This window comes from Streptomyces sp. NPDC058758 (assembly GCF_042746075.1).
Classification (GTDB): domain Bacteria; phylum Actinomycetota; class Actinomycetes; order Streptomycetales; family Streptomycetaceae; genus Streptomyces.
In genome coordinates this window covers 206,860-319,771 of the sequence record NZ_JBHYPS010000002.1, presented here as the reverse complement: position 1 = coordinate 319,771, position 112,912 = coordinate 206,860, and the positions used below count along the sequence as shown (strand labels likewise).

Below are 112,912 nucleotides of genomic sequence, written 5' to 3'. Positions count from 1 at the left end.
TCGGCCAGTACCCGCCCGCCGGCGAGGACATCGCCGCGAAGGACGCCGAGTTCACGCTGGAGATCTCCACGGGCAACCCGCAGAAGTAGCGGGGGCATCCGCGGGCGACCGCGAGGCGGCCGGGAAGCGGGCCGGAAGCGAACTGGTGAACACTCTCGCGAGCGGCTTCGCGAGCATCGGCCCGGATGCCGGATTCGCCCTGTTATGTGACGCTGAGTCGGACAGCTCGGCGGCACGGCAGGGGAGGGTTTCCCGGTGACTCCCACACGCGGCGGGACCGGCGGACGCGGTGACGACGGATGCGATGACGGGGTGCGGGTACGCCGACGGGTACGGGTACCCGGTCGGGTGCGGGTACCCGTACGGGTACGGGTACGCGGTCGGGTGCTGCCGCTAGTCCGCGTACGGGCGGGCGTACGGGCGCGGACGCGGGCAGGCGTACGGGCGCGGGCCCGGATGGCGGCAGGCGCGGTCGCAGGCACGGCCGCGGACACGGGCACGGGCGCGGTCGCAGGCGCGGCCGCAGGCGTGCGCGGGTGGGCGGCCGGACGGGCCCGCCGGTCCCGCACCGCCTTCCGCAGGGCCGCCCTCGCCCCCGCGCTGGTCTGCGCGTTCACCCTGTACGGCGTCTCCGCCGCCCCCCTCGCCGGAGCCGCCGCGCCCTCGGCCGGAGCCCCCGCCGGACCCTCGTCCGGAGCCTCCGGCGCCCCCGCCGGACGCGCCGCGAGCCCCCCGCGCGCCCCCGCCCACGGCCCCACCGCCGGGCCCACCGCGACCGGCGCCTCCGCCCCCGCCGTACCGTCCTCCTCCGCGTCCGCGCCGCCCACCGCGACCGGCGGCCCCTCCGCGACCGTCCGGCCGGGCACCGTCCCGGGCCCGGGCGCCTCCACCGGAACCGGCCGCCCGCCGGCCCCCGCCCCCACCGGGAGCGGCGTCGCCGGCACCACCGCGCCCGCCCCCGCCACGACCGCGGGGCCCGCCACCACCGCGCCCGCCGGGACCCGCGGCCCCCGCCCCGGCAGACCGGCCGAGCGCACCACCGACGCCCCTGCGCCCACCGGCTCCCCCACCCTCGCCGGCCGGCCCGCCGGCGAGGGCCACGCCCGGCCCGGCCGCCCCGAGACGGCCGCGCCCACGGAGAGCAGCGCCCCCGCCGTCCCCCCGCGTGACAAAACCGCAACAGAATCCCGCGACGCCGACCACCTCCCCGAGGAGGAGGCCGACGTCCCCGGGGAGGAGACCGCCGACCGCCCCGAAGCGGCCCGCGCCAGCCGGCCCGCCGCCGTCCCGCGGCTCGCCGTGCGGAACTCCGCCACCCCCTCCGACCAGCGGGTTCCCCTGCTCACCCTCGGCGTGGGGCTGACCCTGATGGGTCTCGGCCTCGGCTTCCTCGGGCTGCGTCTGCGCCGCCGCTGACCCCCGGCCCCGCCCCGCCGGCTCCCTCCTGAGACGGACTCCCGGGGTCCCCCTCACGACGGTTGCCGCCCTTTGCATACCCGGTATACATACTCGGTATGTCGATCCGCCACGGGCTTCTCGCCCTCCTCGAACACGGCCCCCGCTACGGCTCCCAGCTGCGCACCGAGTTCGAGTCCCGCACCGGCGCCACCTGGCCCCTCAACGTCGGCCAGGTGTACACGACCCTGGGCCGGCTCGAACGGGACGGGCTCGTCGGGCAGAGCGGCGAGGACGGCGCGGGCCACGCGCTCTACGCCATCACCGACGCGGGCCGCGCCGAACTCCGCACCTGGTTCGAGCGGCCCGTGGACCGCACCAGCCCCGCCCGCGACGAGCTCGCCATCAAGCTCGCCATGGCCGTCGGGGCGCCCGGCGTCGACATCCGCGCGGTCATCCAGTCCCAGCGCCGCCACACCGTGAAGGCGATGCAGGACTACACCCGGCTCAAGGCCCAGGCCCTCGCCGCCCTCGAAGGCACCGGCTCCCGCGAACGCGACGACGTGGCCTGGCTCCTCGTCCTGGAGCAGCTGATCTTCCAGACCGAGGCCGAGGCCCGCTGGCTCGACCACTGCGAGTCCCGGCTGATCCGCCTCTCCGCCACCGCTCCCGCTCCCGGCCCCACTTCCACCTCCGCCTCCACCTCCGCCCCTGCCCCGGCCCCCGCCGCCGTCACCTCCGCCGTCGGGGAGCCGGGTCCCGGGACGGGAGCCGCACCGGCGCCCGGCGCGAGGACGGGCGGCGCGGGGGACGACGGCGGGCCGGGAGGCCGACGGGGAGCCGGGGCCGGGGGCCGGGCCCGCTGACCCGGGGCCGGGCCCCGTACCGCACACCTCTTCTTCCACACCGCTCGCATCCGTGCGCGGCCGCCCGCCGACGCGCGCCCAAGGGGGACCCCTCCATGACCACACCGCTCGCCGCGCAGCCCGTGCTGCGCCTGCACAACCTGACCCGGGTCCACGGGTCCGGCGCCACCGAGGTGCACGCCCTGCGCGGCATCGACCTCGACGTCCACCCCGGCGAACTCGTCGCCGTCATGGGCCCGTCCGGGTCCGGCAAGTCCACGCTGCTCACCATCGCCGGCGGCCTCGACGCCCCGACCTCGGGACAGGTGATCGTCGAAGGCACCGACATCACCGCCGCCGGGATCAAGGAACTCGCCGCCCTGCGCCGCCGCAGCATCGGCTACGTCTTCCAGGACTACAACCTCATCCCCGCGCTGACCGCCGCCGAGAACGTCTCCCTGCCGCGCGAACTCGACGGCACGTCGGCCCGCAAGGCCCGGGTCGAGGCGCTCGCCGCCCTGGAGGAGATGGGCCTCGGCCACCTCGCCGACCGCTTCCCCGACGAGATGTCGGGCGGCCAGCAGCAGCGCGTCGCCATCGCCCGCGCCCTCGTCGGCGACCGCCGCCTCGTCCTCGCCGACGAGCCCACCGGCGCCCTCGACTCCGAGACCGGCGAGTCCGTCCTCGCCCTGCTCCGCTCCCGCTGCGACGCGGGCGCCGCCGGCGTCCTCGTCACCCACGAGCCGCGCTTCGCCGCCTGGGCCGACCGGGTCGTCTTCCTGCGCGACGGCGCCATCGTCGACCAGACCGTGCGCAGCGAGGCCGACTCCCTCCTGACGGGCCGGGTGGCGGACGCGTGAAGACCTGGTTCCACTCCTGGCGGGCGGCCGTACGCATCGCCCGCCGCGACGCCTGGCGCGCCAAGGGCCGCAGCTCGCTCGTCCTCGCGATGATCGCCCTCCCCATCCTCGGGGTCAGCGCCGCCGACCTCACCATCCGCAGCTCCGAACTCTCCGTCTCCGAGCGGCTGGAGCGGTCCATCGGCGCCGCCGACGCCGCCTTCCGCGACCCCGGATTCGGCGTGCCGGTCTTCCAGACCCCCAACGGCGACAACGTCTACCCGGCGAAGCAGGAGGACGGCGTCGCCTGGCCCAGCGGCTCCGCCGACCCCACCAAGGCCATACCCGCGGGGGCCCGCTGGATCACCGACACCCAGGGCGCCGCCAAACTGACCACCGTGCACGGCCTGCTCCAGACCGACGTGCGGGAGCTGAAGGCCGACGACCCGATCGCCCGGGGCATCACCACCCTCCTCGACGGCCACTACCCGCGGAAGGCCGACGAGGTGATCGCGACCTCCGCCTTCCTGGAGCAGAGCGGCCTCTCGATCGGATCGACCGTTTCCGCTCGCAATTTCGACCGGCCGTACCGGATCGTGGGCTCCTACGAGCTGCCCGACAGCCTGAAGTCCCCGCAGATCACCGCGCTCCCCGGGGCGTTCCTCGCCCCGTACGGGAAGGCCGCGGAGAAGGCCGGCTCGCTCGCCCCCGGCTCCTCCACCAGCTACCTCGTGCAGCACGCCGGTGGTTTCACGTGGAACACCGTGAAGGAGATCAACACCCAGGGCGTCACGGTCGTCTCCCGGGCCGTCCAGCTCGACCCGCCCGCCGACTCCGAGGTCCCGCTCTACCAGCAGCCCGGCTGGGGCGACTTCGAGTCCAGCGCCGGCGCCGACGCCATGCTCCTCGCCTCCCTCGCCACCGTCGTCGGCCTGGCGATGCTGGAGATCTGCCTGCTCGCCGGCCCCGCGTTCGCGGTCGGCGCCCGCCGCTCCCGCCGCCAGCTCGGCCTCGTCGGCGCCAACGGCGGCTCCCGCAGCCACATCCGCGCCATCGTGCTCAGCGGCGGCCTGGTCATCGGCGTCGCCGCGGCGGTCGTCGGCACGGTGCTCGCCGTGGTCCTCACCCTGGCCCTCCAGCCGTTCCTGGAGGACTTCATGGGGCAGCGGTTCGGCTCCTTCGACGTCCGGCCGCTCGAACTCCTCGGCATCGCGCTGCTCGCCGTCCTCACCGGCCTGCTCGCCGCCATCGTCCCGGCCGTCACCGCCTCCCGGCAGACCGTGCTCGCCTCGCTCACCGGCCGCCGCGGCGTCCGCTCCACCAGCAAGGTGCTGCCCGTCCTCGGCCTGGTGGCGCTCCTCGCCGGCGCGGCCATCGCGCTGTACGGCTCCGTCGTCTCCGACCAGTTCGTCATCGTCGCCGGCGGCTCGGCCCTCGCCGAGCTGGGCGTGGTCGCCATGACCCCCGCCCTCGTGGGCCTGTTCGGCCGGGCCGGCCGCTGGCTGCCGCTCTCGCCGCGCCTCGCGCTCCGCGACGCCGTCCGCAACCGGGGCCGTACGGCTCCCGCGGTCGCCGCCGTGCTCGCCGCGGTCGCCGGCACCGTCGCCGTCGCCACGTACACCTCCAGCAGCGACGCCCAGTACCGGGCCGAGTACACCGCCAGCCTCCCGCACGGCGCCGTCTCCTTCTTCCAGCTGGAGGACAGCGGCCGGGACGTGCCCGCCGTCGCCGACGCCGTCCAGCGCTACCTGCCGGTCGAGACCCGCGCCGACGTCTCGCGCGTCGCCGTCGGCAAGCCCGGCTGCCCCGCCTGGGGCGGCGGTGACGGCTGCGGCATGTACGAGGTGGTCGTGCCGCCCGCCAACGTGTGCCCGATGTGGGTCCCGACCACCGACGGCAGCGACCCGTCCGAGAAGTTCACCCCCCAGCAGCGCCGCACCCTGCTCCGCGAGGACTGGCGCTGCAAGCAGGACGAAGGGGGCGGCGGCCTCTACGTCGACGGCGGGCTCCTCGTCGGCGACGCCCGCCTCCTGAAGGTCCTCGGCATCACCGACCCCACCGCCGCCCGGGCGCTCGCGGACGGCAAGGCCGTCTCCTTCAGCAAGCCGCTGATGGCCGAGGACGGCACGGTCGGCATCAAGCAGATCACCGACATGGAAGCCGCCGACAAGGCCTCCTCGAACAACAAGCCGACCCCCGGCAAGGTCACCTCCGTCCCCGCCCACCTGGTGACCGGCGACCAGAAGACCTACGGCCTCCAGCTGCTGATGACCCCCGCGACCGCCAAGGCCGCCGGGCTCGCCACCGTCCCCGTCGGCGCCTACTTCAGCACCGACAGCCTGCCCGGCACCGAACAGCGCCAGAAGCTCGACGCCGAACTCGCCAGGCTCGGCGCCGGCATCGAGCTCACCGTCGAGGAGGGGTACGTCTCCGACGACAGCCTCTTCCTGCTCGCGCTGACCGTCTTCGCCGGCCTGGTCACCATCGGCGCCGCCGGCATCGCCACCGGCCTCGCCCAGGCCGACGCGGAGGCCGACCTGAAGACGCTGGCCGCCGTCGGCGCCCCGCCGCGCGTCCGCCGCACCCTCAGCGGCTTCCAGTGCGGCGTGGTCGCCGCCATGGGCGTCGTCCTCGGCTCCCTCGCCGGCCTGCTGCCCGCCATGGGCCTGCGGCTCTCCGAGGAGCGCCAGCAGCTCCGCTTCCACGAGCAGACCCTCGCCGAGGGCTGGGGCGCCGACCTCACCCCGCCGTACGTGCCGATCGTGGTGCCCTGGGAGACGCTGGCGGCCCTGCTCGTCGCCGTCCCGCTCGGCGCGGCGCTGCTCGCCGCCCTGGTGACCCGCTCGAAGGGGGCGGTGGCCCGCCGCGAGGCGACCTGACGCCTTTCCGCGCCCGTACCGTGCCCGGGGAGGAGGGTGGATCACCCTCCTCCCCGGGCACACCTGGTGGTAAAGCACGTGTGCGAGAGAATGGCGGCATGGAGATGCCGAGGAATGACAGGTCGCAGGAGAGCCCCCAGGTCCTCATCGTGGGACAGGACGGGATGGCACTCGGCGGCGCCCAGGGCGACGACGAACCCCGCGAGGTCCCGGTGACGGAAATGGTCGAGCAGCCTGCGAAGGTCATGCGGATCGGCAGCATGATCAAGCAGCTTCTGGAGGAAGTCAGGGCGGCACCTCTCGACGAGGCCAGCCGGGTCAGGCTCAAGGAGATCCACGCCAGCTCGGTGAAGGAGCTGGAGGACGGCCTCGCGCCGGAGCTGGTCGAGGAGCTGGAGCGGCTCTCGCTCCCGTTCACCGACGAGGCCATCCCCTCCGAGGCGGAACTGCGCATCGCGCAGGCCCAGTTGGTGGGCTGGCTGGAGGGCCTCTTCCACGGCATCCAGACGGCGCTGTTCGCCCAGCAGATGGCGGCCCGCGCCCAACTGGAGCAGATGCGGCGGGCCTTGCCCCCCGGCGCCGCGCACGACGACGACGACGAGGACGGCGGCCGCGGGCACGGCCGCGCGGTCGGCTCGGGACCGTACCTGTAAGGCGCTTCCCGTACGGGACGGGCCCGGCGGCACCACGCGTGCGCCGGGCCCGTCTCCGTGTGCCTCAGGGGGCCAGCAGCAGGACCTTGCCGACGTGGGCGCCGGACTCCAGGATCCGGTGCGCCTCCGCGGCCTCCGGCATCGGGAGCGTCCGGTCGACGACCGGGCGGACCGTTCCGCCCTCGACCAGCGGCCAGACGTGCTCGCGGACGGCCGCGACGATCGCCGCCTTCTCCTCCAGCGGGCGGGCGCGCAGGGTCGTCGCCATCACGGCGGCGCGCTTGGCGAGCAGCGCTCCCAGGTTCAGCTCGGCCTTGACGCCGCCCTGGAGGCCGATGACGACGAGGCGGCCGCTCACGGCGAGGGCCTGGACGTTCCGGTCCAGGTACTTGGCGCCCATGATGTCCAGGATCACGTCCGCCCCGGCCCCGCCGGTGGCCCGGTGGATTTCCTCGACGAAGTCCTGGGTGCGGTAGTCGATCAGCACGTCCGCGCCGAGTTCGGCGCAACGGGCGAGCTTCTCCGGGCCGCCCGCGGTGACGGCGACCTTCGCGCCGACCGCCTTGGCCAGCTGGATCGCCATCGTGCCGATGCCACTGGCCCCGCCGTGCACGAGCAGCGTCTCGCCGGGGCGCAGGTGGGCGATCATGAAGACGTTGGACCAGACCGTGCAGGCGACCTCGGGGAGCGCGGCGGCCGTGGCCAGGTCGACGCCCTTCGGGACCGGCAGGAGCTGGCCGGCCGGGACGGCGACCCGCTCGGCGTAGCCGCCGCCGACGAGCAGCCCGCAGACCTCGTCGCCGACGGACCAGCCGGAGACGCCGGGGCCGAGGGCGGTGATCCGCCCGGCGCACTCCAGGCCCGGGTAGGGCGAGCTGCCGGGCGGCGGGTTGTAGAAGCCCTGCCGCTGGAGGACGTCGGCACGGTTGACGGCGCTCGCCACCACCTCGACGAGGACCTCGCCCTCGCCGGGCACGGGATCGGGCACCTCGGCCCAGACGAGGGCGTCGGGGCCGCCGGGTTCCTGAATCGTGATCGCATGCATGGCGGCGAGGCTACTCCCGGTCCCGTCCTCCGCCCGCTCAGTCCTCCGGCGGCGTGGTGAGCGGGGTGACCGGAGCGGCCCGGACGATGGTGATGACCCGGTCCGTGAGCTGGAGCGGGCTGGCCGCCGGGTCGTCGTAGCCGAGCAGCCGGTGGCCGCGCAGCACGCTCACCACCAGGTCGTCGGTCTCCCGGACGCTCCGGCCCGCCTCGGCCTTGGTGACCGGGCGCTCGACCAGGTCGAGGCCCGAGCCCTGCTGGATCAGGTCCTCCATGACCGTGCCCGCGCTGGGGCTGAGCACGGAGAGGCCGAGGAGCCGGCCTGCGGCGGAGGCGCTGGTGATGACCGCGTCGGCGCCGGACTGGCGCAGCAGCGGCGCGTTCTCCTCCTCGCGGACGGCGGCGACGATCTTGGCGCCCCTGTTGAGCTGGCGGGCGGTAAGGGTGACCAGGACGGCGGTGTCGTCCCGCTGGGTGGCGATGACGATCTGGCGGGCGCGCTGCACCTCGGCCCTGAGCAGGACGTCGCTGCGGGTGCCGTCGCCGACGACGCCGACGAAGCCGTCGAGGTTGGCCGCCTCGATGACCTTCCCGGAGGGGTCGACGATGACGATCTGGTCCTTGCGGAGGCCGGTGGCACAGAGGGTCTGGATCGCGGACCGGCCCTTGGTCCCGAAGCCGACGATCACGGTGTGGTCGCGCAAGTGGGACCTCCACTTCTTGAGGCGGAACTCCTCCCGGGTCCGTTCCGTGAGGACCTCGAGAGTGGTACCGACCAGGATGATCAGGAACAGCACGCGCAGGGGCGTGATCACCAGGATGTTGACGAGCCGCGCGGAGTCGCTGTACGGGACGATGTCGCCGTATCCGGTGGTGGAGAGGGTGACGGTCGCGTAGTAGGCGCAGTCGAGGAAGTCGACGGTGCCGTTGGCGTTGTCGTGGTAGCCGTCGCGGTCCGCGTAGACGATGAGGACCGTCAGGAACAGGACCCCGAGGGCCATGAGGAGACGGCGGCCGACCTGGCGGAGCGGGTCCACGGTCCGGCGGGGGAGCGCGACCCGCGCACCGGTGACCTTCTCGTCGGCATGGCGGGCCATGACATCACGGCTGGGAAGTTTCACGTGAAACATGCTCCTCGGGCGGGCGCCGTGGGCGACGGGGGGGTCGGTGTCGCGGTCGTCGGCTCGGTCGGCCAGGGAAGGGCGAGCAGTTCGAGGCGCTGTCCGGGCTCGGCTCCCCCGGGCGGGACCACGGCCATCGCGCCGGCGGCGGCGATGCCTCGCAGCATGGCCGGCCCGTTGTAGTGCAGGGGCACGACGAGCCCGTCCCGGTGGACGACGGGGACGAGCCGGGTGTCGTGCGGGTGGCCCTGGACGCCGTCACGGACGGGGGCGGCGGGCGGCGCGGGGTCCGGGCCCGGCGGGGCGGGCGCGCTTGGCGGGGCGGCCAGCGCGGCCAGCAGGGGCGCGGCGAGGGTGAGGAGGCCGGAGACGGCGGCCAGGGGGTTGCCCGGCAGTCCGACGAGGTGGCGGCCCGCGTCCAGCCGGGCCAGCAGCATGGGGTGGCCGGGGCGGACCTTCACGCCGTCGACCAGGAGGGTGGCGCCCGCCTTGTCGAGGACCCGGTGGACGTGGTCCACGGGCCCGGCGGCGGTGCCTCCGGTGGTGACGACGAGGTCGGCGGCGGACGTGGTGACCGCCTCGTACAGCGCCTCCGCGTCGTCGCCGATCCGACGGGTCGCCAGGACCTCGGCGCCGAGCGCCGTCAGCCAGGGGCCGAGCATGGGGCCGAGCGCGTCCCGGATCAGCCCTTCGCGGGGGAGCCCGGCCGTCAGCAGCTCGTCGCCGAGGACCAGGACCTCCACCCGGGGGCGCGCCAGCACGGCGGGCTCGTCGTATCCGGCGGCCGCGGCGAGGCCGAGGACGGCCGGCCCGACGAGGGCCCCGGCGGGCAGCAGTTCGTCGCCGGTCCGGCACTCCTGGCCCCGGGGGCGGACGTCCTGCCCGGGCACGACCTCGCGGAGGGGGTGGAGCAGAACCGTTCCGGCCCCGGGCTCGGTGCGGGAGTGCTCGGTGCGGACGACGGCGGTGGCGCCGGCCGGGACGCGGGCGCCGGTGGCGATCCGCACCGCCTCCCCGGGTGCGAGGGCGGCGGCCCCGGCGTGCCCGGCGAGGACGGACTCCTCGCGCACCCTCCAGGGCCCCGGCCCCGCGACCGCCCAGCCGTCCATGGCGGAACTGTCGAAGGAGGGCAGGTCGGTGAGGGCCCGCAGCGGTTCGGCGAGGGTCCGGCCGAGCGCCTGCCCGAGCGGTACGCGGACGGGCGGGCGGTCCACCGCCGCCCGGGCCCCGGCGCCGGCACGGGCGGCGAGGGCGCGCGCCTCGGGCCAGGGGGTGGCCCGGTGGTGCCCGTGTCCCCGCTGGGACGCGGGGACGGGGGCGGGGGGAGTGACGGGTGGCCCGGGGGTCATCCGGCCTCGTCCCGTTCGGCTTGTCCGTCCTGTTCGGCGGCCCACCGCAGGGCGAGGGCGGCGGCCTTGCGGGCGGCCTCGGCGACCGCCTCGGACGGGGCCGTGCCGTCCTCGGCGGCCTTCGCCGCGGCGTAGCCGACGAGGAAGGTCGTCAGGGGCGCGGCGGGGCGGGCGACGCCGTGGGCGGCGTCCCGGGCCAGGTCGAGCAGGACGCCGGTGTCGACGTCCAGGTCGAGGCCCAGTTCGGTCTTGACTGCGGTGATCCATTCGTCCAGCACGGTTCCATGGTCCCTGATGCGCGCCCGGGCCGTGGCGATGTCCTCCCAGGTGTCGCAGTCGAAGGAGGCCGACGGCTCGTCAGGGTCCGCCGGAACCCGGACGGTCCGCAGCCCGCCGGTGAGGAAGCGCAGGGGGAGGTGGTCGAGGCCGCGGTGCGCGTGGCGCAGGCCGTCGAGCTCGCGGCGCAGGGGTCCGGTCCGGTAGACGGCGACGAGCGGCTGGTCGTGCCCGTCGGCATCGGTGAGGAGCGCGGCCTCGGCCCCCGGCTCGGCGTCGAGCCCGGCGAGCAGCCGCAGGACGGTCGCCTCGCCGAGGAACGGCAGGTCGGCGGAGAGGACGAGCAGGACGCCGGGCGTCCCGCCTCCGTCTCCGCCCTCCTCCTCGTGCGCGGCCGGGAGCGCGGCGGCACCGGCGTCGAGGGCGGCCACCGGACCGCTGCCGATCCGCTCCTCGCGGGTCCAGTCGACGGGCCGGACCGTCGGGCGCGGGTCGCCGACGACCACGGTGCGGCGCGCCCCGGCGCAGGCGGAGAGCACCCGGTCGAGCAGGGCCCGGCCGCCGACCCGTACCCCTGGCTTGTCCACGCCGCCGAGGCGCCGCGCGGCGCCTCCGGCGAGCACGACGGCGTCGTATGCGGTGGTCACCCCAGCAGTATGGTCCGCCCGCCGCCCGCCGGCGCCCGGCCGCTCTCCTGTCGAGACGGCCGGGTGCCGGTGCGGCTCCGCGCCCGGGGCCGTACCGGGTCAAAGGCCGCACCGGGCCCGGCGTCCCACCGGACCGGAGCCGCGTCGGTCCCGGAGCCGTACGGGGGCCGTGCCGGGGCCGCGCCGGGCCAGGGGCCCGGAGCCGTACCGGACCGGACCGGACCGGAGCCGCGCCGGGCCCAGGGCCGTACCGGGCCAGGGGTCGTGGCGGCGGGCGGGCCCCGCCGGTCAGACCGTGCGGAGGAGCACCGCCGGCTGTTCGACGCAGTCCGCGACGTACCGCAGGAAGCCTCCGGCGGTGCCGCCGTCGCAGACGCGGTGGTCGAAGGTGAGCGAGAGCTGCACCACCTGACGGACGGCCAGTTCACCCTGGTGGACCCAGGGCTTGGGAACGATCCGGCCGACCCCCAGCATCGCCGCTTCCGGGTGGTTGATGATCGGCGTGGAGCCGTCCACCCCGAACACCCCGTAGTTGTTGAGGGTGAAGGTGCCGCCGGTGAGGTCGGCCGGGGTGAGGGCGCCCTGCCGAGCCGTCTCGGTGAGCCGGGCGAACTCCTCGGTCAGCGACTCGGCGCTCCGGGTCCCGGCATCCCTGACCACGGGGACGACCAGTCCGCGCGGGGTCTGGGCGGCGAAGCCGAGGTGCACCGAGGGCAGCCGGACGATCTCCCGGGCGGCCGTGTCCACGGTGGCGTTCAGCTCCGGGAAGCGGGCCAGGGCGTGGGCACAGATCCGGGCGAGGAGCGCGAGGAGCGAGATCTTCGGCCCGCCCGCCGCGTTCATCGCCGTCCGCGCGGCCATGAGTTCGGTGGCGTCGGCGTCCACCCAGCAGGTCGCGTCGGGGATCTCCGTACGGCTCCGGGAGAGCTTGTCGGCGACGGCGCCGCGCAGCCCGCGCAGCGGAATCCGCTCCCCGGCGGACGCGGCGGGCGCGCCGGCCGGGACGGACGCGGCGGGGGCGACGGGAGCCTCGGCCGCCACGGGCGCCTCGCGGGCGGTGAGGGCCCGTTCGACGTCGGCGCGGAGGATCAGGCCCTCGGGGCCCGAACCACGCACCTCCCGCAGGTCGAGTCCCCGGTCGCGGGCCAGCTTCCGCACGAGCGGGGAGATGACCGGAACCGGTCCCTCGGGCCCGGCGACGTCGGCCGCGGCCGGCCGCGCGGACGCGGAGGAGGCCGCCGGGGCCGTCGCCCGGGCCGTCGGGGTGGAGCCGGCCGTCGCGTTCGGCGTGGGGTTCGCGACGGCCGGGGACTGGGGGCGGATCCGGCGCCGCCGGGCCGCGGGGCCCGCCGTGCCGTAACCGACGAGCACGTTGCCCGAGTACTCCGACGAGACGGCGGAATCGGCGGAGGAGGAGGAGGCAGAAGCGGAATCGGTGCCGGAGCCGGAGGAGGACCGGGTCGTCTCCGGCGCGGCCCCGGCGGCCGCTCCGCCGTCGGCCGGGGCGCCGACGGCGACCGTCAGGAGCGGTGCTCCGACGGGCAGTTCGGTGCCCTCCTCGCCGAAGCGGGCGGTGACCACGCCCCCGTACGGGCAGGGCACCTCGACCATCGCCTTGGCGGTCTCGACCTCGACGACCGGCTGGTCGATCGCGACGACGTCGCCGACGGCCACCAGCCAGCGGACGATCTCGGCCTCGGTGAGCCCCTCACCGAGGTCGGGGAGCTTGAACTCCAGGACCTGTGCCATCAGTTCCCCGCCTCCCACTGGAGCCGTGCGACCGCGTCCAGGACCCGGTCGACGCCCGGCAGGTGGTGCCGCTCCAGCATCGGCGGCGGGTAGGGGAGGTCGAAGCCCGCGACCCGCAGCACCGGGGCCTCCAGGTGGTGGAAGCAGCGCTCGGTGATCCGGGCGGCGATCTCGGCGCCGGGGCCTGCGAAGCCGGTCGACTCGTGGACCACGACCGCGCGGCCGGTGCGCCGCACCGACGCGGCCACGGTCTCCTCGTCGAAGGGCACGAGCGAGCGGAGGTCCACGACCTCCAGGTCCCAGCCCTCGGCGGTGGCCGCCTCTGCGGCCTCCAGGCAGACCGGCAGCGAGGGACCGTAGGTGATCAGCGTGGCGCTGGTGCCGGCCCTGCGGACCACGGCCCTGCCGATGGGCTCCACGCGCGCGGGTGCCTCGGGCGACCAGTCGGACTTCGACCAGTAGAGCCGCTTGGGCTCCAGGAAGACGACCGGGTCGTCGGAGGCGATGGCGGCCCGCAGCAGGCCGTAGGCGTCCTCGACGGTGGCCGGGGTGACCACGTGCAGGCCGGGGGTGGCCATGTAGTAGATCTCGGAGGAGTCGCTGTGGTGCTCGACGCCGCCGATCCCGCCGCCGTACGGCACCCGGATGACCATCGGCATCGGCATCGCGCCGCGCGTGCGGTTCCTCATCTTCGCCACGTGCGAGACGAGCTGCTCGAACGCCGGGTAGGCGAACGCGTCGAACTGCATCTCGACCACCGGCCGCAGCCCGTACATGGCCATGCCGACGGCGGCGCCGAGGATGCCCGCCTCGGCCAGCGGCGTGTCCGTGCAGCGGTCCTCGCCGAACTCCTTGGCGAGCCCGTCGGTGACCCGGAAGACCCCGCCGAGGGTGCCGACGTCCTCGCCCATGACGTGGACGGTCGGGTCCTCGGCCATCGCGTCGCGCATGGCGCGCTGGAGCGCCTGCGCCATCGTGGCCGGCTTGGCCCGGCCGGCCGCCCTGGCGGCCGCCGCGCCGGTCGTCGCCGTCGTCATCGGCTCTCGCCCTCCGCTTCGAGTTCGGCCCGCAGCTGCGCCGCCTGCTCGCGCAGCTGCGCGGTCTGCTCGGCGTAGACGTGGGTGAAGAGGTCCATCGGGTCGAGCACCGGGTCGGCGTTCATCCGCTCGCGCAGCTCGGCCGCCATCGTCTCGGCGGCCTCGGCCGCGGCGCGGCGGCCCTCCTCGTCGAGCAGGCCCCGCGCGGTCAGCTCGCGCTCCAGGAGGAGCACCGGGTCGTGCGCCCGCCAGGTCTCGACCTCGCCGTCCGCGCGGTAGCGGGTGGCGTCGTCGGCGTTGGTGTGGGCGTCGATCCGGTAGGTGATCGCCTCCACGAGGGTGGGGCCGCCGCCGCGCCGCGCGCGGGCGACGGCCTCGGTGAGCACCTGGTGCACCGCGACCACGTCGTTGCCGTCCACCAGGCGGCCCGGCATGCCGTATCCGACGGCCTTGTGGGCGAGCGAGGGGGCGGCGGTCTGCTTGGCGAGCGGCACGGAGATCGCGAAGCCGTTGTTCTGCACGAAGAAGACCACCGGCGCCTGCCAGACGGCGGCGAAGTTCAGGGCCTCGTGGAAGTCGCCCTCGCTGGTGCCGCCGTCGCCGACCATGGCGAGCGCGACCACGTCGTCGCCCTTGAGCCGGGCCGCGTGGGCGAGGCCCACGGCGTGCGGCAGCTGGGTGGCGAGCGGGGTGCACAGCGGCGCGATGCGGTGCTCGCGCGGGTCGTAACCGGTGTGCCAGTCGCCCCGCAGCAGGGTCAGGGCCTGCACGGGGTCGAGGCCGCGGGCGACGGCCGCGAGGGTGTCGCGGTACGAGGGGAAGAGCCAGTCCCGCTCCTCCAGGGCGAGGGCGGCGCCGATCTCGCTCGCCTCCTGGCCGGTGGTGGACGGGTAGACCGCGAGCCGGCCCTGCTTGGTCAGGGCGGTGGCCTGGGCGTTGTACCGGCGGCCGCGGACCAGCTCCGCGTAGAGCCGGCGCAGCAGCGCGGGGTCGGCGTCGGCCACGGCGTCCGTGCCGAGCACGCGCAGCGGCTCGGCGTCGGGCAGCAGCGGGGCGGGATCGGTCCTGGGCCGCCAGGCGGGCGGCGGCGTGGGCCGGTAGGCCGTCTCGGCGAGCGGCTCCTGGACTGTCGAACTGCGCTGTTGCAACGAGTCCACCTCCTCGTGGGAGCGGGCATAAGACCCGAAGGCGGGTGGCGCGGGTGTGGCGCGCCTCACCTACCGATTGTTCGGTCGTGGAGGCATTTTGGCTACAGGCACCTCCAGCCTGTGGACAAACGGTTCTCCACAGCCTGGGATAGAGGCAGGTCGTCCACCGGAGAGAGGCGGGGGGACATGGCGGATGAACAAATGGCCGTCGCCCGGGGCGGGGCCCCGGACGAAGCGGCGGGGGACGCGGCGGGCGAGGTGCTGAGCGCTCCCCCGGACACGCCGGCGCACGCCGTCCCGGCACGGCCGCTGGACGCGATAGACCGGGACATCCTGCGACTGCTCCAGACGGACGGACGCGCCTCGGTGCGGTCCGTGGCCGAGCGGGTGCACGTCTCCCGGGCCAACGCGTACGCCCGGATCAACCGGCTCATCGACGACGGCGTGATCCGCGGCTTCAGCGCCCGGGTCAACCACGAGCGGGCGGGCCACGGCGCCTCCGCCTACATCACGCTCAAGATCGTCCAGAACTCCTGGCGCACGGTCCGCGAACAGCTCAAGGCGCTCCCCGGCGCCGCGCACATCGCGCTGGTCAGCGGCGACTTCGACGTGCTGCTGCTGGTGCACACCCCGGACAACAGGACCCTGCGCGAACTGGTCCTCACCCGCCTCCAGGCGATCCCCGAGGTGCTCTCCACCCGCACGCTCCTCGTCTTCGACGAGATGGACCTGAACGCCGACCCGAGGCCTTGAACCGGACCCGGAACCCGTAAGACCGGCCCGAGGCCCCGAACCGGGCCCGGACCCCCGAGGCCGGCCCGAGGCGAAACCTCGAACGGGGCTCTTCGGGCTCTTCGGACCCCTCGGGCTCTCGGGGCCCCCGGGCCTGGAACGCCGCCTCCGGCCCCTCCAAGGCCCCAGGGACGCGAAAAGGGCTCCGGGAACGTTCCCGGAGCCCTCCCGACCGCCCCGCGGAGCCCCCTGCCCTCCCTCAGCGCCCTCCGGCGCCCCCGGGCGGGAGGCGCCGCCCCCGGGCGGGGGGCGCCGCCCCCGGGCGGGGGGCGCCGCCCCCGGGCGGGGGGCGCCCCCTCAGCGCGCCTTCCGCAGCCCGTCGAAGGCCAGGTGGGCGACGGTCTCGGCGAGCTGGTCGCGCTCCGCCTGGTCCGGATGCGGCCGGTACCACTCCACCAGCGAGTTGATCATGCCGAAGAGGAGCCGGGTCGCGAGCCGGATGTCCACGTCGGCCCGCAGGTCGCCGTCGGCCGCCGCCGCCCCGAGCAGCTCGGCCACCCGGTGGTCGAACTCCCGGCGCCGCTCCATGGCCCACCGCTCGGTCGCGGTGTTGCCCCGCACCCGCAGCAGCAGCGTCACGTACGGCAGCTCCGCTATCAGCACCTCGACGGTCCGCCGGGTCACGTACTCGACCCGCTCCACCGCCCGCCCGCGCACCGCGCCCGGCTCCTCCAGGATCCCGAAGAGCCCGTCGAGCGCCCGGCTGACCGCCCGCCGCAGCAGCTCCTCCTTGCCCGTCACGTGGTGGTAGATCGAGGACTTGGAGATCCCCGCCGCCTTGGACAGGTGCTCCATGGAGGTGCCGTCGTAACCGCGCTCGTTGAAGACCGTCACGGCGACCGAGAGCAGCGTCTCGGGCGTGTAGGTGTCGCGCCTGGCGGTGGTCATGTCACTCGCCACCCATCTCGGTGTAGGTCCGGCGGTACAGCGCCAGGGAGGGTGCGTAGCGCCCGGTGGGCACCCGCGCGTGGAGCTCGTCGAGGACTTCGTGCGCCCACGGGGCACCGAGCCGGCGGCTCCATTCGAACGGCCCGACCGGGTAGTTGACCCCCAGCCGCATCGCGGTGTCGATGTCCTCCTCGGTGGCGACGCCCTTGGCGACGGCGTCGGCGGCGAGGTCGATCAGCATCGCCACCGTGCGGGCGACGATCATCCCGGGGACGTCCCCGATGACGCTGACCTTCTTCCCGAGCGCCTGGAACAGGCCGATCGCCCCGCGCAGCGTCTCCCAGGACGTGACCTCGGAGGCCGAGAGCGCCATCCGGGTCGCCGCCCGGTAGTCGAGGGAGAGGTCGAAGTAGACGACGTCGCGGAACTCGACCGAGGTCTGGCCGTCGGCGAGCACCAGCTGTCCGCCGCTCGGGAGCACGATGCGGGTGCCCCCGTCCTCCTCCGTCTCGTGGACGGTGATCCCGGCCTCGCGGGCCAGGGCGATCAGCTCGCGGGCCGGGCCGAGGTCGCCCTCGACGGTGATCTCGGCGGGCGCCTGCGCCGGCGGGGCCAGATGGGCCTCCGGCCGCTCCGCGCCCTCCGCGTACGCGTACCAGCCGTGGCCCGTCTTCCGGCCGAGGCGGCCCGACTCGACCAGCCGCCGCTGCGCCAGCGACGGCGTGAACTTCGGGTCCTGGAAGAAGGAGTCCCACACGGAGCGGGTGACGGCCTCGTTGACGTCCTGGCCGATCAGGTCGGTCAGCTCGAAGGGGCCCATCCGGAAGCCGCCGCACTCGCGCAGCACCGCGTCGATGGTCGCCGGGTCGGCGCCGCGCTCCTCGTACACGCGGAAGGCCTCCGCGTAGAAGGGCCGGGCGATCCGGTTGACGATGAAGCCGGGGGTGTCGGCGCAGCGCACCGGCGTCTTGCCCCAGGCCTTCATCGTCTCGTACGCGCGCGTGGCGGCGGTCTCGTCGGAGGCGAAGCCGCGGACGACCTCGACGAGGGGGAGCAGCGGCGCCGGGTTGAAGAAGTGCAGGCCGACGAAGCGGCCGGGCAGCCGCAGGCCGCCCGCGATGGCGGTGACGGAGAGGGAGGAGGTGTTGGTGGCGAGGAGGGCGTCGTCGCCGACCGCCTTCTCCAGGTCGGCGAAGAGCCGCTGCTTGACCGCCAGGTCCTCGACGATCGCCTCGACGACGAGGGCCGCGTCGGCGAGCTCCGCCAGGTCGGCGGCGGCGTGCAGGCGTCCGGCCGCGGCCTCGCGGTCGTCGGCGGTCATCCGCCCCTTCTCGACCAGCCGGTCCAGGCGGGCGCCGATCGCGGCGACGGCCTCGGCGGCCCGGCCGGGCGCGCTGTCGTAGAGCCGTACGGGATGGCCGGCGGCGAGCGCCACCTGCGCGATCCCCTGGCCCATGGTGCCGGTGCCGACGACGGCGACCGTCCGGTCCCGTCCGATCGCCCTGCCCGCGGCCCTTGCGTCGTCCATGGTGGCGCTCCCCCTGACGGTCCCGTTGGCGTGCGCGGCGGCGCCCGTGGCGGCGCCGCCTCCGGCGCCCGTACCGGCCGTGCCGGCGCTCGTTTCGGCGCTCATAGGAGTGATCCTCCCCGATGGGTTTTCCACAGGATCGACGGACCCCCTTGTCCCGACCGATCGTTCGGTTACTCTAACTCCGTACGCGTCTCCCTGCCCAGCTCGACGAGGAGTTGGTCCATCCATGGCCACCGCCCAGCCGATCACCGACGTTCTGGCCGAGAAGCACCGGTCCACGCTCGACCAGGCCCTCGCCACCATCCGCAGCCGCGCCTACTGGTCGCCGTACCCGGAGCACCCGAAGGCCTACGGGGCGGACGGCTCCCTGGACGCCGCGGCCGGCCTCGCCGCCCACCAGGCGGTGCTGAACGGCCGCTTCGAGCTCGACCAGCCGGGCACCGACGGCTGGACCGGCGGCGAGGTCTCGCCGTACGGACCCGCGCTGGGCGTCGAGTACCCGCACGCGGACGTGGACGTGCTGCTGCCCGCGATGCGCGCCGGCCTGGCCGCCTGGCGCGACGCAGGGCCGGAGACGCGCGCCCTGGTCTGCCTGGAGATCCTGTCCCGGATCTCGGCCCGCACCCACGAGTTCGCCCACGCGGTCATGCACACCAGCGGCCAGGCGTTCATGATGGCCTTCCAGGCCGGCGGCCCGCACGCGCAGGACCGCGGCCTGGAGGCGGTGGCGTACGCGTACGAGGAGCAGACCCGCACCCCCGCCGGCCGGGCCGCCTGGTCCAAGCCGCAGGGCAAGCGGGACCCGCTGGAGCTGAGCAAGGAGTTCACGCCGGTCGGCCGCGGCGTCGCCCTCGTCATCGGCTGCAACACCTTCCCGACGTGGAACGGCTACCCGGGCCTGTTCGCCTCCCTCGCGACGGGCAACGCGGTCCTGGTGAAGCCCCACCCGCGCGCGGTCCTCCCGCTGGCGCTGACCGTGAAGGTCGCCCGCGAGGTCCTCGCCGAGTCCGGCTTCGACCCGAACCTGGTGGCGCTGGCGACCGAGCGCCCGGGCGAGGGCATCGCCAAGACCCTCGCGCTCCGCCCGGAGATCCGGATCATCGACTACACCGGCTCCACCGAGTTCGGCGACTGGCTGGAGGCCAACGCCCGCCAGGCGCAGGTCTACACGGAGAAGGCCGGCGTCAACACGGTCCTGATCGACTCCACCGACGACTACAAGGGGATGCTGTCCAACCTGGCGTTCTCGCTGTCGCTGTACAGCGGCCAGATGTGCACCACCCCGCAGAACCTGCTGATCCCCCGGGACGGCATCACCACCGACCAGGGCCCCAAGTCGTACGACGAGGTGGTGGCCGACCTGGCCGCCGCGGTCGGCGGCCTCCTCGGCGACGACGCCCGGGCCAACGCCCTGCTCGGCGCCCTGGTGAACCCGGACGTGAAGGCCCGCCTGGAGGCGGCCGCGGGCCTGGGCGAGGTCGCCTTGGCCTCCCGCGAGGTGGCCAACCCGGACTTCCCGGACGCGGTCGTCCGCACCCCGGTCATGGTCAAGCTGGACGGCTCCAAGCCGGACGCGGAGGCGGCGTACCTCTCCGAGTGCTTCGGCCCGGTCTCCTTCGCCGTCTCGGTCGACTCCACGGCCGACGGCCTGGAGCTGCTGCGGCGCACGATCCGCGACAAGGGCGCGATGACGGTCGGCGCGTACACGACCTCCGCCGACACCGAGCGGGCCGTGGAGGAGATCTGCCTGGAGGAGTCCGCGCAGCTCTCGCTCAACCTGACGGGCGGGGTGTACGTGAACCAGACGGCCGCCTTCTCCGACTTCCACGGCTCGGGCGGCAACCCGGCGGCGAACGCGGCGCTGTGCGACGGCGCCTTCGTCTCGAACCGCTTCCGGGTCGTCGAGGTGCGCCGCCAGGCCTGATCCGGCGGCCCGTCCCTACTCGGGGGCCGGCACGTCGGCGTACCGCTGGATCCACGCGTGCATGGCGATCGCGGCGGCCGCCCCGGCGTTGATCGACCGGGTGGAGCCGAACTGGGCGATCGAGCAGACCGTCCGCACGTGGCGGCGGGCCTCCTCGGTCAGCCCGGGCCCCTCCTGTCCGAAGAGCAGCACGCAGCGGCGGGGCAGCACGGTCCGCTCCAGCGGCACCGAGCCCGGCAGGTTGTCGATGCCGATGATCGGCAGGTCCTCGGCCGCCGCCCAGGCGGTGAGCGCCGCGGTGTCGGGGTGGTGCCGCACGTGCTGGTAGCGGTCGGTGACCATGGCGCCGCGCCGGTTCCAGCGCCGCCGCCCCACGATGTGCACCTCCTTGGCCAGGAAGGCGTTGGCGGTCCGCACCACCGACCCGATGTTGAAGTCGTGGCCCCAGTTCTCGACGGCCACGTGGAAGTCGTGCCGGCGGGTGTCCAGGTCGGCGACGATCGCCTCCCGCGTCCAGTACCGGTACGCGTCCACGACGTTGCGCCGGTCGCCCTCGGCCAGCAGCTCGCGGTCGTAGCGCGGGTCCTCGGGCCACGGCGCCGGGTGCGGGCCGACGCCGATCTCGGGGCCGTAGCCCTCGTCGTACTGGAGCGGCTCGGCCCCGGCCGGGGCGGGGTGTTCTTCGGTGGTGCTCACCCGACGAGGGTACGGGGAGCGGCCCCGCCGCCGGAGTCCCCGCCGGAGTCCCCGGCCGCCTTCCCGCCGCCGTCCGCGCCCGCGCCCCGGCCGGCCGGCTCCCCGGCGGCGTCCTCCGCGGGCCGCTGCGGGGGCAGCCCGGCCGCGGCGGGTCCGCGCCGCAGCAGCCGGTCCCGGCCCCGGGCCGCACGCGCGCCGAGCCACACCAGGAAGACCGTGGGCAGGAAGACGGCGTCGGCGGCGATCATCGCCATCGAGAAGGCCGGCAGGCCGAGCAGGAGCGCGATGCCCGCGTGCTCCAGCATCATCGCGACGAGCAGGACGTTCTTCACCTTGCGCTTGAACAGCGTGAACGGGAAGGCGACCTGCACGATCACCGTGCCGTAGCTGAGCAGCATGACCATGATCCCGCTGGAGGCGAGCAGCTCGGAGAGGGCCGGCCAGGGCGTGAAGTAGTCCAGGTGCAGCGGGTAGAAGAGCGCGGTGCCGTCCTGCCAGCGCGAGCCCTGGATCTTGTACCAGCCGGCGGTGGCGTAGATCAGGCAGACCTCGGCCATGAGGACCGCGAGCGCCGCGTTGTGGGCGAGGTTCGCCAGCACGTCCAGCAGGACGCGGGGCTCGCCGGGCGCGTACTGCTCGACCAGCCACCACAGGCCCTGGCCGAGCCAGAGCACCCAGAGCAGCACGTGGATCCACCACTCGCCGGTGACTGGGCTGAACCAGGTCGCGGCGACCAGGAAACCGCCGAGGACGATCCAGAGGACCGGGCCCGCGAGCTCGGGCTTTCCGGCGCCTTCCGCCTCGCCCCGGGCCGCGCGGCGGGCGGCCCGCCGGGCGTCCAGGGACCAGACCTGGCCGCAGCGGATCAGCGTGAGGTAGATCGAGACGAGGTGCACGACGTTGTCGCCGCCGTCGCCCAGGAAGACGGACCGGTTCTGCAGCGAGAGCGCGCCGACCATGAAGACCACCGACACGGCCCGGGTGTGCCAGCCGAGGAGCAGCAGCACGGCGGCCGCCACCGCCAGCCCGTAGACCACCTCGAACCAGAGCCGCCCGTCGGACCACATCAGGACGGTGAAGGACCGGTTGTCGGCGATCAGCCGGCGGGCCAGGTCGAACGACCAGGGGCCGTCGGGACCGTACATCTCGTGCCGGTGCGGGAACTCCCGCACCAGGAAGAACAGCCAGGTCAGCGAGAAGCCGATCCGGACGATCGCGGTCTGGTACGGGCCCAGCGCGCGCGAGGTGACGGTCTGCGCCGCCCGGGCCAGCCTGCGGTCGAGGGGCACGCGCGCCGGAGCCGAGGCCGGAGCGGGGCGGGGGGCGGTCATCGGCTCGTCTCCGTACGGCTGCGGTCGGCGTCGGTGATGTCCCACCAGGGCATCAGGCGGCTGGCGGGCTCGGTGGAGCGCTTCTCGGTGCTCCAGTGCGGGGAGGGCACGGGCCGCACGGTCCGCCGGAGCTGGATCCGCTCCACCTTCCCGCCGACGTCCGCGCGCGCCTCCGGCCCCTCGATGCGGAGCAGCACGATGCGGCGCATGTACGCCTCCGAGAGCCGGCCCCGCACGCCCTTGGGGCGGCCCTCGTCGTCGTGCGCGTTGCCGTACCAGTCGATCGCGCGGCGCAGCATGTTCTGCTGGGTGTGGCTGGGGAAGACGCTGCCCCGGACGTCCTCGACGTCCTGGGCGGTCAGGTCGATCCAGTCGGTGGTGCGGCGGGAGCCGTCGGCGCCGGCGACCTCGGCGCGGACCTGGACCGAGACGTTCTGCTGGAGCGGGTTGGGCGCGAAGAGCTTCCAGTTCTGCTCGAACTCGGGGTAGATCCAGTCGTCGACGGCCTGCCCGTGCTGCTTGGTGACCGTGTTCGACGGCGCCACGTGCAGGAAGACCATGGCCAGGTGCAGACAGGCGAGGACCGCCGCGGCGGCGAGCGCCACCGCCGCCACCACCTGGTACGGCATGGACAGCGCCAGGATTCCCCCGGTCGGCCGCCGCTCCCCGCTGCCGTCGATGTGCGCGCTCATCCCACCCCGATCCCGGGCCTCCCGACCCGATCCCGTCCCGCCGGTGGCCCGCTCGTCTGCGCCTCGAACGGAGCAGGCGGTTATCCACAGGGTTGACACCATACGGGCCGCCGACCCACCATTGAAGTCATTCAACCGAACGATCGGTCGGTAGGGGGTCCGATGACCGCAGGGACGGCAGGGACGGCAGTGACCGCGGAAGCGCCCGGCGCGGACGCCGCGGACGCGGCGGCGCAGGCCGCCCGCGAGGCGGTGTTCGACGCCGCGGTCGCCGCCGACGAGCGCATCGAGCCGCGCGACTGGATGCCGGAGGCGTACCGCGCCTCCCTCGTCCGCCAGATCGCGCAGCACGCCCACTCCGAGATCATCGGCATGCAGCCCGAGGCGAACTGGATCACCCGCGCCCCCTCGCTGCGCCGCAAGGCCATCCTCATGGCCAAGGTCCAGGACGAGGCCGGCCACGGCCTGTACCTCTACAGCGCCGCCGAGACCCTCGGCGTCAGCCGCGACGAGCTCCTCGACAAGCTCCACACCGGCCGCCAGAAGTACTCCTCGATCTTCAACTACCCCACCCTCACCTGGGCCGACGTCGGCGCCATCGGCTGGCTCGTCGACGGCGCCGCCATCACCAACCAGGTCCCCCTCTGCCGCTGCTCCTACGGCCCCTACGCCCGGGCCATGGTCCGCGTCTGCAAGGAGGAGTCCTTCCACCAGCGCCAGGGATACGAAGCCCTGCTCGCCCTCTCCCGCGGCACCGAGGCCCAGCACGCCATGGCCCAGGACGCGGTGGACCGCTGGTGGTGGCCGTCCCTGATGATGTTCGGCCCCCCGGACGACGAATCGACCCACACCGCGCAGGCGATGGCCTGGAAGATCAAGCGCCACTCCAACGACGAACTGCGCCAGCGCTTCGTCGACATCGCCGCCCCGCAGGCCGAGGCCCTCGGCCTCACCCTCCCCGACCCCGACCTGAAGTGGAACGAGGAGCGCGGGCACTACGACTTCGGCCCCATCGACTGGGCCGAGTTCTGGGACGTGCTCAAGGGCAACGGCCCCTGCAACGACCAGCGGATCACCAAGCGCCGCCAGGCCCACGAAGACGGCGCCTGGGTCAGAGAGGCCGCCGCGGCCTACGCGCGCAAGCACACCGGACAGCACGGGGAGGCACAGGCATGAGCAGCGACACTTGGCCCCTGTGGGAGGTGTTCGTACGCTCCCGCCGAGGGCTCTCCCACACCCACGCCGGCAGCCTCCACGCCCCCGACGCGGAGATGGCCCTGCGCAACGCCCGGGACCTCTACACCCGCCGGATGGAAGGCGTCTCCCTCTGGGTCGTCCCCTCCGCCGCCATCACCGCCTCCTCCCCGGACGAGAAGGACCCCTTCTTCGAACCGGCCGCCGACAAGCCCTACCGGCACCCGACCTTCTACGAGATCCCGGAGGGGGTGAAGCACCTGTGACCGGCACCGACACCACCGCCGCCCCCCGTACGGCCGCCGACCCGGCGGTCACCGCCGCCGCCCTCGCCCTCGGCGACGACGCCCTCGTCCTCGCCCAGCGCCTGGGCGAATGGGCCGGCAGCGCCCCCGTCCTGGAGGAGGAGGTCGCCCTCGCCAACATCGCGCTCGACCTCCTCGGCCAGGCCCGCGTCCTCCTCTCCCTCGCCGGCGACGAGGACGAACTCGCCTTCCTCCGCGAGGAGCGTGCCTTCCGCAACGTCCAGCTGGTCGAGCAGCCCAACGGCGACTTCGCCCACACCATCGCCCGCCAGCTGTACTTCTCCACCTACCAGCGGCTGCTCTACGCGGCGCTGGCCGCCGGCGACGGCCCCCTGGCCGGACTCGCCGCCAAGGCCGTCAAGGAAGTCGCCTACCACCAGGACCACGCCGAGCACTGGACCCTCCGCCTCGGCGACGGCACCGAGGAGAGCCACCGCCGCATGCGCCAGGCGTGCGACGCCCTCTGGCGCTACACCGGCGAGCTCTTCCAGCCCCTCGACGGCCTCGACGTCGACCCCAACGCCCTCGAAGCCGCCTGGCTGGACTCCGTCACCGCGGTCCTCACCCGCGCCGGCCTCCCCGTCCCCACCGGCTCCCGCACCGGCGCCTGGCGCGCCGGAGCCGGCCGCCAGGGCCTCCACACCGAGCACTTCGGCCGGATGCTCGCCGAGATGCAGCACCTCCACCGCAGCCACCCGGGGGCGACATGGTGACCACCGCCACCACCCCCCTGGAGGCGGAGCTGGCCCGGATCGCCGGCGCCGTCCCCGACCCCGAGCTGCCCGTCCTCACCCTCGCCGACCTGGGCGTGCTGCGCGGCGTCCACGTCACCGGCCCCGGCCGCGTCGAGGTCGCCCTCACCCCCACCTACACCGGCTGCCCCGCCGTGGAGACGATGTCCACCGACATCGAGCACGCCCTCCACGAGCACGGCATCCCCGAGGTCACCGTCGTCACCGTCCTCGCCCCCGCCTGGTCCACCGACGACATCAGCGAGGAAGGCCGCCGCAAACTCACCGAGTTCGGCATCGCCCCGCCCCGCCCCCAGGGCCCCGCCGGCGGACCCGTCGCCCTCACCCTGGCCATCCGCTGCCCGCACTGCGGCTCCACGGACACCGAGCTCCTCAGCCGCTTCTCCTCCACCGCCTGCAAGGCCCTGCGCCGCTGCGCCTCCTGCCGCGAGCCCTTCGACCACTTCAAGGAGCTGTAGATGTTCCACCCGCTCCCGGTGAGCAGGGTCGAGCGGCTCACCGACGACTCCGTGGCCGTCACCTTCGAGGTCCCCGAAGCCCTCCACGAGACCTTCCGGCACCGCCCCGGCCAGCACCTCGCCCTGCGCCGCGCCGACGAGTCCGGCCAGGAGATCCGCCGTACCTACTCGATCTGCTCCGCCGCCGCCCCGGCCGGCGAGCGGCCCGAACTCCGCGTCGGCATCCGCCTCGTCGACGGCGGGGCCTTCTCCACCTGGGCCCTCAAGGAACTCGCCCCCGGCCACACCGTCGACGTGATGGCCCCCGCCGGCCGCTTCGTCCTCGACCCGCGCCCCGGACACTTCGCCGCCGTCGCCGGCGGCAGCGGCATCACCCCGGTGCTCTCCATGGCCGCCACCCTCCTCGACCGCGAACCCGAGGCCCGGTTCTGCCTGATCCGCAGCGACCGCACCGCCGCCTCCACGATGTTCCTCGACGAGGTCGCCGACCTGAAGGACCGCCACCCCGAGCGCTTCCAGCTCGTCACCGTCCTCTCCCGCGAGGAGCAGCAGGCCGGCCTCCCCTCCGGCCGCCTCGACGAGGAGCGGCTCGCCGCCCTCCTGCCCGCCCTCCTGCCGGTCGGCGCCGTCGACGGCTGGTTCCTCTGCGGTCCCTACGGCCTCGTCCAGGGCGCCGAGCGGGCCCTGCGCGGCCTCGGCGTCGACCGCGCCCGCGTCCACCAGGAGATCTTCCACGTCGACGACGGCTCGGGCCCCGCACCCGTCCCCACCGCCGACACCCCGGCCCACGCCACCCTCACGGCCACCCTCCACGGCCGCTCCGGCACCTGGCCCGTCGAGCGCGGCGAGAGCCTGCTCGACACCGTCCTGCGCGCCCGCGCCGACGCCCCCTACGCCTGCAAGGGCGGGGTCTGCGGCACCTGCCGGGCCTTCGTCGTCGGCGGCGAGGTCCGCATGGACCGCAACTTCGCCCTCGAACCGGAGGAGACCGACGCCGGATACGTCCTGGCCTGCCAGTCCCACCCGGCCACCCCCGACGTGGAGCTGGACTTCGACCGCTGAGCCCCACCGGCCCCCTCGGCCCGGCCGACCGGGCCGTCCCCATTCCCTTCCGCTAGAACCTGTTCTATCTTGACGGCCCGTCAGCACAGCGCTGCCTGACGGGCCGCCGGGCGGCACCGGACAGCAACGGAAGGACAGGCCCATGGACTTCACGTTCACCGAGGAGCAGCAGGCAGCCGCGGAGGCGGCCCGTACCGTCTTCGCCGACGTCACGCCCGACGCCGTGCCCAGCCCCGCCCTCACCCCGACCGCCGTCGCCGACGACCTCGACCGGACCCTGTGGAAGCGACTCGCCGCCACCGACCTCCTCGGTCTCCTCGTCGCCCCGGAGCACGGCGGCGCCGGCCTCGACGCCGTCGCCCTCTGCCTGGTCCTGCGCGAGTCCGCCCGGGTCCTGGCCCGCGTCCCCCTCCTGGAGACCGCCGCCGTCGCCCACGTCCTCCAGCGCCACGCCCCGGCCGGCACGGCCGCCGCGCTCCTGCCCGAGGTCGGCGCGGGGCGGCTCGTCCTCACCGCCGCCTCCCACGGCGCCACCGGCCACGAGCCCGCCGAGCGGGCCGTCACCGCCCGCCACGACGGCACCCACTGGATCCTCGACGGCACCACCGACCACGTCCCGTGGGCCCACCACGCCGACCTGACCGCCGTCCCCGCCCACACCACGGACGGCCGCACGGTCCTCGCCCTGCTCCCCCGCGACCACCAGGGGCTCGCCCTCGACGCCCAGTACGGCACCCACGGCGAACGCCTCGCCCGGCTACGGCTCGACGGCGCCCGCCTCACCGACGACCGCGTCCTCGACTCCGCCGACGCCTGGCCGGCGCTGCGCGCCCTGCTCACCACCGGCACCTGCGCGCTCGCCCTCGGCCTCGGCGAACAGGTCCTCACCATGACCAGCCAGTACACCGGGAAGCGCGAACAGTTCGGCCACCCCGTGGCCACCTTCCAGGCCGTCGCCGTCCAGGCCGCCGACCGCTACATCGACCTCCGCGCGATGGAGGCCACCCTGTGGCAGGCCGCCTGGCGCGTCTCCACGGCCGCCGACGCGGCCCTGCCCGCAGAAGCCGACCTCGCCGTCGCCAAGATCTGGGCCTCGGAGGGCGTGCGCCGGGTCGTCCAGACCGCCCAGCACCTGCACGGCGGCTTCGGCGCCGACACCGACTACCCGCTGCACCGCTACCACGCCTGGGCCAAGTACCTCGAACTCTCCCTCGGCCCGGCCGCCGCCCACGAGGAGACCCTGGGCGACCTCATCGCCGCCCACCCCCTGGGCTGACCCGGAAGGGCACGGCTCAGGCGACGAACCCGGGACCGTTGTCCGCGACCACGGGACGCCCGGCGCCCTCCCAGGCCACCATCCCGCCGTCCACGTTCACCGCGTCGTACCCCTGCTGCACCAGGTACTGCGTGACCTGCGCCGACCGGCCGCCCACCCGGCACATCACATAGGCGCGGCCGCGCTCGGCGAGCACCTCGCCGACCTCGGCGAACCGGGCCACGAAGTCGCTCATCGGCACGTGCACCGCGCCCTCGACCCGCCCGGCCGCCCACTCGTCGTCCTCCCGCACGTCGAGCACCAGGGCATCGGCGGGGACGGACGCGGCGGGCACCGACGGCAGCGGGGCGAAACTCATGGGAACGACCTTCTCTCCTGTACGGCGTCAACCGCCTCGACCTGGGAAAACCTACTGCACCAGCGTGGCAAGCTCGGCCTCTCGCTCGGACACCTGGCCGCGGAGCTGCTCGGCGATCTCCTCCAGGAGCCGGTCCGGGTCCTCCGGCGCCAGCCGCAGCATCGAGCCGATGGCGCTGTCCTCCAGCTCCCGGGCCAGCGCCGACAGCAGGTCCTTGCGCTGCGCCAGCCACTCCAGCCGCGCGTACAGCTCCTCGCTCTCGCCGAGCCGCTCCTCGGCCGGCACCGGGCCCGCCTCCCACTCGTCGGCCAGCTCCCGCAGGGCCGTCTCGTCGCCCCGCGCGTAGGCGGCGTTCACACGGGTGATGAACTCCTCCCGCCGCTTGCGCTCGTCGTCCTCCCGCGCCAGGTCCGGATGGGCCTTGCGGGCCAGCTCGCGGTAGAGCCGGCGGACCTCCTCGCTGGGCCGCACCCGCTGCGGCGGCCGCACCGGCCGCTCGGTCAGCATCGCGGCCGCCTCCGGGGAGAGCCCCTCGGAGTCGATCCAGTCGTCGAACAGCGCCTCCACCCCGGGCAGCGGCAGCACCGCGGCCCGCGCCTCCTGGGCCCGCCGCAGGTCCTCCGGATCACCGCTCTTCTCGGCCCGCGCCTCCGCGATCGAAGCGTCCAGCTCGTCGAGCCGCGCGTACATCGGACCCAGCTTCTGGTGGTGCAGCCGCGAGAAGTTCTCCACCTCGACCCGGAAGGTCTCCACGGCGATCTCGAACTCGATCAGCGCCTGCTCGGCCACCCGCACGGCCCGCTCCAGCCGAGCCTCCGGCCGCTCACCCCCAAGCGCCTGCTCCTGGCCCTGCTTCTGGCCCTGGCTCTCGCGCCGGTCCTGGCTCTCGCGCCGGTCCTGGCTCTCGCGCCGGTCCTGGCTCTCGCCCTGATCCTGGCCCTGGCTCTCGCCCCGGTCCTGGTCCTGGTGCTGGTCCTCGCTCACGTTCCCGCCCGCCCACGTCCTCGTTCCGGCCCGACTCCTCAAGCCTAGGTCCTGTCCGGGGGCCCTCCCCCCTCCCTCCCCTCCCCCTCCCCCCGTTTTCGTCATGCCGCGCAACGGCCCGACCCTCGCCATGCCTCGCCGACTCTCACCACGCCTCGCCGACCCTCGCCACGCCTCGCTGACTTTCGCCGCGCCTCGCCGCCCCGCCGTCGCCGACCCCCTTCGCCGCCCGTACCCGCCGTCGCCCGCCCCCCTTCGTCAGACCCCGAGCTCCGCCGCCATGCGGCCGGTGCGGATCGCCGTGAGCAGGTCGGCGTGGTCGGCGGTGGTGCGGTCGGCGTAGGTGACGGCGAAGGCGGCCACGGCTTCGTCGAACTCCTCGTTCTTGCCGCAGTAGCCGGCTATCAGGCGCGGGTCGGCGCTGTGGGCGTGGGCGCGGGCGAGGAGTGCGCCGGTCATGCGGCCGTAGTCGTCCACCTGGTCGGCGGTGAGCGCGGCGGGGTCGACGCTGCCCTTGCGGTTGCGGAACTGGCGCACCTGGAAGGGGCGCCCGTCGACCGTGGTCCAGCCGAGCAGGATGTCGCTGACGACCTGCATGCGCTTCTGGCCGAGGACGACGCGCCGGCCCTCGTGGCCGGGGTCGGGGACGGCGAACCCGGCGGCGGGCAGGTGGGGCAGGAGGACCGACGGGCGGGCTTCCTTCACCTGGAGGACGAGCGGTTCGCCGCGGTGGTCGAGGAGCAGGACGACGTAGGAGCGGGTGCCGACGCTGCCGGTGCCGACGACCCGGAAGGCGACGTCGTGGACGGTGTACCGGGCGAGGAGCGGGCGGCGGTCCTCGGAGACGGTCTCCAGGTACTCGCCGAGGGCGGTGGTGACGGCCGCGGCCTCGGCGTCGGGGACCCGGCGCAGGACCGGGGGCGCGTCGACGAAGCGGCGTCCGCCGCCGTCGGTGTCGGCGACGGCCTCGGTGGAGCGGGCGGCGAACCGGGCGCTGGTGTTGTTGCGGGCCTTGGCGGAGACGCGTTCCAGGGTGCCGAGGAGATCGCGGGCGTCGGTGTGGGAGACGAGTTCCTCGTCGGGTATCGCGTTCCAGGCGTCGAGGGCGGGGAGCCGGGCGAGGAGGCGCATGGTGCGCCGGTAGGCGCCGACGGTGTCGAAGGCGGCGGCCCGGCAGGTGTCCTCGTCGGCGCCGACGACGCGGCCGGCGAGGACGAGGGAGGTGGCGAGCCGCTTGAGGTCCCATTCCCAGGGGCCGACGGCGGTCTCGTCGAAGTCGTTGAGGTCCATCACGAGCCGGCCGCGGGCGTCGCCGTAGAGGCCGAAGTTGGCGGCGTGGGCGTCGCCGCAGAGCTGGGCGGCGACGCCGGTGACGGGGGTGCCGACGAGGTCGTGGGCCATGAGGCCGGCGGAGCCGCGCAGGAAGGCGAAGGGGTTGGCGGCCATGCGGCCGACGCGGATGGGGGTGAGCTCGGGAACCCGGCCGCGGCTGGACTCCTCGACGGCGCGGACCGCGTCGGGGCGGCCGGCGGGGAGGGTCAGCTCCGCGTGGGAGGAGCGGGGGACGGTGGTGCGCAGCCGCTTGCCGATGTCCCTGGGGGAGTGCTCCGCGGTGCCGCGCCGTACGAATCCGGGCACGTGCGGGATGCGCTGCCCGTCCGTTCCGCCACGCTGTCCCGGCACGACGGCCTGGTTCTCGTCCATGGGACGACCTCCCCCGTTGACTGGTCGGACGGTGGGTCCGACGACTTCCGGGCCTGACGGTACAGCCGGTCTTGATCGGCCGTCTCCCCCTGTGGACAACGGCCTGTGGACAACCGCCGGTCCCTGGTCAGACGGCCACGGCCTCTTCCATCTCCTCCTCGCTCTCCGTCTCCGCGCCGGATCCCGCCTCCGGCTTCGTCTCCTCCGGCTTCGTCTCCTTCCGCGGCTGCTCGTGGGCGGCGGCCAGGGCGTTCCGCCGGGCCTCGGTGCGGCCGGCGAGGGTGACGAGGAGGACTCCGGCGAGGAACCAGAGGGCGAGGACGAGGACGTTGCCGCCGAGGCCGTGTCCGTCGAGGTAGACGTGGCCCCGGATGCCCTCGACGAGGCCGGCGCCGTTCCAGAAGGCGTGCAGGGAGCCGAAGAAGCCGGGCTGGAGCTCGGGGCGGTAGATGCCGCCGGAGCTGGTGAAGTTGAGCATGACGAAGAGGACCATCACGCCGAGCGTGGTCCACCGGCGGAGGTAGGTGTGGAGCCCGATGCCGATGAGGAGGATGCCGGCGGCGTAGAGCCAGGAGAGCGCCCAGACGCCGGCGAGGCCGTGGTCGACGAGGTGGAAGACGGGCCCGGCGAAGAGGGTGCCGATGAGGCTGACGACGAGGGAGGTGCCGACGGCGAGCAGGGCGCGGATGCGCATGGGGAGGGCCGCTCCGGCGGCGCCGATGACGGCGACGGAGGCGTAGGCGCCGATGCTGACGGCGACGAGCAGGAAGAAGACGCCCTGGCCGGTGGGGTCGCCGGAGGCGGTGGGGGCGAGGTCGGTGACCTTGAGGGGGGCGTCCTGGCCGGCGGCGACCTGGGTGAAGACCTTCTCGACGGCCATGGCGCTGGTGTCGGAGGAGGCGGAGGCGACGAGGAGTTCGGGGTGCTCGCCGGGAATGTAGGCGCCGTAGCTGTCCTGCTGCCGGAGGGCGGTGGCGGCGGTGGCGCGGTCGGGGACGGTGCGGACGTCGAGGGCGCCGGCGGCCTTGTCCTGGAGGGTCTGGGCGAGGACCTGGGTGGTGGGCCCGGAGCCGACGATGTCGACGCGCAGGTCGTGGGGCTGGGGGGCGTGGAAGGCACCGAGGTAGGCGAGGCCCATGCCGAGGCACATGAGGAGGGGGGTGACGAGGTGCCCGAGGACGTGCCGCAGGGCGGCGGCTGTGGGGTTCGGTCCGGTGGACACGGTGGCCTCCGAAGACAGTGGTTGGGTTTTACAACTAAAGAACCGTTGTACTATACAACCGAAAGTCCGTTCAGGGCGAGTGCGCCGAAGGAGCCCCCATGTCCGACGCCGACACCGGAGCGCCGCCCGACACGGCGCCCGTCACACCGCGCGAGGAGTCCGTGGACGTCATCCAGCGCGAGCTGACGGCCTTCGCCCGCCGGGCCCGGGCCGCCGCGGCCCGGGTCCACCCGGAGATCCCGCTCGTCTCGTACACGCTCCTCGCCCACATCGCGGAGCAGAGCGGCTGCCGCGCCACGGATCTCGCGGCGCACTACCTCCTGGACAAGTCGACGGTCAGCCGTCAGCTGGGCGGCCTGGAGAAGCTGGGCCTGGTGGAGCGCCGGCCCGCCGCCGAGGACCACCGGGTGCAGGTGCTGCACCCCACGGAGGCCGGTCTCGCGGTGCTCGCCACCGCCCAGGCCAACCGTCTCGCCGCCTATCAGGAGCGCCTGAAGGACTGGTCGGGCGAGGACCTGGCCCGCTTCGCCGGCTATCTCCTCCGCTACAACGCGACGGGCCCCGCCGACCTCCCCGCCCCGACTGACCACCCCGCCGAACAAGCCCGCTGACCGCCCCACCGACCTCCCCACCGGCTCCCCCTGGTGGTCTCCCCTGGTGGCCTGTCCTGGCGGTCTCCGGCGCTACAGCCCCGCGTCCCGTGCGAGCAGCGCCGCCTGGACGCGGTTCTCGCACTGGAGCTTGGCGAGGATCCGGCTGACGTAGGTCTTCACGGTCGCCTCGCTCATGTGCAGTCTGCGGCCCGCGTCGGCGTTGGAGAGTCCTTCGCCGAGGACGGCCAGTACTTCCCGCTCCTTCTCGCCGAGTGCGGCGATCCGCCCGCGGGCCTCCTCGGCGCGTGCGGTCTCGCGGCCGGAGGCGAGCCGTTCGACGACGTGCCGGGTCGCCGCCGGCGAGAGGTAGGCGTCGCCTGCCGCCGCGGCCCGGACGGCCCCGATCAGTTCGGCGGGGGCGGTGTCCTTCAGCAGGAAGCCGGCGCTGCCGTGCTCCAGCGCCCGCAGGACGTTCTCCCGCTCGCCGAAGGTGGTCAGCACGATCACCCGCGCCGCCGGTGCGGCCCTGCGCAGCTCAGGAAGGGCGGAGAGCCCGTCGAGGACCGGCATCTGGATGTCCAGCAGCACGACGTCGGCGGCGTGCGCGCGGGCCGCGTCGACGGCCTCGCGGCCGTTCGCGGCCTCGGCGACCACCTGGATGTCCGGATCGGAGTTGAGGATCATCCTGATCCCCGCCCTGATCAGCGGCTCGTCGTCGGCGACCACGACCTTGACGACCCGGACTGGCCGCCCGGACCGTCCCGTCCCCTCTGACAGCACTGCGCCTCCCCCAACGCTTCGGTACGGGCCGCCGAGGCGCTACTGCCTCACGACGTACGACTTCTTCTCGATCAGCTTGCCGTCCTTGAAGCAGAACCGGAAAACGGGGTCCTCCTCGAAGTCGTCACCCATCTCGGTGGAGAGCACGACGAGGCAGTCGGAGCCCGCGGGTCTGGCGGGCCCTCCCTTGTCGGTGATGCCGAGCACGGCGAGGGATTCGGAGCCGGGCAGCGCGGCCCGGACGTCGGCCTCGGCGGTGCCGACCGCGATCGACTCGTACTTCTCGGGCGTGACCATGTCCTCCTGGAAGGACCCGACGAGGTGGTAGAGGCCGAAGCCGGCCGCGACGAGCAGGACGACGAGCGCCGCGAAGGCGATGCCGCAGCCGAGCGCGACCGATGCCCCGGTGCTCCGTGTCCTTCCTCCGTGCAGTGCCATCGCCAACTCCCGTTCCGTGAAGGTCCAGTCGGGATCTCCGGCCGGTACGGGACGACTCTCTCCGCCGAGGGGCTTCGTCGACTGCTGCCGGAAGTCGTCGGCCGCATCGACCAAAGGCGCGGATTCGCCGGTCGGCGCGGAGCCGTACGGCAGCATCCCGGCGACCCGGAACCCTCCGCCGTCGGCGGGTCCCGCGTGGCACATGCCGCCGACGAGGCGGGCCCGTTCGACGAGTCCTGCCAGGCCCTGGCCGCCGCTGACGACGCCTTCCGCGGGGCCGTCGGCCGGCTCCTCGTTGAAGACCTCGACGACGAACGTGTCCGGTTCGTAGCGCAGTTCGACGCTGATCGGGGCGCCGGGGGCGTACTTGTAGGCGTTGGTGAGCGCTTCCTGGGCCATGCGGTACGCCGCGTGCCCGGCGGCCGGCTCCAGGGGCCGCTCGACTCCGCTGCGCCGCAGTGCGACGCGGTTTCCGGCAGCGCGCGCGGAGGCGACGAGTCCTTCGATGCCGGCGATCCCGCGGGCCGCCCGGCCGCTCTCGTCGCCGGCGGCCACCGGGCCGGTGTCGGGGTCGGGGGCCTCGGTGCCGTCCCGGAGTATGCCGACGACCTCCCGCAGTTCGTGCATGGCGGTCACGGACGCGTTCCTGAGCACGCCGACGACCTGGCGCTGCCGTTCGGTCAGCTCGCGGTCGACCTCCAGCGCGCCGGTCTGCACGGCGATCAGGGCGAGTTGGTGCCCGAGGCTGTCGTGCATGTCCTGGGCGATGCGCTGCCGCTCCCGCAGCCGGGCGTTCCGTCCGATCATCGCCCGCTCGCTCACCAGCCGTACGTTGCGCTCCTGGAGGGCGTGGAGGAGGGTGCGGCGCTGGGCCCAGTAGCGGTGGGCGAGGCCGGGCGCGAGGGTGGTGCCCAGGTAGTAGAGGGTCGCCATGAAGGCGAGGGTGAGCAGCCGCTGCCGGTCCCAGCTGACGAGCAGGGTGCAGCCGACGTTGAGGACGTAGGCCGCGACGTAGGCGTGCAGGGCCCGGCCGACGCCGACGATGTGGCCGCCGGCGGACCAGCCGAGGACGAGCAGCAGCGCGCCGAGGCCGGGAACGGCGGGGGCGAGCGCGGCGGTGAGGACGAGCACGCCGGCGGGGAACCGGCGGCGCAGCAGCGACAGTACGGCCGCGGCGACGGCGACCGCGGCGAGCTGCCATCCCTCTCCGCCGAGCAGTTCCTCGGTGCCTGCGGCGAGCAGGGCGACGACGGCGGTGAGGGCGGCCTCTCCGACGGTCCTGCGACGCGACCACTCCCCGGCGGGCACGAGCCATCTCCACGCGGCGGCCGTCCTGGCCCCGATCCCGCGCCCGTCCCCCGCTTTACCGTCCCCCGTCCTCCCGGCTTCCGTCCGTCCGGCGGCCGTCTTCCCGGCCGCGGTTCCCACCCGTGTCGCTTCCACGCTCGCACCCTAGGCAGCGGTCCGGCCCCGCGGCGTCCCTCTTTCGTCGCGGCCCGGAGCGACGAAAGACGGGGCGTCACCGGTTCCGGACAACGCGGAAGCCCCGTAGGTCTGGGACCTACGGGGCTTCCGTCTGGTGCGCGAGGGGGGAGTTGAACCCCCACGCCCTTTCGGGCACTGGAACCTGAATCCAGCGCGTCTGCCTATTCCGCCACCCGCGCATTGGGTGGTCTCCCGGTCTCTCACCTTTCGGTGGGAGCGCCTGGCGACATCTGAAGATTAGCACGTCGGAGACGGTGGATTCACATCCGTTGTTTCGGCCCCCCGCGAGCAGAACAGAGGAGGGGAGGGAAGGACGCCGCCGCCCTCCGGGAAAGGCCCGGGAGAGACGCCGGGGGGAGAGACCGGGAGCGGGGCCGGGGAGGGATCGGGGAAGAGTCCCTCCCGCCCTCCCCGGCGCAGGCCGCAAGGACGGAAGGACCGGAGGACGCAAGGACCGGGGCCGGAGGGGCCGGGGACAGGAGAACGGGGGAGAAACACAGGGGGGAGGAACGGAGGGGAGAAGTAAGGAGAAGAAGGAGAGAAGGGACACAGGGGAAAGAGGGGAGAGAGGGGAGAGACAGGGGAGAAGCGGGAGGTTGCGGCGCCGGCCGCCCCGATCGACTCGCTCGCTCCCGCCCTCCGGCTCTCCTGTCGGACAGCCTCGTGCGGGACACTGTCCACAAGCCCCCTCTACGATCCCTGGGGGGAGGGCCTGTGAGAGGTGACACTCGTCCACAGGGCAGAGAAGGGGAACCAGCCGATTTCCCGACGCGTGGATACGATCAGTAAGCAGTACCAGGACGGCAACGACGGAGGAGGTGCCCCATGGGAGTCCTGAAGCGTTTCGAGCAGCGTCTCGAAGGTCTGGTCAACGGCACCTTCGCCAAGGTGTTCAAGTCCGAGGTCCAGCCGGTCGAGATCGCCGGCGCGCTCCAGCGCGAGTGCGACAACAACGCGCAGATCTGGAACCGCGAGCGGACCGTCGTCCCCAACGACTTCATCGTGGAGCTCAGCGCGCCCGACTACGAGCGCCTGAGCCCCTACTCGGGGCAGCTGGGCGACGAGCTCGCCGGGCTGGTCCGGGACTACGCCAAGCAGCAGCGGTACACCTTCATGGGACCGATCAAGGTCCACCTGGAGAAGGCCGACGACCTCGACACCGGCCTGTACCGGGTGCGCAGCCGTACGCTCGCGTCGAGCACGTCCCAGCCGCAGCCGTCCGCCGGGCAGCAGCACGGCGGGCAGCACCAGCCCCACCACCAGCAGCAGGGCCCCGGCGGCTACGGGTACCCCCCGCAGGGGCCCCCGCCCGGCGCTCCGCCGATGCCTCCCTCGCCGCCCGGCGGCGCGGGTCACCGGCCCGCCGCCGGCGGCCGTCCCCCGGCGCCCGGCGGCACCCAGGTGCGCCGCTGGATCGAGATCAACGGCAACCGCCACCAGATCTCCCGCCCGACCCTGGTCCTCGGCCGCAGCACCGACGCGGACGTGAGGATCGACGATCCCGGCGTGTCCCGCCGGCACTGCGAGATCCGGACCGGAACGCCCTCGACGATCCAGGATCTCGGATCCACCAACGGCATCGTGGTGGACGGACAGCACACCACCCGCGCTACGCTCCGCGACGGCTCGCGGATCGTCGTGGGCAGCACCACCATCGTTTACCGGCAAGCCGAAGGGTGAAGCGGGGGCAATGTCAGAGCTGACCCTGACGGTCATGCGGTTGGGTTTCCTGGCCGTTCTGTGGCTGTTCGTCATCGTGGCCGTCCAGGTCATCCGCAGCGACCTGTTCGGTACGCGGGTGACCCAGCGCGGTTCGCGCCGCCAGGAGGCGCGTCCTCAGCAGAGCGGGCGCCAGCAGGCCGCTCCGCCGCAGCAGCGCGGCCAGCAGCCGCAGCAGTCCGGCGGCGGCCGGTCGCGGCGCGGTGCGCCGACGAAGCTGGTCGTCTCCGAGGGCACCCTCACCGGCACCACCGTCGCCCTCCAGGGCCAGACGATCACGCTGGGCCGGGCGCACGACTCGACGATCGTGCTGGACGACGACTACGCGTCCAGCCGGCACGCCCGGATCTACCCCGACCGGGACGGCCAGTGGATCGTCGAGGACCTCGGGTCCACGAACGGCACGTACCTCGACCGGACCCGCCTCACCACCGCGACGCCGATTCCGCTGGGGGCGCCGATCCGCATCGGCAAGACCGTCATCGAGCTGCGGAAGTAGTACGACAATGAGCGAGCTGACCGGAGCGACCGGAGGGTGGGCAGTGTGGGTCGAGACCGGCTGTACCCCGATGCAGCGGCGACAGGGCAGGTGGGCATGAGTCTGTCCCTGCGATTCGCCGCGGGCTCGCACAAGGGCATGATCCGCGAGGGCAACGAGGACTCCGGTTACGCCGGTCCCCGTCTCCTCGCGATCGCCGACGGCATGGGCGGCCAGGCCGCCGGCGAGGTCGCCTCCTCCGAGGTGATCTCGACGCTCGTCGTCCTCGACGACGACATCCCGGGCTCCGACATCCTCACCTCGCTGGGCACGGCGGTGCAGCGCGCCAACGACCAGCTCCGGATGATGGTCGAGGAGGACCCGCAGCTGGAGGGCATGGGCACCACGCTCACCGCCCTCCTGTGGACCGGGCAGCGGCTCGGCCTCGTGCACGTCGGCGACTCCCGCGCGTACCTGCTGCGCGACGGCGTCCTCACCCAGATCACCCAGGACCACACCTGGGTACAGCGGCTCGTGGACGAGGGCCGGATCACCGAGGAGGAGGCCACCACCCACCCGCAGCGCTCGCTCCTGATGCGCGCGCTCGGCAGTGGCGACCACGTCGAGCCCGACCTCTCCATCCGCGAGGTCCGCGCCGGCGACCGGTACCTGATCTGCTCCGACGGACTGTCCGGCGTCGTGTCCCACCAGACCCTGGAGGACACCCTCGCCAGCTACCAGGGCCCGCAGGAGACCGTGCAGGAGCTGATCCAGCTCGCGCTGCGCGGCGGCGGCCCCGACAACATCACGGTGATCGTCGCCGACGTCCTCGACGTCGACGGCGGCGACACCCTCGCCGGCCACCTCAGCGACACCCCGGTCGTCGTCGGCGCGGTCGCCGAGAACCAGCAGCAGCTGAACGACGGCGGCGCCATGCAGACCCCGGCCGGCCGCGCCTCCGGACTCGGCCGCCCCGCCCCGCACCACCAGCCGCCCGCCGGCGGCTTCGGCCCGCCCGGCAGCGGCGACGACCACGGCTACGGCGGGCCGCCGCACGGCGCCTTCGACTCGTACACCGAGGACGACTTCGCCAAGCCGCGCCGCAAGCGGCGGTGGATCGGGCGCACCCTGATCCTCGTCCTCGCGCTCGGCCTCCTCGCCGGCGGCGCGTACGGCGGCTGGCGCTGGACCCAGACCCAGTACTACGTGGGCTCCAACGCCGAGCACGTGGCGCTGTACCGGGGCATCAGCCAGGACCTCGCCTGGGTGAAGCTCTCGGAGGTCGAGAAGGACCACCCCGAGATCGAACTCAAGTACCTCCCCGCCTACCAGCGGAAGCAGGTCGAGGACACCATCGCGGGCGGCAGCCTCGCCAAGGCCCAGACGAAGATCTCCGAGCTGGCGGTGCAGGCCTCGGCCTGCAAGAAGACCGAAGAGCGCCGTGTGGCCAAGGAGAAGGCCGACAAGGAGAAGGCCGCCGCCGAGGCGGCCGAGAAGCCGGCCGACGGGGCCGCCGCCAAGCCCGAATCCAAGCCCACCGCAGCCGCTCCGACCCCGGGTCCCACCCTCACTCCGGAGGAGCAGAAGCTGGCCTCGAACTGCGGCAAGCAGTAAGCACCCGTAGGGGGCCTTTCACCACCATGAGCGTTGTCACCAACACGACCACCATCGGCGCGATCGAGGCGCCGAGCCGCCGCAACACCGAGCTGGCGCTGCTCGCCTTCGCCGTCGCGATCCCGGTGTTCGCGTACCTCAACGTGGGGCTCGCGCTGGACGGCGAGGTGCCCTCCGGCATGCTCGGCTACGGGCTCGGTCTCGCGCTCCTCGCGACCGTCGCCCACCTCGTCGTCCGCAAGTGGGCGCCGTACGCGGACCCGCTGCTGCTGCCGCTCGCGACCCTGCTCAACGGCATGGGCCTGGTGCTGATCTGGCGGCTGGACCAGTCCCCGCGGCTGATCTCCCTGGCGAAGCGCAGCTACGGGGCCTTCAGCCCGTCCGCGCCGAACCAGATGATGTACTCGGCGATCGGCATCGCCATGTTCGTGGGCGTGCTGCTGCTGCTCAAGGACCACCGGGTCCTCCAGCGGTACACGTACATCTCCATGGTCGTGGCGCTGGTGCTCCTGCTGCTGCCGCTGGTCCCCGGCCTCGGCGCGGACGTCTTCGGCGCCAAGATCTGGATCCGCATCGGCGGCTTCTCGATCCAGCCCGGTGAGTTCGCCAAGCTCGTCCTCGCCGTCTTCTTCTCCGGCTACCTGATGGTGAAGCGGGACGCGCTGGCCCTGGCCAGCCGCCGCTTCATGGGGCTCTACCTGCCGCGCGGCCGCGACCTCGGCCCGATCCTGACGATCTGGGCGGTCAGCCTCCTCATCCTGGTCTTCGAGAACGACCTCGGCACCTCGCTGCTGTTCTTCGGCATGTTCGTGATCATGCTGTACGTGGCGACCGAGCGGACCAGCTGGATCGTCATGGGTCTGCTGATGGCCGTCGCGGGCGCGGTGGTCGTCGGTTCCACGGCGAGCCACGTGCAGTCGCGCGTGGCGGCCTGGCTCGACCCCTTCGAGTGCCTCAAGACGGCCCCCGAGGGCTCGAACATGGCGTACGCCTGTGACCAGATGACGCAGGTGCTGATGTCCTTCGGCTCCGGCGGCATCCTCGGCACCGGCCTCGGCCAGGGCAACTCCGACCTCATCCAGTTCGCCGCCAACTCCGACTTCATCTTCGCCACCGTCGGCGAGGAGCTCGGCCTGACCGGCGTCATGGTCTTCCTGCTGCTGTACGGCCTGATCATCGAGCGCGGCATCCGCACCTCCCTCGCCGCCCGCGACCCCTTCGGCAAGCTGCTCGCGATGGGCCTCTCCGGCGCCTTCGCGCTGCAGATCTTCGTCGTGGCCGGCGGTGTGATGGGGCTCATCCCGCTCACCGGCATGACGATGCCGTTCCTCGCGTACGGCGGTTCGTCCGTGATCGCCAACTGGGCCCTGATCGGCATCCTGATCCGGATCAGCGACACCGCGCGCCGTCCGGCGCCCTCCCCCGCACCGAATCCCGACGCCGAGATGACCCAGGTGGTCCGTCCGTGAACAAGCCGCTGCGCCGGGTCGCGATCTTCTGCGGCCTGCTCGTCCTCGCCCTGCTCGTGCGCGACAACTGGCTCCAGTTCGTCCGTGCCGACGAGCTGAACGCCAACCCCAAGAACCGGCGCATCCAGATCGAGCGCTACTCGAACGAGCGCGGCAACATCATCGTCGACGGCAAGCCGATCACCGGCTCCGTCGACTCGGGCGACAAGTTCTACAAGTTCAAGCGGACCTACGTGGACGGCCCCATGTGGGCCCCGGTGACCGGTTACGCCTCGCAGGCGTACGACGCCAACCAGATCGAGAAGATCGAGGACGGCATCCTCACCGGCAACGACGACCGGCTCTTCTTCGACCGCACCCTCGCCATGTTCACCGGCGAGAAGAAGAAGGGCGGCGACGTCGTCACCACCCTCAACGGCGCCGCGCAGAAGGCCGCCTTCGAGGGCCTGGGCAACAACACGGGCGCCGTCGTCGCGATCGAGCCGTCGACCGGCAAGATCCTGGCGCTCGCGTCCACCCCGTCGTACGACCCGGCCTCCTTCGCCGGCTACTCCGACAAGGACGAGAAGGCCTGGGTCGGGCTGGAGAAGGACAAGAACAAGCCGAAGCAGAACCGCGCCCTGCGCGAGATCTACCCCCCCGGCTCGGTCTTCAAGGTCGTGACCGCCGCCGCCGCGCTGGAGGCCGGCAAGGTCAAGGACATCGACGCGGCGACGGACACCCCCGAGGGCTGGAAGATCCCGCTCTCCCGGCTGCCGATGAAGAACCACTCGGGCGGCTGTGCCAACGCCAGCCTCAACGAGGCGCTGCGGATCTCCTGCAACTCGGTCTTCGCCAAGCTCGGTGACGACGTCGGCGTCGAGAAGATGAACGAGATGGCGGAGAAGTTCGGCTTCAACGCCGAGCAGTTCACCCCGGTCCGCTCCGCCGCCTCGGTCTACGACAAGAACGCCGACCGCGGTGGCAACGCGCTCTCCTCGATCGGCCAGTTCAACACCGCGACCACCCCGCTCCAGATGGCGATGGTCACGGCGGCGATCGCGAACGACGGCAAGCTGATGAAGCCGTACATGGTCGACCAGCTGCGCGCGCCGAACCTGGACGTGATCAAGCAGAACGAGCCGGAGCAGATGAGCCAGCCCGTCTCGCCGGAGAACGCCCAGAAGCTCCAGGCCATGATGGAGAACGTCGTCTCCAAGGGCACCGGCGCCAAGGCCGACCTGAACATGAGCGGCGTGAAGGTCGGCGGCAAGACGGGTACCGCGCAGCACGGCGAGAAGAACGCCAAGCGGCCCTACGCCTGGTTCATCTCGTACGCCAAGACCGACCAGGGTTCCCCGGTCGCCGTCGCCGTGATCGTCGAGGACGCCGAGGGCGTCGGCCGTGAGGACATCAGCGGTGGCGGTCTCGCCGCACCGATCGCGAAGGCGGTCATGAAGGCGGTTCTGAAGAGCCGCGGCTGATCTTGCGGAGGGCCGGTGCCCGCCAGGTACCGGTCGGGTATCAGCTGCCCTCCGCGCGTGGTGCGGCTCTTCGGGGCCGGTAGCGTATGCGCGGACAGCACACACCGCCGGACCACCCCAGGGTGCGGTCGGGACAGACGGAGAGGGCTGGATTAGCTATGGAAGAGCCGCGTCGCCTCGGCGGCCGGTACGAGCTGGGCTCGGTGCTCGGCCGTGGTGGCATGGCCGAGGTGTACCTCGCCCAGGACACCCGGCTCGGTCGCACCGTCGCCGTGAAGACGCTGCGGGCCGACCTGGCCCGTGACCCGTCCTTCCAGGCCCGGTTCCGCCGCGAGGCACAGTCCGCCGCGTCCCTGAACCACCCGGCGATCGTCGCCGTCTACGACACCGGCGAGGACTACGTCGACGGGGTCTCCATCCCGTACATCGTGATGGAGTACGTCGATGGCTCGACGCTCCGCGAGCTGCTGCACTCGGGCCGCAAGCTGCTGCCCGAGCGCACGCTGGAGATGACGGTCGGCATCCTCCAGGCGCTGGAGTACTCGCACCGCGCCGGCATCGTGCACCGCGACATCAAGCCCGCGAACGTGATGCTGACCCGCACCGGCCAGGTCAAGGTCATGGACTTCGGCATCGCGCGCGCCATGGGCGACGCGGGCATGACCATGACGCAGACCGCCGCGGTCATCGGCACCGCCCAGTACCTCTCCCCCGAGCAGGCCAAGGGCGAACAGGTCGACGCCCGCTCCGACCTGTACTCCACCGGCTGCCTGCTGTACGAACTCCTCACCGTCCGGCCGCCGTTCATCGGCGACTCCCCCGTGGCCGTCGCCTACCAGCACGTCCGGGAGGAGCCGCAGCCGCCGAGCAACTTCGACGCCGAGATCACGCCCGAGATGGACGCCATCGTCCTCAAGGCGCTGGTCAAGGACCCCGACTACCGCTACCAGTCCGCCGACGAGATGCGCGCGGACATCGAGGCGTGCCTCGACGGGCAGCCGGTCGCGGCCGCCGCCGCGATGGGCATGGCGGCCCCGGCGTACAACGGCTACGGCTACCCGCCGGAGGACCAGGCGACCACCGCGCTGCGGCAGGCCGACCCGGTGGGCCAGACCTCGATGATGCCGCCGGTCCCGCCGGACGGCGGGGGCTACGGCGGGTACGACGGGTACGACGACCGCCCGGACCGCCGGCGCGGCGGGCAGAAGAAGTCGAACGCCTCGACGATCCTGCTGGCGCTCTGCGGTGTCCTGGTGCTGGTCGGCGCGATCTTCATCGCCCGCTACCTCATGGACACCAACGACACCCCGCAGCAGACGCTGGTGCCCCCGCTGGTCGGCCAGACCATGGAGGAGGCGAAGCGGTCCGCGACCAACGCCCAGGTGCAGGTCGCGGAGGCGGGCAAGGAGCGCTGCGACCAGCCCACGGGCGCGATCTGCCGCCAGGAGCCGGTCTCCGACGGCGCCGGCAAGATGGCGGTCAACGACACGATCCAGGTGTGGGTCTCCGAGGGCGCGCCGCTCGTCGAGGTCCCGGACGTCCAGGAGCAGTCGCTCCAGCGGGCCAAGGAGACCCTGGAGGGCAAGGGCTTCAAGGTCAAGGTCGAGGAGGAGGAGTCCGAGGAGGACCCCGGCACCGTGCTGCGGCAGAACCCGCAGAACGGCACCAAGGCCGAGAAGAACTCCGAGGTGACCCTCACCGTCGCCAAGCAGAAGCTGACGCAGCTGCCGGACGTGCGGAACCGCGACATCAGCCTGGCGCTCCAGCAGCTGAACGGCCTCGGCTTCACCAACGTGAAGCAGGAGGAGGTCGACGGCGACCAGCCCAAGGGCATGGTCCTGGAGCAGACTCCGGGCGGCCCGAGCAACCAGCCGCTGGACGTCGAGATCAAGCTGAAGGTCTCGAAGGGCCCGCAGGTGACCCCGGTCACGATTCCCGGTGACCTCGCCGGGAAGACGCTGAAGGAAGTCCGGGACTGGTTCCAGAGCCAGGGCGTGTCGGTCGTGGTGGCCGGTGTGGACAAGGACGACGCCCGCGTCGTGCAGTCGGCGCCCGCCGCGGGGCAGACGGTCAACAAGGGCGGCTCGGTCACCCTGTTCACCGCGGACGTGAACGGCGGCAACCCCGGCGGCAACGGCGGCCAGCCGGGTGGCGGCGACGGTGACAACAACGGCGAGAACAACATCGGCGGCTGGTTCGACTGACGCCGGACCGCCTGTGAGCCGCACGCGAGGGGACGGCCCCGGAACCATCACCGGTTCCGGGGCCGTCCCCTTGTCGGCTCCGTCGGCCCGTACCGTCAGCGCAGCTCCGCCGGGGGCGTCCGGTTCGCGTCGACCTTCTCCGTGCGGGCCAGCTCCCCCCAGACGATGTAGCGGTAGTCCGAGGTGTACATGGGGGTGCAGGTGGTGAGGGTGATGTACCGGCCGGGCCCCTTCTTGCCGGACTCCTCGGGGACGGCCTTGAGGACGTCCACGTTGTACTTCGTGGTCTCCGGCAGGGTCTTGTAGACCTTGTAGACGTACCAGGTGTCCTTGGACTCGAAGACGATCGGATCGCCGTTCTTCAACTTGTGGATGTTGTGGAACTTGGCGCCGTGGCCGTCCCGGTGCGCGGCGAGCGTGAAGTTGCCCTGCTCGTCCTGGGGAAGCGCCGACTTGACGGGGTCGGTGTAGTAGCCGGCGACGCCGTTGTTGAGGATCGAGCTGCCGGTGCCCCGCTTCACGAGGATCTCGTCGCCGCCGAAGGCGGGGACGTGGAGGAAGCCGAGGCCGCCCTTGGTGTCGAGGGCGCCGGGGCCCGGGTCGGCCCATTCGCCGCGGACCTGTGCGCCTTCCTTGTCGGCGGCGCGGTCGGCGAGGACGTTCGTCCACCACAGCGAGTAGACGACGAAGAGCCCGAGCACGAGGCCGGCTGTGATGAGGAGTTCACCGAAGACGCTGATGAGCCCGGCGATCCGGTTGCGCGCGCGTGACACTGGGTCGGCCCTCGTCCCTTCTGGAGGTGTGGGGTCTCAGCCTACGAGCGCGGTCGGCTTTCCCTTGCTGCGCGGGCGTTCCTCGACCAGCTTTCCCCAGACGATCATGCGGTAGGTGCTGGTGAACTCGGGCGTGCAGGTGGTCAGGGTGATGTAGCGGCCGGGCTTGGTGAAGCCGGAGCCCTTGGGGACGGGGTCGATGACGGAGATGTTCGAGGGCGAGGTCTGCGGGAGGATGCTCGCCATCTCGTAGGTGTAGTACGCGTCCTGGGTCTCGACCACGATGGGGTCGCCGGGCTTGAGGCGGTTGATGTAGCGGAACGGTTCGCCGTGGGTGTTGCGGTGGCCTGCGACCGCGAAGTTGCCCTGCTTGTCGGAGGGCATGGCGGTCTTGAGCTTGCCCTCGCCGTAGTGGCCGACCATGCCCTTGTCGAGGACCTTGGGCTTGCTGATGCCCTCGGCGACGGGGACGACGACGTCCAGCTTGGGGATGTACATGATGGCGAAGCCCTCGCCGGGGGCGAAGACGTCCGGCTTGCTCTCGCCCTTGGCCCAGGTGTCCTCGATCTTCTCCTTGGCCTGGTTGGTCTCCTGGCCGGCGAGGACGTTGGTCCACCACAGCTGGTAGGCGACGAAGAGCAGCATGACGACGCCGAGGGTGATGAACAGCTCGCCGACGACGACGCCGACGCTGTCCTTGGCGGCCTTGGCCTCCCGGGCGGCGCGGCGGGCCTCGACCCGCGAGAGGGGCCGCTCGGCGGGGGCTCCGGGGCCCCGGCCCGCGACCGGGCGGCCCTTGCCGCGGCCCTGCTTGGCGGCGGCCCGGCGGCGCTCGGCCCGTCCGGGCCCGGGAAGGGGCTCCACGGGCGCCGGGGCCTCCTCGGCGACCTCGGGCAGCTCCTGCGTCCCCTCGGCCCCGTACGGCTCGCGCAGGGGCTCGTAGGCGGCTTCCCGGGGCGCCTCGTGCGGTACCTCGTGCGCGATCCCGTGCTCGTGCGCGATCCCGTGGGCGGGGCCCGCCGTCTCGTACCCGTACGCGGGTCCGGGACCCGTGCCGTAGTCGTACGCGGTCCCCGCGCCGTGCTCGTACGAGGCCGTCCCGCCGCCGGTCCCGTACGGGACCGAGGTGCCGTTCCCGTACGGCTGCTCGGCCGGGTACGGATACGGGTACGGGCCCTGCTGTTCGTAGCCGTACGAAGCCTGCTGCTGCGGGTGGTCGTACGGGACCTGCTGCTCGGAGCCGTAGGGGCCGGGCCCGGGCTCCTGGGGTATCGGCTCGGCGCCGGGCTGCTCGGAGGCCCGGAACCACGGCGAGCCCGTGGTCACGCGAGGGCCTTGCCCACCACCGGCGCGAGCCCCGCCGACCGGCCGACCGCTCCCTCGTCTCCGCACCGCACCAGCCAGTTGGCGAGCATCAGGTGGCCGTGCTCGGTGAGCACCGACTCGGGGTGGAACTGGACGCCTTCGACGGGCAGTTCGCGGTGGCGGAGGCCCATGATGATGCCGTCCTCGGTCCGCGCGGTCACTTCGAGCTCGGCGGGCAGGTCGGCCGGCTCGGCGGCGAGCGAGTGGTAGCGGGTGGCCGTGAACGGCGAGGGGAGGCCCGCGAAGACGCCCTTGCCCTCGTGGACGACGGGCGAGGTCTTGCCGTGCAGCAGCTCGGGGGCGCGGTCGACGACGCCGCCGTAGGCCACGGCCATCGACTGCATGCCGAGGCAGACGCCGAAGACGGGCACCCCGGTGGCGGCGCAGTGCCGCACCATGTCGATGCAGACGCCGGCCTGCTCGGGGGCGCCGGGGCCGGGCGACAGCAGCACGCCGTCGAAGCCGTCCTGGGCGTGGCTCAGCTCCACCTCGTCGTTGCGGAGCACCTCGCACTCGGCGCCGAGCTGGTAGAGGTACTGCACGAGGTTGAAGACGAAGCTGTCGTAGTTGTCGACGACGAGAATTCGCGCGCTCACTGGCCGTCCACCGTCACATCGTTGAACGGAAGCAGAGGCTCCGCCCAGGGGAACACGTACTGGAAGAGGACGTAGACGGTCCCGAGGACCAGTGCGAGGGAGATCAGCGCCCGCACGAACGCGTTGCCCGGCAGATGCCGCCAGATCCAGCCGTACATGACGTCGTCGCCCCTTCCGTTCGTTACGGGCACCAGAGTACGGGTCGGCGGCTCCCTCGGGGGGAAGCTGTCCGAAGCCTGTGGACGACCGCGGCCCGTGGACGGCCGAAGCCTGTGGACGACCGCTCCCGGACCGTCCTACGCGGCGGGCCTGGCGTGGTGGAGGTCGACCGCGCCGGTGTAGCCGGGCAGGGTCACGTCCTTGTGGTCGTCGACCTTCCAGCCGAGCCCGTAGGCCTTCACGTACAGCTGGTAGTTCTGGAGCGCCGGGGAGTCGGCGAGGGCCTTGTCGAGCCTTCCCCGGTCACCGACGGCGGTGATCTTGTAGGGGGGCGAGTAGACGCGGCCCTGGAGGATCAGGGTGTTGCCGACGCAGCGGACCGCGCTGGTGGAGATGAGCCGCTGGTCCATGACGCGGATGCCTTTGGCACCGCCCTCCCAGAGGGCGTTGACGACGGCCTGGAGGTCCTGCTGGTGGATGACCAGGTCGTTGGCCTGGGGCTCCGGGTAGCCGGGCGCGGCCTGGGCTCCGGGCGGGGCGTCGTTGAGGGTGACGGTGAGGCCGGGGCCGGAGATCTCGGTGGTGCCCGCGGCGGCCTCCAGGGCCTTCAGGCGGCGGTCCTCGGCGGCGGTAGAGCCGTCGTCGCGGGCGGCGAGGGAGTCGACCTCGCCGCGCAGGGCGGCGGTGGACTCGTCGAGGCCGGCGTTCTTGTGGCTGCGTTCCTCGATGAGGTCGGAGAGCCTCAGCAGGGAGGCGTCGGTGCGGAGGTTGGTGCCCTTGGCCGTGTTGAAGCTGGTCACGAAGAGCAGGCCCGCGAGCGCGAAGACGGCGAGGGTGAGGAGCCGGACGGGGCGCCAGCGGGGGGCCCGGTCCGGTCCGGCCGGGGGTTCGCCCGGTGTGCCGGCGGAATTGCTCAACGTACCCTGATCCCCTTCTGCGCCGCGGAACCACTACGCTAACGGACGCCCGGGGGGCGCAGTCGACCTGCTACGTCACATCCCGGCGACAGCCACAGTTCCCTGCGCGGTCACGCAGCGCATCGACAGGAGAGTCCCTCGTGCCGAAGTCACGGATCCGCAAGAAGGCCGACTACACGCCCCCGCCGGCGAAGCAGGCCGCCAACATCAAGCTGACGAACCGCAGCTGGGTCGCCCCGGTGATGCTGGCCCTGTTCGCCATCGGTCTGGTGTGGATCGTGGTCTTCTACGTCACCGACGGTTCACTTCCGATCGAGTCGATCCGGAACTGGAACATCGTGGTCGGCTTCGGCTTCATCGCCGCCGGGTTCGGTGTCTCCACGCAGTGGAAGTGAGCGGCTTAGCGGCGCTTATCGGGTCCGCCCGCCCGTCGTCAAGCTCACCCCAGAGTTTATCCACAGCGTTGTGCACAGCACTGGATAACTTACGAAGATCTGTGGATAACTCGTACGGTGTTGACGCCGGTATGATCGCGAACCGTTGTCCACAGGTGTGCAAAGCCCCCTACCTCCCGGGAGAAACCCCAGGTCAGAGGTAGGGGGCTTCGTCATTCACCCTTTCGTGGGGAGAACTCGCCCCACTCTGTGGATAACTCTGGGGAAAGCTCGCCCTTCCAGCTCATCCACAGCCCTGTGTACTCAGGTGAGCGAGAGCGTCCGGGCCACCGCGACGCCCACGTCGATCAGCAGCAGCAGTCCACAGGCGCCGTACTGGATCAGCTCCCGGCGGGACCGGGGCGCCTGGACGAGCGCGTACGTCACCAGCACGCCGGCGACGAGTCCACCGACGTGCGCCTCCCAGGAGATCCCCGGACGGGTGAACGTCATCAACAGGGACAGGGCCACGAAGAGGGCCACCGGCCGCATGTCGTGACGCCGCCGCCGGGCCAGCACCACCCAGGCGCCGATGAGGCCGTAGACGATCCCCGAAGCGCCCAGCGAGGGCTGGTTCGGCGCGGCGACCACGTAGGCGAGGACCGACCCGGACAGGCCGGAGAGCAGGCACAGCAGCGCGTACCGGGACCGGCCCAGCTCGGGCTCGACGATCCCGCCGATCACCCACAGGCCGAGCAGGTTGAAGAGGATGTGCCACGGCTCCTGGTGCAGGACCGTGGCGGTGAGCAGCCGGTACCACTCGCCGTCCGCGACCCCGACGACCTCGCCGAGCAGCGGGTTGTACGCGTACCCGATCAGCACGAGCTCGTCGACGAACCGGTCGCCGAGGGCCAGCACCAGCCCGTAGACCAGCACGCAGACCCCGATGAGGATCTTGGTCACCAGCCGGTCGTCGGTCCTGACCCGGCCGCCCGCGAGCGTCCTGGCCTGGTTGGCGTCGGCCGCGTGCCCGGTGCCCGAGCCGCTGCGGACGCAGTCGGGGCACTGGAAGCCCACGGAGGCGGAGATCATGCACTCCGGGCAGATGGGCTTCTCGCAGCGGGTGCAGCGGATGCCCGTCTCGGTGCCGGGGTGGCGGTAGCAGTGCGGCAGTCCGGACTGCGTGTCCATGGGCGGGGTCCCGTCCTTCCCGGTCAGCGCTGCTCGATCACCACGGACTCGACCACGACGTCCGTCAGCGGCCGCTGGGTCTGCGGGTCGGTGGGGACCGCCGCGATCGCGTCCACGACCGCCCGGCTCTTCTGGTCCACGACCTCGCCGAAGATGGTGTGCTTGCGGTTGAGCCAGGTCGCGGGGCCGACCGTGATGAAGAACTGCGAGCCGTTGGTGCCCGGCCCGGCGTTGGCCATCGCCAGCAGGTAGGGGCGGTCGAACCACAGCTCGGGGTGGAACTCGTCCGGGAACTCGTAGCCGGGGCCGCCCGTGCCGGTGCCCAGCGGGTCGCCGCCCTGGATCATGAAGTCGCCGATGACCCGGTGGAAGACCGTGCCGTCGTAGAGGGGGTCCGAGGAGACCTGCCCGGTGGCCGGGTGGGTCCACTCGCGCGCGCCGGTGGCGAGCTCGGTGAAGTTCCGCACCGTCTTCGGCGCGTGGAACGGCAGCAGGCGCACCTCGATGTCGCCCGCGCTGGTCTTGAGGATCGCGTACGGCATGGCCACGGTCCGCCTTCCCTCCCTGGTCGTGCGTCACGCCGCGGAACGGATCGCCTCACGCGCCCGCGGCCCTGGAGGGTCGATCCTCGCATGCCGGAGCGGGCCGGACCGGCCCGTCCGCATCCCCCGCATGCCCCGGATGCCAGCCCCGCATGCCGGACCTCGCTCCGGCAGGCATGATGCCGAAAAGGATGGAAAGGCGAAAAACCGACATCGCTCGCCACCGAGGAGGAGGAACCCGTGACTCGCATGGACAGCGTGCGCGCTGCTACGGATTCGGCGAAGGAAAGCGTCCTGCACGCCGCGGACGTGGTGGCGCCGTACGCCGGCACGGCCAAGGACCAGGCCGCGCACTATGCGCACGAGGCGCGGGTGCGGCTCGCGCCCAAGGTGTCGAGTGCCGCTCGTCAGGCACGCGCGCAGGCGCGGACGCAGTACGCGGCGTACGTGGCGCCGCACGTGCCGCCGCGGGTCGACGACGCCGCGCATCGCGCTGCGGCTCGGACCCGCTCGGTCGCCCACCAGGTGGCCGACTACACCGTTCCGCGTGTCGAGCACGCGGTCGCCGCGACCGGTCCCGTCCTCGGGGAGGCCGGGTCGCGTTCCACTGCCGCCTGGGCCGCGCTGCGCGGTCAGGTGACGCCGGACGACGTCCGGAAGATCGTGAGGAAGCAGGAGCGCCGGGCCAGGGCCGGGCGTCTCGTCAAGGGGCTCGCCGTGCTCGGCGTGCTGGTCGGCGGCGCCTTCGCCGCCTGGAAGTGGTGGGACAGGCAGGCCAACCCCGACTGGCTGGTCGAGCCGCCGGCGCCCACGGAGGTGGACGAGGGCTCGGGCATGCCGTCCGCGTCGGACGGGCTCTCGGGCGATCGGTCCGAGGCCGGTGCGCGGGTGGTCGAGGAGTCCGGCAGTGTCGTGGAGGCCGAGACCGGGGGCGGGAACGCGTCCGGCGTCGAGCCGGATCCGGAGACCGGTACCACGGAGCCCGACGAGCGCCGCTGATCCGCGGTCGTCCCGTTCGGCCCGCTCGGCCTGGTCGTTCCGTTCATCCCGTTCGTCCCGTTCGGTCGGCCCGTTCGGTTCGGCTGGTCCGTTCCGGACGGGTCGGGTGCGGGGTGGGAGGCGTCGTGCTCTCCCCGCACCCTAGGCGGCCGTCGCGAGCGCCAGCCGGGTCAGCGCGGCCGGGTCGCTCGCGAGCGGCGCCGCGTCGGCGGCGCGGAGGGTGCGGGCGGCGGGCGAGGAACCGTGCGCCTCGGCGCCGATGCGCTGCTTGATCGTGGGCGGCAGCGAGCCGCGGCGGACGGGCGACCAGGGCTCCGCCCGCCTCTGCGTCACGACGGGCGCGGTGCGCTCCGCGGCGGCACGGGCGAGGGGCGCGGCCGGCTCCTCGGGCTGGGTCACGGGGGCCTGGCCGTGGGCGGCGGCGGGGGCCGCCAGGCCGACGGAGGCGAGCAGGGCGAAGAGGACGGAGATGAAGGCGGTCCAGAACTGCTTGACCTTGGCGGTGGCCATGGCCCCTCACTTTCGTGCGTGTGGCGTTCGACGGGCGCGTACGGAAAGGGATCCCCGCGCTCCTCGAACGGCTTCGTCCGAGTTGCGCGCTTTACATACCTTTCTCATGATCTGTACGCACGCCCGGATCCGGCGGAGCGACGCCGCGACCGCGCAGTTCTTCGGATGAACACCACCCGTCCGGCTCAGCGCCCGGACGCCGCCCCCGGCCCGGCCGGCCCCCGGCTCAGCCGGCGCCCTGGCTCAGCCGGCGCTTGAGGTAGCCGCTGAGCGGGGTCTCGACCAGCCGGTACACCAGGTACGACAGCACCAGCATCCCGGCCGTCGTCGCCCCGACGAGGACCCACGGGTGGACGCCCCGGGCCGAGAAGTGGCCGAAGACCTCCCAGCCGATGAACTCGTGCAGCAGGTAGAGGGGGTAGGTCAGCGCCCCCGCGACGGGCAGCCAGCGCCACTGGACGCCGGACAGCTTCCCGGTCGCGATCAGCGCCATGAGGCCGAAGATGACGGCGAGGACCGCGATCACCGGCCACCGGGCCTGCTGCCCGGTGTGGGCGATGTGCTCGAAGTGCTCCACGGCGGGCGCGAGGGAGGCGCAGAACGAGAAGCCGACGATGCCGAAGAGGAGCAGGTTCGGGCGGAAGCGGTACATCAGGTAGAACGCCATCCCCGCGATGAAGAACCAGCTGTGCTCGGGCATGACCAGGGTCCGCAGCGGGCCGGGGCCGGCCTCGGTGACGAGGAGCGCGGCGGCTCCCCAGACGCAGCAGAAGAGGACGACCCGCCGGTACGTCAGCCCGATCCGGACGAGGACGGCGAAGAGCAGGTAGAAGCGGATCTCCGCGAAGAGGGTCCAGTAGACCGCGTCGACGGGCCGGACCCCGAGCGGCTCCTGGAGCATGGTCAGGTTGGTGAGGACGTCGTACCCGGGCAGCCGCCGCCGTTCGCCCGGGATCAGGGCGAGGGTGACCGTGGTGGCGAGGACCGCGAACCAGTAGGCCGGGTAGAGCCGCACGACGCGGGAGACGAAGAAGGCCTTCAGCGGCCGGCCCCAGGCGCTCATGCAGATGACGAAGCCGCTGATCACGAAGAAGAGCTGGACGCCGAGGTAGCCGTACGAGGAGAAGCGGGAGATCCCGGGGAAGACCTCCCAGGCGGGCCGGTTCCAGGCCGCCGAGCCCAGGGCCGTGTAGTGGTAGGCGACGACCATGAGCGCGGCGCCGAGGCGGAGCCCGTCGAGGACGTACAGCCGCCCCCGCTTGCGCGGGACGGCCGGTGGGGAGGCCGGCGGGACGGTCCGCGGCTCCTGGCTCGCTATTCGGTCCGCGGACGGCGCGGACTGCACCAGGTTCGACACTCGGGAAGACCCCCACCTCGACATCGCTCGCGCCACCTCGGGGCGGGTGGCGTCGGCGCGGAGCCGACCTTAGGAAGCCCATAGATCACCCACAAGGGGCAAACCACGTGATGCAGAACTCAACAACCACCTGACGACCCGGCACGCAGCAGTCGCCTTCCCCGGATCCCGGCCGCGACCGAGTGATCCACGTCACATGACGTCACAGCCGTCACCCGCCCGGTGTCTTGAGGTCGAACCCCCGAAGGGGACGGTCCGGGACGAGGGAGAGACACCATGGGCGGGAACACCGAAGTGGTCGTGATCGGCGGCGGGTACGCCGGCGTCATGGCGGCCAACCGGCTCACCGGGCGCGACGACGTGACCGTGACGGTGGTCAACCCCCGTCCGTCGTTCGTCCCCCGCCTCCGCCTCCACCAGGTGGTCGGCGGCAGCCACTCCGGGGTGGTCCGGTACGAGGAGGTGCTGGCGGAGCGCGTCCGGCTGGTCGTCGACTCCGTGGCCCGGATCGACGTCCACGCGCGCGTGGTCGTCCTGGAGTCGGGCGCCGCGGTCGGCTACGACCGCCTGGTCTACGCGGTCGGCTCCACCGGCGCCCGGCCGGCCGTCCCCGGCGTGGCCGAGCACGCCCACCAGGTCGCCGAGCTGGAGTCGGCCGAACGGCTGCGGACCGCCGTCGCCGCCCTGCCCGCCGGGGTCCCGGTCACCGTCGTCGGCGCCGGCCCGACCGGCATCGAGACGGCCGCCGAGCTCGCCGAGGGCGGCCGCCCGGTGACGCTGGTCTGCGGCGGGGTCCTCGGCCCCTACCTGCACCCGAAGGCGCGGCGCTCGGCCGCCCGGCGGTTCGCGGAGCTCGGCGTCACCGTGCTCGACGGCCCCGGCACCCGGGTCACCGAGGTGACGGCGGAGGCCGTCCGGCTCGCCGACGGCCGCGCGGTGGCCGGCGGCCTCACCGTCTGGACCGCCGGTTTCGGCGTCCCGGACCTGGCCGCCCGCAGCGGGCTGAGCACCGACGCCGCCGGCCGCCTGCTCACCGACGAGACCCTCACCAGCGTCGACGACGAACAGATCGTCGCCGCCGGGGACTGCGCCGCCCCCTCGGACCTGCCCTTCCGGATGAGCGCCTACGTCGCCGGCTGCCTCGGCGCGCACGCCGCCGACACGGTGCTGGCCCGGATCGCGGGCGACCGCCCCGAGCCGGTCGACATGTCCTTCCACGCGATGTGCCTCAGCTTCGGCCGCCGGACGGCGATTTTCCAGATCGCGCACAAGGACGACCGGGCGATGCGAATCTACGTCGGCGGGCGTGCGGGGGCGAAGCTCAAGGAGCTGGCCTGCACGCTCAGCGTCAAGCACCTGACCGAAGAGGCCCGCGAACCCGGCGCGCACTCCTGGCCCAAGGACGGCAAGCACCGGCCGCGGCGGCTGCGGGAGCGCGCGGCCCGCACGGCGGACACCGCCGCGCACGCGGTCTGACCCGGCGGACCGAGAGACGGGGAGACGGAACATGACCGACGAGCACACCACGGACCCGGCGACGGACGCCTTCGTCGCCCACCGGAACCTGCTCTTCACGGTGGCCTACGAGATGCTCGGCTCGGCCGCCGACGCCGAGGACGTCCTCCAGGAGACCTGGCTCCGCTGGACCGGCGTCGACCTGGAGCAGGTCCGCGACCGGCGGGCGTACCTCGTCCGCATCACCACCCGCCAGGCCCTCAACCGGCTCCGGACCGTGCAGCGCCGCCGCGAGGCGTACGTGGGGCCGTGGCTGCCCGAGCCGCTGCTGACCACGCCGGACGTGGCCGAGGACGTCGAACTGACCGAGTCGGTGTCCATGGCGATGATGCTGGTCCTGGAGACCCTCACCCCGACCGAGCGGGCCGTCTTCGTGCTGCGCGAGGTCTTCGAGGTGGGGTACGACGAGATCGCGGCGGCCGTCGACAAGACCCCGGCAGCCGTCCGCCAGATCGCCCACCGCGCCCGCCGGCACGTCGACGCCCGGCGTCCCCGCACCACGGTCTCGGCCCGCGAGGCGCGGGCGGTCGTGGACTCCTTCCGGCGGGCGCTGGAGACCCGCGACCCCCAGGACTTCCTGGACCTGCTCGCCCCCGACGTCGTCCTCGTCAGCGACGGCGGCGGGATCAAGCGGGCCGCGCTCCGCCCGGTCGTCGGCGCGGACAGGGTGACCCGCTTCTACCTCGGCGGCACCCTCAAGCACGACGCCGCGGTCACCACCGAGCCGACCGTCGTCAACGGCGCCCCGGCGCTCGCCGTGCTCCTCGACGGCGAGCTGGACGGCGTGATGGCGCTGCGCGTCGAGGACGGCCGGATCAGCGGCCTCTACTACGTCCGCAACCCCGAGAAGCTCACCCACGTCATGGCCCGCACCTCCCTCACCCTCCGCTGACGACCTTCCGCACCGGAAAGGACCCCCGATGACCCCCGGACGGACCTCCGCGACCGCACGGCCCGGCACCGCCTTCCACAGGACCGTCAGGGCCGCGGTCGCCCTCCAGACCCTGGCCCTCTTCTTCCAGGCGAGCACCGCCGGCGCCCTGCTCGTCTCCTCGCGGGGCGCGCTCCTCCACGACGTCGGCTCCCGGGTGATGTACGGCGCCTCGATGCTGTACGTGGTGGCCGCCGTGGTGGCCTGGCGACCGGGCGGCGGCAGCCCCCGGCCGATCGCGTACGCCTCCGGCCTGCTGGTGCTGGCCTCGGTCCAGGTCGTCCTGGGCATCGCCCACCTGCCGGCGTTCCACGTGCCGCTGGGCGTCGCGATGGTCGTCCTCAGCACCCTGGACCTCGCCCGCACCCTGACGGCCCCGGCCGGGGCGCGGACGGGCGGGGAGTCGCCGCGCACCGCGTGACCGACGCGGAAAAGCCCCTCCGCACCGCGGCGACGCGGTGCGGAGGGGCTTTTCCTTCCGGTGGAGCCTAGGGGAGTCGAACCCCTGACATCTGCCATGCAAAGACAGCGCTCTACCAACTGAGCTAAGGCCCCGGAACGAGGACAGCGTACCGGTTCTCCCCCTGTCCCGGGCAAAAGGTGGGGACTCCCGAGGAACGACCACGCTCCGTAAGATGCTGACCGAGGTTCGCAGTGGCGAACCGCAGGGATGGGGAGAAGTGATGGACGCAGCGCAGCAGGAAGCCACGGCAAGAGCCAGAGAGCTTCAGCGCAGTTGGTACGGGGAGCCGCTGGGGGCGCTCTTCCGCCGGCTGATCGACGACCTCGGGCTCAACCAGGCCAGGCTGGCCGCCGTGCTCGGGCTCTCCGCGCCCATGCTGTCCCAGCTCATGAGCGGCCAGCGCGCCAAGATCGGCAACCCGGCCGTGGTCCAGCGCGTGCAGGCCCTCCAGGAACTCGCCGTGCAGGTCGCCGACGGCAGCGTCAGCGCCGCCGAGGCCACCGACCGCATGGACGAGATCAAGAAGTCCCAGGGCGGCTCCGTCCTGACCGGCACCAACGGCCAGGCCACCAGCGGATCCGGCGCCCCGACCGTGCGCCGCGTGGTCCGCGAGATCCAGTCGCTGTTGCGCTCCGTGGCCGCCGCGGGGGACATCATCGACGCCGCCGACTCCCTCGCCCCGGCCCACCCGGAACTGGCAGAGTTCCTCCGGGTGTACGGCGCCGGGCGCACCGCCGACGCGGTCGCCCACTACGAGTCGCACCAGAACTGACACGGCAGACGCACGACCGACGACGCACGACGGACGACAGACGACGGGGAGCGGGCGCAGCGCGATGGGTGAGGTCTTCGCCGGCAGGTACGAACTGGTCGACCCGATCGGGCGGGGCGGAGCCGGCGCCGTCTGGCGCGCCTGGGACCACCGCCGCCGCCGCTATGTGGCGGCCAAGGTGCTCCAGCAGAGCGACGCCCACACGCTGCTCCGCTTCGTCCGGGAGCAGGCGCTGCGGATCGACCATCCGCACGTCCTCGCCCCGGCCAGCTGGGCCGCCGACGACGACAAGGTCCTCTTCACCATGGACCTGGTCTCCGGCGGCTCGCTCGCCCACGTCATCGGCGACTACGGCCCGCTGCCGCCCCGCTATGTGTGCACCCTCCTCGACCAGCTGCTCTCGGGCCTGGCGACGGTGCACGCGGAGGGCGTCGTCCACCGGGACATCAAGCCGGCCAACATCCTGATGGAGGCCACCGGGACGGGCCGCCCGCACCTGCGCCTGTCGGACTTCGGCATCTCGATGCGCAAGGGGGAACCCCGGCTCACCGAGACCAACTACGTGGTGGGCACGCCCGGTTACTTCGCTCCCGAGCAACTCCTCGGCGCCGAGCCCGACTTCACGGCGGACCTGTACGCCGTCGGCCTGGTCGCGCTCTATCTGCTGCACGGCACCCGGCCGGACTCGCAGGCCCTGGTGGAGCACTTCCTGGCCCACGGCACCCCTCCGGCGCCCGCGAGCGTCCCCGAGCCGCTGTGGCAGGTCCTGGCGGGGCTGCTCCAGCCCGATCCGCAGGCCCGCTTCCGGACGGCCACCGGCGCCCGGAAGGCGCTGAACGCGGCCGTGGAGATGCTGCCCGAGCCGGAGGCCGGCGAGGAGCGGGTGGAGATCTTCGACCAGCTCGGCCCGCTGCCGGCCGGCTTCGGCCCCGAAGGCCCCGCCGCCCGCCCGGCCCAGGACGCCCCGGCGCCGGCCCAGGACGCCCCGGCGCCGGCCCAGGACGACCCTCGGGCCCCACAGGCCCCGCCGGTCCCGGCCGCCGCTCCCGCCGCCGTACCGCCCGCGCAGGCCCCGCAGCCGTACGACCGCGGGCACCGGCAGCAGTACCAGCCGGTGCCCGCGGCCTCCGAGACGGGCAGCTTCCACCTGCCCCCGCCGGCCGCCCATCCCGTGCCCCCCTTCGATCCCTCCGCTCCGCACCCTCCTGCGCATCCCTACTCCGTCCAGGCCGCCACCATTCCTTCCCGGCACCCTGAACCGACCCCGATCCCCGCCCCTACCCCTACTCCGATACCGACGCCCGCCCCGCCCCCGACGCCGGCCCCCGGACGACGTCCGGGACCGCCCCCGAAGGTGGCGGTCCCGGTGCTGCTGCTCGCGCTGGTGTCGCTGGCGGTCGGCTTCTGGGCCCTGACCCGGGTGTAGGTCAGCGGGCCGCCCGGCGCGCCAGCAGGGTCCAGGCGCCGAGGCCGACGAGCAGGACGGTGCCGAGGCCGAGGCCGCCCGCCGCGACGGCCACCATCGTGGAGTCGGTGGCGGCCTCCGCGCCCGTCGCACCGCTCGCCGCGGCCTTCCGGTCGTCCTTGGTCACCTGGAAGACGCCCGGGTCGCCGTCGTAGCCGGGGCCCGGCTGGGCCTCGCCGCGGACGGTGACCCGCAGGATCAGCGGCGCCGCCTGGTCGCCGTACTCCTGGGCGATCTCGGGGCTGAGGGTGGCGGTGAGGTAGTACCAGCCGGCGAACCGCATGCCGTTCGTGGCGGTCTCGTACGAGGAGCGGTTCCTGTGGTCGACCGGCCGCTGCGGGTCGAGGGCGACCGTGGTGGGATCGCCGTCGAAGCCGATCGTCTTGAGGTCGACGAAGCCGCGCGCCGGGTTGTCGAGCCCGAGCGCGAGCGCGTTGCTCACCAAGTCGTCGCCCTCGTCGCTGCTGCCCAGCTCGGCACTGGCGAACAGCTGCTGGCCCCAGTCGACCGGCACCCGCCAGAAGAGCGTCTGGCTGGGCCGGATGCTCGCCCGCCACTCGCCCGTGTCCAGGGAGACGGCGTCGTGGAAGCCGTTCCCGCCCTGCCGCTCCTTCGGCTCGCCGGCGACCGGGGCGGGCGTCCCCGAGGGCCAGGCCTCGGGCAGCTTGTCCGGCCCGTTCTGCTTCAGCAGCGGCTCGGTGACGTGCTGGAGCTCCAGCCCCCAGTCGCCCGGGGCGGAGGCCGCGTCCGACTCGCGCTCGACGAGCACGTAGTACGTGCCGGCCTCCTGGCAGGAGGAGACGTCCGGGTGGACGATCCGGCGCGCGTAGGCGGACAGGGGACGGACGTACTCGCCGGACCCGAAGCTGACGTCCTGGTAGCCGCACTCGGTGCCGGAGCCGTCCTGAATGGTGATCTTGAAGCCGTCCCCGTAGGCGGCCTTCCCGCCCGGCTCGGGGACGGCGACGGCGGAGACGTACGAGTTCCTCAGCGTGTCCAGGTTGAGCCGGTAGTAGAGCTTGCCGTCCTTCTTGAGGGTGTCCCGGTAGGTCCTGCCGGGCTCCAGCACCGACGCCAGGGCGCTGGAGGCGGCGCCCGCGATCCGCTGCGCCCCGGGGTCGAAGGAGTACGCCGGCAGGGGAGCGCCCTCGGCCGCCCGGGCGGGCAGGGCGGTGAGCGTGCCCACCGCGGCCGCGGCCGTGAGGAGCGCCGCGGCCCTCCTCGTCCCGGCCGCGGTCCTCCTCCGGCGCCCGGTCCCGTCCCCCGCCGTGGCCCCCGCCTGCGTGCTCACGCGCTTCTCCTCGTCGTGTCCGTCACCGCGCCCCGCCCCGGGCCCGCCGGGCGCCGGGAGGGCCCCGCGAGCAGGAGGGGCGCCCCGCCACCGGCCGCCAGGGCCGTCGTGCCGGACCATCCTGCCCCGCTCGCGCCCCCGGTGTCCGCACCGGGGGCGGATTCGCCCCCGCCCTCCGCGTCCCCGGGCCACCCCGCGCACGCTCGCCCGTCGACACGTCGCTTTGCCGGTGCAATCGATCTGTTCGCTTCAGCGAACAGAAGGGGCGCGCCGCGCGGGGCCGGAAACGCCGGGATCCCGGCCGCGCGGCGTGCGCGGCCGGGATCCCGGTTCTCAGCTGGGGTGGGTCTCAGACACCGGAGCCGGACGGGACCGAGTCGGTCGCCTCCGTCCACAGGTCCTGCTCGGCGCGATCCGCCTGGATCTGGCGGTACACGAGGAGACCGCCGATGGCGGCCAGTGCGACCAGGAGCAGCTTCTTCACCGCGCGACCTCGTCTTTCGTTGACGTAGGAGACTTCTGACGCCCACTCTACACATCGACCGATACCGATCGGTGACCTGTGCGGGCGCCAAACCTCACACAACGAAATCGACCCGGACGGTGGAACCGTCCGGGTCGATCTCTTCTGTGGGGCTAACAGGATTTGAACCTGTGGCCTCATCCTTATCAGGGATGCGCTCTAACCAACTGAGCTATAGCCCCGCCGCGCTTTTCGGTTTGTTTCCCGTCGCGCTGACTCCTGAACATTAGCGCACGTGGGGGCCAGTCCCAAAATCGCCCGGACCGAAGGCCCCGGGAGACGCCCGGTCCGGGCCCCCACGCGGACTACTCGTCCTCGGCCAGCGTCAGCTCGACGCCGCCGACGAAGCCGGCGGACAGGTTGTAGATGAACGCCCCGAGGGTCGCGAGCGCCGTCATCAGGACCACGTCGATCACCGCGATCACCGAGGTGAACATCAGGACCCGCGGCAGCGACAGGAAGGACTGCAGGTCGAAGCCGTTGGACTCGTTCGAGCCCGTCGCCTCGCTGATCGTCCCGCCGACCGTCGAGAAGACGCCCATGGCGTCCATGACCATCCACAGCACGGCCGCCGCGACGACCGTGCAGATGCCCAGCGCGATGGAGAGCAGGAAGCTCACCTTCATGACCGACCACGGGTCGGCCTTCGCCACCCGCAGCCGCGCCTTGCGGGTGCGGGGCGTGGTGCGTGCCCCGGTCCGCGGCCGGCGCACCGCGCCGGTGTTCCCGCCCCGCGCCTGGCCGGCCGGCGCCGGAGCGCCGTACGCCTGCGGCGGGTGGTACGGGCCGCCCTGCTGCTGAGCGCCCTGGCGCTCGCCCGGCAGAGCCCCGTTGTAGGCCTCGTAGGGGGGCTGCTGCCCCCGAGTGTCCGTCACCGCACCCCCCTGGGAGTCCGTGGCCGAGCCACGGGCGCCGTACGCGCCGGCACCTGCAGAAGCTCCGGCGGCCGCCGAACCGGCGCCCGTGGCTCCACTCACGCTCTACTCCTCGTGATCCCCGGTCGCAGGCTCCGTGCCCTCGACCGATGCCTCGGCCTCGGATGCCTCGATGGCACCCTCGGCGTCGTCGACCTCTTCGTCCTCGCCGCCGGCCTCGGCGTTCCGTGCGATGCCGACGACGGCATCGCGCTTGCCCAGGTTGATCAGCTGGACGCCCATGGTGTCACGGCCGGTCTCCCTGACTTCGCTGACTCGCGTGCGAATCACACCGCCGGACAGCGTGATGGCGAGGATCTCGTCCGTCTCCTCCACCACCAGCGCGCCCACGAGCGAGCCGCGGTCCTCCACGATCTTGGCGGCCTTGATGCCGAGGCCGCCGCGGCCCTGGACGCGGTACTCGTCGACGGGGGTGCGCTTGGCGTACCCGCCGTCCGTCGCGGTGAAGACGAACGTACCGGGCCGGACGACATTCATCGAGAGCAGTTCGTCGTCCTCGCGGAAACTCATGCCCTTGACGCCCGACGTGGCGCGGCCCATCGGGCGCAGCGCGTCGTCCGTGGCGGTGAAGCGGATCGACTGCGCCTTCTTGGAGATGAGCAGCAGGTCGTCCTCGGCGGAGGCCAGCTCGGCGCCGATCAGCTCGTCGTCGCTGCCGTCCTCCCGCTCCCGCAGGTTGATGGCGATGACGCCGCCGGAGCGCGGGGAGTCGTAGTCCTTCAGCGCGGTCTTCTTGACCAGGCCGGAGCGGGTGGCGAGGACCAGGTAGGGCGCGGCCTCGTAGTCGCGGATCGCCAGGATCTGGGCGATCTGCTCGTCCGGCTGGAAGGCCAGCAGGTTGGCCACGTGCTGGCCGCGCGCGTCCCGGCCGGCGTCCGGCAGCTCGTACGCCTTGGCCCGGTAGACCCGGCCCTTGTTGGTGAAGAAGAGCAGCCAGTGGTGGGTGGTGGAGACGAAGAAGTGGTCGACGATGTCGTCCTGCTTCAGCTTCGTCCCGCGCACGCCCTTGCCGCCGCGCTTCTGCGACCGGTAGTCCTCGGTCTTGGTGCGCTTCACGTAGCCGCCGCGCGTGATGGTGACGACGATGTCCTCTTCGGCGATGAGGTCCTCGATGGACATGTCGCCGTCGAAGGGCACCAGCTTGGAGCGGCGGTCGTCGCCGAACTTCTCGACGAGCGCGGCCAGTTCCTCGCTGACGATGGCCCGCTGCTTGTCGGGCGAGGCCAGGATCGCGTTGTACTCGTCGATCTTCGCCTGGAGCTCGTCGTGCTCGGCGATGATCTTCTGGCGCTCCAGGGCGGCGAGCCGGCGGAGCTGCATCTCCAGGATCGCGTTGGCCTGGATCTCGTCGATCCGCAGGAGGCCCATCAGGCCCTCGCGGGCGACCTCGACCGTGTCGCTGCGCCGGATGAGGGCGATGACCTCGTCGATCGCGTCGAGCGCCTTGAGGAGGCCGCGCAGGATGTGGGCGCGCTCCTCGGCCTTGCGCAGCCGGAACTTCGTCCGGCGGACGATGACCTCGATCTGGTGCGTCACCCAGTGGCGGATGAACGCGTCCAGGGAGAGGGTGCGCGGCACGCCGTCGACGAGCGCCAGCATGTTGGCGCCGAAGTTCGTCTGGAGGTCGGTGTGCTTGTACAGGTTGTTGAGGACGACCTTGGCGACGGCGTCCCGCTTGAGCACGATGACCAGGCGCTGGCCGGTCCGGGACGAGGTCTCGTCGCGGACGTCGGCGATGCCGCCGATCTTGCCGTCCTTCACCAGGTCGGCGATCTTCTGCGCGAGGTTGTCCGGGTTGACCTGGTAGGGCAGCTCGGTGACCACCAGACACTGGCGGTTCTGGATCTCCTCGACCTCGACGACCGCGCGCATCGTGATGGAGCCGCGGCCGGTGCGGTACGCCTCCTCGATGCCCTTGCGGCCGACGACGAGCGCGCCGGTGGGGAAGTCGGGGCCCTTGATCCGATCGACGAGCGCGTCGAGGAGCTCCTCGTGGCTGGCCTCGGGGTGGGCCAGGTACCACTGGGCGCCCTCGGCGACCTCGCGGAGGTTGTGCGGCGGGATGTTCGTCGCCATGCCGACCGCGATGCCGGCGGAGCCGTTGACCAGCAGGTTCGGGAACCGGGCCGGGAGGACCGTCGGCTCCTGGTTGCGGCCGTCGTAGTTGTCCTGGAAGTCGACGGTCTCCTCGTCGATGTCCCGGACCATCTCCATCGACAGCGGCGCCATCTTGCACTCGGTGTAGCGCATGGCGGCGGCCGGGTCGTTGCCCGGGGAGCCGAAGTTGCCGTTGGAGTCGACGAGCGGCATCCGCATCGACCAGTGCTGGGCGAGGCGGACGAGCGCGTCGTAGATGGAGGTGTCGCCGTGCGGGTGGTACGTGCCCATGACGTCGCCGACGACGCGGGCGCACTTGTAGAAGCCCTTCTCGGGCCGGTAGCCGCCGTCGTACATCGCGTACAGCACGCGCCGGTGGACGGGCTTGAGGCCGTCGCGGACGTCGGGCAGCGCGCGGGACACGATGACGGACATCGCGTAGTCGAGGTACGAGCGCTGCATCTCGGTCTCGAGCCCGACGGGCTCGATCCGCAGCTGCGGGCCCTCTTCGTCGGTGGTCACGGGGGGGTTCTCGTCGGCCATTGCTGGTCGTCAGTCCTTTCGTACGGTCAGCGGGGACCGACTCAGATGTCGAGGAAGCGAACGTCCTTGGCGTTGCGCTGGATGAACGAGCGGCGTGCCTCGACGTCCTCGCCCATCAGCACCGAGAACAGGTCGTCGGCCTGGGCGGCGTCGTCCAGGGTCACCTGGCCGAGGACGCGGTGCTCGACGTCCATGGTGGTGACGCGCAGCTCCTCGGCGTTCATCTCGCCGAGGCCCTTGAAGCGCTGGATCGAGTCGTCCTTGATCCGCTTGCCCGCCTGCTTGCCGATCTCGACGAGCGCGTCGCGCTCGCGGTCCGAGTAGGCGTACTCGAAGTCCTCCCGGCCCCACTTGATCTTGTAGAGCGGCGGGCGGGAGAGGTACACGTGCCCGTGCTCGATCAGCGGCCGCATGAAGCGGAAGAGGAAGGTGAGCAGCAGGGTGTTGATGTGCTGGCCGTCGACGTCGGCGTCCGCCATCAGGATGATCTTGTGGTAGCGGAGCTTCTCGATGTCGAAGTCCTCGTGGACGCCGGTGCCGAAGGCGGAGATCAGCGCCTGGACCTCGGTGTTCTGGAGGATCTTGTCGATGCGGGCCTTCTCGACGTTCAGGATCTTGCCGCGGATCGGCAGGATGGCCTGGTACATCGGGTTCCGGCCGGACTTGGCGGAGCCGCCGGCGGAGTCGCCCTCGACGATGAAGATCTCGCACTTGGTGGGGTCGTTCGACTGGCAGTCGGACAGCTTGCCCGGGAGGGAGGCCGACTCCAGGAGGCCCTTGCGGCGGGTCAGGTCGCGGGCCTTGCGCGCGGCCACGCGCGCGGTGGCGGCCTGGATGCCCTTGCGGATGATGTCCGCGGCCTCATTGGGGTTGCGGTCGAACCAGTCCGTCAGGTGCTCGTGGACGACCTTCTGGACGAAGGTCTTCGCCTCGGTGTTGCCGAGCTTGGTCTTGGTCTGGCCCTCGAACTGCGGCTCGCCGATCTTGACCGAGATGATCGCGGTCAGACCCTCGCGGATGTCGTCGCCGGTGAGGTTGTCGTCCTTCTCGCGGAGCAGCTTCTTCTCGCGCGCGTACTTGTTGACGAGCGTCGTCAGCGCGGCGCGGAAGCCCTCCTCGTGGGTGCCGCCCTCGTGGGTGTGGATCGTGTTGGCGAAGGAGTACACGCCCTCGCTGTACGACGAGTTCCACTGCATCGCGATCTCGGCGGAGAGCAGGCGCTCCTTGTCCTCGGCCTCGATGTCGATGACGGTCGGGTTGATCAGCTCGCCCTTGCGCGAGTTGAGGTACTTCACGAAGTCGACGATGCCGCCCTCGTAGTGGTACGTCACCGTGCGGGCGGCCGGCTCGGCGGCGGCCTCGGCGTCCGGGTCGTCGGCGCCGACCGTGGCCTTGGCGGAGTCGCGCTCGTCGGTGAGCGTGATCGTCAGGCCCTTGTTGAGGAAGGCCATCTCCTGGAAGCGGCGCGAGAGCGTCTCGAAGGAGTACTCGACCGTCTCGAAGATGTCCGGGTCGGACCAGAACGTGACCGAGGTACCGGTCTCGGTGGTCTCCTCGTGCTGCGCGAGAGGCGCGGTCGGGGCGCCCATCTTGTAGTCCTGGGTCCAGCGGTGGCCGTCGGTCTTGATCTCGACGGAGACCTTGGTGGAGAGGGCGTTGACGACGGAGACGCCGACGCCGTGCAGACCGCCGGAGACCGCGTAGCCGCCGCCGCCGAACTTTCCGCCCGCGTGCAGGACCGTCAGCACGACCTCGACGGCCGGCTTGCCCTCGGACTCGACGATACCGACGGGGATGCCGCGGCCGTTGTCGACGACGCGGACGCCGCCGTCGGGCAGGATCGTCACGTCGATGGTGTCCGCGTGACCGGCCAGGGCCTCGTCGACCGAGTTGTCGACGACCTCCTGCACCATGTGGTGCAGGCCGCGCTCACCGGTCGAGCCGATGTACATGCCGGGGCGCTTGCGCACCGCATCCAGACCCTCCAAGACCTGGATGTTGCTGGCGGTGTACTGGTTGTTCTCGTTGGGGTTGCCGGAATCGGCCACGAAGCGCCCTTTCTGGCACAGCACAGGCCGTGCTCCGGGCATAGGGGAGCCGGCTGCGTCGTTCGACAGTTCCGCAGTGTGGCGGGATTGTCTTCCAGTCTACCGGTACCGCCGACACTCATGGGGGTTTGCCGGTACCTGAAAGCGCATGTGCCGCCCTCCGCGGCCCCGAGACGACTCCCCATATCCGGACAGGGGCTCCAGAGCCCCCTGACGGCCACCTAGCGCTTCGAGCGGTGACGGCCAGTGGGCGGGCGTTCCGCCCCCGTCGCGGGCAGGCGTCCCGCACGGGCGGAACGGGTGGGCGCGACGGTCCGGGCACGGCGTCCGCGCACGGCGTCCGACTGCTCGGACCCGCTCCCCGAGGACCGTCCGCCGTCCTGCCCGTCCTACCCGTACGTGTCCCCCGGCCCGACGGACCCGGGCGCCCGGAGGGGCCCGTACCGCCGCTGGCCACCGGGCCCGAGCACCTTGATCAGCCGCACCGTCCCGTGCCCCAGGTCCTCGTTCAGCCGGGCCACCAGCGTCGGCGCCAGGAGCCGCAGCTGCGTCGCCCACGCCGTCGAGTCGCACTGCACGGTCAGCACCCGCGCGTCCGGCTCCTCCTCGTACTTCACCGGTACGCAGTGCTTGGCCAGGTCCTCGCCGACGATCTGCGGCCACCGGCCCATGACCCCGCCGACCGCGGCCGGGGTCTCCCAGCCGCGCTCGGCGAGCAGCCGGTTGATCGCGGCGCCGAGCGCCATGGGGTCGCGCCCGTCGGCGCGCGCGCCCGAGCGCAGGCCGCCCCCGCGCCGGGCCTGCTTCTTCTGCTGCGCGGCCGCCCCGCGCGCGCGTGCCGCCTCCTTCGCGGCGCGCAGCGCCACCCGGGCGAGGTCCACGCCCGAGGGTTCGGGGGCCACGGGCCTGTCCACAGGCTGTGGGGAAGTTTCGCCGGGTACGCCGCTCATACGCGCTCCACCGTCCCTCCGGCCACCGCGTACCGCGTCCCGGCCAGGACGCCGGGCACGTCGTCGTCGACCGCGGCCGTCACCAGGACCTGCTCGCCGTGGGCCACCAGCTCCGCCAGCCGCTCGCGCCGGCGCGCGTCCAGCTCGGCGAAGACGTCGTCGAGGACGAGCACCGGTTCGTTGCCCTCGGCGCGCAGCAGGTCGTACGAGGCCAGGCGGAGCGCCAGCGCGTACGACCAGGACTCACCGTGGCTCGCGTACCCCTTGGCCGGCAGGTCGCCGAGGCGCAGCAGCAGCTCGTCGCGGTGCGGGCCGGCCAGGGTGACCCCGCGCTCGATCTCCTGCTTGCGGGCCTCGCCGAGCGCGGCGAGCAGCTGCTCGTACAGTTCCTCGCGGGTGTGCCCGGGGCCGGGGGCGGAGGGCTTGTACTCCAGCAGGATCGGTCCGCCGCCGGGTGCGAGCTGCTCGTACGCCTTGTCCGCGAGCGGCTGGAGGGTGTGGACGAGGTCGAGCCGCTGGGCGAGCAGCTCGGCGCCGGCCCGGGCCAGCTGCTGGTCCCAGACGTCGAGCGTGGACAGGTCCATGCCGCGGCCGCCGTGCCGGCGGGCCATCGCCGCCGACTTCAGGAGCGTGTTCCGCTGCTTGAGGACGCGCTCGTAGTCGGAGCGCACGCCCGCCATGCGCGGCACGCGCGCGGTGAGCAGCTCGTCGAGGAAGCGCCGGCGCTCGCCGGGGTCGCCCTTGATCAGCGACAGGTCCTCGGGGGCGAAGAGCACGGTCCGCAGGATGCCGAGCACGTCCCGCGGCCTGACCTGCGAGGACCTGTTGATGCGGGCGCGGTTGGCACGGCCCGGGTTGAGTTCCAGCTCGATCAGCTGGGAGCGCTCGCCCTGGGTGACGGCGGCGCGGATGTAGGCCCGCTCGGCGCCCATCCGCACCAGGGGGGCGTCGGCGGCGACGCGGTGGCTGCCGAGGGTGGCGAGGTAGCCGACGGCCTCGACGAGGTTGGTCTTGCCCTGGCCGTTCGCCCCCACGAACGCGGTGACGCCCGGGTCGAGGGGTACCTCGGCCCGGGCGTACGAGCGGAAGTCGGCCAGCGAGAGATGCGTGACGTGCATGGTGGGCGCCGGCCTTCCCCCGGTCGCTGTGCACCGGGTGGTGCACAGCCTGTGGATTGCTACTTCTTCTCGACCGCGTGGCCGCCGAACTGGTTGCGCAGCGCGGCGATCATCTTCATCTGCGGCGAGTCGTCCTGACGGGACGCGAACCGCGCGAACAGCGACGCGGTGATCGCCGGGAGCGGTACGGCGTTGTCGATCGCGGCCTCGACCGTCCACCGGCCCTCGCCGGAGTCCGACGCGTAGCCGCGCAGCTGGTCCAGGTGCTCGTCCTCGTCGAGGGCGTTGACCGCGAGGTCGAGCAGCCAGGAACGGATGACCGTGCCCTCCTGCCAGGAGCGGAAGATCTCGCGGACGTTCTCCACGGAGTCGACCTTCTCCAGCAGCTCCCAGCCCTCGGCGTAGGCCTGCATCATCGCGTACTCGATGCCGTTGTGGACCATCTTCGCGAAGTGGCCGGCGCCGACCTTGCCGGCGTGCACGGAGCCGTACTCGCCCGCGGGCTTGAGGGCGTCGAAGATCGGCTGGACGCGCGCGACGTGCTCGTCGGAGCCGCCGTACATCAGGGCGTAGCCGTTCTCCAGGCCCCAGACGCCGCCGGAGACGCCGCAGTCGACGAAGCCGATGCCCTTGGCGGCGAGCTCCTCGGCGTGCTTCTCGTCGTCGGTCCAGCGGGAGTTCCCGCCGTCCACCACGATGTCGCCGGGGGAGAGCAGCTCCGCCAGCTCGTCGACGGTGGACTGGGTCGCCGCGCCCGCGGGGACCATGACCCAGACGACGCGCGGACCCTTGAGCTTGCCCACCAGCTCTTCGAGGCTGGGGACATCGGCGAGGTCCGGGTTGCGGTCGTATCCGATGACGGTGTGGCCTGCGCGGCGGATGCGCTCGCGCATGTTGCCGCCCATCTTGCCGAGACCGACGAGACCGAGCTCCATCAGAGTGTTCCTTAAGCGTCGTGTGCGGTTCCTACCCGGGTCCGAGCCTACGCCCGGACCCGGCCGCACACCTGTGGGGTCAGCCGCTCAGTCGAACCCCTCGGAGCACAGGTCAGCCGCTCGGCAGAGCGGGGCGTCAGCCGCTCAGCCGCACCGGCATGATCAGGTACTTGTAGGCCTCGTCCGCCTCCGCGTCCACGGCCGGGCGGCCGCTCAGCAGCGCCGGCTTGGTGGAGGTCGTGAAGGAGAGCTGGGCGACCGGGGAGTCGATCGCGCTCAGGCCGTCCAGCAGGAAGGTCGGGTTGAAGGCGATCGAGATGTCGTCGCCGTCCAGCTGCGCGTCGACCCTCTCCACAGCCTGTGCGTCGTCGCTGGAGCCGGCCTCCAGGATGAGCACGCCCTGCTCGAAGCTGAGGCGGACCGGGGTGTTGCGCTCGGCGACCAGGGCCACGCGCTTGACGGCCTCCACGAAGGGGGCGGTCTCGATCACCGCGACCGAGTTGAACTCGGTGGGGAAGAGCGTGCGGTACTTCGGGAGGTCGCCTTCGAGCAGGCGGGTGGTGGTGCGGCGGCCCGCGCCCTCGAAGCCGATCAGGCCCTCGCCCTTGCCGGAGCCGGAGAGCGCCAGCGTGACGGTGTCGCCGCTGGTGAGCGCCTTCGCGGTGTCCAGGAGCGTCTTCGCGGGCACCAGGGCGACCGCGGAGGCGTCCGGGGACTCCGGCTTCCACAGGAACTCGCGGACCGCGAAGCGGTAGCGGTCGGTGGAGGCCAGGGTGACCGTGTCGCCCTCGATCTCGATGCGCACACCGGTGAGGACGGGCAGCGTGTCGTCCCGGCCGGCGGCGATGGCCACCTGGGCGGCGGCCGCGGCGAAGACCTCGCCAGGGACGGTGCCGGTCGCGGTGGGCATCTCCGGCAGCGCCGGGTACTCCTCCACAGGGAGGGTGTGGAGGGTGAAGCGGGAGGAGCCGCAGACCACGGTCGCCCGTACACCGTCTGTGGAAATCTCCACCGGCCGGTTGGGGAGGGCGCGGCAGATGTCGGCGAGGAGGCGGCCGGAGACGAGGACGGTGCCGTCCTCCTCGACCTCGGCCTCGACGGAGACGCGGGCGGAGACCTCGTAGTCGAAGCTCGAGAAGCTCAGCGCGCCGTCCTCCGCCTTCAGCAGGAGGCCGGCGAGCACAGGCGCCGGCGGACGGGCCGGAAGGCTGCGGGCCACCCACGCCACCGCCTCCGCGAGTACATCGCGCTCCACCCGGATCTTCACCGGAACCGCCTCCTGCTTGTTGCTGGCTCTTCGTCGACTGCGGGATCCAGTCTGACGTACGCCGCCGACACTCGGTGCGGCTCGGGGTCAAGTCGCGACGAGAGCGGGTCGGGGCTCCGGCGCCGAGTTGTGCACAGGCCCCGCTTCAAAGCGATTCCCGGGCTAACTATGAGTGGCAGTAGTAGTAGGGCCTGTGGAAACCGTGGATAACGTCGTCCATGCAGGTCAGGCCCAGTTTTTTGTCCACTGCCCCTGTGGGTGGAACCAGTGGAAAACCATGGCTCTCTGTGGACATCGGAAAGTTCTGCACACCCCATGCACAGGCAAGGGGGAGTTCTCCCCAGCGCTGTCCCCAGCTTTCCCCAGGTTCCCCACAGCCCAAACGTCTCCCTTGGTGTGACGCCTTTCACTCCAAGCGGTGAGAAGGGGTGTTGCGTTGCCGAACAGTGGACAGCGGTGTGGAGAAGCTGTGGGCAACCCACTCGCGCCTGTGGGCAGCCGGTGGACAACTCTCTGGACCCCCTGTGGACGAAGGATTCATCCACAGCCTGTGGAAATCGGTTGCCAACAAATCCACACCCGCCTGAGCTGCTGTGATGGTCGGTCACCAGCCTTGCCTGTGGACACAATCCGGATAACTTGGCGGTCCCCACCCTGTGGACGGGAGATCATCCCCCAATCTGTGGAGAACCCGCCACCGAAACGGGGTAATCGAACACGGCGGTCCGGGCCCTGGCCGCCGCTCGCCGGGCCGAGGGCCCCGCGGGACCGCCGAAGGGCGCTCCGGGAGGTGTCCCGGAGCGCCCTTCGGCGGTCTTCACAGCCGCCGTGGAGCCGCCGTCAGCCGTTCTTGATGCGGTTGGTCAGCTCGGTGACCTGGTTGTAGATGGAGCGCCGTTCCGCCATCAGGGCGCGGATCTTCCGGTCCGCGTGCATGACGGTCGTGTGGTCCCGGCCGCCGAACTGCGCGCCGATCTTCGGCAGCGACAGGTCCGTCAGCTCCCGGCACAGGTACATGGCGATCTGGCGGGCCGTCACCAGGACGCGGCTGCGCGAGGAACCGCAGAGGTCCTCCACCGTCAGCCCGAAGTAGTCGGCAGTGGCCGCCATGATGGCCGGCGCCGTGATCTCAGGCGACGAGTCCTCGCCGCCCGGGATCAGGTCCTTGAGGACGATCTCGGTGAGTCCCAGGTCCACCGGCTGCCGGTTGAGGCTCGCGAAGGCCGTCACCCGGATCAGCGCGCCCTCCAGCTCGCGGATGTTCCGCGAGATCCGGGAGGCGATGAACTCCAGTACCTCCGGCGGGGCGTTCAGCTGCTCCTGCACCGCCTTCTTGCGGAGGATCGCGATGCGCGTCTCCAGCTCCGGCGGCTGCACGTCGGTGGTGAGTCCCCACTCGAAGCGGTTGCGCAGCCGGTCCTCCAGGGTCACCAGCTGCTTGGGCGGCCGGTCCGAGGAGAGCACGATCTGCTTGTTCGCGTTGTGCAGGGTGTTGAAGGTGTGGAAGAACTCCTCCTGCGTCGACTCCTTGCTCGCGAGGAACTGGATGTCGTCGACGAGCAGGATGTCCACGTCGCGGTAGCGCTTGCGGAAGGCGTCGCCCTTGCCGTCGCGGATCGAGTTGATGAACTCGTTGGTGAACTCCTCCGAGCTCACGTACCGCACGCGCGTGCCGGGGTAGAGGCTCCGCGCGTAGTGCCCGATGGCGTGCAGCAGGTGGGTCTTTCCGAGCCCCGACTCGCCGTAGATGAAGAGCGGGTTGTACGCCTTCGCCGGAGCCTCGGCCACCGCGACCGCGGCCGCGTGGGCGAAGCGGTTCGAGGAACCGATGACGAAGGTGTCGAAGAGGTACTTGGGGTTCAGCCGCGCGTGCGGCTCGCCGGGCCCGCCGGCGCCGGAGCCCGTACCGGAGCCGCCGAGGGAGGCCTGGCCGATGCCGGGCCCCACGCCCTGGCCGCCCGGGCCGGGGCGCGGACCGGCGCCCGGGGGCTCGGGGATCTCGGAGCGCTCGGGCCGCTGCGGCTGCTCGTAACCGCGGGAGGGCTCGTCGTAGCGCGGGCGCCCGGACGGCTCCGGGGCGGCCGGGCCGGTGTACGGGGCACGCTCCGGGAAGCCGCCGAGGCGCGGCTGCTGCCAGGCGAGGTCCTCCTGGGACCGCGGCCAGGCGCCCGGCTCGGGGCGCGGCGGCTGCTGGTAGTCCGGGTAGGCCGGCCGCGCGGTGGGCAGCCCGTCGTCGGGCAGCGCGCGGTGGCCGTACGCCTCGTACGGCTCGGGCTGCGGGCGCTCGTCGTAGCGGGGCTGCGGCGGCCGGCCGGGGGAGGGCACGGGGGGCTGCTCGCCGACGGAGTCGTCGACGGTGATCGCGATCCGGATCGGGCGGCCGCACTCGTGGCTGAGGGTCTCGCTGATCAGGGGGGCCAGCCGGCCCTCCAGGACGCGCTTGCCCCATTCGTTGGGGACCGCGAGCAGCGCGGTGTCGGCGACCAGCGCGAGCGGCTGGCAGCGCTCGATCCACTGCTTGTCCTTGGGCTCGATGCCCTGCTGTCCTTCTTCGAGCAGCTGGTCGAGCACGCGTGGCCACACTGCGGCAAGATCGGCAGGTACGTCAGCCACGGGGCACGCTTTCTCGCAGGTCCCACGAAGGTGTGGTTCTCGGGACGATAAGAACAGAACGGAAGAGTTAGTCGAGTCCAGCCAAGGTAGTCGGGGCGGCTGACGTGGTTCAAGTTGTTGTCCACAGCCTGTGCACAAGCGGCCCCCTGGACGGGTCGGTTTGACCGGATGGCGTAATCGCGCGTACCGTAACCAGGTCGAGTTGTCGATGGCTGCTGCCGCCTGCCTCCGATGGGCGAAGGTCACCGCTAGTGTGACCGTGAAGCGGTGCACTCGGGCGTATTGCGAGCTACTCGTGGGCGCACGGTGACAGCCAGGCGATGTCCCGCCACCACCCGAATCATTTCTGGAGCCCCCGAGTGAGCAAGCGCACCTTCCAGCCGAACAACCGTCGTCGCGCGAAGACCCACGGTTTCCGCCTGCGCATGCGTACCCGTGCCGGCCGCGCCATCCTGGCGAACCGCCGTGCCAAGGGTCGCGCGAGCCTGTCCGCCTGATCCAGCCAAACAGGTCATGACGTGCTGCCTACCGAGAATCGGCTGAGGCGGCGCGAGGACTTCGCAACCGCGGTACGTCGAGGACGCCGGGCCGGTCGCCCGCTCCTCGTCGTCCACCTACGTAGCGGTGCAACGGACCCGCACGCGCCTGGGGAGAGCGCTCCCCCGACGCGTGCGGGTTTCGTCGTGAGCAAGGCCGTGGGCGGTGCGGTCGTCCGCAACCAGGTGAAGCGTCGTCTGCGCCACCTCGTCCGCGACCGGCTCTCCGCCCTGCCCCCCGGTAGCCTGGTGGTCGTACGGGCGTTGCCCGGAGCCGGTGACGCCGACCACGCCCACCTGGCCCGCGACCTGGACGCCGCCCTCCAGCGGCTGCTGGGAGGGGGTACGCGATGAAGTACCCGTTCCTCGCCCTCATCAAGCTGTACCAGTGGACGATCAGCCCGCTTCTGGGCGACGTCTGCCGGTACTACCCGTCGTGTTCCCACTACGGATTCACGGCCATAGACCGGCATGGCGCGATCAAGGGCATCGCCCTGACCGCCTGGCGCATCCTGCGGTGCAACCCGTGGTCGCCCGGCGGAGTGGACCATGTCCCCCCGCGTAAGCGGCCGCGCTGGCACGAGATGCTCAGGCACGCGCTGCGCGGCGACAAGGGCGGGATCTCCGCCGAGACGAGCCCGGCCGCAGAGACCTCGCCCAATGCTCAAGGAGCCTGATTAGTGGACACGATTGCCAGTCTGTTCAGCTTCATCACCTGGCCCGTTTCCTGGGTCATCGTCCAGTTCCACAAGCTGTACGGGGCCATCTTCGGCCCCGACACGGGCTGGGCCTGGGGCCTGTCGATCGTGTCCCTCGTGGTGCTGATCCGCATCTGCCTGATCCCGCTCTTCGTGAAGCAGATCAAGGCGACGCGGAACATGCAGGCGCTCCAGCCGAAGATGAAGGCGATCCAGGAGCGCTACAAGAGCGACAAGCAGCGTCAGTCCGAAGAGATGATGAAGCTGTACAAGGAGACGGGCACCAACCCGCTCTCCTCGTGCCTTCCCATCCTCGCCCAGTCGCCGTTCTTCTTCGCCCTCTACCACGTGCTGTCCAACATCGCGTCGGGCAAGGAGATCGGTGTCCTCAACCAGCAGCTGGTCGACAGCGCCCGCCAGGCGCACATCTTCGGCGCCCCGATCGCCTCGAAGTTCATGGACTCGCCCGAGGCCGTCGCGGCCCTCGGCGCCTCGCTGACCGATGTCCGCATCGTCACCGCGATCATGATCGTCCTGATGTCGGCCTCGCAGTTCTTCACCCAGCGCCAGCTGATGATGAAGAACGTCGACCTCACGGTGAAGACCCCGTACATGCAGCAGCAGAAGATGCTCATGTACATCTTCCCGGTGATCTTCGCCGTCATGGGCATCAACTTCCCCGTCGGCGTCCTCGTCTACTGGCTGACCACCAACGTGTGGACCATGGGCCAGCAGATGTACGTGATCAACCAGAACCCGACCCCGGGCAGCAAGGCGCAGGACTCCTACCTCCAGCGCCTGCTGAAGAGCGTCACGCACCACGGTGAGGTCCGCAGCCGGCGCCACAAGGCCGTCGTCAAGGCGATCGTCGCCAAGGGCTCCGACCGCAACGAGAACGAGCGCCGCTTCATCGGCGCCCTGGCCAAGGCCGGCTTCGCCGCCCAGGCCGACGGCACCGTGGTGAAGAGCGACGCCGCCGTCGCCGAGGCCGAGGGCGCCGCCGCCCCCAAGCGGCAGCAGCCCAAGCGCCAGACCAAGGCCCAGCGCCAGTCCGGCGGCCCGCAGGCCAAGAGCGACGAGACGGTCACGGAGACCGCCGAGGAGTCCGCGGGCGAGACCGCCCAGGACGCCGGGGCGAAGACCTCGCTGGAGAAGAAGCCCGAGACGCCCGCCAAGAGCGGCACGCAGGGCGGCGGCCGCAGCCGCGCCAACTCCGGCGGCTCCCGCCAGCGCAAGGGCCAGCAGCGGCCCAAGCACCCGTCCTCCAAGAAGTAGAAGCGTCCACGTAGCTAGAAGGAGTCCATCCGTGACGGAAGGCACCACCTCCGCCGCCGAGGGTGGCGACACCCTGACCCGCCTGGAGCAGGAGGGTGAGATCGCGGCCGACTACCTTGAGGGCCTGCTCGACATCGCCGACCTCGACGGCGACATCGACATGGACGTCGAGGCGGACCGGGCCGCGGTCTCGATCATCAGCGACTCGAACAGCCGCGACCTGCAGAAGCTCGTGGGCCGCGACGGCGAGGTGCTGGAGGCGCTCCAGGAGCTGACCCGCCTGGCCGTGCACCGGGAGACCGGCGACCGCAGCCGCCTGATGCTCGACATCGCCGGTTTCCGCGCGCAGAAGCGCACGGAGCTGGCCCAGATCGGCGCCAAGGCCGCAGACGAGGTCAAGTCCTCCGGCCAGCCGGTCAAGCTGGACCCGATGACCCCGTTCGAGCGCAAGGTCGTGCACGACGCGGTCGCCGCCGCCGGTCTGCGCAGCGAGTCCGAGGGCGAGGAGCCGCAGCGCTTCGTCGTCGTCCTCCCTGCCTGACCCCTCTCATCGCGTCGGCCCCGTCTGTTCGCAGACGGGGCCGATCTTTGTCAGCCTGATAGTTCAGCCACTCAGCCACCACAGTGCGCTCGCACGTACGCGTGCGGTACGGAAGGACGGTCCCCGTGACGGAGGCAGCGGAGCTCCCCGAGGCGCCGGAACAGGCGCGGAAAGTCTTCGGCGAGTACTTCCCCGAGGCCGTGCGGTACGCGGAGCTGCTCGCGGACGCCGGAGTGAAGCGCGGGCTCATCGGCCCCCGTGAGGTTCCGCGGCTGTGGGAGCGCCACCTGCTGAACTGCGCCGTCCTCTCGGAGGTCGTCCCCGAGGGCGTCACGGTCTGCGACGTGGGCTCGGGCGCCGGTCTGCCCGGCATCCCGCTGGCCCTGGTGCGGCCCGACCTGAAGATCACGCTCCTGGAGCCGCTCCTTCGCCGCACGAACTTCCTCTTGGAGGCCGTGGAACTGCTCGGCCTCGACCACGTGACCGTCGTACGGGGCAGGGCCGAGGAGATGCTCGGCAAGTTCCCGCCGGTCCACGTCGTGACCGCCCGCGCCGTGGCGCCCCTGGACCGGCTGGCCGGCTGGGGCGTGCCCCTGCTCCGTCCCTACGGCGAGATGCTGCTGCTGAAGGGCGACACCGCGGAGGAGGAGCTCGACGGGGCGCGCTCCGCGCTCGCCAAGCTGGGCGTGGTGGAGACCTCGGTGCTCCAGGTCGGTGAGGGGATCGTCGATCCGATGTCCACGGTGGTCCGGGTCGAGGTCGGCGAGAGCCCCGGCGGGGTGCGCTTCGCGGCCAAGCGGGCCAAGGCCGCACGGACGAGCAAGACCCGCCGGCGCCGCTGAGCGCCGCTTTCGTCCGCTTTCACGGAGTGTCGGACGGTCCCGGCAGGGCCGCAGGGGCATCGTGTTTCACGTGAAACATCGCTCACTGCTCCAGGGGATCATCAGCCGCGGGCGCGCGGCGGCCACCCCCCGGGACCGCAGACCCCGTGTGAAGCCACCCGCGAGGGTTACGGAGTTTTCCACAGAGGTGGATTCACCCACAGAACCACCGACCTCGCTGGTTCGCGACCCCGAAGGCATGGCAGGCTCTTCCCATCACGAGATTGATGCCGAGGAGAGTGAATCCTTGCGGTCCGACGCCAACATCGCGGGGCCGATGACCGATCCGGTCCCCGGTCCCCGAACCGAATCGGCCGGGGAAGATGTTTCACGTGAAACGCTGCCCCCGATGGACGACACCCCCATTGGCCGTGCTGCCCAGCTGGCCGTAGAGGCGCTGGGTCGCGCCGGGGAGGGACTGCCCCGTCCCGAGCAGACCCGCATCATGGTGGTGGCCAACCAGAAGGGCGGCGTGGGCAAGACGACCACGACGGTCAACCTGGCGGCCTCTCTGGCGCTGCACGGCGCCCGGGTCCTCGTCGTCGACCTGGACCCGCAGGGCAACGCCTCCACGGCGCTGGGCATCGACCACCACGCCGACGTCCCCTCGATCTACGACGTCCTCGTCGACAGCCGGCCGCTCTCCGAAGTGGTCCAGCCGGTCCTGGACGTCGAGGGCCTCTTCTGCGCCCCGGCCACGATCGATCTCGCCGGTGCGGAGATCGAGCTGGTGTCGATGGTGGCGCGCGAGAGCCGGCTCCAGCGGGCGATCCAGGCGTACGAGCAGCCGCTGGACTACGTCCTGATCGACTGCCCGCCCTCCCTCGGACTGCTCTCGGTGAACGCCCTGGTGGCGGGCGCCGAGGTGCTCATCCCGATCCAGTGCGAGTACTACGCCCTGGAGGGCCTGGGGCAGCTCCTGAAGAACGTCGACCTGGTCCGCGGACACCTCAACCCGACGCTCCACGTCTCGACGATCCTGCTGACCATGTACGACGGCCGGACCCGGCTGGCCTCCCAGGTCGCCGAGGAGGTCCGCAGCCACTTCGGGCAGGAGGTGCTCAGGACCAGCATCCCGCGGTCCGTCCGCATCTCCGAGGCCCCCAGCTACGGCCAGACCGTGATCACCTACGACCCGGGCTCCAGCGGGGCCCTGTCGTACATCGAGGCGGCGCGCGAGATCGCCTTCCGGGGCGTCGCCGTCCACTACGAGCCCCAGCAGCACGGCCGCGTGGGGCACCAGAGCAACCAGCACAGCATGGCGGAGGAACTTCAGTGAGCGACCGACGTAGGGGACTGGGGCCGCGGGGGCTCGGCGCGCTGTTCGCCGGTGCCCCCCAGGACCAGCAGGCGCCGGAGACCGGCGCCGTCTCCACGCTCCCCGGGAGCGGCGCGGCACGCCTGTTCCCCCAGAGCGTCCCCCAGCCCGAGCCGGTGGCGGCACCGGCGGAGCCCGAGCCGGTACTGGTCGCCGGGGCGTACTTCACCGAGATCCCGATCGGTGACATCACCCCCAACCAGCATCAGCCGAGGAAGGTCTTCGACGAGGACGCCCTCGCCGAGCTGGTGACCTCCATCAATGAGGTCGGCCTCCTCCAGCCCGTGGTCGTGCGCAAGATCGAGGGCGGGCGCTACGAGCTGATCATGGGTGAGCGGCGCTGGCGGGCCTCCGACGAGGCAGGTCTGCAGACCATCCCCGCGATCGTCCGGGACACCGACGACGACAAGATGCTCCTGGACGCCCTCCTGGAGAACCTGCACCGGGCCCAGCTGAACCCGCTGGAGGAGGCCGCCGCCTACGAGCAGCTGCTCACCGACTTCAGCTGTACCCACGACCAGCTCGCCGACCGGATCGGGCGCTCGCGCTCGCAGGTCTCCAACACCCTGCGGTTGCTGCGGCTCTCCTCGGCGGTCCAGCGCCGGGTCGCCGCCGGCGTGCTCTCCGCCGGCCACGCCCGCGCCCTGCTCGGCGTGGAGGACCCGGAGGCCCAGGACCAGCTGGCGCAGCGGATCGTCGCCGAAGGCCTCTCGGTGCGGACGGTCGAGGAGATCGTGCGGCTGATGAGCTTCGAGGAGCCGGCGGTCACCAAGGCGAAGAAGCCCCGGGCCGGTGCCCGGGTCTCGCCGGTCTTCTCCGACCTGGCCACCCGACTCTCGGACCGTTTCGAGACCCGGGTGAAGGTCGACCTGGGGCAGCAGAAGGGCAAGATCGTCGTCGAGTTCGCCTCGGTGGAGGACCTCGACCGGATCCTCACGACGATGGCTCCCGGCGAGGACAAGGTCCTGCAGCAGATGCTGAAGGCCGAGAAGGAGTGGGAGGAGGACGAGGAGTAGTCCTCCTCCCTCCCGCGGGCCGCGAAGGGCGGGGAGCGCTCCGGTTGTCACCGGGACGCTCCCCGCCCTTCGTCCGTGTGCGGTGTCGCCCTCCCCTCCTGATGGATACGATTCCGAGAGCCGTATTCGTGCTCGGTGGCCGTTCGACGGCCAGGGAAGCGAGGGGCAGCCGTGGGGCGTCGGCTCGTACCGCTCACGCTGGACAATCTTCCGCACCTCCCGAAGCGCTGCCGCTCCTGCGTCTTCTGGGAGCTCGACCCCGTGAGCGGGGAGGCCGCCGTGAAGGCGGGCCGTGCGGAGGTGGAGAAGGAGGCGTGGATCTCCGCCGTCCTGCTGGAGTGGGGATCCTGCGGCCGGGTCGTCTATGTGGACGAGGTGCCGGTCGGATACGTCCTCTACGCTCCCCCGGCCTATGTGCCCCGCTCGACGGCTTTCCCCACGAGCCCCGTGGCGGCCGACGCCGTCCAGCTGATGACGGCCTGGATCATGCCGGAGTACCAGGGCCAGGGTCTGGGCCGGGTGATGGTCCAGACGGTGGCGAAGGACGTGCTGCGGAGGGGCTTCAAGGCGATCGAGGCCTTCGGTGACGCACGCTGGAAGGAACCGGCCTGTGTGCTGCCGGCCGATCACCTGCTCGCGGTCGGCTTCAAGACCGTACGTCCGCACCCCGCCTTTCCCCGTCTCCGGCTGGAGCTCCGGACGACGCTCTCCTGGAAGGAGGACGTCGAGATGGCCCTGGACCGGCTGCTGGGCGCGGTGCAGAAGGAACCCGCGCTCCGGCCGCTGTGACGCCGGAACGGAGAACGGCCCGCCCCCGGGAAGGGGGCGGGCCGTTTCACGTGAAACAGGGTGGGATCACTTCGCCGAGACGAAGGGCTCCAGGTCGCGCAGGATGGCCGCCTTCGGCTTGGCGCCGACGATGGTCTTCACGACCTCGCCGCCCTGGTACACGTTCAGCGTCGGGATGGACATGACGCCGTACTTCGCGGCCGTGGCCGGGTTCTCGTCGATGTTGAGCTTCACGATCTCGATCTCGCCGTGCTCGGCGGCGATGGCCTCCAGCGACGGGGCGATCTGACGGCACGGGCCGCACCAGGCAGCCCAGAAGTCCACCAGGACGGGCTTGTCGCTCTTGAGGACATCCTCTTCGAAGGAAGCGTCGGTCACGTTCTTCAGGGCGCCGGCCACGGCGGCCTCCTTAACTTCGCGGGGTGTGGGGTGAAGGGAGCTCGGGTCAGACCGCGGGGGTCTCGGCCAGCTTCTCGCTGTCGGCGAGGGCGGCCAGGAAGCGCTCGGCGTCGAGCGCGGCGGAGCAGCCGGTACCGGCGGCCGTGATGGCCTGTCGGTAGGTGTGGTCGACGACGTCACCGGCGCCGAAGACGCCCGTGAGGTTGGTGCGGGTCGACGGGGCGGCGACCTTGAGGTAGCCCTCCTCGTCGAGGTCCAGCTGACCCTTGAACAGCTCGGTCCGGGGGTCGTGGCCCACGGCGATGAAGAGACCGGTGACCGGCAGCTCGGTGGTCTCGCCCGTCTTGGTGTTGCGCAGGGTCAGGCCGGAGAGCTTCTGCTCGCCGTGGATCTCGGTCACCTCGTTGTCCCAGGCGAACTTGATCTTCGGGTCGGCGAAGGCGCGCTCCTGCATGGCCTTGGAGGCGCGCAGGGTGTCACGGCGGTGGACGATGGTCACCGACTTGGCGAAGCGCGAGAGGAAGGTCGCCTCCTCGATCGCGGTGTCGCCGCCGCCGACGACGGCGATGTCCTGGTCCTTGAAGAAGAAGCCGTCGCAGGTGGCGCACCAGGAGACACCGCGGCCGGAGAGGGTGTCCTCGTTCGGCAGGCCGAGCTTGCGGTGCTGCGAGCCGGTGGTGACGATGACGGCCTTGGCGCGGTGCACGGTGCCGGCGGTGTCGGTGACGGTCTTGATGTCACCCGTGAGGTCCACGGCGACCACGTCGTCCGGGACGAGCTCGGCGCCGAAGCGCTCGGCCTGCGCCCGCATGTTGTCCATGAGGTCCGGGCCCATGATGCCGTCGCGGAAACCGGGGAAGTTCTCGACCTCGGTGGTGTTCATCAGGGCGCCACCGGCGGTGACGGCGCCTTCGAAGACCAGCGGGTTCAGCGACGCGCGGGCCGTGTAGAGCGCAGCGGTGTAACCCGCGGGCCCGGAGCCGATGATGATCACGTTACGGACGTCGCTCACGGGTTTCTTCCTCGTCTCTGCAGACTGCCTACTGCCTACGGGGCGGTGTCTCGGTCACCCTCACCCCACCCAACGGATCCTAAGGGGCGAGCATTCCCGGGAGCGCCGCGCGGCGCGTGCGTGAGACGAACCGTGAGACGGCGACGGGCCAAGGGAGTGCTCAGGGCTTCGGGTAGGACGCCGTCCGGAGCAGCTTCGCCGGTGTGCTCCCGGTACAGGAGGCGTCGACGACGTACGCCTGCACGCGGTCGCCGTCGGCCTGGTCGGGGAGGACGAGGAGATAGGCGGGGGCGCCCTCGTACTCGCCGCGCTCGGAGGCGAGGACGGCGTCCTGGCGTCCGGTGCCCGCGACGACGCAGGGGGGAACGGTGCCGTCGGTGTTCCGCTGGGCCGCGCCGACATCCCCCGTCTCCTCCGCCGAGAGCGACTCGGGCCGCTCCCCCTTCGGGGCGCGGACGGAGGGGCCCCCGTCGGCGAGCAGGCTCTCGACCCGGTCCTCGACCGATTCCCCGGAGAAGGTGTTCAGAGGCGTGCCGACGGTCGTGTCGGCCGCGACGCCGTGGGTGTCCGCGCCGTTCTGGGAGAGCGCGTAGAGGCTGTACGCGCAGACGACGGCGACCAGCGATCCGGCGATGCCCGTGAGAACGGCGATCCGACGGCGGTGGCGGGTGCGGCCGCGCCCGGGGCCGGTGGCTGCCCGGGGAGCCGGAGGGCGCCCGCCGGACGGTCGGGCCGTGGGGACCGGGGCGGCCGACGGGACCGTTTCACGTGAAACAGCCTCCGTCGCGCCCGTGGTTTCACGTGAAACAGGCCGGGTCGTTTCGGGGGTGGTGGCGTCGAGGAGTGCCTCGGCGGCGAGGGCGGCGTCGATCCGGCCGGCGATCTCGGCGGGCATGCGCGGTGGTCCGGGCAGGGTGCCCAGGAGGCCGCGGATCTCCTCCAGGGAGCTGTGGACGTCGGCACAGAGGGCGCAGCCGTCGAGATGCCGGCGGATCGTCGCGGAGCGGCTCGGGGGGAGCAGTCCCTCGGTCAGGTCGGAGATCTCCGAGACGTCCGGGTGCTGTGCGGTGTCGGCCTTCTCGGTCGTGTTCACGCGCCCCCACCTCCACCCTTCACAGCGGCTGCATCAGTCGGTCCGGTTTCCGTCGGCTCCGACACCGGTGGGACGGATGCCCCCGGCGTCCGGTTCCTTCCCCCTTCGGGGGGCTCGTTACCCACGGTGTCCGCGCGCAGATGAGTGAGCATCGGCAGCAGCCGGGCCCGTCCCCGCGCACAGCGGCTCTTCACGGTGCCGGTGGGAACGCCGAGGATACGGGCGGCCTCGGCGACCGGGTATCCCTGCATGTCGACGAGGACGAGGGCGGCGCGCTGGTCGGGGGCGAGCGTGGCGAGCGCGGCGAGCAGCTGCCGGTGGAGGTCCTGGCGCTCGGCGGGCGCCTCGGCGGACTCGTGCGGTTCGAGGAGCTGCTCGAAGCGGGCGGTGTCGTCCACGGGTGAGGTCCGCCGGGTGGCGCTCTTCCGGAGGCGGTCCAGACAGGCGTTCACCGTGATGCGGTGCAGCCAGGTCGTGACGGCCGACTGGCCCCGGAAGGTGTGGGCGGCCCGGAACGCCGACAGGAGGGCGTCCTGGACGGCGTCGGCGGCCTCCTCGCGGTCGCCCAGGGTGCGGAGCGCCACCGCCCACAGCCGGTCGCGGTGGCGCCGTACGAGCTCACCGAAGGCGTTCGGGTCCCCGGCGACGTGACGGGCCAGGAGTTCCCGGTCGTCTTCGGCGTCTATCGGACGGTCCAACGGTGCGCCCCCTCCCCTGTCGTCAGCCCATGACCTTGATCTCGGTGACCTTCCCCCGGTAGTGCCCGGTCTCGCTGGCGGGCAGGTCCGTCAGCCAGACCAGCACGTAGCGGGTCGTCACCGGCTTGGCGGGCTTCAGCGCGACCTGGGACCCGGTGTCCTTCGCCTGGACGGTGAAGCCGTCGAGCGAGGTGGGGGCCGAGGAGGCGCCCGCAGCCGCGGTGCGCAGCTCCACCGAGGTCCGGCCGAGGAAGGAGACGTCGACCGAGGCGACCTCCTGCTCCTTGCCCAGGTCGAGGACGAGGCCCACACCCTTCTTGAGGTTGCCGAACTTCGAGAAGCCCCGGTACTCCATGGTCTGCCAGTAGGTGGCGGGGTCGCCGTCGTAGGCCTTCGGCACGTCGGCGGGGCTCTCCCTGCCGTCGTCGCTGAACGGGTCGAAGTCCTGGGCGGAGGCGATCGTGACCGGCTTCGGCGGTTCGGGCTTCTCGTCGACCGGAGTCTGGACGACCGGCGTCTCCTCCTTGGTCTCCTGGGGGAGGAGGCGGTCGGCGATCTGCCAACTTCCGAGGCCCAGCGCGGCGATGAGGAGGGCTCCGACGGCCCACTTCAACGCCTTGCCCGTGCGGCTCTCCAGTGGCGCCGGCGGGACCGGGACGGGCTGCGTGGGCACGGGGCGCGGCTGCGGACGCCCGTAGGTGCCCTGCTGGTACGTGGTGCGCTGGTACTGGGCGGGGGGCGGGAACTCCGGCTCGGGCGGCTTGACGCGGGGCATCGCGGCCACGGCCTTGGCGAGTTCGTCCGGCGTGGTGCAGGGCGGCTCCTGACGGGACGCCGTCGCCCCGTCGTTGGCGAGGGCGCGCATGGCGATCTCGGAGAGGCCCCGGTGGACGCCGGCGCGGACCTGGTCCGGCGGGATCAGGCCGACGCCCTTGGGCAGCCCGGAGAGGCCGTAGGCGTCGCTCTCGTACGGCCAGCGCTGGGTGAGCGCCGCGTAGAGGAGGGCGCCGATGGCCTCGGTGTCGGTGCGCTGCGGCCGGTCGGCGGTGATGCCGCGCAGGGCGGCGTTCACGGCGAGGCCGCGGATGCGGTACTGCCCCGTGGAGCTGCGCAGGACGGCGCTCGGCGTGAGCCGCAGGTGCGCGAGGCCTTCGCGGTGCGCGGCGGCCATGGCCTGGGAGACCTGGGCCACGAGCTGGTAGGCCTCGTGGGCCTGGAGCGGACCGTCCGCGAGGAGCGCGGTCAGCTCGGTGGCGTCGGGGAGCCATTCGTGGACGACGTAGACGAGGTCGTTCTCCTCGACGGCGTCGAGGACCTGGACGAACCGGGGGTCACCGAGAAGGGCCGCCGAACGGGCGGCGGCCAGGACGGAGCGGGCGCGCGGATGGTCCGCCGGCAGCAGGTGCACGCCGACGGCGCGCCGCAGCTTCTCGTCGACGGCGCGCCAGCTGCTGAAGCCGTCCAGACGGGTGACGCACTCCTCCAGCCGGTAGCGCCGGGCCAGTTTGTGGCCGCTGTGCAACTCGGGTGGAGCGAGGGAGGGCTGTTCGCCGTTCTTCCGTTCGACCGCCTTCTGCTCGGGGGACCCGGTGGGCTCCTCCGCCGTCTTCCGTTCTTCCGCCACCCCGTCGGTCGCGGCCGTGTCCGCCTGCGCGGTCAGCGGGTCGTCACCGCTGTTGTCGGCCACGTCGACGGCAGCCGTGCTACGTTCCGCCACCGTCGTTCCTGCCTCCCCATCCGTTGCGCCACATCCAACAGCCAAGCCAATTGTGCCCACAGTCGGACGCTATGCACGACACACGGGTCCCCCCGATGGTTGTCCCGGGGAGGGGATCAGCGTCCGAGGCGGCCCCGCACCATGCCGACGAGGGTGTTCAGTTCGGTGATCCGCATGCGTCGCGCGGCGACGAAGAAGACGCCGAGGAGGACCGCGCCGCCGACGACGAGCGCGACCAGCGAACCGAGGGCGCCCTCGCCGAGCAGCTTCAGCAGGCCGAAGCCGACGGCGCCGGCGACGACCGCGGCCGGCAGGGAGGCCATGCAGAGGCGGGCGTAGGTGCGCAGCACGTGTGCCCCGTCGAGGTCGCCGCCGAGGCGGTTGCGCAGCCGGCGCCAGGCGATGCCGACGCCGACGGCGTAGGCGAGGCCGTAGGAGGCGGCCATGCCGACCACGGCCCACTGGGCGGGCAGCAGGACGTAGCAGAGGGCGGAGGCCGCCGCGTTGACGGCGGCGACGATGACCGTGTTGTAGAAGGGGGTGCGGGTGTCCTCGTACGCGTAGAAGCCGCGGAGGACGACGTACTGCACCGAGTACGGGATCAGGCCGAGGCCGAAGGCCATCAGGATGAAGCCCATGCCCTGGGCGGCCTCGACGCCGCTGGAGGCGTACAGCAGGGTGCACATCGGGACGCCGAGGGCCAGGAAGGCGAAGGCGACCGGGACGATGGCGACCGCGGAGTTCCGCAGGCCCTGCGAGATGTCGTCGCGGACGGCGCCCGGGTCGCCGTCGCTGGCGGCGCGGGAGATGCGGGGCAGCAGGGCGGCCATGACGGAGACCGTGATGATGGCCTGCGGCATGCCCCAGATCAGCTGGGCGTTCGAGTACGCCAGGAAGCCGGCGCCGTTCTTGCCGGACTCCTCGCCGGCGGCGGTGGCGAGCTGGGTGACGACGAGGACGCCCGCCTGGTTGGCGAGGACGAACAGGACGGTCCACTTGGCGAGCTTGACGGTCTTGCCGAGGCCGTGGCCCTTCCAGTCGAAGCGGGGCCGGAAGCGGAAGCCCGTCTCGCGCAGGTACGGGATCATCGCCAGCGCCTGGACGACGAGGCCGAGCAGGGTGCCGATGCCGAGGAGTCGGATGCCCTCGTCGGGGATGGTCTGCACGCCCATGTGGGACTCGGCGGAGGTGCCGTACACCCAGATGAACAGGCCGAAGGTGATGATCATGACGATGTTGTTGAGGACCGGGGTCCACATCATCGCGCCGAACTTGCCGCGGGCGTTGAGGATCTGGCCCATCACCACGTGCACGCCCATGAAGAAGATCGTGGGCAGGCAGTAGCGGGCGAAGGTCACCGCGACGCTGTTGGCGGCGGCGTCGTCGGCGATGGTGTTCGACATCAGCCGGATCAGGACGGGCGCCGCGAAGACGGCCGCGACCACGATCAGGCCGAGGGCGACCATGACGAGGGTGAGCAGGCGGTTGGCGTACGCCTCGCCGCCGTCCTCGTCGTTCTTCATCGAGCGGACCAGCTGCGGCACGAAGACCGAGTTGAGCCCGCCGCCGACGGTGAGGATGTAGATCATCGTCGGCAGGGTGTACGCGATGGTGAAGGTGTCGCCGAGCAGCGCGGCGCCGAGGGCGCCGGTGATGACGAGGGAGCGCACGAAGCCGGTGAGCCGGGAGACCAGCGTGCCGGCGGCCATCACGGCGCTCGACTTCAGCAGCCCGGAGGCGCGGCCGCCCTTCTTCGGGGCGGGGGCGGGCAGCGGGTCGGGTTCCGCGGCCGGGGCGGGCACCTGGCCCTGCTGGTCGCGGTAGAGGTGGGCGAAGGCGTCCTGCTCGGGCGGCTCCTCCTCGCTCGCCCGGGTCACCAGGTCGTCGACGCCGGTGAACTGGACCGTGCGGGCGTCGTCGCCGTACGGGAGGTGGCGGGAGGGGCCGTCGGGCTCGGGCGCCGGGGTCTGGGCCCAGACCCGGGGGTCCGGGGCGTACGGGGGCGCGGCCGGCTGCTGGTAGAGCGGCTGCGGTTCCTGGTACGTGCCCGGCGGGGGCGGCGGGTGGGCGGCGCGGTCGTAGAGCGCCTCCCCCACCGGGTCCTGCGCGGACAGGTCCTGGGCCCGGTACGGGTCGTGGGCGTAGGCGTCCTGGACGTAGGGGTCCTGGGCGTACGGGTTCTCGGGGTGCGCGGACGGGTCCTGCGGCGGCGCACCGTAGGCGTCCTGGGCGTAGGCGTCCTGGACGTGGGGGACCTGCGGCGGGTACCCGGGGTGCTGCCCCTGCGGGAGCGGCTGTCCGTCCGGCCCGATGGGGGGAACGGGCGTGCCGCCGGACGGTGCGGCGCCGCCCGCACCCTGGCCGCGGTCAGCGTCGTACGGCGCGTTCATGGTTACCCCACCTCATCGTCCCCGGCCGACCGGCCACGACATCGCTCAACGGTCCACTTTCTCACCCGGGCCGGACGGGTCGCCGCTTTCGGAGCCGGTGTCCGCGTCCGGGTCACTCGGGTGCCCGGCTCCGTCCGCCGTGCCGTCCGGCGTGTCGCCCGCGGCGGCGTCCTTCACGGAGAGGACCTCGGCGGCGTCGGCCGCGGGGCCCTCCGGGGCCCCGGTTCCGGTCTCCGCCCCGGTCTCCGCGCGGGCCTCGGCCTCGGCGGTGCGGGCGGCGAGGCGCTTGCGCTGGCTGTACATGCGGACGCCGGCGAGGACGAGGAGCAGCACGCCGCCGGCGATGACCAGCATCACGGTCGGGGTCATCTCGGAGACCTTCACGGAGAAGGTCATCTGGGAGCCGTAGGGGGTGCCGTCCACCGTGTACAGCTGGGCGGTCATCGAGACCTGGCCGTTGGCGTTGGCCGAGGCCGGGAACTTCACCGACTGGCTGTGGCCGGCGCGGACCGTGATGGGCAGGTCGGCCGAGGTCTCGCCGTCGACCTTCAGACGGGTCCCGTTGCTGGAGGTCAGCCGCAGGACGAGGCCCTTCACATCCTGGAGGAGCTTGTTCTGCACCGTGACGGGGATGGTGGCGCTGCGTCCCGAGAGGGTCAGGTCTGACTTGTCGACGAGCACGACGCTCTTGGTGAGGCGCTGGAGGACGTCCTGGACGTCGACGCGGTAGATCGCGGCCTCGGTGGCCCGGCCGCGCCAGGAGGTGGACATCTCACGGTTGATCGCGGCGAGCACCGGCGGCACGACCCGGTCCGCCCTGCTGAGGATGACCTTGAAGTCGTCCAGCTCGTCGCCCGTGGTCTTCATGTCGCGGAAGGCGTCCACCGGCAGTTCGGTGCCGCGGAGCTTCTTCGGGTAGCGCGAGGCGCGCGGCACCGTCGTGGAGGCGTCGGGGTCGGGCTTCGCAGCCGCCGCGGCGACCAGGTCGAGCGGCTCGGTCCAGCGCTTGGCGCCGAGTCCGCGTACGGCCGCCGCCATCGCCTGGGCCTGGGACACGCTCGGCTGCCGCTGCGGGGCGACCACGACGCTGCGCCGGTCCTGCGGCTGCTCCAGGGTGATCGCGAGGGTCTGCGCCAGGAACTCCTGGACGGCGAGCGTCGAGGTCTCGGCCCGGACCATGTCGCCCTGGAAGGCGGCCGACAGCTCCGCGTCGCTGACCACCGCCGTGGTGCCGCCGCCGATGGGACGGGCCGCGGTGGGGGTGTAGGAGAGGTCGTCGTCCCGGATGCTGTCGCTGCGGGCGATCACCTTGCGGGCGCCGGCCGAGGTCGCGACCGCCATGATCGAGGGGTCGACGGCGCCTTCGACGGGCCAGGCGAAGTCGGTGGACGGCTGGACGTGGAGGATCGTCTCGACGGTCGAACCGGCCAGCTGGGTCGCCGACTGGAGGTGCTTCAGGGAGCCGGGGACGGCCTTGCCCCGGTGGGCGAGGGAGGCGAGGTCGGGGTCGGCGAAGGGCAGCGCGACCACCTTGCGGCCCTGCACCGCGGCCTCCAGCTGCCCGAGCCAGCGCTCGGCCAGCTTTCGGTTCGCATCGGTGCCGGCGGCGTGCCCGGTGCCGTCCTTGACGCGGTAGCCGTTGGCCATGGCGTCGACGGAGGCCAGCAGGTCCGGGTCGATCACCCAGGTGACCGGAAGGTCCTTGCCCAGGCTGACCATCTCGTCGAGCCGGCCGCCGGGGCGCAGCTCCTCGGCCAGGTCGTCGTCCTGGAAGACGGGGCTCTGCTGGTCGTCCGAGGCGGTGTCGGCCGAGATGTGGGCCGAGGAGATCAGCGGCCACAGGTAGGTGAGCTGGGTGCGCTTGGCGGTCGGCTCGGGTTGGTACGGCAGGAAGGTCCGCTCGATGCCGAGGACGCGGTCCCACCGCGCGTCCGAGGTCTGCCCGGTGAGGGAGACGCCCAGCTGGTAGACGCCGCCCTCGTCGTCGAGGTCCAGCTCGGAGACGGGCACGGAGATACGGAAGTCGCGGGGGACGCCGACGGGCAGGCGCGGGACCTTGATCTCGGGGGCGTCCATCGGCTGCGGGTCGCTGTCGGAGCGGAAACCCTCCCGCCGGGCGACCTGGTCGATCTCGCTGCGGCTGTCCATCCGCGGGCCGACCCGCAGGTTGACCGTCGCGTCGGTGATGACCCGCTTGCCGCGGTTGGTCAGGGTGCCGGTGACGGTGACGGTGTCGCCCTCGAGCGGGGCGCTCGGCGTCAGCGTGTCGATCGACACATCGACCGTCCGGGAGACCGGGGCCTCCTCCGCGGCCTGGGCCGGCGGGGCCGAGGGGGCCTGGAGCAGGCCGGCGAGGAGGGGTGCCCCGACGGCGACGGTGAGGGTGCGCCGCAGCCATCGGCGGGCGGGTGAGGGACCGGTTCCCTGGAAAGCTGCCGCCTCAGCCACGCGTTCGCCCGTCCTCGTCGTTGTCGGTGGTGCCCGTGATGCCAGTGGTTCCCGGTTGCTGTGTCCAGGCATGGTAACGAGGCACGGAGGGGCCGAGTGCCGGGGAGTCCTCCAGCCGATGGCGCCGGAGGAGGCCGTTTTCACAGGAACCCCACAGGCGACTCCTCGCCGGACGGCGGCGGGGGCGGGAAAACGGGGGCATCGGAGCGGAGCGGGGCACGTACCCTTTTCTGTTGTGCCGAACGCCAACGAAGACACCGCGACCGAACCGAGCCAGGTGCAGCACCGCGCCATCGACGAGCTGCTGCGCGTGGCCCCTGTCGCCGACGACCTCGCCCGCCGCTTCCAGGAGGCCGGATTCCGCCTCGCCCTGGTCGGCGGCTCGGTACGGGACGCCCTTCTCGGCAGGCTCGGCAACGACCTGGACTTCACCACGGACGCCCGCCCCGAGGACGTCCTGAAGATCGTCCGTCCCTGGGCCGACGCCGTCTGGGAGGTCGGGATCGCCTTCGGCACCGTCGGCTCGCAGAAGGACGGCTACCAGATCGAGGTCACGACGTACCGCTCCGAGGCGTACGACCGCACCTCCCGCAAGCCCGAGGTCTCCTACGGCGACTCCATCGAGCAGGACCTCGTCCGGCGTGACTTCACCGTCAACGCGATGGCCGTGGCCCTCCCCGAGAAGGAGTTCATCGACCCGCACGGCGGCCTGGAGGATCTCGCCGCCCGGGTCCTGCGCACCCCCGGCACGCCCGAGGAGTCCTTCTCCGACGACCCGCTGCGCATGATGCGCGCGGCCCGTTTCGCCGCCCAGCTCGACTTCGAGGTCGCCCCCGAGGTCGTCACGGCGATGACGGAGATGGCCGACCGGCTGGAGATCGTCTCCGCCGAGCGGGTCCGGGACGAGCTGAACAAGCTGCTGCTCTCCGCGCACCCCCGCAAGGGACTCGGCCTGCTCGTCGAGACCGGGCTCGCCGCGTACGTCCTGCCCGAGCTGCCCGCGCTGCGGCTGGAGAGCGACGAGCACCACCGGCACAAGGACGTGTACGAGCACTCCCTGACCGTCCTCGACCAGGCCATCGACCTGGAGGAGGACGGCCCGGACCTGGTGCTCCGGCTCGCCGCGCTCCTCCACGACATCGGCAAGCCGCGCACCCGCCGCTTCGAGAAGGACGGCCGGGTCTCCTTCCACCACCACGAGGTGGTGGGCGCGAAGATGACCAAGAAGCGCATGACGGCGCTGAAGTACTCGAACGAGATGATCAAGGACGTCTCGCGTCTCGTGGAGCTGCACCTGCGCTTCCACGGGTACGGGACGGGCGAGTGGACCGACTCGGCCGTGCGCCGCTACGTCCGTGACGCCGGCCCGCTGCTCTCGCGTCTCCACAAGCTGACCCGCTCGGACTGCACCACGCGCAACAAGCGCAAGGCGTCCGCGCTCTCCCGCGCCTACGACGGCCTGGAGGACCGCATCGCCCAGCTCCAGGAGCAGGAGGAGCTGGACTCGATCCGTCCCGACCTCGACGGCAACCAGATCCAGCAGATCCTGGAGATCAAGCCGGGGCCCGCCGTCGGGCAGGCGTACAAGTTCCTGCTGGAGCTGCGGCTGGAGAACGGCCCGATGGAGTACGACCAGGCCGTCGCCGCGCTCAAGGAGTGGTGGGCGGCGCGCGACTGACCTCGCGCCCGTGTTTCACGTGAAACGGCGGATCCGCCGTTTCACGTGAAACATCACCTGCCCTCCCGGCCGCCGCGCAGGAACAGCGCGATCCCCGCGTACCCCGCCGCCACCAGCACGATCAGCAGCGGGGAGCGGCCGTCGGGCGGCAGCATCAGCGCGGCGACCCCGGCCGCCGCCACGAAGGCGACGTTGAACAGCACGTCGTACAGGGAGAAGACCCGCCCCCGGTAGGCGTCGTCCACCTGCGTCTGCACCACCGTGTCCGTCGCGATCTTCGCGCCCTGGGTGATGAGCCCGAGGACGAAGGCGGCGACCAGGAAGGGCCCGGGGGTGAAGGACAGGGCGAGCGCCGGGACGAGGACGGCGGCCGTGGCCGAGCACAGGACCATCCAGCCGAAGGGGCCGAAGCGTCCCACGGCCCAGGGGGAAAGGACGGCGGCGGCGAAGAAGCCGGCGCCCGAGGCGGCGACGGCGATCCCCAGGAGCCCCAGCCCCTCGGACTCGGTGGTGCTCCAGGCGTACCGGCAGAGCATCAGCACGGTCACGAGCAGGGCGCCGTAGCAGAAGCGCATCAGCCCGACCGCGGTGAGCGCCCGGGCGGCCGGCCGGCGTGCGGCGAGGTGGCGGAGGCCGGCGGCGAGGCCCCGGGCGGTGGAGGCGAGCGCCGTGGAGAGCCGGACCGGTACCTGGTCGGGATCGGGGCCGAGCAGTTCCCTGGCGATCCGCAGCGAGGCGAGGGCGGCGCAGAGGTAGAGGGCGGCGCCGAAGGCGACCACCGCCGCGTCGGAACCGTCGGCGAGCAGCCGGACGCCGAAGGCGAGTCCGCCGCCGACGGTGGCGGCGAGGGTGCCCGCGGTGGGCGAGAGCGAGTTGGCAACGACGAGCCGCTCCTCGTCGACGACCCGGGGCAGGGCGGCGGAGAGCCCCGCGAGGACGAAGCGGTTGACGGCCGTGACGGAGAGGGCGGAGGCGTAGAAGAGCCAGTCCGGGACCGAGGCGAGGACCAGCAGGGCGGTCCCGCCGGCGAGCAGGGCGCGGAGCAGGTTCCCGTAGAGGAAGACCTGGCGGCGCTGCCAGCGGTCCAGGAGGACCCCGGCGAAGGGGCCGACGAGGGAGTACGGGAGCAGGAGCACGGCCATGGCGGAGGCGATGGCGGCGGGCGAGGCCTGTTTCTCGGGGGAGAAGACGACGTACGTGGCCAGGGCGACCTGGTAGACCCCGTCGGCGCACTGGGAGAGCAGCCGGACGGCGAGCAGGCGCCGGAAGTCGCGCAGGCGCAGCAGTACGCGCAGATCACGTACGACGGACATGGCAGCAAGACTCACACACGGCGAGGGTCCCCGGGCAGTGCCGCGGGGACCCTCGTCAGGTGAAACGCGTCGGACCTCGGAAGGTCAGCGCTCGACCTCGCCCTTGATGAACTTCTCGACGTTGGCCAGGGCCTCGTCGTCGAAGTACTGCACCGGCGGGGACTTCATGAAGTAGGAGGACGCGGAGAGGATCGGGCCGCCGATGCCGCGGTCCTTGGCGATCTTCGCGGCGCGCAGGGCGTCGATGATGACACCGGCCGAGTTCGGGGAGTCCCAGACCTCGAGCTTGTACTCCAGGTTCAGCGGGACGTCGCCGAAGGCGCGGCCCTCGAGGCGCACGTACGCCCACTTGCGGTCGTCCAGCCAGGCCACGTAGTCCGACGGGCCGATGTGGACGTTCTTGTCGCCCAGCTCGCGGTCCGGGATCTGCGAGGTGACGGCCTGCGTCTTCGAGATCTTCTTGGACTCCAGGCGCTCGCGCTCGAGCATGTTCTTGAAGTCCATGTTGCCGCCGACGTTGAGCTGCATGGTGCGCTCGAGACGGACACCGCGGTCCTCGAAGAGCTTGGCCATCACGCGGTGCGTGATGGTCGCGCCCACCTGGGACTTGATGTCGTCGCCGACGATCGGGACACCGGCCTCGGTGAACTTGTCGGCCCACTCCTTGGTGCCGGCGATGAAGACCGGGAGGGCGTTGACGAAGGCGACCTTGGCGTCGATGGCGCACTGGGCGTAGAACTTCGCCGCTTCCTCGGAACCGACGGGCAGGTAGCAGACGAGGACGTCGACCTGGCGGTCCTTGAGGATCTGGACGACGTCGACCGGCTCCTCGGCGGACTCCTCGATGGTCTGGCGGTAGTACTTGCCGAGGCCGTCGAGGGTGTGGCCGCGCTGGACCGTGACGCCCGCGTTCGGGACGTCGCAGATCTTGATGGTGTTGTTCTCGCTGGCGCCGATGGCGTCGGAGAGGTCGAGGCCGACCTTCTTCGCGTCGACGTCGAAGGCGGCGACGAACTCGACGTCACCGACGTGGTAGTCGCCGAACTGGACGTGCATCAGGCCGGGCACCTTGGTCGCCGGGTCGGCGTCCTTGTAGTACTCGACGCCCTGCACCAGCGAGGCGGCGCAGTTGCCCACGCCGACGATGGCTACGCGAACCGAACCCATTCCGGTTGCTCCCTGTGTGTTCGTGGAAGCCCTGCTGGCGCAGGGTTTCACTTGGTGGTGTCATCGGACGGATCCGGCCGGGTACTGCCCCCGTGCCGGGGCAGGCCGCCCGTCTCTCCAGAATCGTTGTCGTGCGGAGCGTCGGTGCCGGGCCGCTGGTCGCGGCCCGCCCGCTCGCTCTCGATGAGCTCGTTCAGCCAGCGCACTTCGCGCTCCACGGACTCCATTCCGTGGCGCTGGAGCTCAAGCGTGTAGTCGTCGAGTCGCTCGCGCGTCCGGGCCAGCGAGGCGCGCATCTTCTCCAGGCGCTCCTCCAGCCGGCTGCGGCGGCCTTCGAGGACCCGCATCCGCACCTCGCGCTCGGTCTGGCCGAAGAACGCGAAGCGGGCGGCGAAGTGCTCGTCCTCCCAGGCATCGGGGCCGGTGTGGGAGAGGAGCTCCTCGAAGTGCTCCTTACCTTCCGGCGTCAACCGGTAGACGATCTTGGCCCGGCGTCCTGCGAGTGACGAGGCGAGGGCCTCCTCGGGGGCGCTGCCCGGTTCCTCGATCAACCAGCCGCTGGCGACCAGCGTCTTGAGGCAGGGGTAGAGCGTCCCGTAGCTGAACGCGCGGAAGATTCCGAGCGAGGTGTTGAGGCGCTTGCGCAGCTCGTAGCCGTGCATGGGGGCTTCGCGCAGCAGGCCGAGAACGGCGAACTCGAGGATGCCGGAGCGTCTGCTCATGTGTCGCCTCCTTCGTCCTGCGGTTCGCCCTCGGAAATCTTTATGCCGTGCTGATGTATCGACTCGATACATCAGCACGATAGAACGGCCCGAGAGGTCCGACAAGTGGACGTGCCGTGACCGGCGTCACATCGTCAATTCACAGCGTGCGACTTGCCTGATTTGGGGTGAACTCCGGCGCAAGAGGGGTTTTGGCCGTGCGTAGTCTGTGCGGCATGCACACCACCGGGAACCAGGAGCCGCGCTGGGGCGTCAGTGCAGCGGGTGACCGGCTGCGGTACGAAAGGGGCCTCCGATGGGCTCCGGTCGTACGCATTTCGGGGGGACCGGAACTCAACTGCCGCTTCCAGGCGTACGCGCCTGCCCGAGGAGTAGTCGTTCGATGAGCGAGCACCGTCGCAGGATGCCGTCGCAGGAGCCGCCGACGGGCGGCCGCGCGGCGGCACGACGCGCCGCCCAGCAGCCGACCGGCCGCAGGTCGGCCCCGGCCCATGACCCCGGTACGGGGACGCCTCCGTACGGATCGCCGGCCCCTTACGGGTCCTCCGATGCGTACGGGTCGTCCGGTTCCTACGGGTCCCCCTCCTCCCACGGGGAGGAGGCACGTCCGTACGGCGGCCGCGCGGAGGCCCGCCGGGCCGCCCAGCGGGGCGGCCGCCGCCGCGCGCCCGCGGCCGGCCCCGGCGGACCGAACGGCCCCGGCGGCGGTGGCCGCCGCGGCGGAGGCGGTGGCGGAGGGGGCGGTCGCGGCGGAGCCCCGGGCGGTCGTCCGCCCGGCAAGAAGCGCATGATCGACTACCCGCGGTTCGGCAAGCACGGCTGGCGCCGCTGGATGCCGTCGTGGAAGCTCGTCACGGGCACGTTCCTGGTCTTCTTCGCGCTCCTCATGGGCGGCTCGGTCATCGCGTACTCGAAGGTGACCATTCCCAACGTGGCCGACGCGGCGACCTCCCAGAACAACATCTATTACTGGAAAGACGGCTCGCGCATGGTCGCGACCGGCGCCGGCCAGAACCGCCAGATCATCGGCATCGAGCAGATCCCGAAGGTCATGCAGGAAGCCGTGGTCTCGGCCGAGAACAAGACCTTCTGGGACGACTGGGGCGTCGACCCCATGGGCATCGGCCGCGCCGTGTGGAACATGGCGAAGGGCGGCGAGACCCAGGGCGGCTCGACCATCACCCAGCAGTACGTGAAGAACGGCCTGCTCAACGACCAGACGCAGTCCCTGTCCCGGAAGGTGAAGGAACTCTTCATCTCCATCAAGGTCGGCAACGAGGTCGAGAAGCCCGAGATCATGGCGGGCTACCTCAACACCGCCTACTACGGCCGCAACGCCTACGGCATCCAGGCCGCCGCCCGCGCGTACTTCGACAAGGACGCCAAGGACCTGAACGCCTCCGAGTCGGCCGTCCTCGCCTCCGTGCTGAAGGGCGCCACCTACTTCGACCCGGCCGGCTACCCCGAGGTCGACCCGAACGCCACCCCCCAGAAGAACCTGGAGCGGCTCACCATCCGCTGGTCCTGGATCCTCGACGAGATGGTCAAGGACGGGAAGATCCCGGCGGCGGAGCGGGCGAAGTACACGACCCTGCCGAAGATCCAGAAGCCGAAGCAGGACGCGCAGCTCGGTGGCCAGATCGGCTACCTGGTCGCCACCGCGAAGGCCAACTTCCGCAGCAAGTACGACATCAGCGAAGAGGCCCTGAACCTCGGCGGCTACGAGATCCACACCACCTTCGACAAGAAGAAGGTGGACGCGATGTCCGAGTCGGTCAAGAAGATCTACGACGAGTACATCGACGAGAAGAAGCGTCCGGAGGACGACACCCACGTCGAGTTCGGCGGCGCCTCCGTCGATGTCAAGACCGGTGCCATCGTCGCGCTCTACGGCGGCCAGGACGCCACCAAGCACTACACCAACAACGCCGACACCACCGGCGCCCAGGTCGGCTCGACCTTCAAGCCCTTCGTGCTCGCCGCCGCGATGCAGGACGGCGTCCGCGACCCGGAGGGACCATCGGAGCAGGGCCCTTCCACGCGTACCCTCGTCGACCCCGACAAGAGCCGCTACAACGGCAAGGACGACCTCAAGGTCCGCAAGTACAACGGCGAGATCTGGCACAACGAGAAGGGAGAGGAGTGGAAGCAGAACAACGAGGGCAACCAGAGCTACGGCAACATCAGCCTGCGCCGCGCGATGATCGTCTCCGCCAACTCCCCCTTCGTGCAGCTCGGCATGGACGTCGGCATCGACAAGGTGCGTGAGGCGGCCGTCACCGCCGGGCTGCGCCCCGACTCCCTGGTGAAGGGCGAGGTCCCCTCCTTCTCCCTCGGCATCTCCAGCCCGAGCGCGATCCGCATGGCCGGCGCCTACTCCACCTTCGCCAACGAGGGCGTGCGCAACGAGCCCTACTCGGTCACCAAGGTGGTCAAGGGCGGCAAGGTCATCTTCAAGCACGAGGCCGCTTCCAAGCAGGCGTTCTCCTCGGCCATCTCCTCCAACGTCACCGACGTGCTCCGCAGCGTCGTCGAGGACAAGGACGGCACCGGCAACAACGCGGCCATCCCCGGCCGCGACGTGGCCGGCAAGACCGGTACCACCGACGACAACATGTCGGCCTGGTTCGTCGGCTACACCCCGCAGCTCTCGACGGCGATCGACATGTACCGCTTCGACGACGACGAGACCAAGGAAGGCCGCGAGTTCCTGGAGATGTACGGAACGGGTGGCCAGAAGGCGATCCACGGTTCGTCCTTCCCGTCCCGCATCTGGAACGACTACATGACGGACGCCGTCGCGGACCTGCCCGTCGAGAAGTTCCCCAAGCCGGAGAAGCTCGCGGATGCCAAGGCGGTCTTCGGCGGTGGCGCCACGCCCAGCCCGACGGCCACCCCGACGCCGACCGAGACGGCGACGCCGACCGAGACGGCCACCACCGCTCCGACGACGACTCCCCCGGCGACGCCCACCGACGCGGGCCGTCCGACCACCAAGGAGCCGAAGCCCGGCAAGACCACCTGCAACATCTGGGACTGGAACTGCAACAGCACGGGCGGCGGCGACGGCGGCAACACCGGCCAGCCGACCGATCCCACGCCGACCGACACGAACACGTCGCCACCGCCGACCACGACGCAGCCCGGAGGCCCCGGGAACGGCAACAACAACGGTGGCAACGGCGGCGAGCCGACCGACGGAGCCACCGGAAGCGGCAGCCTCTTCGACTGAGGTGGCCGGGGCCCGGCCCGTGAGGGCGGGACCCCGGCGCCGCGAGGGCCGTCGCGGCCGCTCCGTACAGCACGTACGGGGCGGACCGCGGCGGCCCTCCGCGTTTCACGTGAAACACGATGCTCCGGCGCCGGTTTCCGTCCCGGCCGCGGCCGGATTCCCAGGGGCGTACGGCAGGATGTCCCCCATGCCGAGCCTGAAGAAGACGAACGGCCCCCTCGACGGTCCCGAGGGCGACCGGTCCCGGGCCGACGGGGACGCGCCCCACGGGCCCCCGGCCGACGGGTCCGCGGCGCCGGACGGAGACCGTGGGGAAACGCCCTCGGCCGTCGCCCCCGTCGTCGCCCCGACCCGGCGGGACGAGGTGGCCGCCGCCGGCAGCGAGCTCATCGGCGGGCGCTACGGCCGCCGCGCCCTGCCCGGCAGCGGGCCCGCGGGCGGCCAGTTCACCCCGGTGCGGGTGATCGCCCTTGTGGCCATCGGCATGTTCGCCCTCGGCATGGTGCAGAAGCTCCCCTGCTACAACTGGGCCTGGTTCCGCGGCACCACCTCCCAGTACACCCACGCCTGCTACTCGGACATCCCGCACCTCTTCGCCGGGCGCGGCTTCTCCGAGGGCCTGGTGCCCTACTTCGACCGGCTCGCCGGCGACATACCGTTCCTGGAGTACCCCGTCCTGACGGGGCTCTTCATGGAGGTCGCGGCCTGGCTGACGCCCGACGGCTCGCTCCAGGAGCAGGGCCAGGCGTACTGGCTGGTCAACGCGGGCCTGCTGATGGTCTGCGCGGCCTTCCTGGCGGTCTGTGTGGCCCGGACGCACCGCCGCCGGCCCTGGGACGGCCTGCTGGTCGCCCTGGCGCCCTCCGTGGCCCTCACCGCCACCATCAACTGGGACCTGCTGGCCGTGGCCCTCACCGCCGCAGCGATCCTGATGTGGTCCCGCACCCGGCCGCTCGCCGCCGGCATCCTGCTCGGCCTCGCCGTCGCCGCCAAGTTCTACCCGGTGCTGCTCCTGTGGCCGCTGCTGCTGCTCTGCCTGCGGGCCGGGAGGATGCGCGCCTTCGGCAGCGCGCTGCTCGGCGCGGTCGGCTCCTGGCTCGTGGTGAACCTGCCGGTGATGCTCCTCGCGCCCGAGGGCTGGAAGCAGTTCTACCTGTTCAGCCGCGACCGGAACGTGGACTTCGGCTCGGTCTGGCTGCTCGTCAGCCAGCGCGGCGGCCAGACCATCCCGCCCGAGCGGGCCAACCTGTACGCGCTGCTGCTCCTGCTGCTGGCCGCGGGCGGGCTCGCCTGGCTGGCCCTCACCGCGCCCCGCCGGCCCCGGCTGGCCCAGCTGGCGTTTCTGATGGTCGCCGCGTTCGTCCTCACCAACAAGGTCTACTCGCCGCAGTACGTGCTGTGGCTGGTGCCGCTCGCCGCGCTCGCCCGGCCGCGCTGGCGCGACTTCCTCGTCTGGCAGTCCTGCGAGGTCCTGTACTACCTCGGGATCTGGATGTACCTCGCCTTCACCGGCAGCGGCAGCAAGCAGGGACTGCCGCTGGACGGCTACCACTTCGCGATCGTGCTGCACCTGCTGGGCACGCTGTACCTGTGCGCCGTGGTCGTACGGGACATCCTGGCGCCCGAGAAGGACCCGGTCCGCAAGGACGGCTCCGACGACCCCGCGGGAGGCGTCCTGGACGGCGCGCGGGACGTCTTCGTGGTGGGCAGGGCGGCCCGGCCGGCCCGGCACGCGGCCCCCGCGCCCGAGACCGGCGCGCAGGAGCTCCTCGTGACATGGGGAACCCCCGGGGCCGAGGGCTCCCGGGGGTGATCCCGCCGGTGTGACGGGGCGAAGCGGCGTACGGCCGGCTCGGCGCCTCGGCGCGCCGCGTCAGCGCTCGACGAGCCGGTCGAACTGGGTCGTGGTGTGCCGCAGGTGCGCCACCAGCTCGTCGCCGACCTGCGGCTCCTGGGCGTCGGCCGGCACGAAGAGGATCGACACCTGCATGTGCGGCGGCTCGGCGAACCAGCGCTGCTTGCCCGCCCAGACGAACGGCGACAGGTTCCGGTTGACCGTGGCCAGGCCGGCCCGGGCCACGCCCTTGGCGCGCGGCATCACGCCGTGCATCGCCTTCGGCGCCTCCAGGCCCACGCCGTGCGAGGTGCCGCCGGCGACGACGACCAGCCAGCCGTCCGAGGCGGCCTTCTGCTGGCGGTAACCGAAGCGGTCGCCCTTGGCGACCCGGGTGACGTCCAGGACCGAACCGCGGTACTCGGTGGCCTCGTGGTCGCCCAGCCAGAGCCGGGTGCCGATGCGGGCGCGGAAACGGGTCTGCGGGAACTGCTGCTGGAGCCGGGCCTGCTCCTCGGCCCGCAGGTGGCTCACGAACATGGTGTGCAGCGGCAGCCGGGCGGCGCGCAGCCGGTCCATCCAGGCGATGACCTCCTCGACGGCGTCCGTGCCGTCCGGGCGGTCCAGCGGCAGGTGCAGGGCGAAGCCCTCCAGGCGCACGTCCTCGATCGCGGACGCCAGCAGCCCGAGCTCCTCCTCGCGGACGCCGTGCCGCTTCATCGAGCTCATCACCTCGATGACGACGCGGGCGCCGACCAGGGCGTGCACGCCGTCCACCGAGGAGACGGAGCGGACGACCCGGTCGGGCAGCGGCACCGGCTCCTCGCCCCGCCGGAAAGGGGTGAGGACCAGCAGGTCGCCGCCGAACCAGTCCTTGATCCTCGCGGCCTCGTACGTGGTCCCCACCGCGAGCATGTCGGCGCCGAAGCGGGCCGCCTCCTCGGCGAGCCGTTCGTGGCCGAAGCCGTAGCCGTTGCCCTTGCAGACCGGGATCAGACCGGGGAACTGGTCGATCACGGTCTTCTGGTGCGCCCGCCAGCGAGCGGTGTCGACGTAGAGGGAGAGCGCCATGGCCGGCCCGGAACCTTTCTGATGGCTGCGGTGGGGGGTTTCGCAGGTGTGTACGAGACTCGTGGAACTACGAGGTTACGCAAGCCCCGCGCGGAGCGTCAGCGACGCGACATGTAGATGTCGAGCGCCTTGTGCAGGAGCTTGTTCAGCGGGAAGTCCCACTCGCCGACGTACTCGACGGCCTCGCCGCCGGTGCCGACCTTGAACTGGATGAGGCCGAAGAGGTGGTCGGTCTCGTCGAGCGAGTCCGAGATGCCGCGCAGGTCGTAGACGGTCGCGCCCATCGCGTACGCGTCGCGCAGCATCCGCCACTGCATGGCGTTGGAGGGCCTGACCTCGCGCCCGATGTTGTCGGAGGCGCCGTACGAGTACCAGACGTGGCCGCCGACGACGAGCATGGTCGCCGCGGAGAGGTTCACGCCGTTGTGGCGGGCGAAGTAGAGCCGCATCCGGTTGGGGTCCTCGTTGTTGAGGACGGTCCACATGCGCTGGAAGTACGAGAGCGGGCGCGGCCGGAACTTGTCGCGGACGGCGGTGATCTCGTACAGGCGCTGCCACTCGGCGAGGTCCTCGTAGCCGCCCTGGACGACCTCGACGCCGGCCTTCTCGGCCTTCTTGATGTTGCGGCGCCACAGCTGGTTGAAGCCCTTGAGGACGTCGTCGAGGGAGCGGTTGGCCAGCGGGACCTGGAAGACGTAGCGGGGCTGCACGTCGCCGAAGCCGGCGCCGCCGTCCTCGGCCTGCTGCCAGCCCATCCTCCGGAGCCGGTCGGCGACCTCGAAGGCCTGCGGCACGACCTCGGTGGCCTGCACGTCCTTGAGGCGCTTCACGTCCGGGTCCTGGATGCCGGACTTGATCGCGGCCGCGTCCCAGCGGCGGATGACGACCGGCGGGCCCATCTTCACGGAGAAGGCGCCCTGCTGCTTGAGGTGGGCCAGCATGGGCTGGAGCCACTCGTCGAGGTTCGGGGCGTGCCAGTTGATGACCGGGCCCTCGGGGAGGTAGGCCAGGTAGCGCTTGAGCTTGGGGAGCTGCCGGTAGAGCACCAGGCCGACGCCGACGAGCTCGCCGCTCTTGTCGAACCAGCCGAGGTTCTCCGAGCGCCACTCGGTCTTCACGTCCGCCCACGCCGGGACCTGGCAGTGGCTCGCGCCGGGCAGGGTCTGGATGTACGCCAGATGCTGCTCTCGGCTGATGGTCCTCAGGGTCAGGCTCATGCGGGGCGCTCCTCGGCAGGTGTGTCCCCATCGGTCAGGGGCTCCGGCTCTCGCGCCGAAGCCTACTGCGACCGGGGAGCGCCCCGAAGGGCCGCGTGGGCCCTGACGTGCCCGGCGTCAGTTGATCACGCCGGTGAAGAGCCCTCCGTGGGCCATGCCGAGGTAGAAGCCCACGGCCGAGGCGCCGAGTCCGATGATCAGGAAGAAGCGTTCGCGGGTGGTGACGGAGATGAACTGTCCGTAGGCACCGGTCAGGATGCCGATCAGGCCCGTCCAGGAGCTGAGCAGGTGCAGGCTGTGGAACTGCGCCGTGACGAAGGACAGGATGCCGAGCACCAGGGTCACCGCGAGCAGGGTGTCCTGGAGGGGGTGCGGCTTGCCGTCCGTCGCGAAGAGGGAGTGGCCGGGGTCGGGTCGCATTGCCTGTGCCATGGGGCACCTCCTGGCGTGCCGTGCCGAGGGCGGCGCATCCTAGCGCCGCCGACGTCCGATGTGTACAGATTGCGTCCCCTCCCCACCGGATTTCAACCGCAAGGCGATGTGCGGGTACTCTGTACGGTCTGCGCCGGTGTCTGCCCTGGTTACTCCAGGACCTGGTTCCCCAGGGCCGTCGACACACCCCGCTCGTCGGGGCTCGTTGTCAGTGGTGGCCGATACCGTCGCTCACGCATCACGACCCTCCTGCCACGGAACGACCGTGGCCGCTGAGTCCAAAGGAGGTGGGTTCCACATGCGTCACTACGAGGTGATGGTCATCCTCGACCCCGATCTCGAGGAGCGCGCTGTCTCCCCGCTGATCGAGAACTTCCTCTCCGTCGTCCGTGAGGGCAACGGAAAGGTCGAGAAGGTCGACACCTGGGGCCGTCGTCGTCTCGCCTACGAGATCAAGAAGAAGCCCGAGGGCATCTACTCGGTCATCGACCTGCAGGCCGAGCCTGCGGTCGTCAAGGAGCTCGACCGCCAGATGAACCTGAACGAGTCGGTCCTCCGGACCAAGGTCCTCCGCCCCGAGACCCACTGAGCTTCCGCTCAGAGGTAATCGGGTCCGAGTAGCAGCAAGCAGCCAGAAGCAATCCCGCCGAGAGGTTCACCCATGGCAGGCGAGACCGTCATCACGGTCGTCGGCAATCTCGTCGACGACCCCGAGCTGCGCTTCACCCCGTCCGGTGCGGCGGTCGCGAAGTTCCGCGTCGCGTCCACTCCCCGCACCTTCGACCGTCAGACCAACGAGTGGAAGGACGGCGAGAGCCTCTTCCTGACCTGCTCGGTCTGGCGTCAGGCGGCGGAGAACGTCGCCGAGTCCCTTCAGCGCGGCATGCGCGTCGTCGTGCAGGGCCGGCTCAAGCAGCGGTCCTACGAGGACAACCAGGGCGTCAAGCGCACGGTCTTCGAGCTGGACGTCGAAGAAGTCGGTCCCAGCCTGCGCAACGCCACGGCCAAGGTCACCAAGACCACCGGCCGCGGTGGTCAGGGTGGCGGCGGCGGTTTCGGCGGCGGCGGTGGCGGCCAGCAGGGTGGCGGCGGCTGGGGCGGAAACTCCGGCGGCGGCCAGCAGGGCGGCGGCGGAGCTCCCTCCGACGACCCCTGGGCCACCGGCGGCTCCTCCGGCGGCCAGCAGGCCGGCGGCGGTGGCGGCTGGGGTGGCAACTCCGGCGGCGGCTACTCGGACGAGCCCCCCTTCTAGGGCTCCCCTTCCGGTTTTCCGGAAGAGACCCGGAAGTGGCTCGTACCCCACACTTCTTGATCACACAGGAGAAACACCATGGCGAAGCCGCCTGTGCGCAAGCCTAAGAAGAAGGTCTGCGCGTTCTGCAAGGACAAGACCGCGTACGTGGACTACAAGGACACGAACATGCTGCGGAAGTTCATTTCCGACCGCGGCAAGATCCGTGCCCGCCGCGTGACCGGCAACTGCACGCAGCACCAGCGTGACGTCGCCACGGCCGTCAAGAACAGCCGTGAGATGGCGCTGCTGCCCTACACGTCCACCGCGCGATAAGGGAAGGGTGACCGAAAAATGAAGATCATCCTCACCCAGGAAGTCTCCGGCCTCGGTGCGGCCGGCGACGTCGTCGAGGTCAAGGACGGCTACGCTCGCAACTACCTGGTCCCGCGTGGTTTCGCGATCCGCTGGACCAAGGGTGGCGAGAAGGACGTGGCGCAGATCCGCCGCGCCCGCAAGATCCACGAGATCGCGACCATCGAGCAGGCCAACGAGGTCAAGGCCAAGCTCGAGGGCACGAAGGTGCGCCTGGCCGTTCGCTCCGGCGACGCCGGCCGTCTCTTCGGCTCCGTGACCCCGGCCGACGTCGCCACGGCGATCAAGTCCGCCGGTGGCCCCGAGGTCGACAAGCGTCGCGTCGAGCTCGGTTCGCCGATCAAGACCCTGGGCTCGCACCAGGTGCTCGTGCGTCTGCACCCCGAGGTCGCCGCGAAGCTCGGCATCGAGGTCGTTGCCGCGTAACGCTGCTCTCTCAGCAGTTCTGCGTCCGCGCAGAAGGAAGGGCCGCTCCCCTCGCGGGGGGCGGCCCTTCCGCCGTTTCACGTGGAACGTTCCCTGGAGACGGATGCGGTGTTCCACGTGAAACGGCGGATACGGTCAGCGAGTGGCGCCCGTGACGATCCAGCGGCCGGAGCGCATCCGGAACCAGAGCGTGCCCAGCCGCACCACCATCATCAGCGTCATCGCCCACCAGAGGGCGGTCAGCCCACCGCCGAGCACCGGTACGAGCAGCGCGACGGGAGCGAAGACCGCAAGCGTGAGGAGCATCGCCCAAGCGAGGTAGGGGCCGTCGCCCGCGCCCATCAGGACGCCGTCGAGGACGAACACGACCCCGGAGACGGGCTGGGAGACCGCCACGACGAGCAGGGCCGGCAGCAGGGTGGACTGGACGGCCGGATCGCTGGTGAAGAGCGGGATGAAGAGCGGGCGGGCCAGGACGAGCAGCAGGCCGAGGACCGCCCCGGAGACCACGCCCCACAGGACCATGCGGCGGCAGACCTGGCGGGCGCCCTCGGCGTCGTCGGCACCCAGGTAGCGGCCGATGATGGCCTGGCCGGCGATGGCGATGGCGTCCAGGGCGAAAGCCATCAGGTTCCACAGGGAGAGGATGATCTGGTGGGACGCGACCTCCGTGTCGCCCAGGCGGGCGGCGACGGCGGTGGCGATCATCAGGGCGGCCCGCAGCGAGAGCGTACGGACCAGGAGCGGGACGCCGGCCTGTGCGCTGGCCCGGATGCCGGACGCGTCGGGCCGGAGCGAGGCCCCGTGACGGCGGGCGCCCCGGACGACCACGACGAGGTACGCCGCGGCCATGCCGCACTGGGCGATGACGGTGCCCCAGGCGGAGCCCGCGATGCCGAGCCCGGCGCCGTAGACCAGGCCGACGTTGAGGGCGCCGTTGACCGCGAAGCCGCCGACGGCCACGTAGAGCGGGGTGCGGGTGTCCTGGAGGCCCCGCAGGACACCGGTGGCGGCCAGGACGATCAGCATCGCGGGGATGCCCAGGAGGGAGATCCGCAGATACGTGGTGGCGTAGGGGGCGGCGGTGTCGGAGGCGCCGAATGCCTCTACCAGCCAGGGGGCCGTGGGCAGGGTGACCGCGACGACGGCGATGCCCAGGAGGAGGGCCAGCCAGATGCCGTCAATGCCTTGCCGGAGGGCGGCGGCCAGATCGCCCGAGCCGACCCGCCGGGCGACGGCGGCCGTGGTGGCGTAGGCGAGGAAGACGAAGACGCTGACCGCGGTGGAGAGCAGCGCTCCGGCGATGGCGAGGCCCGCGAGCTGAGGTGTGCCGAGGTGGCCCACGATGGCGCTGTCCACCATGAGGAAGAGCGGTTCGGCGACGAGTGCGCCGAAGGCCGGCAACGCGAGGGAGAGGATCTCGCGGTCGTGTCGGCGCAGCGCGGCCTTGGAGCTCGTGGGGGCCTGGGTCATGAGGTCAATCTAATCGTCCACAGGTAAGAGATACAATGCATCTGTGATCCTTACTTTTGGGGGGAGCGGGGCTTCGGGTGTGGGCTGTTTGTTCTGATCGTGGGTCCAGGAGAAAAGTTTTTCTCCCCCACAGCCCGTGGATGGGAAAGGTGCAGGTCAGAGCTGCAAAGTGGAGGGGCCTATGAGTTTGTCCACATGACTGTCCCCCGGTCCGTGCACAGGATCCGGCGGCTTATCCACAGCATCTGGCCCTTCATACACAGAGCCTGTGGATAACCAGATTGGCGGATGCCCCTCGCGGGCCTACCGTGGACCGGCGCCCGACGCGCCAGAAGCGGACGCAAAGCCACTCTTTGATCAAGGCCGTGGCGTAAGAAGGAGTGGCGCGGCGAGGTCCGCGGAGCGGACGGGAAGAGGTGGCGGGTGAGCGTTCCCGAGCCCATGGACGACCCCTGGGCCGACGGCGGACCGAGCGACCGGCTGCCCGTCCGCACCCGGGGCGAGGGGCGCGGCGAAGGCCGTGGCGAGGGCCGCGGACGCGGCCGGGGCCGCGACGAGCAGCACGAGCGCGGCAGCGACGGCCCCTGGGACGGCGGACTCTCCGGCTTCGAGCGGGTTCCTCCGCAGGACCTCGACGCCGAACAGTCCGTGCTCGGCGGCATGCTCCTCTCCAAGGACGCCATCGCCGACGTCGTGGAGATCATCAAGGGCCACGACTTCTACAAGCCCGCGCACGAGACGGTCTTCGGCGCGATCCTCGACCTCTACGCCAAGGGCGAGCCCGCCGACCCCATCACCGTCGGCGCCGAACTCACCAAGCGCGGCGAGATCAACCGCGTGGGCGGCGCCTCCTACCTGCACACCCTCGTCCAGTCGGTACCGACCGCGGCGAACGCCTCGTACTACGCGGAGATCGTCCACGAGCGGGCCGTGCTGCGGCGGCTCGTGGAGGCCGGAACCAAGATCACGCAGATGGGTTACGCGGCGGACGGCGACGTCGACGAGATCGTGAACTCGGCCCAGGCGGAGATCTACAAGGTCACCGAGCAGCGGACCACCGAGGACTACCTGCCGCTCGGCGACATCATGGAGGGCGCGCTCGACGAGATCGAGGCGATCGGCTCCCGCAGCGGCGAGATGACCGGTGTGCCCACCGGCTTCAGCGACCTCGACTCGCTCACCAACGGACTCCACCCCGGCCAGATGATCATCATCGCGGCCCGTCCCGCCATGGGTAAGTCCACCCTCGCGCTGGACTTCGCCCGGGCCGCGTCGATCAAGAACAACCTGCCCAGCGTCATCTTCTCCCTCGAAATGGGCCGCAACGAGATCGCGATGCGCCTGCTGTCGGCGGAGGCGCGAGTCGCCCTGCACCACATGCGCTCCGGCACGATGACCGACGAGGACTGGACCCGGCTCGCCCGCCGCATGCCGGACGTCTCCCAGGCGCCCCTCTACATCGACGACTCCCCGAACCTGTCGATGATGGAGATCCGGGCCAAGTGCCGCCGGCTCAAGCAGCGCAATGGCCTCAAGCTCGTGATCATCGACTACCTCCAGCTGATGCAGTCCGGCGGTTCCAAGCGGCAGGAGAGCCGTCAGCAGGAGGTCTCCGACATGTCGCGAAACCTCAAGCTCCTCGCCAAGGAGCTGGAGCTCCCGGTGATCGCGCTCTCCCAGCTGAACCGTGGTCCCGAGCAGCGCACCGACAAGAAGCCCATGGTCTCCGACCTGCGCGAGTCCGGCTCGATCGAGCAGGACGCCGACATGGTCATCCTGCTCCACCGCGAGGACGCCTACGAGAAGGAGTCCCCGCGCGCCGGCGAGGCCGACATCATCGTCGGCAAGCACCGAAACGGCCCCACGGCCACTATCACCGTGGCCTTCCAGGGCCACTACTCGCGCTTCGTGGACATGGCACAAACCTGATCGTGCCGGGGCGGGACGCCGGGGCATGATCGGTCGCATGACCTCAGCCTTCGAAGCCCTGTTGCCCACCACCGAGCGTTCCCTGCTGCACCGTGTGGCCCGCGCCCAGAGCGAGGGGCGCGCGCCCTCGTTCGTGGGTGCCGTGGCCCGCGGGGGAGCGATGGTCTGGAGCGGTTCCCGCAGCTGCGTCGACGGGCACGCCCCGGACGCGGACACGCAGTACCGGATCGGTTCGATCACCAAGGTGTTCACCGCCGTCCTCGTCCTGCGGCTCCGGGACGAGGGACTGCTCGGCCTCGACGACCCGCTGGAGAAGCACCTGCCGGGTACGGGCGTCGGCGAGGTCACCGTCGCCCAGTTGCTCGGCCACACCGCGGGGCTGGCGGCGGAGACCCCCTCGCCCTGGTGGGAGCGGACGCCGGGCGCGACGCGGCCCGAGCTCGCCGACGTGCTGGGGGAGACGCCCGTCCTTCACCCGGCGGGCCGCAGTTTCCACTACTCCAACCCCGGTTACACCCTGCTCGGCGCGCTGGTCGAGGCGGTGCGCGGGGTTTCCTGGGAGGAGGCGCTGCGTGCCGAGATCCTGGAGCCGCTGGGCATGGACCGGACGACGGGGGAGCCGGTCGCCCCGCATGCCGGGGGCTGGGCGGTGCACCCCTGGGCCGACGTGATGCTGCCCGAGCCCGCGGAGGACCTGGGGGTGATGGGTGCGGCAGGCCGGCTGTGGTCGACCGCCGCCGACCTCTGTCGCTTCGGCTCCTTCCTCGTGGAGGGCGACGACCGCGTGCTGAGCGCCTCCTCCGTCGCCGAGATGCGGGTCCCCGTCGGTCCGCCCGCCGTCGGGGACCCGCTGATGGGATACGGCCTCGGCCTCCAGGTGGCGCACAAGGAGGGCGGCACGCTCATCGGTCACGGGGGCTCGTTGCCCGGCTTCGTCGCGGGACTCTGGGTGGACGTCGAGGAGGGCCTGGTCGGCGTGGCCCTCGCCAACGCGACGAGCGGCCCGCTGACCGGGGCCGTGGCCACCGATCTCGTACGGATCGTGGCCGAGGCCGAGCCGCGGTTCCCCGAGCCGTGGCGGCCGCTGCCCGCGTCCGAGGTCGATCAGGAGCTCCTGGCGCTGACCGGGCCCTGGTACTGGGGCACGTACGCCTTCGGGCTGAGGCTCGGCGCGGAGCGCGGGGTGGTGCTGGAGCCGCTGCGGGGGGCCGGCCGCCGTGCCCGCTTCCGGGCGCTGCCGGAGGGCGGCTGGATCGGCCTGGACGGCTACTACGCGGGGGAGACGCTGCGCGTGGTGCACCGTCCCGACGGCAGCGTGAGCCACCTCGACCTCGGCTCCTTCGTCTTCACCCGGGAGCCGTACGAGCCCGGTGACGCGGTTCCGGGCGGGGTGGACGGGGAGGGCTGGCGCGGGCTGTGACCTGCTGAGTCCGATGGGGAGGGGCTCTGTTTCACGTGAAACAGAGCCCCTCCGCGGCGGTGTCAGAGGGCCCGCTTGAACCCCACGTGGCTGGCCTCGAAGCCGAGCCGCTCGTAGAAGCGGTGGGCGTCGGTGCGGGTGGCGTCGGAGGTGAGCTGGACCAGCGCGCACTCCAGGCGCCGGGACTCCTCGACGGCCCATTCGATGAGTAGGGTGCCCAGACCGCCGCCCCGTTCGTCGGAGTGGATCCGCACCCCCTCGATGATCGAGCGGGTGGCGCCGCGCCGGGAGAGCCCGGGGACGATCGTCAGCTGGAGGGTGCCGACGACCCGACCCGTGCGCGTGGCGACGACGAGGTGCTGGTTCGGGTCGTCCGCGAGACGGGCGAAGGCGGCGAGGTACGGCGTCGGGTCGTCCGGGGACTCCCGCTGGGCACCGAGGGGGTCGTCGGCGAGCATCGCGACGATCGCGGGCACGTCCTCGGCGGTGGCGGGACGGATCTCAAGATCGCTCATGCCCGCAGCGTACGGGGCGGCCCGGCCGTCAGACGGTGACGGCGGTGACGGTCTCGCCTTCGAGGACCTGGACCAGGGGCGCGAGGTCGGGGTTCTTCCCGGCCTCGTCCAGGGCCTCGCGCAGGGCGCGGTCGTTGGTGGGGCGGGCCTCCGCCAGGAGCTTCTGGCCGGCCTCGGTGACATCGGTGTAGATGCCGCGCCGGTCGGTCGCGCAGAGGTAGCGGGTGAGCAGGCCCCGGTCCTCCAGGCGCGTGACCAGACGGGTGGTGGCGCTCTGGCTGAGCACCACGGCGTCGGCGACCTGCTTCATCTGGAGGTGCCCGCCCGGGCCGTCGTGCTGTCGGCTGAGGACATCGAGGAGCGAGTACTCGCGGGCACTCAGGCCGTGGCCGGACTCCAGGGCACGCTCGATGTGGGACTCGATCCGGCCGTGCAGCAGGGAGAGGGCGCACCAGCGCTGTGCGAGTGCGGTGAGGGCGGGGTCCGTCGCGGTCATGGTCTCTCCTCGTCCCTCTCCTGGCCGGTGGGCTGCTCGGAATCCAGGGTAGACGATGGAACGCAATAGTGCGCGTGTGCAAGTATCACGGTCATCGTCCCGTCCCCGGGCGCGGCCCCGGGGCGCGGTTCCGCGGCGTCAGCCCGCCGCGACGGTCAGCGGGGCGAAACGCCGGTCGGCGTCGCCGGGCAGGTCCGGGAGGGATCGGATCATCACCGCGTTGGTGATGATCGTGTCCAGGCCGTTCTCCTTCAGCCAGCTCAGCAGCCCGGTGTGGCGTACGTCGACGTCGGTGCGGAGCGGACGGTCCGTGACGGCCGCCAGCGAGGCCACCAGCGCCTGGGCGGTGGCGGTGTCGCGGGCGATCAGGGGGCCGACGACATGGGTGTCCATGTTGGGCCAGGCGGCGGCGAAGCCGGTGATCGCGTCGCCGTCGACGGCGACGCGCAGGTGGTCGGCGAAGGCCGGGAGCCGGGTGATGAGCGGGGTGCGGTCGAGCCCGAAGATCTCCCGGTCGAGGCGGAGGATCTCCTGGAGGTCCTCGGCGGTGGCCGCGCGGACCGTGACCGGCGGGGCGGGCACGGCGGCGGAGAAGTGCCCCTTCACCATCTCGGCGCGGCCGATCTCGGTGAAGCCGAGCCCTTCGTAGAGCGGCTGCCCGTTCGCCGTGGCGTAGAGGGTCAGCGGGGTCTCCCCGGCCTCCTCCAGGACGTACCGCATCAGCCGGCGCCCCACGCCCCGGCGGGCGTAGCGCTCGGCGACGAGGACCATGCCGATGGCCGCGAGCTCGGAGCCGTAGGAGGTGACCACGCAGCAGGCGAGCAGACCGTCGCCGTCCGGGTCGTCGATGCCGTACCCGGTGCCCGCGGTGAGCAGCAGGCCCCACTTGTGTTCCTCGCGGAGCCAGCCGCGGTTCTCGGAGAGGTCGGCGCAGGCCAGGAGGTCGGTGGCGTCGAGGCGCCGGACGGGGAGCTGGGCGAGGGCGGTGGGGGAGATCGGCATGACGGCCAGGTTCTCCGACCCGGTGATCGGTCGTCCAGGGGTTTTCCGGTGATGTTTCACGTGAAACGCACGCCCGCGCCGAAAGAGTGGAGCCTAGTCCGCAACCCGGCCCTTTGGCCCGAGAACGCCGCTTTCCGCCCGGAGCCCGGCGGGCAGCCGCCATGCTGCGAGCACGGAAGCCGGCTGCGTGAGGCGAGGCACATGATGGATGGTCCGACCAGCACGACGGGCGGGACGGGGGCCCGAATATCAGAGCCCTCCCCCGATGCGGTGCTCGTCCGCCGCACCCTGGAGGAGATCGCCCCGGTCGCCGACAAGGTGACCTCGTACTTCTACGCCCTGCTCTTCGTCCGGACCCCGGCCCTGCGGGAGCTGTTCCCCGCCGCGATGGACACCCAGCGGGACCGCCTGCTGAAGGCGCTGCTCACGGTCGCCGAGCGGATGGACGACGCCGTCTTCCTCGGCGAGTACCTGGGCCATCTCGGCCGGGGGCACCGGAAGTACGGCGTCGAGGCGGCCCATTACCCGGCGGTCGGCGAGGCGCTGATCGGCGCGCTCACCCGGTACGCGGAGCGGAGCTGGGACGCGGAGACCGAGGGGGCCTGGGTGCGGGCGTACACGGCGATCTCGCAGATCATGATCGACGCGGCTGCCCAGGACGAGGCGAAGGCCCCCGCCTGGTGGCAGGCGGAGGTGGTCTCGCACGATCTGCGGACCCCCGACATCGCCGTGCTCACGCTCCGGCCGGACGCTCCCTATCCCTTCCTCGCCGGGCAGTTCACGACCCTGGAGACGCCGTGGTGGCCGCGCGTCTGGCGGCACTACTCCTTCGCCTCGGCGCCTCGCCCCGACGGGCTGCTCACCCTCCACGTGAAGGCCGTTCCGGCCGGCTGGGTCTCCCGGGCGCTGGTCCACAGGGCCCGGCCCGGGGACGTGCTCCGGCTGGGCCCGCCGGCCGGTTCCATGACGGTCGACCACGCCACCGACACCGGGCTGCTCTGCCTGGGCGGCGGCACGGGCATCGCCCCGATCAAGGCACTGGTGGAGGACGTCGCCGAACACGGCGACCGTCGGCAGGTCGACGTGTTCTACGGGGCCCGCAGCGGCCACGACCTCTACGACGTGGACACCCTGCTGCGGCTTCAGAAGACCTTCCCGTGGCTGGCCGTCCACACCGTGACCGAGGCGCAGGGGCCGCTGCCGGAGGCGGTGCGCGAGGCGGGCCCCTGGACCGGGCGCGACGCCTACCTCTCGGGCCCGCTCGGCATGGTCCGGCAGGGCGTCGACGTGCTCCGCGGCTCGGGAGTCCCCCACGAGCGGATCCGCCACGACTTCCTGGCGGAACTCGCCGCGGTGGGGGCCGGGTCAGCCGAGGTCGGGAGCGTGCATGGCGCGGACGCCCTCGATGTTCCCGTCGAGGTAGTGGCGCAGTGAGAGCGGCACCAGATGGACGGCGGCGATCCCGACGCGGCTGAAGGGCACCCGTACGATCTCGTACTCGCCGATCGGTTCGTCGACCTCCGGGCCGTGGCGCAGCCCCGGGTCCATCGACTCCAGCCGGCAGACGAAGAAGTGCTGGACCTTCACGCCGGAGACCCCGCCGTCGACGATGTGCTCGACGGTGTCGACGAAGCAGGGGACCACGTCGACGATCTTGGCGCCGAGTTCCTCGTGCACCTCGCGGTGCAGGGCCTCGACGACGGTGGAGTCGGAGGGCTCGACGCCGCCGCCGGGCGTCAGCCAGTAGGGATCCATCCCCGGTTTGGTGCGCTTGATGAGGATGAGGTCGTTTCCGTCGAGCAGGATGGCGCGTGCGGTGCGCTTGATCACGGGCCGTTCGGTCATGGGAAGAAAATGGCCCGTTCCCGCCGGGCTGAAACTCATCGCTCCCCCGCGGCACGGAACCGGCCCGTCGCACGGGACGC

102 protein-coding genes and 3 tRNA genes (1 of these 105 cut by a window edge) are annotated in these 112,912 nt (G+C 72.0%); 47 read left to right on the top strand and 58 right to left on the bottom strand.

Going from position 1 to position 112,912, the window contains the following annotated elements:
- The 6 genes from ACFW6A_RS04320 to ACFW6A_RS04295 all read left to right on the top strand — a co-directional run.
- Positions 1–89: the 3' portion of a protein kinase gene (locus tag ACFW6A_RS04320; RefSeq protein ID WP_351844920.1), read on the top strand. The gene continues 1,552 nt to the left of window position 1, outside the view; 89 of the gene's 1,641 nt are visible here — the last part of the coding sequence; the start codon falls outside the window, past its left edge; its stop codon occupies positions 87–89.
- 439 nt (positions 90–528) lie between these two features.
- Entirely contained in the window at positions 529–1,416 is an 888-nt protein-coding gene (locus ACFW6A_RS04315) for a hypothetical protein (RefSeq protein WP_351844922.1), read from the top strand.
- A gap of 98 nt (positions 1,417–1,514) precedes the next feature.
- On the top strand, positions 1,515–2,261 hold the full coding sequence (locus ACFW6A_RS04310; protein WP_351844924.1) for a PadR family transcriptional regulator: 747 nt from the start codon (positions 1,515–1,517) through the stop codon (positions 2,259–2,261).
- A 95-nt stretch (positions 2,262–2,356) separates the two neighbouring features.
- Positions 2,357–3,100: an ABC transporter ATP-binding protein gene (locus ACFW6A_RS04305; RefSeq protein ID WP_351844926.1), complete on the top strand. Its 744-nt coding sequence runs from the start codon at positions 2,357–2,359 to the stop codon at positions 3,098–3,100.
- Positions 3,097–5,958: an FtsX-like permease family protein gene (locus ACFW6A_RS04300; protein ID WP_351844928.1), complete on the top strand. Its 2,862-nt coding sequence runs from the start codon at positions 3,097–3,099 to the stop codon at positions 5,956–5,958. The genes ACFW6A_RS04305 and ACFW6A_RS04300 overlap by 4 nt, the downstream gene beginning before the upstream one ends.
- A 98-nt stretch (positions 5,959–6,056) precedes the next feature.
- A complete protein-coding gene (locus ACFW6A_RS04295; protein ID WP_351844930.1) occupies positions 6,057–6,611 on the top strand; it encodes a bacterial proteasome activator family protein in 555 nt (184 codons plus the stop codon).
- Between the two features lie 64 nt (positions 6,612–6,675).
- On the opposite strand, the gene ACFW6A_RS04290 is transcribed toward ACFW6A_RS04295, so the two are convergent.
- The 7 genes from ACFW6A_RS04290 to pdhA form a co-directional block, all read right to left on the bottom strand.
- Positions 6,676–7,656: an NAD(P)H-quinone oxidoreductase gene (locus ACFW6A_RS04290; RefSeq protein WP_351844932.1), complete on the bottom strand. Its 981-nt coding sequence runs from the start codon at positions 7,654–7,656 to the stop codon at positions 6,676–6,678.
- 37 nt (positions 7,657–7,693) lie between these two features.
- A complete protein-coding gene (locus tag ACFW6A_RS04285; protein ID WP_351844934.1) occupies positions 7,694–8,785 on the bottom strand; it encodes a potassium channel family protein in 1,092 nt (363 codons plus the stop codon).
- A complete protein-coding gene (locus ACFW6A_RS04280; protein ID WP_386638548.1) occupies positions 8,773–10,170 on the bottom strand; it encodes a molybdopterin molybdotransferase MoeA in 1,398 nt (465 codons plus the stop codon). The genes ACFW6A_RS04285 and ACFW6A_RS04280 overlap by 13 nt, the downstream gene beginning before the upstream one ends.
- On the bottom strand, positions 10,122–11,048 hold the full coding sequence (locus tag ACFW6A_RS04275) for a DUF6457 domain-containing protein (protein ID WP_351844938.1): 927 nt from the start codon (positions 11,046–11,048) through the stop codon (positions 10,122–10,124). Before ACFW6A_RS04275 ends, ACFW6A_RS04280 begins: the two co-directional genes overlap by 49 nt.
- A gap of 288 nt (positions 11,049–11,336) precedes the next feature.
- Entirely contained in the window at positions 11,337–12,797 is a 1,461-nt protein-coding gene (locus ACFW6A_RS04270; protein WP_386638545.1) for a dihydrolipoamide acetyltransferase family protein, read from the bottom strand.
- Positions 12,797–13,834 (bottom strand): alpha-ketoacid dehydrogenase subunit beta, encoded by a 1,038-nt coding sequence (locus ACFW6A_RS04265; protein ID WP_351844942.1) that lies wholly within the window; start codon positions 13,832–13,834, stop codon positions 12,797–12,799. Before ACFW6A_RS04265 ends, ACFW6A_RS04270 begins: the two co-directional genes overlap by 1 nt.
- Positions 13,831–14,982 carry a pyruvate dehydrogenase (acetyl-transferring) E1 component subunit alpha gene (pdhA, locus tag ACFW6A_RS04260; protein WP_386638542.1) on the bottom strand — a complete coding sequence of 384 codons (1,152 nt, stop codon included), beginning with the start codon at positions 14,980–14,982 and terminating at the stop codon, positions 13,831–13,833. The genes ACFW6A_RS04265 and pdhA overlap by 4 nt, the downstream gene beginning before the upstream one ends.
- A gap of 186 nt (positions 14,983–15,168) precedes the next feature.
- Here pdhA and ACFW6A_RS04255 point away from each other — a divergent pair, with 186 nt between their 5' ends.
- Positions 15,169–15,735 (top strand): Lrp/AsnC family transcriptional regulator, encoded by a 567-nt coding sequence (locus tag ACFW6A_RS04255; protein ID WP_351844944.1) that lies wholly within the window; start codon positions 15,169–15,171, stop codon positions 15,733–15,735.
- A gap of 336 nt (positions 15,736–16,071) precedes the next feature.
- Here the strand turns inward: ACFW6A_RS04255 and ACFW6A_RS04250 are convergent, their stop codons facing one another.
- Both ACFW6A_RS04250 and ACFW6A_RS04245 read right to left on the bottom strand, forming a co-directional pair.
- Entirely contained in the window at positions 16,072–16,662 is a 591-nt protein-coding gene (locus tag ACFW6A_RS04250; RefSeq protein ID WP_351844946.1) for a TetR/AcrR family transcriptional regulator, read from the bottom strand.
- A 1-nt stretch (position 16,663) separates the two neighbouring features.
- The gene (locus ACFW6A_RS04245; protein ID WP_351845039.1) at positions 16,664–18,190 is read right to left on the bottom strand and encodes a 3-hydroxyacyl-CoA dehydrogenase; all 1,527 of its coding nucleotides are present in this window, start codon (positions 18,188–18,190) and stop codon (positions 16,664–16,666) included.
- Between the two features lie 229 nt (positions 18,191–18,419).
- Between ACFW6A_RS04245 and paaN the strand changes: the two genes are divergently transcribed.
- Positions 18,420–20,117, top strand: a complete 1,698-nt coding sequence (gene paaN / locus ACFW6A_RS04240) for a phenylacetic acid degradation protein PaaN (RefSeq protein ID WP_351844948.1) — start codon at positions 18,420–18,422, stop codon at positions 20,115–20,117.
- 15 nt (positions 20,118–20,132) lie between these two features.
- On the opposite strand, the gene ACFW6A_RS04235 is transcribed toward paaN, so the two are convergent.
- Genes ACFW6A_RS04235 through ACFW6A_RS04225 form a run of 3 tightly spaced genes read right to left on the bottom strand, consistent with a single transcriptional unit; the run spans position 20,133 to position 22,836 of the window.
- The gene (locus ACFW6A_RS04235) at positions 20,133–20,813 is read right to left on the bottom strand and encodes a TrmH family RNA methyltransferase (protein WP_351844950.1); all 681 of its coding nucleotides are present in this window, start codon (positions 20,811–20,813) and stop codon (positions 20,133–20,135) included.
- Entirely contained in the window at positions 20,810–22,144 is a 1,335-nt protein-coding gene (locus tag ACFW6A_RS04230; RefSeq protein WP_351844952.1) for an HTTM domain-containing protein, read from the bottom strand. The genes ACFW6A_RS04235 and ACFW6A_RS04230 overlap by 4 nt, the downstream gene beginning before the upstream one ends.
- Positions 22,141–22,836 carry a DUF5819 family protein gene (locus ACFW6A_RS04225; RefSeq protein ID WP_351844954.1) on the bottom strand — a complete coding sequence of 232 codons (696 nt, stop codon included), beginning with the start codon at positions 22,834–22,836 and terminating at the stop codon, positions 22,141–22,143. The genes ACFW6A_RS04230 and ACFW6A_RS04225 overlap by 4 nt, the downstream gene beginning before the upstream one ends.
- A 162-nt stretch (positions 22,837–22,998) precedes the next feature.
- Here ACFW6A_RS04225 and paaA point away from each other — a divergent pair, with 162 nt between their 5' ends.
- The 6 genes from paaA (at position 22,999) to ACFW6A_RS04195 (ending at position 27,883) form a co-directional block, all read left to right on the top strand.
- Entirely contained in the window at positions 22,999–24,012 is a 1,014-nt protein-coding gene (paaA, locus tag ACFW6A_RS04220) for a 1,2-phenylacetyl-CoA epoxidase subunit PaaA (protein ID WP_351844956.1), read from the top strand.
- Complete coding sequence (gene paaB, locus ACFW6A_RS04215; RefSeq protein WP_030493720.1) at positions 24,009–24,296, top strand: 1,2-phenylacetyl-CoA epoxidase subunit PaaB; 288 nt, start codon at positions 24,009–24,011, stop codon at positions 24,294–24,296. Before paaA ends, paaB begins: the two co-directional genes overlap by 4 nt.
- The gene (paaC, locus tag ACFW6A_RS04210; protein ID WP_351844958.1) at positions 24,293–25,048 is read left to right on the top strand and encodes a 1,2-phenylacetyl-CoA epoxidase subunit PaaC; all 756 of its coding nucleotides are present in this window, start codon (positions 24,293–24,295) and stop codon (positions 25,046–25,048) included. The genes paaB and paaC overlap by 4 nt, the downstream gene beginning before the upstream one ends.
- Positions 25,042–25,545: a 1,2-phenylacetyl-CoA epoxidase subunit PaaD gene (gene paaD / locus ACFW6A_RS04205; RefSeq protein WP_351844960.1), complete on the top strand. Its 504-nt coding sequence runs from the start codon at positions 25,042–25,044 to the stop codon at positions 25,543–25,545. Before paaC ends, paaD begins: the two co-directional genes overlap by 7 nt.
- Positions 25,546–26,607 (top strand): 2Fe-2S iron-sulfur cluster-binding protein, encoded by a 1,062-nt coding sequence (locus ACFW6A_RS04200; protein ID WP_351844962.1) that lies wholly within the window; start codon positions 25,546–25,548, stop codon positions 26,605–26,607.
- Between the two features lie 142 nt (positions 26,608–26,749).
- Positions 26,750–27,883: an acyl-CoA dehydrogenase family protein gene (locus ACFW6A_RS04195; RefSeq protein ID WP_386638535.1), complete on the top strand. Its 1,134-nt coding sequence runs from the start codon at positions 26,750–26,752 to the stop codon at positions 27,881–27,883.
- A gap of 16 nt (positions 27,884–27,899) precedes the next feature.
- Here the strand turns inward: ACFW6A_RS04195 and ACFW6A_RS04190 are convergent, their stop codons facing one another.
- From ACFW6A_RS04190 to ACFW6A_RS04175, 4 genes are all read right to left on the bottom strand, one after another.
- Positions 27,900–28,241, bottom strand: coding sequence for a rhodanese-like domain-containing protein (locus tag ACFW6A_RS04190; protein WP_351844966.1), 342 nt, complete (start codon positions 28,239–28,241; stop codon positions 27,900–27,902).
- Between the two features lie 51 nt (positions 28,242–28,292).
- Positions 28,293–29,048 (bottom strand): J domain-containing protein, encoded by a 756-nt coding sequence (locus ACFW6A_RS04185; RefSeq protein WP_386638636.1) that lies wholly within the window; start codon positions 29,046–29,048, stop codon positions 28,293–28,295.
- 435 nt (positions 29,049–29,483) lie between these two features.
- Positions 29,484–30,929 carry a DUF2252 domain-containing protein gene (locus tag ACFW6A_RS04180; RefSeq protein ID WP_386483957.1) on the bottom strand — a complete coding sequence of 482 codons (1,446 nt, stop codon included), beginning with the start codon at positions 30,927–30,929 and terminating at the stop codon, positions 29,484–29,486.
- 127 nt (positions 30,930–31,056) lie between these two features.
- Complete coding sequence (locus ACFW6A_RS04175) at positions 31,057–32,151, bottom strand: hypothetical protein (protein ID WP_386638532.1); 1,095 nt, start codon at positions 32,149–32,151, stop codon at positions 31,057–31,059.
- Between the two features lie 98 nt (positions 32,152–32,249).
- Between ACFW6A_RS04175 and ACFW6A_RS04170 the strand changes: the two genes are divergently transcribed.
- Entirely contained in the window at positions 32,250–32,762 is a 513-nt protein-coding gene (locus tag ACFW6A_RS04170; RefSeq protein ID WP_351844972.1) for a MarR family winged helix-turn-helix transcriptional regulator, read from the top strand.
- 72 nt (positions 32,763–32,834) lie between these two features.
- On the opposite strand, the gene ACFW6A_RS04165 is transcribed toward ACFW6A_RS04170, so the two are convergent.
- From ACFW6A_RS04165 to ACFW6A_RS04155, 3 genes are all read right to left on the bottom strand, one after another.
- On the bottom strand, positions 32,835–33,524 hold the full coding sequence (locus tag ACFW6A_RS04165) for a response regulator transcription factor (RefSeq protein WP_351844974.1): 690 nt from the start codon (positions 33,522–33,524) through the stop codon (positions 32,835–32,837).
- A 39-nt stretch (positions 33,525–33,563) separates the two neighbouring features.
- On the bottom strand, positions 33,564–35,270 hold the full coding sequence (locus ACFW6A_RS04160) for a histidine kinase (protein WP_351844976.1): 1,707 nt from the start codon (positions 35,268–35,270) through the stop codon (positions 33,564–33,566).
- 269 nt (positions 35,271–35,539) lie between these two features.
- Positions 35,540–35,626: transfer RNA gene (locus tag ACFW6A_RS04155), tRNA-Leu, on the bottom strand.
- A 646-nt stretch (positions 35,627–36,272) separates the two neighbouring features.
- On the opposite strand from ACFW6A_RS04155, the gene ACFW6A_RS04150 reads away from it, so the two are divergent.
- From ACFW6A_RS04150 to pknB, 6 genes are all read left to right on the top strand, one after another.
- The gene (locus ACFW6A_RS04150) at positions 36,273–37,127 is read left to right on the top strand and encodes a DUF3662 and FHA domain-containing protein (protein WP_351844978.1); all 855 of its coding nucleotides are present in this window, start codon (positions 36,273–36,275) and stop codon (positions 37,125–37,127) included.
- A gap of 10 nt (positions 37,128–37,137) precedes the next feature.
- Entirely contained in the window at positions 37,138–37,665 is a 528-nt protein-coding gene (locus ACFW6A_RS04145) for an FHA domain-containing protein (protein WP_351844980.1), read from the top strand.
- A gap of 96 nt (positions 37,666–37,761) precedes the next feature.
- Positions 37,762–39,258 carry a Stp1/IreP family PP2C-type Ser/Thr phosphatase gene (locus tag ACFW6A_RS04140; protein ID WP_351844982.1) on the top strand — a complete coding sequence of 499 codons (1,497 nt, stop codon included), beginning with the start codon at positions 37,762–37,764 and terminating at the stop codon, positions 39,256–39,258.
- A gap of 26 nt (positions 39,259–39,284) precedes the next feature.
- Entirely contained in the window at positions 39,285–40,727 is a 1,443-nt protein-coding gene (locus ACFW6A_RS04135) for an FtsW/RodA/SpoVE family cell cycle protein (RefSeq protein WP_351844984.1), read from the top strand.
- Complete coding sequence (locus ACFW6A_RS04130; RefSeq protein WP_351844986.1) at positions 40,724–42,190, top strand: penicillin-binding transpeptidase domain-containing protein; 1,467 nt, start codon at positions 40,724–40,726, stop codon at positions 42,188–42,190. Before ACFW6A_RS04135 ends, ACFW6A_RS04130 begins: the two co-directional genes overlap by 4 nt.
- A gap of 158 nt (positions 42,191–42,348) precedes the next feature.
- Positions 42,349–44,394 (top strand): Stk1 family PASTA domain-containing Ser/Thr kinase, encoded by a 2,046-nt coding sequence (pknB, locus tag ACFW6A_RS04125; protein ID WP_351844988.1) that lies wholly within the window; start codon positions 42,349–42,351, stop codon positions 44,392–44,394.
- Positions 44,395–44,489: 95 nt separating this feature from the next.
- On the opposite strand, the gene ACFW6A_RS04120 is transcribed toward pknB, so the two are convergent.
- From ACFW6A_RS04120 to ACFW6A_RS04100, 5 genes are all read right to left on the bottom strand, one after another.
- Complete coding sequence (locus tag ACFW6A_RS04120) at positions 44,490–45,167, bottom strand: class E sortase (RefSeq protein ID WP_351844990.1); 678 nt, start codon at positions 45,165–45,167, stop codon at positions 44,490–44,492.
- 36 nt (positions 45,168–45,203) lie between these two features.
- Positions 45,204–46,493: a class E sortase gene (locus tag ACFW6A_RS04115; RefSeq protein ID WP_386638527.1), complete on the bottom strand. Its 1,290-nt coding sequence runs from the start codon at positions 46,491–46,493 to the stop codon at positions 45,204–45,206.
- Positions 46,490–47,128 carry an aminodeoxychorismate/anthranilate synthase component II gene (locus tag ACFW6A_RS04110; protein WP_351844994.1) on the bottom strand — a complete coding sequence of 213 codons (639 nt, stop codon included), beginning with the start codon at positions 47,126–47,128 and terminating at the stop codon, positions 46,490–46,492. Before ACFW6A_RS04110 ends, ACFW6A_RS04115 begins: the two co-directional genes overlap by 4 nt.
- Complete coding sequence (locus tag ACFW6A_RS04105) at positions 47,125–47,319, bottom strand: hypothetical protein (RefSeq protein WP_158983227.1); 195 nt, start codon at positions 47,317–47,319, stop codon at positions 47,125–47,127. Before ACFW6A_RS04105 ends, ACFW6A_RS04110 begins: the two co-directional genes overlap by 4 nt.
- A 105-nt stretch (positions 47,320–47,424) precedes the next feature.
- Positions 47,425–48,204 (bottom strand): DUF881 domain-containing protein, encoded by a 780-nt coding sequence (locus ACFW6A_RS04100; RefSeq protein ID WP_351844996.1) that lies wholly within the window; start codon positions 48,202–48,204, stop codon positions 47,425–47,427.
- A 140-nt stretch (positions 48,205–48,344) separates the two neighbouring features.
- Between ACFW6A_RS04100 and crgA the strand changes: the two genes are divergently transcribed.
- A complete protein-coding gene (gene crgA / locus ACFW6A_RS04095; RefSeq protein WP_030493743.1) occupies positions 48,345–48,599 on the top strand; it encodes a cell division protein CrgA in 255 nt (84 codons plus the stop codon).
- Positions 48,600–48,902: 303 nt separating this feature from the next.
- Here the strand turns inward: crgA and ACFW6A_RS04090 are convergent, their stop codons facing one another.
- Together ACFW6A_RS04090 and ACFW6A_RS04085 are read right to left on the bottom strand one after the other, a co-directional pair.
- Complete coding sequence (locus tag ACFW6A_RS04090) at positions 48,903–49,769, bottom strand: rhomboid family intramembrane serine protease (RefSeq protein ID WP_351844998.1); 867 nt, start codon at positions 49,767–49,769, stop codon at positions 48,903–48,905.
- A gap of 23 nt (positions 49,770–49,792) precedes the next feature.
- A complete protein-coding gene (locus ACFW6A_RS04085) occupies positions 49,793–50,311 on the bottom strand; it encodes a peptidylprolyl isomerase (protein ID WP_351845043.1) in 519 nt (172 codons plus the stop codon).
- A 240-nt stretch (positions 50,312–50,551) separates the two neighbouring features.
- Between ACFW6A_RS04085 and ACFW6A_RS04080 the strand changes: the two genes are divergently transcribed.
- The gene (locus ACFW6A_RS04080; protein ID WP_351845000.1) at positions 50,552–51,310 is read left to right on the top strand and encodes a DUF5324 family protein; all 759 of its coding nucleotides are present in this window, start codon (positions 50,552–50,554) and stop codon (positions 51,308–51,310) included.
- 141 nt (positions 51,311–51,451) lie between these two features.
- Here ACFW6A_RS04080 and ACFW6A_RS04075 read toward each other — a convergent pair whose 3' ends face one another.
- Together ACFW6A_RS04075 and ACFW6A_RS04070 are read right to left on the bottom strand one after the other, a co-directional pair.
- Positions 51,452–51,820: a DUF6344 domain-containing protein gene (locus ACFW6A_RS04075; RefSeq protein WP_351845002.1), complete on the bottom strand. Its 369-nt coding sequence runs from the start codon at positions 51,818–51,820 to the stop codon at positions 51,452–51,454.
- Positions 51,821–52,046: 226 nt separating this feature from the next.
- Positions 52,047–53,177, bottom strand: a complete 1,131-nt coding sequence (locus tag ACFW6A_RS04070) for an acyltransferase family protein (protein WP_386477798.1) — start codon at positions 53,175–53,177, stop codon at positions 52,047–52,049.
- Positions 53,178–53,453: 276 nt separating this feature from the next.
- Between ACFW6A_RS04070 and ACFW6A_RS04065 the strand changes: the two genes are divergently transcribed.
- The 3 genes from ACFW6A_RS04065 to ACFW6A_RS04055 are packed head-to-tail and all read left to right on the top strand — an operon-like array spanning position 53,454 to position 56,044.
- Positions 53,454–54,653, top strand: coding sequence for an NAD(P)/FAD-dependent oxidoreductase (locus tag ACFW6A_RS04065; protein WP_386638522.1), 1,200 nt, complete (start codon positions 53,454–53,456; stop codon positions 54,651–54,653).
- Positions 54,654–54,684: 31 nt separating this feature from the next.
- Positions 54,685–55,584, top strand: a complete 900-nt coding sequence (locus ACFW6A_RS04060) for an RNA polymerase sigma-70 factor (RefSeq protein WP_351845008.1) — start codon at positions 54,685–54,687, stop codon at positions 55,582–55,584.
- 28 nt (positions 55,585–55,612) lie between these two features.
- Positions 55,613–56,044 (top strand): hypothetical protein, encoded by a 432-nt coding sequence (locus ACFW6A_RS04055; protein ID WP_351845010.1) that lies wholly within the window; start codon positions 55,613–55,615, stop codon positions 56,042–56,044.
- Positions 56,045–56,105: 61 nt separating this feature from the next.
- Here ACFW6A_RS04055 and ACFW6A_RS04050 read toward each other — a convergent pair.
- A tRNA-Ala gene (locus tag ACFW6A_RS04050) sits at positions 56,106–56,178 on the bottom strand.
- 128 nt (positions 56,179–56,306) lie between these two features.
- Between ACFW6A_RS04050 and ACFW6A_RS04045 the strand changes: the two genes are divergently transcribed.
- Positions 56,307–56,858 (top strand): DNA-binding protein, encoded by a 552-nt coding sequence (locus ACFW6A_RS04045; RefSeq protein WP_351845012.1) that lies wholly within the window; start codon positions 56,307–56,309, stop codon positions 56,856–56,858.
- 64 nt (positions 56,859–56,922) lie between these two features.
- Entirely contained in the window at positions 56,923–58,284 is a 1,362-nt protein-coding gene (locus tag ACFW6A_RS04040) for a serine/threonine-protein kinase (RefSeq protein ID WP_351845014.1), read from the top strand.
- Position 58,285: 1 nt separating this feature from the next.
- Here ACFW6A_RS04040 and ACFW6A_RS04035 read toward each other — a convergent pair whose 3' ends face one another.
- The 11 genes from ACFW6A_RS04035 to dnaA form a co-directional block, all read right to left on the bottom strand.
- The gene (locus ACFW6A_RS04035; RefSeq protein ID WP_386638519.1) at positions 58,286–59,614 is read right to left on the bottom strand and encodes a hypothetical protein; all 1,329 of its coding nucleotides are present in this window, start codon (positions 59,612–59,614) and stop codon (positions 58,286–58,288) included.
- A 349-nt stretch (positions 59,615–59,963) separates the two neighbouring features.
- Positions 59,964–60,098, bottom strand: a complete 135-nt coding sequence (locus tag ACFW6A_RS04030; protein WP_208809277.1) for a DLW-39 family protein — start codon at positions 60,096–60,098, stop codon at positions 59,964–59,966.
- Positions 60,099–60,245: 147 nt separating this feature from the next.
- Positions 60,246–60,319 (bottom strand) — tRNA-Ile (locus ACFW6A_RS04025).
- A gap of 123 nt (positions 60,320–60,442) precedes the next feature.
- Positions 60,443–61,012 (bottom strand): DUF3566 domain-containing protein, encoded by a 570-nt coding sequence (locus ACFW6A_RS04020; protein WP_351845018.1) that lies wholly within the window; start codon positions 61,010–61,012, stop codon positions 60,443–60,445.
- A 105-nt stretch (positions 61,013–61,117) separates the two neighbouring features.
- Positions 61,118–63,712, bottom strand: coding sequence for a DNA gyrase subunit A (gene gyrA / locus ACFW6A_RS04015; protein ID WP_351845020.1), 2,595 nt, complete (start codon positions 63,710–63,712; stop codon positions 61,118–61,120).
- Positions 63,713–63,753: 41 nt separating this feature from the next.
- On the bottom strand, positions 63,754–65,784 hold the full coding sequence (gene gyrB / locus ACFW6A_RS04010) for a DNA topoisomerase (ATP-hydrolyzing) subunit B (protein ID WP_351845022.1): 2,031 nt from the start codon (positions 65,782–65,784) through the stop codon (positions 63,754–63,756).
- A 365-nt stretch (positions 65,785–66,149) separates the two neighbouring features.
- Entirely contained in the window at positions 66,150–66,710 is a 561-nt protein-coding gene (locus tag ACFW6A_RS04005; protein WP_351845024.1) for a DciA family protein, read from the bottom strand.
- Positions 66,707–67,828, bottom strand: a complete 1,122-nt coding sequence (gene recF, locus ACFW6A_RS04000) for a DNA replication/repair protein RecF (RefSeq protein ID WP_351845026.1) — start codon at positions 67,826–67,828, stop codon at positions 66,707–66,709. Before recF ends, ACFW6A_RS04005 begins: the two co-directional genes overlap by 4 nt.
- Before the next feature lie 59 nt (positions 67,829–67,887).
- Positions 67,888–68,763 (bottom strand): phosphogluconate dehydrogenase (NAD(+)-dependent, decarboxylating), encoded by an 876-nt coding sequence (gene gnd / locus ACFW6A_RS03995; protein WP_351845028.1) that lies wholly within the window; start codon positions 68,761–68,763, stop codon positions 67,888–67,890.
- A gap of 136 nt (positions 68,764–68,899) precedes the next feature.
- Entirely contained in the window at positions 68,900–70,030 is a 1,131-nt protein-coding gene (gene dnaN / locus ACFW6A_RS03990; protein ID WP_189953483.1) for a DNA polymerase III subunit beta, read from the bottom strand.
- Between the two features lie 840 nt (positions 70,031–70,870).
- A complete protein-coding gene (gene dnaA, locus ACFW6A_RS03985) occupies positions 70,871–72,643 on the bottom strand; it encodes a chromosomal replication initiator protein DnaA (RefSeq protein WP_386638515.1) in 1,773 nt (590 codons plus the stop codon).
- Between the two features lie 359 nt (positions 72,644–73,002).
- Between dnaA and rpmH the strand changes: the two genes are divergently transcribed.
- From rpmH to ACFW6A_RS03940, 9 genes are all read left to right on the top strand, one after another.
- Entirely contained in the window at positions 73,003–73,140 is a 138-nt protein-coding gene (gene rpmH / locus ACFW6A_RS03980) for a 50S ribosomal protein L34 (RefSeq protein WP_015659252.1), read from the top strand.
- Positions 73,141–73,161: 21 nt separating this feature from the next.
- A complete protein-coding gene (gene rnpA / locus ACFW6A_RS03975; protein WP_043222725.1) occupies positions 73,162–73,533 on the top strand; it encodes a ribonuclease P protein component in 372 nt (123 codons plus the stop codon).
- The gene (gene yidD, locus ACFW6A_RS03970) at positions 73,530–73,856 is read left to right on the top strand and encodes a membrane protein insertion efficiency factor YidD (RefSeq protein ID WP_351845033.1); all 327 of its coding nucleotides are present in this window, start codon (positions 73,530–73,532) and stop codon (positions 73,854–73,856) included. Before rnpA ends, yidD begins: the two co-directional genes overlap by 4 nt.
- Before the next feature lie 3 nt (positions 73,857–73,859).
- On the top strand, positions 73,860–75,152 hold the full coding sequence (gene yidC / locus ACFW6A_RS03965) for a membrane protein insertase YidC (protein WP_386477820.1): 1,293 nt from the start codon (positions 73,860–73,862) through the stop codon (positions 75,150–75,152).
- A gap of 31 nt (positions 75,153–75,183) precedes the next feature.
- The gene (locus ACFW6A_RS03960) at positions 75,184–75,693 is read left to right on the top strand and encodes a R3H domain-containing nucleic acid-binding protein (RefSeq protein ID WP_351853508.1); all 510 of its coding nucleotides are present in this window, start codon (positions 75,184–75,186) and stop codon (positions 75,691–75,693) included.
- A gap of 125 nt (positions 75,694–75,818) precedes the next feature.
- Positions 75,819–76,535: a 16S rRNA (guanine(527)-N(7))-methyltransferase RsmG gene (gene rsmG / locus ACFW6A_RS03955; RefSeq protein WP_351853506.1), complete on the top strand. Its 717-nt coding sequence runs from the start codon at positions 75,819–75,821 to the stop codon at positions 76,533–76,535.
- 238 nt (positions 76,536–76,773) lie between these two features.
- Positions 76,774–77,853 carry an AAA family ATPase gene (locus ACFW6A_RS03950; protein ID WP_351853503.1) on the top strand — a complete coding sequence of 360 codons (1,080 nt, stop codon included), beginning with the start codon at positions 76,774–76,776 and terminating at the stop codon, positions 77,851–77,853.
- Positions 77,850–78,908, top strand: a complete 1,059-nt coding sequence (locus ACFW6A_RS03945) for a ParB/RepB/Spo0J family partition protein (protein ID WP_351853500.1) — start codon at positions 77,850–77,852, stop codon at positions 78,906–78,908. The genes ACFW6A_RS03950 and ACFW6A_RS03945 overlap by 4 nt, the downstream gene beginning before the upstream one ends.
- 171 nt (positions 78,909–79,079) lie before the next feature.
- Positions 79,080–79,697, top strand: a complete 618-nt coding sequence (locus ACFW6A_RS03940) for a GNAT family N-acetyltransferase (protein ID WP_351853498.1) — start codon at positions 79,080–79,082, stop codon at positions 79,695–79,697.
- Between the two features lie 66 nt (positions 79,698–79,763).
- Here the strand turns inward: ACFW6A_RS03940 and trxA are convergent, their stop codons facing one another.
- The 7 genes from trxA to ACFW6A_RS03905 form a co-directional block, all read right to left on the bottom strand.
- Positions 79,764–80,096 (bottom strand): thioredoxin, encoded by a 333-nt coding sequence (trxA, locus tag ACFW6A_RS03935; RefSeq protein WP_351853495.1) that lies wholly within the window; start codon positions 80,094–80,096, stop codon positions 79,764–79,766.
- Positions 80,097–80,142: 46 nt separating this feature from the next.
- Positions 80,143–81,108 carry a thioredoxin-disulfide reductase gene (trxB, locus tag ACFW6A_RS03930; RefSeq protein ID WP_351853493.1) on the bottom strand — a complete coding sequence of 322 codons (966 nt, stop codon included), beginning with the start codon at positions 81,106–81,108 and terminating at the stop codon, positions 80,143–80,145.
- A 160-nt stretch (positions 81,109–81,268) separates the two neighbouring features.
- Positions 81,269–82,201: a hypothetical protein gene (locus tag ACFW6A_RS03925; RefSeq protein ID WP_351853491.1), complete on the bottom strand. Its 933-nt coding sequence runs from the start codon at positions 82,199–82,201 to the stop codon at positions 81,269–81,271.
- Positions 82,198–82,899: an RNA polymerase sigma factor SigM gene (gene sigM / locus ACFW6A_RS03920; RefSeq protein WP_351853489.1), complete on the bottom strand. Its 702-nt coding sequence runs from the start codon at positions 82,897–82,899 to the stop codon at positions 82,198–82,200. The genes ACFW6A_RS03925 and sigM overlap by 4 nt, the downstream gene beginning before the upstream one ends.
- A 22-nt stretch (positions 82,900–82,921) precedes the next feature.
- Positions 82,922–84,616 carry a protein kinase family protein gene (locus ACFW6A_RS03915; RefSeq protein ID WP_351853485.1) on the bottom strand — a complete coding sequence of 565 codons (1,695 nt, stop codon included), beginning with the start codon at positions 84,614–84,616 and terminating at the stop codon, positions 82,922–82,924.
- A gap of 116 nt (positions 84,617–84,732) precedes the next feature.
- A complete protein-coding gene (murJ, locus tag ACFW6A_RS03910) occupies positions 84,733–87,006 on the bottom strand; it encodes a murein biosynthesis integral membrane protein MurJ (RefSeq protein WP_351853481.1) in 2,274 nt (757 codons plus the stop codon).
- 45 nt (positions 87,007–87,051) lie between these two features.
- The gene (locus tag ACFW6A_RS03905) at positions 87,052–89,454 is read right to left on the bottom strand and encodes a DUF6049 family protein (protein WP_351853479.1); all 2,403 of its coding nucleotides are present in this window, start codon (positions 89,452–89,454) and stop codon (positions 87,052–87,054) included.
- 235 nt (positions 89,455–89,689) lie between these two features.
- Between ACFW6A_RS03905 and ACFW6A_RS03900 the strand changes: the two genes are divergently transcribed.
- A complete protein-coding gene (locus ACFW6A_RS03900; protein ID WP_351853476.1) occupies positions 89,690–91,132 on the top strand; it encodes a CCA tRNA nucleotidyltransferase in 1,443 nt (480 codons plus the stop codon).
- A gap of 53 nt (positions 91,133–91,185) precedes the next feature.
- Here ACFW6A_RS03900 and ACFW6A_RS03895 read toward each other — a convergent pair whose 3' ends face one another.
- From ACFW6A_RS03895 to ACFW6A_RS03885, 3 genes are all read right to left on the bottom strand, one after another.
- Positions 91,186–92,445 carry an MFS transporter gene (locus ACFW6A_RS03895; RefSeq protein ID WP_351853473.1) on the bottom strand — a complete coding sequence of 420 codons (1,260 nt, stop codon included), beginning with the start codon at positions 92,443–92,445 and terminating at the stop codon, positions 91,186–91,188.
- Between the two features lie 84 nt (positions 92,446–92,529).
- Positions 92,530–93,612: an inositol-3-phosphate synthase gene (locus ACFW6A_RS03890; RefSeq protein ID WP_351853470.1), complete on the bottom strand. Its 1,083-nt coding sequence runs from the start codon at positions 93,610–93,612 to the stop codon at positions 92,530–92,532.
- A gap of 47 nt (positions 93,613–93,659) precedes the next feature.
- Positions 93,660–94,334, bottom strand: coding sequence for a helix-turn-helix transcriptional regulator (locus ACFW6A_RS03885; RefSeq protein WP_351853467.1), 675 nt, complete (start codon positions 94,332–94,334; stop codon positions 93,660–93,662).
- Between the two features lie 382 nt (positions 94,335–94,716).
- Here ACFW6A_RS03885 and ACFW6A_RS03880 point away from each other — a divergent pair, with 382 nt between their 5' ends.
- Both ACFW6A_RS03880 and ACFW6A_RS03875 read left to right on the top strand, forming a co-directional pair.
- Positions 94,717–97,566, top strand: a complete 2,850-nt coding sequence (locus tag ACFW6A_RS03880; protein WP_386638507.1) for a transglycosylase domain-containing protein — start codon at positions 94,717–94,719, stop codon at positions 97,564–97,566.
- 178 nt (positions 97,567–97,744) lie between these two features.
- Complete coding sequence (locus tag ACFW6A_RS03875; RefSeq protein WP_386638504.1) at positions 97,745–99,379, top strand: glycosyltransferase family 87 protein; 1,635 nt, start codon at positions 97,745–97,747, stop codon at positions 99,377–99,379.
- 60 nt (positions 99,380–99,439) lie between these two features.
- Here ACFW6A_RS03875 and ACFW6A_RS03870 read toward each other — a convergent pair whose 3' ends face one another.
- The 3 genes from ACFW6A_RS03870 to ACFW6A_RS03860 all read right to left on the bottom strand — a co-directional run bounded on the left by ACFW6A_RS03870 (position 99,440) and on the right by ACFW6A_RS03860 (position 102,120).
- On the bottom strand, positions 99,440–100,471 hold the full coding sequence (locus ACFW6A_RS03870; protein ID WP_351853459.1) for an alanine racemase: 1,032 nt from the start codon (positions 100,469–100,471) through the stop codon (positions 99,440–99,442).
- Between the two features lie 98 nt (positions 100,472–100,569).
- On the bottom strand, positions 100,570–101,688 hold the full coding sequence (locus ACFW6A_RS03865; protein ID WP_351853456.1) for a peptidoglycan bridge formation glycyltransferase FemA/FemB family protein: 1,119 nt from the start codon (positions 101,686–101,688) through the stop codon (positions 100,570–100,572).
- Between the two features lie 117 nt (positions 101,689–101,805).
- Positions 101,806–102,120 (bottom strand): hypothetical protein, encoded by a 315-nt coding sequence (locus tag ACFW6A_RS03860; protein WP_351853454.1) that lies wholly within the window; start codon positions 102,118–102,120, stop codon positions 101,806–101,808.
- A 298-nt stretch (positions 102,121–102,418) separates the two neighbouring features.
- Between ACFW6A_RS03860 and rpsF the strand changes: the two genes are divergently transcribed.
- The 4 genes from rpsF to rplI all read left to right on the top strand — a co-directional run bounded on the left by rpsF (position 102,419) and on the right by rplI (position 104,152).
- Complete coding sequence (gene rpsF, locus ACFW6A_RS03855; RefSeq protein WP_004950685.1) at positions 102,419–102,709, top strand: 30S ribosomal protein S6; 291 nt, start codon at positions 102,419–102,421, stop codon at positions 102,707–102,709.
- A gap of 72 nt (positions 102,710–102,781) precedes the next feature.
- Positions 102,782–103,372, top strand: coding sequence for a single-stranded DNA-binding protein (locus tag ACFW6A_RS03850; RefSeq protein WP_386638501.1), 591 nt, complete (start codon positions 102,782–102,784; stop codon positions 103,370–103,372).
- A gap of 78 nt (positions 103,373–103,450) precedes the next feature.
- A complete protein-coding gene (gene rpsR / locus ACFW6A_RS03845) occupies positions 103,451–103,687 on the top strand; it encodes a 30S ribosomal protein S18 (RefSeq protein WP_005315025.1) in 237 nt (78 codons plus the stop codon).
- An 18-nt stretch (positions 103,688–103,705) separates the two neighbouring features.
- Positions 103,706–104,152, top strand: a complete 447-nt coding sequence (rplI, locus tag ACFW6A_RS03840) for a 50S ribosomal protein L9 (RefSeq protein ID WP_030493790.1) — start codon at positions 103,706–103,708, stop codon at positions 104,150–104,152.
- Between the two features lie 135 nt (positions 104,153–104,287).
- Here rplI and ACFW6A_RS03835 read toward each other — a convergent pair whose 3' ends face one another.
- Positions 104,288–105,625, bottom strand: coding sequence for an MATE family efflux transporter (locus ACFW6A_RS03835; protein WP_351853448.1), 1,338 nt, complete (start codon positions 105,623–105,625; stop codon positions 104,288–104,290).
- 423 nt (positions 105,626–106,048) lie between these two features.
- Between ACFW6A_RS03835 and dnaB the strand changes: the two genes are divergently transcribed.
- Both dnaB and ACFW6A_RS03825 read left to right on the top strand, forming a co-directional pair.
- Entirely contained in the window at positions 106,049–107,554 is a 1,506-nt protein-coding gene (dnaB, locus tag ACFW6A_RS03830) for a replicative DNA helicase (protein ID WP_351842842.1), read from the top strand.
- Positions 107,555–107,591: 37 nt separating this feature from the next.
- On the top strand, positions 107,592–108,974 hold the full coding sequence (locus ACFW6A_RS03825; RefSeq protein WP_351842840.1) for a serine hydrolase domain-containing protein: 1,383 nt from the start codon (positions 107,592–107,594) through the stop codon (positions 108,972–108,974).
- Between the two features lie 62 nt (positions 108,975–109,036).
- Here ACFW6A_RS03825 and ACFW6A_RS03820 read toward each other — a convergent pair whose 3' ends face one another.
- From ACFW6A_RS03820 to ACFW6A_RS03810, 3 genes are all read right to left on the bottom strand, one after another.
- Positions 109,037–109,489, bottom strand: a complete 453-nt coding sequence (locus tag ACFW6A_RS03820) for a GNAT family N-acetyltransferase (RefSeq protein ID WP_351842838.1) — start codon at positions 109,487–109,489, stop codon at positions 109,037–109,039.
- Positions 109,490–109,517: 28 nt separating this feature from the next.
- Positions 109,518–109,985, bottom strand: coding sequence for a MarR family transcriptional regulator (locus tag ACFW6A_RS03815; RefSeq protein WP_351842837.1), 468 nt, complete (start codon positions 109,983–109,985; stop codon positions 109,518–109,520).
- A 138-nt stretch (positions 109,986–110,123) separates the two neighbouring features.
- Entirely contained in the window at positions 110,124–110,987 is an 864-nt protein-coding gene (locus ACFW6A_RS03810) for a GNAT family N-acetyltransferase (protein WP_351842836.1), read from the bottom strand.
- Positions 110,988–111,188: 201 nt separating this feature from the next.
- Here ACFW6A_RS03810 and ACFW6A_RS03805 point away from each other — a divergent pair, with 201 nt between their 5' ends.
- Positions 111,189–112,421, top strand: coding sequence for a globin domain-containing protein (locus tag ACFW6A_RS03805; RefSeq protein ID WP_386480983.1), 1,233 nt, complete (start codon positions 111,189–111,191; stop codon positions 112,419–112,421).
- On the opposite strand, the gene ACFW6A_RS03800 is transcribed toward ACFW6A_RS03805, so the two are convergent.
- On the bottom strand, positions 112,353–112,832 hold the full coding sequence (locus tag ACFW6A_RS03800) for an NUDIX hydrolase (protein ID WP_351842834.1): 480 nt from the start codon (positions 112,830–112,832) through the stop codon (positions 112,353–112,355). The two genes, ACFW6A_RS03805 and ACFW6A_RS03800, sit on opposite strands and share 69 nt — an antisense overlap.
- Between the last annotated feature and the right edge of the window lie 80 nt (positions 112,833–112,912).

Excerpts from the sequence above, each read along its gene's own strand:
- ACFW6A_RS04055 (WP_351845010.1), top strand. The coding sequence starts at position 55,613 with ATGACCCCCGGACGGACCTCCGCGACCGCACGGCCCGGCACCGCCTTC.
- gnd (WP_351845028.1), bottom strand. The coding sequence starts at position 68,763 with ATGGAGCTCGGTCTCGTCGGTCTCGGCAAGATGGGCGGCAACATGCGC.
- ACFW6A_RS03895 (WP_351853473.1), bottom strand. The coding sequence starts at position 92,445 with ATGTCCGTCGTACGTGATCTGCGCGTACTGCTGCGCCTGCGCGACTTC.
- ACFW6A_RS04270 (WP_386638545.1), bottom strand. The coding sequence starts at position 12,797 with ATGGCACAGGTCCTGGAGTTCAAGCTCCCCGACCTCGGTGAGGGGCTC.
- ACFW6A_RS03815 (WP_351842837.1), bottom strand. The coding sequence starts at position 109,985 with ATGACCGCGACGGACCCCGCCCTCACCGCACTCGCACAGCGCTGGTGC.
- ACFW6A_RS04200 (WP_351844962.1), top strand. The coding sequence starts at position 25,546 with ATGTTCCACCCGCTCCCGGTGAGCAGGGTCGAGCGGCTCACCGACGAC.
- ACFW6A_RS04290 (WP_351844932.1), bottom strand. The coding sequence starts at position 7,656 with ATGCATGCGATCACGATTCAGGAACCCGGCGGCCCCGACGCCCTCGTC.
- ACFW6A_RS03810 (WP_351842836.1), bottom strand. The coding sequence starts at position 110,987 with ATGCCGATCTCCCCCACCGCCCTCGCCCAGCTCCCCGTCCGGCGCCTC.
- ACFW6A_RS03800 (WP_351842834.1), bottom strand. The coding sequence starts at position 112,832 with ATGACCGAACGGCCCGTGATCAAGCGCACCGCACGCGCCATCCTGCTC.
- ACFW6A_RS03865 (WP_351853456.1), bottom strand. The coding sequence starts at position 101,688 with ATGAGCCTGACCCTGAGGACCATCAGCCGAGAGCAGCATCTGGCGTAC.
- ACFW6A_RS04135 (WP_351844984.1), top strand. The coding sequence starts at position 39,285 with ATGAGCGTTGTCACCAACACGACCACCATCGGCGCGATCGAGGCGCCG.
- ACFW6A_RS04180 (WP_386483957.1), bottom strand. The coding sequence starts at position 30,929 with ATGGACGAGAACCAGGCCGTCGTGCCGGGACAGCGTGGCGGAACGGAC.
- ACFW6A_RS03805 (WP_386480983.1), top strand. The coding sequence starts at position 111,189 with ATGATGGATGGTCCGACCAGCACGACGGGCGGGACGGGGGCCCGAATA.
- rplI (WP_030493790.1), top strand. The coding sequence starts at position 103,706 with ATGAAGATCATCCTCACCCAGGAAGTCTCCGGCCTCGGTGCGGCCGGC.
- ACFW6A_RS04310 (WP_351844924.1), top strand. The coding sequence starts at position 1,515 with ATGTCGATCCGCCACGGGCTTCTCGCCCTCCTCGAACACGGCCCCCGC.
- paaN (WP_351844948.1), top strand. The coding sequence starts at position 18,420 with ATGGCCACCGCCCAGCCGATCACCGACGTTCTGGCCGAGAAGCACCGG.
- ACFW6A_RS04285 (WP_351844934.1), bottom strand. The coding sequence starts at position 8,785 with ATGTTTCACGTGAAACTTCCCAGCCGTGATGTCATGGCCCGCCATGCC.
- paaB (WP_030493720.1), top strand. The coding sequence starts at position 24,009 with ATGAGCAGCGACACTTGGCCCCTGTGGGAGGTGTTCGTACGCTCCCGC.
- ACFW6A_RS04045 (WP_351845012.1), top strand. The coding sequence starts at position 56,307 with ATGGACGCAGCGCAGCAGGAAGCCACGGCAAGAGCCAGAGAGCTTCAG.
- ACFW6A_RS04140 (WP_351844982.1), top strand. The coding sequence starts at position 37,762 with ATGAGTCTGTCCCTGCGATTCGCCGCGGGCTCGCACAAGGGCATGATC.
- ACFW6A_RS04145 (WP_351844980.1), top strand. The coding sequence starts at position 37,138 with ATGTCAGAGCTGACCCTGACGGTCATGCGGTTGGGTTTCCTGGCCGTT.
- ACFW6A_RS03880 (WP_386638507.1), top strand. The coding sequence starts at position 94,717 with ATGAGCGAGCACCGTCGCAGGATGCCGTCGCAGGAGCCGCCGACGGGC.
- ACFW6A_RS04195 (WP_386638535.1), top strand. The coding sequence starts at position 26,750 with ATGGACTTCACGTTCACCGAGGAGCAGCAGGCAGCCGCGGAGGCGGCC.
- ACFW6A_RS04060 (WP_351845008.1), top strand. The coding sequence starts at position 54,685 with ATGACCGACGAGCACACCACGGACCCGGCGACGGACGCCTTCGTCGCC.
- ACFW6A_RS03870 (WP_351853459.1), bottom strand. The coding sequence starts at position 100,471 with ATGGCGCTCTCCCTCTACGTCGACACCGCTCGCTGGCGGGCGCACCAG.
- pknB (WP_351844988.1), top strand. The coding sequence starts at position 42,349 with ATGGAAGAGCCGCGTCGCCTCGGCGGCCGGTACGAGCTGGGCTCGGTG.
- ACFW6A_RS04040 (WP_351845014.1), top strand. The coding sequence starts at position 56,923 with ATGGGTGAGGTCTTCGCCGGCAGGTACGAACTGGTCGACCCGATCGGG.
- ACFW6A_RS03850 (WP_386638501.1), top strand. The coding sequence starts at position 102,782 with ATGGCAGGCGAGACCGTCATCACGGTCGTCGGCAATCTCGTCGACGAC.
- ACFW6A_RS04005 (WP_351845024.1), bottom strand. The coding sequence starts at position 66,710 with ATGAGCGGCGTACCCGGCGAAACTTCCCCACAGCCTGTGGACAGGCCC.
- yidD (WP_351845033.1), top strand. The coding sequence starts at position 73,530 with ATGAAGTACCCGTTCCTCGCCCTCATCAAGCTGTACCAGTGGACGATC.
- ACFW6A_RS04150 (WP_351844978.1), top strand. The coding sequence starts at position 36,273 with ATGGGAGTCCTGAAGCGTTTCGAGCAGCGTCTCGAAGGTCTGGTCAAC.
- ACFW6A_RS04245 (WP_351845039.1), bottom strand. The coding sequence starts at position 18,190 with ATGGACGACGCAAGGGCCGCGGGCAGGGCGATCGGACGGGACCGGACG.
- ACFW6A_RS04255 (WP_351844944.1), top strand. The coding sequence starts at position 15,169 with ATGGCGGATGAACAAATGGCCGTCGCCCGGGGCGGGGCCCCGGACGAA.
- paaA (WP_351844956.1), top strand. The coding sequence starts at position 22,999 with ATGACCGCAGGGACGGCAGGGACGGCAGTGACCGCGGAAGCGCCCGGC.
- ACFW6A_RS04075 (WP_351845002.1), bottom strand. The coding sequence starts at position 51,820 with ATGGCCACCGCCAAGGTCAAGCAGTTCTGGACCGCCTTCATCTCCGTC.
- ACFW6A_RS04190 (WP_351844966.1), bottom strand. The coding sequence starts at position 28,241 with ATGAGTTTCGCCCCGCTGCCGTCGGTGCCCGCCGCGTCCGTCCCCGCC.
- ACFW6A_RS03820 (WP_351842838.1), bottom strand. The coding sequence starts at position 109,489 with ATGAGCGATCTTGAGATCCGTCCCGCCACCGCCGAGGACGTGCCCGCG.
- rpsR (WP_005315025.1), top strand. The coding sequence starts at position 103,451 with ATGGCGAAGCCGCCTGTGCGCAAGCCTAAGAAGAAGGTCTGCGCGTTC.
- ACFW6A_RS04090 (WP_351844998.1), bottom strand. The coding sequence starts at position 49,769 with ATGGACACGCAGTCCGGACTGCCGCACTGCTACCGCCACCCCGGCACC.
- ACFW6A_RS04295 (WP_351844930.1), top strand. The coding sequence starts at position 6,057 with ATGGAGATGCCGAGGAATGACAGGTCGCAGGAGAGCCCCCAGGTCCTC.
- ACFW6A_RS04265 (WP_351844942.1), bottom strand. The coding sequence starts at position 13,834 with ATGACGACGGCGACGACCGGCGCGGCGGCCGCCAGGGCGGCCGGCCGG.
- ACFW6A_RS03825 (WP_351842840.1), top strand. The coding sequence starts at position 107,592 with ATGACCTCAGCCTTCGAAGCCCTGTTGCCCACCACCGAGCGTTCCCTG.
- ACFW6A_RS04085 (WP_351845043.1), bottom strand. The coding sequence starts at position 50,311 with ATGCCGTACGCGATCCTCAAGACCAGCGCGGGCGACATCGAGGTGCGC.
- ACFW6A_RS04305 (WP_351844926.1), top strand. The coding sequence starts at position 2,357 with ATGACCACACCGCTCGCCGCGCAGCCCGTGCTGCGCCTGCACAACCTG.
- ACFW6A_RS04250 (WP_351844946.1), bottom strand. The coding sequence starts at position 16,662 with ATGACCACCGCCAGGCGCGACACCTACACGCCCGAGACGCTGCTCTCG.
- ACFW6A_RS03835 (WP_351853448.1), bottom strand. The coding sequence starts at position 105,625 with ATGACCCAGGCCCCCACGAGCTCCAAGGCCGCGCTGCGCCGACACGAC.
- murJ (WP_351853481.1), bottom strand. The coding sequence starts at position 87,006 with ATGAACGCGCCGTACGACGCTGACCGCGGCCAGGGTGCGGGCGGCGCC.
- ACFW6A_RS03950 (WP_351853503.1), top strand. The coding sequence starts at position 76,774 with ATGGCAGGCTCTTCCCATCACGAGATTGATGCCGAGGAGAGTGAATCC.
- ACFW6A_RS04065 (WP_386638522.1), top strand. The coding sequence starts at position 53,454 with ATGGGCGGGAACACCGAAGTGGTCGTGATCGGCGGCGGGTACGCCGGC.
- gyrA (WP_351845020.1), bottom strand. The coding sequence starts at position 63,712 with ATGGCCGACGAGAACCCCCCCGTGACCACCGACGAAGAGGGCCCGCAG.
- ACFW6A_RS04230 (WP_351844952.1), bottom strand. The coding sequence starts at position 22,144 with ATGACCGCCCCCCGCCCCGCTCCGGCCTCGGCTCCGGCGCGCGTGCCC.
- ACFW6A_RS03890 (WP_351853470.1), bottom strand. The coding sequence starts at position 93,612 with ATGGGTTCGGTTCGCGTAGCCATCGTCGGCGTGGGCAACTGCGCCGCC.
- ACFW6A_RS04225 (WP_351844954.1), bottom strand. The coding sequence starts at position 22,836 with ATGAGCGCGCACATCGACGGCAGCGGGGAGCGGCGGCCGACCGGGGGA.
- ACFW6A_RS03860 (WP_351853454.1), bottom strand. The coding sequence starts at position 102,120 with ATGGCACAGGCAATGCGACCCGACCCCGGCCACTCCCTCTTCGCGACG.
- paaD (WP_351844960.1), top strand. The coding sequence starts at position 25,042 with ATGGTGACCACCGCCACCACCCCCCTGGAGGCGGAGCTGGCCCGGATC.
- ACFW6A_RS03875 (WP_386638504.1), top strand. The coding sequence starts at position 97,745 with ATGTCCCCCATGCCGAGCCTGAAGAAGACGAACGGCCCCCTCGACGGT.
- rpsF (WP_004950685.1), top strand. The coding sequence starts at position 102,419 with ATGCGTCACTACGAGGTGATGGTCATCCTCGACCCCGATCTCGAGGAG.
- ACFW6A_RS03885 (WP_351853467.1), bottom strand. The coding sequence starts at position 94,334 with ATGAGCAGACGCTCCGGCATCCTCGAGTTCGCCGTTCTCGGCCTGCTG.
- recF (WP_351845026.1), bottom strand. The coding sequence starts at position 67,828 with ATGCACGTCACGCATCTCTCGCTGGCCGACTTCCGCTCGTACGCCCGG.
- ACFW6A_RS04170 (WP_351844972.1), top strand. The coding sequence starts at position 32,250 with ATGTCCGACGCCGACACCGGAGCGCCGCCCGACACGGCGCCCGTCACA.